This window comes from Pseudomonas sp. FG47, assembly GCF_057809115.1.
Window position 1 is genome coordinate 56627 of record NZ_JBMDJI010000004.1, and the last position, 114458, is coordinate 171084.

The following is a 114458-nucleotide window of genomic DNA, read 5'->3' on the forward strand; positions in this document are numbered from 1 at the left end:
CAGCGTCCGCCCCTGGGAGTCGAGGAGCAGCGCGGCGGCGATTCGGATGGTCTTGAGCATAATGGACTCACGTATGGATGAACGGGCGCAGGATACCTGACAAGGCTCTATCGCGGGGCCGGAACAGGCTGACGAACGGCCCCTTGCCATTGCGCTGCTTACCCGCCATAACCAACCCATGAACCTGCCCGCCCAACTCCACCCGGTGCTCGACCTGTTCCACCCTGCTGTCGCCACTTGGTTTGGTCAGCGCTTTACCACGGTCACCGAGGCCCAAGCCGGCGCTTGGCCGTTGATCCATGGCGGCCAGTCGACACTGCTGGCCGCGCCGACCGGCTCGGGCAAGACCCTCAGCGCCTTCCTTGCCGTGCTCGACGAACTGTTCCGCCAGGGGCTGGAACAAGGCGGTGAGCTGCCCGCGCAAACCCTGGTGGTGTATGTGTCACCACTCAAGGCGCTGTCCAACGACATTCGCCTGAACCTCGATGCACCGCTTGCAGGCATCGGCCAGCAGATCGCAGCGCTCGGCCTCAAGGCTCCCCGCATCACCACCGCCGTGCGCAGCGGCGACACGCCGTACAAGGAACGCGCGGCCATGCGCAAGCTGGCGCCGCACATCCTGGTGACCACGCCCGAATCGCTCTATGTCCTGCTTGGCTCGGCCTCGGGGCGCGCAGGCCTGGCCAGCGTGCACACGGTGATCGTCGACGAAATCCACGCCCTGGCCGGCAACAAGCGCGGCTGCCACCTGGCGCTGTCCCTGGAACGCTTGCAAGCCCTGGCCGGGCGGCCATTGCGGCGTATCGGCCTGTCCGCCACCCAGCGCCCGGTGACACGGGTGGCGCAGTTCCTGGTCGGCCACGGGCGCCCCTGCGCCATTGTCGACATCGGCCATGTCCGCCAGCGCGACCTGGCCCTGGAGGTGCCACCGGTGCCGCTAGGCGCGGTGATGGCCAGCGATGCCTGGGCGCTGGTCTACGACCGCCTCGCCGCCCTCGCCCGCGAACACCGCACGACCCTGGTGTTCGTCAACACCCGGCGCCTGGCCGAACGCCTGACCCGCCACCTGGGCGAACGCCTGGGCAACGACGCGGTGGCCGCGCACCACGGCAGCCTGGCCAAGGAACACCGGCTGACCGCCGAGCAACGACTCAAGGCCGGGGAGCTGCAGGTGCTGGTGGCCACCGCCTCGCTGGAGCTGGGCATCGATATCGGCGAGGTCGACCTGGTGTGCCAGATCGCCTCGCCTGGGTCGATCGCCGCCTTCCTGCAACGGGTCGGCCGCTCGGGCCACCAGGTCGATGGTGTGCCCAAGGGGCGGCTGTTCCCCACCTCGCGGGACGAGTTGATCGAGTGCGTCGCGCTGCTCGACGGCGTGCGCCGAGGTGAGCTGGATGAGCTGCACATTCCCCGCGCGCCGCTGGATGTGCTGGCCCAGCAGATCGTCGCCGAAGTCAGCAACCAACCCTGGAGCGAGGCAGCGCTTTTCGACCTGCTGCGCCAGGCCACTCCCTACGCAGGGCTGGACGCGGCCCATTACCAGGCCCTGCTGCGCATGCTCGCCGAGGGCTACAACGGCCGCCAGGGCGTGCGCAGCGCCTACCTGCACCGCGACGCGGTCAACGCCACCCTGCGCGGGCGCCGGGGCGCCCAGCTGACCGCGCTGACCAGCGGCGGCACCATCCCCGAGACCGCCGACTACGCCGTGCTGCTCGAACCCCAGGCGCTGAACGTCGGCAGCGTCAACGAGGACTTCGCGGTCGAGAGCATCGCAGGCGATATCTTCCAACTGGGCAACGCCTCGTATCGCATCCTGCGCGTCGAGCCCGGGCGGGTGCGGGTCGAGGACGCCCATGGCTTGCCGCCGACCATTCCGTTCTGGCTCGGCGAGGCGCCGGGACGCAGCGACGAGCTGTCCGCCGCCGTGGCCCGGCTGCAACAGCGGCTCGACCAGCAGCTGCAGGCCGGCGACAGGCAGCACGTGCTGGCCTGGTTGCAGGCGAGCTATGCCCTGGACGACGCCTGCGCCAGCCAGTTGCTCGATTACCTGGGCCGCACCTGGCAGGTGCTTGGCGCCCTGCCCTCGCAACAGACCCTGGTGATGGAGCGGTTTTTCGACGAGTCCGGCGGCACCCAGTTGATCATCCACTCGCCCTACGGCAGCCGCATCAACCGCGCCTGGGGCCTGGCCCTGCGCAAACGCTTCTGTCGCACCTTCAACTTCGAGCTGCAGGCGGCAGCCAGCGAGGACGCCATCGTGCTGTCGCTGTCCACCAGCCACAGCTTCGAACTGGACGAAGTATGGCGCTACTTGCACAGCCGCAGCGCCGAGCCGGTCCTGGTCCAGGCCCTGCTCGACGCCCCGCTGTTCGGCGTGCGCTGGCGCTGGAACGCTGCGGTGGCGCTGGCCCTGCCGCGCTATGTGGGCGGGCGCAAGGTGGCGCCGCAGATCCAGCGCATGAAAAGCGAGGATCTGGTGGCCGCGGTGTTCCCCGACCAGATCGCCTGCCTGGAAAACATCGTCGGCGAGCGGCAGATCCCCGAGCACCCGCTGGTCGAGCAAACCCTCGACGACTGCCTGCACGAGGCCATGGATAGCCAAGGCTGGCTGGCGCTGCTGCAGCGCATGGAGCGCGGCGAGGTACGCCTGCTCAGCCGCGACCTGCCGGCGCCCTCGCCACTGGCCTCGGCGATTCTCAACGCCCGCCCCTATACCTTTCTCGACGACGCGCCGCTGGAAGAACGGCGCACCCAGGCAGTGCTCAGCCGGCGCTGGAACGAGGTGCACAGCGCCGACGACCTTGGCGCGCTGGATGCCGATGCCATTGCCGCGGTACAGGCCCAGGCCTGGCCCCAGGTGGGCGATGCCGACGAGATGCATGAGGCGCTGATGAGCCTTGGCGCCATCACCCAAGCCGAGGTCGATGCCAATCACGGCTGGTCCGACTGGGCTCGACAACTGGCCAAGGCGGGCCGCGCCTGTCGCCTCGACAATGGTGCGCAAGGGCTGTGGCTGGCCCGCGAGCGCCTGCAAGCGATGCGCACCCTGTATCCGGCCAGCCGCCTGGAACCGCAGGTGCCGCCACTGCCGGGCTTCGACGCGCCGGTCGATCACGACAAGGCGCTGAGCGAACTGCTGCGCGCGCGCCTCAGCGGTTTCGGCCCGCTGACCCTGGAGCAAGTCGCCCAACCCTTGGCCTTGGCCAGCAATGACTGCCAACAGGGCCTGGTCCGCCTGGAAGGCGAAGGCTATGTGCTGCGTGGCCACTTCAGCCCCGGCCAGGTCCACCTGCAATGGTGCGAACGGCACCTGCTGGCGCGCATTCACCGCTACACGGTCAAGCGTCTGCGCCAGGAGATAGAACCGGTCAGCCTGCAGGACTACCTGCGCTTTCTGTGCCACTGGCAGCACTTGGCCGGCGACACCCGCCTGCGCGGGCCGCAAGCGGTCGGCGAAGTGCTCGCCCAGTTGCAAGGCTTCCCCGCCGCCGCCGGGGCCTGGGAAAGCGACTTGCTGCCTGCGCGGATCAAGGATTACAGCCCGCACTGGCTGGACGATGCCTGCCGCAGCGGCCAGTGGGCCTGGAGTCGGCTGGCGGCGACGCTATCGACCAGCACCCTGACCAGCACCCCCCTGGTGCTGCTGCCGCGTGAACACCTGGGGTTATGGCGTAGCCTGGCCCCGGCACCCGACCTCGAACGACTGGGTACCCGCGCGCAGCGGGTGCTGCAGGCACTACAGGCACAAGGCGCGCTGTTCTTCGATGAGCTAAGCCATGAGGCGCACCTGCTGCCCAGCGAACTGGAAACGGCGCTGCAAGAGCTGGTGGGCTCGGGCTTGGTGAGCGCCGACGGTTTCAGCGGCCTGCGCAGCCTGATCACCCCGGCGGCGAAACGCTCTGTGCGCAACAACCGACGCGGCCACCCGCCCTTGTCGAGCAGCATGGTCCATGCCGGGCGCTGGGCCTTGCTGCGCCGCGCGGGCGACACCCTCGACAACGACCAGCGCCTGGAGCATGTGGCCCGCAGCCTGCTGCGCCGCTATGGCGTGGTGTGCTGGCGCTTGCTTGAGCGCGAGAGCGACGTGTTGCCGGCGTGGCGCGAACTGCTGCGTTGCTATCACCGCCTGGAAGCCCGTGGCGAGATACGCGGTGGGCGTTTCATTGCCGGGCTGGCGGGCGAGCAATTCGCCTTGCCGGAGGCGCTAGGGTTGCTGCGCCAGGTACGCAAGCGCACGCTGGGCGGGGAACTGGTCGTGGTCAGCGGCTGCGATCCGCTGAACCTGGTGGGCAGCCTGCTGCCGGGGGCCAAGGTGCCGGCGGTGGCGGGCAATCGGGTGCTGTACCGGGACGGTGTGCCGGTCGCCAGCCGGGTGGCGGGCAAGTACCAGTTTCTTGTCGATTCGACAGCGACCGAACAGGCGCAATGGCGCCAGCATCTGTTGCGCGACACACCTCCTTAGAAGATCGCCTGGCAGCATCACCGCCGCTCCCACGTTGGTGATGTTTGCAACTCTGCTCCCGGCGCGACAGCGCAGTCCGCAAGTCCAGGTGCCTACAAGATCAACGCTTGGCCTGGAACCCGGCGAAACGCTTGTTGAACCCGGCCACCCGCCCTTCCACGGTGGTCTTGCGCTGCTGCCCGGTATACACCGGATGCGAGGCGCTGGAGACATCCAGGGCCACGTAGGGGTAGGTCTGGCCGTCGCTGTGCACCTGCGTGCGGTCGGTGTCCACTGTCGAACCGATCAGGAAGTACACATCGGCGGCCGTGTCGTGGAACAGCACCGGACGATACTCGGGATGGATGCCAGCTTTCATGGTGCAGTCTCCTAAAAATTAAACTGATACTTTATAACATACTATAACGCGAATGATTTTCGATACCCTAATTTTCATTTTTCCATTCCCCTGCACGCTGGCAAAACGTCGCCCAACCGGGCTATGGTCGGGCTTTGCCCCAGGCCCCTGAGCCTGACCGCGCCATTCGCAAGGACCCCGTATGAGCCTGTCACTTCTCAGCCGTTACGCCTTTTTCGCCGCCTGCGTGCTGTTCACCCTCGCCAGCCTGCCTTTCCTCGCCCACGATTGGTTGTGGCCCTTCACCCTGACCACCGGGGTGCTCAGCCTGATCGGTGTGTTCGACCTGCTGCAACAACGCCACGCGGTGCGCCGCAACTACCCGATCCTCGGCAACATCCGCTACCTGGTCGAAGGCATCCGCCCAGAGATCCGCCAGTATCTGCTGGAGTCCGACAGCGATGCGCTGCCCTTCTCCCGCGCCCAGCGCTCGCTGGTCTACGCCCGGGCCAAGAACGAGGCCTCGGACAAACCCTTCGGCACCCTGATCGATGTCTACGAGTCGGGCTTCGAATTCATCGGCCACTCCATGCGCCCGGCGCCGCTGGCCGACCCTGCCAGCTTCCGCGTGGTTGTCGGCGGCCCGCAGTGCAGCCAGCCGTACTCAGCATCGATCTTCAACATCTCGGCCATGAGCTTCGGCTCGCTCAGCGCCAACGCCATCCGCGCCCTCAACCAGGGCGCCAAGCTCGGCAACTTCCACCACGACACCGGCGAGGGCAGCATCAGCCCGTACCACCGCGAGCACGGTGGTGACCTGGTGTGGGAACTGGGCAGCGGCTATTTCGGTTGCCGCACCCCGGACGGCCGCTTCGATCCCGAACGCTTCGCCACCCAAGCGCAGAACCCACAGGTGCGGATGATCGAGATCAAGATGAGCCAGGGCGCCAAGCCCGGCCATGGCGGTATCCTGCCCAAGCACAAGGTGACCGAGGAAATCGCCGAGACTCGCGGCGTGATGATGGGCGAGGACTGCATTTCGCCCTCGCGCCACAGCGCCTTCTCCACTCCCATCGAAATGATGCAGTTCATCGCCCAGCTGCGTGAGCTGTCTGGCGGCAAGCCAGTGGGCTTCAAGTTCTGCCTGGGCCACCCGTGGGAATTCATGGGCATCGCCAAGGCCATGCTGGAAACCGGCATCCTCCCGGACTTCATCGTCGTCGACGGCAAGGAAGGCGGCACCGGCGCGGCACCGGTGGAATTCACCGACCATATCGGCGTGCCCCTGCGCGAAGGCCTGTTGTTCGTGCACAACACCCTGGTGGGCCTGAACCTGCGCGACAAGATCAAGCTCGGCGCCAGCGGCAAGATCGTCAGCGCCTTCGACATCGCCAGCGTGCTGGCCATCGGCGCCGACTGGGCCAACTCGGCGCGCGGCTTCATGTTCGCCATCGGCTGCATCCAGTCGCAGAGCTGCCACACCAACAAGTGCCCAACCGGCGTGGCCACCCAGGATGCCCTGCGCCAGCGCGCCCTGGTGGTGCCGGACAAGGCCCAGCGAGTGCTGAACTTCCACCACAACACCTTGCGCGCCCTGGCCGAGATGCTCGCCGCGGCGGGGCTGGAGCATCCGGCGCAACTGGAGGCCAAGCACCTGGTGCGGCGGATCTCGGCCACCGAGATCAAGCTGTTCTCGCAGATGCACGTGTTCCTCAAGCCGGGTGAATTGCTCACCGGCGAGGTCAATGGGCAGTTCTATTCGCGGATGTGGCAACTGGCCCGGGCCGACAGTTTCGAGCCGCACAGCGAGGCGGCTGCCTGATCGTTTTTTTCGACGGATCACTGTAGGAGCCGGCCTTGCCGGCGAACACCGGCGCAGCCGGTGCCATTCGCCAGCAAGGCTTGCTCCTACAGGGTGCAAGCCGACCCACAAAAACAAAGCCCCGGCACTGGCCGGGGCTTTGTTCATCAGGAAGCGGTACTCACCGTACCCTGCGCCTCTTTCGGCGCCAGGCGGAAGGTGTAGTACAGCGCCGTCAGCAGCACCAGGAACGCCGGGCCGATGTACAGGGCCACGCGGGTGTCCGGGAAGTACGCCATCAAGCCGACCACCAGCACCAGGAACGCCAGCGCCAGGTACGAGCTCAACGGCCACAGCCACATGCGGTACTTCAGTGCATTGCGCTCGGCGGTGGTGAGCCCGGCGCGGAACTTCAGCTGCGCCAGCAGGATCATCACCCAGGTCCAGATCGCGCCGAAGGTGGCGATCGAGGTTACCCAGACGAACACCTTCTCCGGCACCAGGTAGTTGGCCAGCACGCCCAGCAGCAGCGCGCCGATCGACAGCAGCAGCGCATTGCGCGGCACGCCGCTCTTCGAGGTGCGGGCGAAGGTGGCCGGGGCCTGGCCGTTCTGCGCCAGGCTGTAGAGCATGCGCCCAGTGCTGAAGATGCCGCCGTTGCACGACGACAGCGCGGCGGTAATCACCACGAAGTTGATGATCCCGGCGGCGGTCTTGATGCCGAGGCGCTCGAAGGTCATGACGAACGGGCTGCCCTGGCTGCCAATCTCGTTCCACGGGTAGATCGACAGGATCACGAACAGCGCGCCCACATAGAACAGCAGGATGCGCCAGAACACCGAGCCGATGGCCTGCGGGATAGTCTTCTGCGGGTTGCGCGCCTCACCAGCGGTCAGGCCGATCATTTCCACGCCCAGGTAGGCGAACATCACCATCTGCAGCGACATCAGCACGCCAGTCACGCCGTTGGGCATGAAGCCGCCGTTGCTCCACAGGTTGGAGATGCCCATGGCCACGCCGTCGTTGCCAAAGCCGAAGGCGATGATGCCGATGCCACCGAGCACCATGGCAATGATGGTGACGATCTTGATCAGGGCGAACCAGAACTCGAACTCACCGAACGCCTTGACCGCGATCAGGTTGATTGCGCCCATGCTGCCCAGGGCCATCAGCGCCCAGATCCAGCGCGGCACATCGGGGAACCAGATGCCCATGTAGATGGCCACCGCGGTGATTTCGGCAACGCAGGTCACCAGCCACAGGAACCAGTAGTTCCAGCCCGTGAGAAAGCCCGCCAGCGGGCCGAGGTAGTCTTGCGCGTAGCGGCTGAAGGAGCCTGCGACAGGATTGTGCACGGCCATCTCGCCGAGGGCGCGCATGATCACCAGGATGGCCAGGCCACCGATGATGTAGGAGAGCATGATGGCGGGGCCGGCCATTTCGATGGCCTTGGCCGAACCGAGGAACAGGCCGACGCCGATACAGGCGCCAAGGGCCATCAGACGGATGTGCCGTTCGCCCAGCTCGCGCTTGAGCGGGCCGCCCTGGGCGGACTCGCCATGGGCAGGGTGGTTGCCGACGGGCATAGCAATACAACCTCATTTTGTTATTGGATTTGACCTTCGTGCAGCACCGGCCCGGCCGATAGGCGGGGCGTCGTCACGCCAGGCGGCCTTGTGGGCCAACCTGTCCACCGGGCACGAGGCGCCAGCGGGACGAAGGGGTCGAGCAGTATAGGAAGGCGCCTGCAGGGCTTTTCACTATATAAAGCAGGAATTTTGGCGAGAATGCTCGGCAAAAAGGCCTACCACGGAGGGGCATTTCGGCCTCGCTCCACCCATGCACAGGAATGGGGCAGCTACCTTAGCAACATTGTCGAAGAATGGAAGTCGCACCAAAGGCGCATGTTCAGACGCAACTCTTCGAAGCTTCCTACAATTTTTTCACCAAACCCGGCCAACGTCTAAGCTTCAGACAAGCAACGCGAAAACACCTGGCCGGACTCAAGACTATGGGCGCACTGTGGCAATCGGAACCAACCAGAACGGAAGCACCCAAAGCACCTCAGGCTGAAACACCCTTGCCCAAGACCCCACGTCAGCGCCGCCTGTGGTGGCGGCTGATTGTGTTGATCCTGGTGGTCGCCATCGTCGCCGTTGGCTTCGCCGTCTATGAGGAGGTCCAGACCTCACGGATGCAATCGCGTGAGTTCAGCCGTCTGGCCAGCACCCTCACCTATGCCCTGGAGCCCGGCCCCAGCGATGCCATCGTCTACCCAGGCGACGGCCCGTTCGACAAACGCCTGGGCTACAGCGCCCTGGGCGAGTTCCTGCCGCGGCTGCTCAAGCGCGATTACCTGATCAACCAGCAGGTACGCTTCTCCCCGGCGCTGATGAACTATGTCGAGCACGGCCTGTTCGTGCCCTACATCGAGAAGATCCAGGCTGGCCTGTCGATCACCGACTGCCGCGGCGACATGCTGTACCAGTACAACTACCCGCAGCACCTGTACCCGAACTTCGCGGCAATTCCGCCAGTGATGGTCAACAGCCTGCTGTTCATCGAGAACCGCGAACTGCTCGACCCGAAGGACCCACAGAACAACCCGGCGGTGGACTGGCCGCGCTTCGCCAAGGCCGCCTACAGCCAGGTGGCCAAGTACCTGGCCCTGCCCGGCCAGTCCGCCGGCGGCAGCACCCTGGCCACCCAATTGGAGAAGTACCGCCACTCCCCGGATGGGCTGACCGTCTCCGGCGCCGAGAAGATCCGCCAGATGCTGTCGGCCAGCGTGCGTGCCTACCAGGGCGGGCCCGACACCACCGTGGCGCGCGAGCGCATCGTGCGCGACTACCTCAACAGCGTGCCGTTGTCGGCGGTACCCGGCCATGGTGAGGTGCATGGCATGGCCGAGGGGCTGCGGGTGTGGTACGGCGCCGACTTCGACCAGGTCAACCAGGCGCTCAATGGCACCGCAACCGATGACAAGAGCCTGGCCGAACGCGGCCTTGCCCTGCGCCAGGTGCTGTCGCTGATGATCGCCCAGCGCCGCCCTTCGCATTACCTGTCCAAGGGCCGCCTGGAGCTGGCCGAGCTCACCGACGCGCACATCCGCGTGCTGGCGGCCAACGCCATCGTCGACCAGCCGCTGGCCGACGCCGCCCTCGCCAGCAAGGCGGTGTATCGCGACTGGGTGGCGCAGCCGACCATCGTGCCGATCATCACCAACAAAGGCATCAGCCTGGCCCGCAACCGCCTGGCGGCCATGCTAAACCGCCCGCTGTACGACCTCGACCGCCTCGATTTATCGGCCACCAGTACCCTGCAGGCCGACCTGCAGGTGCAGGTCAGCCAGTACCTGAAGAACCTCGCCGACCCCGAGTTCGCCGCGCAGATCGGCCTGATCGGCGAACGCCTGCTCACCGCCAAGACCACCGACCAGGTGAGCTACAGCTTCACCTTGTTCGAACGTACCGGCGACGGTTCGCGCGTGCGGGTGCAGACCGACAGCACCAACCAGCCCTTCGACATCAACGAAGGCAGCAAGCTGGAGCTGGGCTCCACCGCCAAGCTGCGGGTGCTCACCACCTACCTGGAGATTGTCGCCGAGCTGCATGACAAGTACGCAGGCAAACCCGCCGCCGAGCTGAAGAAGGTGCCGGTAGCCGAACTCGACCGCATCACCCAGTGGTCGCTGGAGTGGCTGAGCCTCAACGGCAAGAACCAGAGCCTGGATGCCATGCTCGACGCGGCGCTGGAGCGCAAGTACTCGGCCAACACCGGCGAGGCCTTCTTCACCGGCGGCGGCATGCATGTATTCAACAACTTTCGCAAGGAAGACAACGGCCGCAACCCGACCCTCAAGGATGCCCTGCGCGAATCGATCAACCTGCCGTTCATCCGCCTGATGCGCGACATCGTGCGCTATGTCACCTACCAGCAGCCGTTCAACCGCGAACCACTGCTCAAGGACGACAACGACCCGCGCCGCCAGGAATACCTGGCGCGCTTCGCCGACCGCGAAGGCACCAACTACATGATGCGGTTCTGGAAGAAATACCAGCGCAAGACCTCCCAGCAACGCCTGGACACCTTCCTCGACAGCCTGCGGGTGACCCCGCAGCGCCTGGCCGCGGTACACCGCTACCTGTTCCCCGAGGCCAGCCAGGAAACCTTCAACGCCTTCGTCCGCGCCCACAGCAAGGGCGACAAGCTGGCCGCGGCCAAGCTCACCGACGGCCGCCTGGTGGAGATGTACGACGCCTATGGCCCCGGCAAGTACGACCTGCCCGACCAGGGCTACATCGCCAAGGTCCACCCGTTGGACCTGTGGATGCTCGGCTACTTGCTGAAGAACCCCGGTGCCTCGCTCAAGGACACCCTCAACGCCAGCCGTTTCGAGCGCCAGGAGGTCTACGGCTGGCTGTTCAAGAGCCGCCACCAGGGCGCCCGCGACAGCCGTATTCGCACCATGGTCGAGATCGAGGCCTTCACCGACATCCACCAGCGCTGGAAACGCGTCGGCTACCCGTTCGACCACCTGGTGCCATCGCTGGCCACCGCCATTGGCAGCTCCGGCGACCGCCCCGCCGCCCTTTCCGAACTGGTGGGGATCATCCAGAACGACGGTGTGCGCCTGCCGACCCTGCGCATCGACACCTTGCACTTCGCCCAGGGCACGCCCTACGAGACCCAATTGATCAGCGACCCTGACCGCGGCCAGCGGATCCTTCCCGTGGAAGTGGCGCGGGCTCTCAAGGGCGCCATGTCGCAGGTGGTCGATGCTGGCACCGCGCGGCGTATCTCCGGCAGCTTCAAGCTGCACGACGGCACCCCGCTGGTGATGGGCGGCAAGACCGGTACCGGCGACAACCGCATCGAAAGCTTCGGCGCCGGCGGCCGGCTGATCGGTTCACGCTCGCTGAACCGCACCGCCACTTTCGTGTTCTTCCTGGGCGACAACCATTTCGGCACCCTGACGGCGTTCGTCCCTGGGCGTTCGGCCGAGGCCTTCAAGTTCACCTCGGCGCTGCCGGTACAGGTGCTCAAGGGCATGGCCCCGATCCTCATGCCCTACCTGGAACCGGGCAACCCTAATGCCTGCAAGGCGCCAGAGGTGGCCATGCAGCCGTGACGACGGCAATCGATCGATTAATTAGATAGTAATAATTCTTATTTAAGGGCTTGTATTGAGATATATCTTGAGTAATATCTTGCGATATATCTCACCACCAGGAGCCCTGCACCATGCGCGACCATGCCTCCCATGATTTTCACGAGCGCCGCCACGGACGTGGCGAGCGCGAGCACAGCCGTGGCGAACGCGGCCCGCGGGTATTCGCCCCAGGCGACCTGAAACTGCTGATGCTGGCGATGCTCGCCGAGCAGCCCGGTCACGGCTACGACCTGATCCGCCAGATCGAAAGCCTCTTCGACGGTAGCTACAGCCCCAGCCCCGGTGTTATCTACCCGACCCTGAGCTACCTCGAGGAAGCCGAGCAGATCACCGGCGCTACCCAGGGCAGCAAGCGCCTCTACACCATCACAGACACCGGCCGTGCCGCGCTGACCGAACAGGCGACGGCGCTGGAAGGTGTGCGCATGCGCCTGGAAGTGAGCAAGCGCGCCCTGCGCGGCCACGACCGGCCGGCGCAAATCCATGAGGCCGTCGGCAACCTGCGCCACGCCCTGCACATGCACAACGGGCGCTGGACGCCCGACGAAATCGAGCGGGTACGCACCCTGCTCAACGACACCGCCAAGGCCATCGCCTCCGGGCCGGCCGCACCTGTTAAGGAAGACACCCCATGAGCGACACTATCCACCGCGTCAACCACGAGATCCGCCAGCGCCGCCTCGACGTGCTGCGGGTCACCGACATCACCCCGCGCATGCGCCGTATCACCCTCGGCGGCGCGGAGCTGACGGGCTTCACCAGCGTCGGCAGCGACGACCATGTCAAAGTGCTGTTCGCCCGTAACGAGCAAGAGCAAAAAGCCATCGAGGCCCGCAACCTGGGCCGCGACGGCGGTGCCCGGCCGACCATGCGCGAATACACGCCACGGCGCATCGACCTGGCGAACAACGAGCTGGACATCGACTTCGTGCTGCATGGCGACGGCCCCGCGTCCACCTGGGCGGCCCAGGCCACGCCCGGCCAGACCCTGGACATCGCCGGCCCGCGGGCCTCGATGGTGGTACCGGATATCTTCGACAGCTACCTGCTGATTGGCGACGAAACCGCAATTCCGGCCATTGCCCGGCGCCTCGAGGAACTGCCGGCGGGTCGCCAGGTGCTGGCGGTGATCCAGATTGAGGACGAACAGGAACGCCAACCGTTGCCGAGCAAGGCGCAAGTCGAGGTGATCTGGGTACGCCGGGACCAGGAAGATGTGTTGAATAAGGTCAAGCACCTGGCACTGCCCCAAGGCCGCCTGTATGGCTGGGTAGCGCTGGAAAAAGGCCTTACCCGCCAGGTCAAGGCATTGCTGCTGGAGAAAGGCATCCAGGAAGATGCATTGAAAGCGGTCGCCTACTGGCGTGCCGACGGTACCGCTGACGACGAGTGATCGCCCTGCGGCCATGCTCCGCGCGCCGGCAAGGCTGGCGCCTACAGCTCGCACACGGCGTAGGAGCCAGCCTTGCTGGCGAACCAGGCAACGCGGTGCCTGGCACCGGCCATGCCGGTGTTCGCCAGCCAAGGCGCCTACGCCCGCCGGCGTCCCAGCCAGCGGTCCACGCCCAGCAACACCGTTGCGATGCCCCAGAACCCCGCCAACACCGCCAACGCGTTCACCATCACCTGTCCATAGCCCAACCGCGCCACATCCACGAACGGGTAGGGATACACCCCAATCTCATGCCCGCGCAGCAGCAAGAAGGCGAAGTACAACGCCGGGTACCATGCCCAGGCCGCCAGGTGCCAGAGCCGCAGTTGCCCCTTGGGCACCATGCGCCACCAATACACGACGAACAGCACCGGCATCACATCGTGCAGCAGTTCGTCCGCCAGCCATTGCCAGCCCTGGGGCTGCCACAGGTGGCGCAGCAGCAAGCTGTAGGCCAGGGCGACCAAGACGATGCTGGCGGTGATGCAACCACTGATCGCTGGGGATAGAAACCAGCGCCGCGCCGCCGATTCACGGCCAAACGCGGCCTGGCTCAGCACCGTCGCCACCAGGGTATTGGTCAGCACCGTGAAAAAGCAGAACAGGTTGACCAGCCCACCGATCAGGCTGGCCTGTTCCTGCCAGCGCGCCAGCAGCACCAGGTACAGCTGGATCGCCAACCCCACCCAGCCAAGGACCGCGGCGAGGGTCAGCCAGGGCTGGCGCGGCATCAGCCTTTGCGCTGCAGCTTCACGTACAGCTGCTCGACCTTTTCCCTGGCCCATGGGGTTTTGCGCAGAAAAGTCAGGCTCGACTTGATGGTCGGGTCGCTCTTGAAGCAACGGATATCGATGCGCTCGGCCAGGCCCTGCCACTGATAGTGCGCCACCAGCTCGGTGAGGATCTGCTCGAGGGTCTTGCCGTGCAGCGCGTTGTGTTGGGCCGTGCTCATGCCAATGCTCCAGGTTCGGGAAGGTGCGCACCTTACACGAGTGTAGTGGGGTAGTGGCATCTGCGGCCTGTACAACTGCGCTCCTACAGACAGCTATGCAGGCCACAAAGTACTGGCCAGCACCAAACAGCTTGTGATGAAATGTTATAAAGTAACCATTAACATTTCTGCCAAGGAACGCCACTTCCCCATGCGTCACATGCCGCTCCACCTCTCGCCCCTCGCCGTTGCGCTGTGGCTGGCCTCACCCGCCAGCCAGGCGGTCGAACTGCAACCCCAGGTAATCACCGCCAACCCCCTGGGCAACGCCCAACTGGCCGCACCCAGTACCGTGCTCGAGGGCGATGCCCTGCTGCAGCAACAGCAAGGCAGCCTCGGTGAAACCCTCAACAAGCAACCCGGCGTCGCCTCCACCTGGTTCGGCCCCGGCGCCAGCCGCCCGGTGATTCGCGGCCTGGACGGCGATCGCATCCGTATCCTGCGCAATGGCGTCGGCGCCCTGGACGCCTCGTCGCTGTCCTATGACCATGCGGTGCCGCTGGACCCGGTCACCGTCGAGCGGGTCGAGATCGTTCGGGGTCCAGCCGCCCTGCTGTATGGCGGCAATGCCATTGGCGGTGTGGTCAACACCTTCGACAACCGCATCCCCGACTCACCCATCGAGGGGATCCACGGCGCTGGCGAACTGCGCTACGGCGGCGCCGACACCACCCGTAGCAGCGCCGGCAAGCTGGAAGCCGGCAATGGCGCCTTCGCCCTGCACCTGGACGCCAACAGCCGCCAGTTCAACGACCTGCGCATCCCCGGCTATGCGCGCAGCGCGAAGGTGCGCGATGCCGACGAACCTGGCCGCAAGCACCGCCTGGAAAACAGCGACGGCCGCCAGGACGGCGGCGCCATCGGCGGCGCCTACCACTGGGATCACGGTTATGCCGGGCTGTCCTACAGCCGCTACGACAGCAACTACGGCTCGGTGGCCGAACCCGGCGTGCGCCTGGACATGCAGCAGGATCACTATGGCTTCGCCTCGGAACTGCGCGACCTCGACGGCCCGTTCAGCTCGGTCAAGGTCGATGCCGGCTATACCGATTACCAGCACCGTGAGATCGAAAGCGGCGAAGTGCACACCACCTTCAAGAACAAGGGCTACGAAGCGCGTATCGAGGCCCGTCACCAGCCGCTGGGGCCAGTGGAAGGGGTGATCGGCGCCCAGGTCAGCCGCAACGAGTTTTCCGCCCTGGGCGAGGAAGCCTTCGTCCCGCACACCGACACCGACAGCCTGGCGCTGTTCCTGCTCGAGCAATGGCAGGCCACAGAGCGCCTGAACCTGAGCCTGGGCGCACGCCTGGAGCACACCCGTGTCGACCCCGACGCCAAGGGCAACGCCACCTTCGTCGGCGCCGACAGCGCCAGTAGCTTCAACGCTTTCAGCCTGTCGTCCGGTGCCGTCTACCAGCTCGACCCGGTATGGTCGCTGGCCGCCAACCTCGGCTACACCGAGCGCGCCCCGACCTTCTACGAGCTGTACGCCAACGGCGCCCACGTGGCCACTGGCGCCTATGAGATCGGCGACCCGAACCTGAACAAGGAAAAAGCCATTTCCACCGACCTGGCCCTGCGCTTCGACAACGGCACGCACAAGGGCAGTGTCGGCGTGTTCTACAGCCACTTTCGCAATTACATCGGCCTGATCGGCACCGGTAACCTGCGCGAGGGTCACGACCACGGCCACGATGATCACGATCATGATCATGAGCACGACCATGAGCACGGCGACATCCCCGAGTACGCCTACCAGGGCGTGCGCGCACGTTTCTATGGCATCGAGGCACAGGACCGCTGGCAGTTGCTGGAGAACCGCTACGGCAGCTTTGCCCTGGAGCTGTCCGGCGACTACACCCGGGCCAAGAACCTCGACAGCGGCGAACCGCTGCCGCGCATCGCCCCGCTACGCCTGAACAGCGGCCTGGTGTGGACGCTGGACCGCTGGCAGGCGCGGGTCGACGTGCAGCATGCCGCCGCGCAGCACCGCAAGCCGGCCAACGAGACCAGCACCGATGGCTACACCACCCTGGGGGCGAGCGTCGGCTACCGCTTCGACATCGGCCACAGCGAGTGGCTGGCGTTCGTGCGCGGCGAGAACCTCACCGACCAGACGGTGCGCTATGCCAGCTCGATCCTGCGCGATATCGCCCCGGCGCCGGGGCGCAGTGTGCAGGTGGGGCTGCGTACCAGCTTCTGATAGTCGCGGTCCTTTCGCCGGCAAGCCGGCTCCTACAGGCTGTGGGAGCGGGCTTGCTGCGCGATTGACTACATGACTGTTACCTCATCAGCAACAATCCCCTGCGACATTTTGTCTTTTTTTCTTACAACTTCCCCTATATCCTCCCCGCCGCAAGCTGAATCGCTTCACTCTCCACCCTTCGCAGCCATTTTACTTCGGGGCCCCACACCTCGTTGCGCTTGCCGTTAACTCAACAATCAAAAGATAGCGCTATCTCATGTTGCAACTGCCCAATACCCGATACACCGGCCTCGCCCTCGCCACCCTGCTCGGCGGCCTTGCCCCCACCACCAGCGCCCACGAGATGTTCGCCAAGGACTCGCCGTGGATGTTCGGCGACTGGGGAGGTACCCGCAGCGAACTGCTGGAAAAAGGCTATGATTTCACCCTCGGCTACACCGGCGAGATGGGCAGCAACCTGCACGGCGGCTACAGCCACGACCGCGCCGCGCGCTACAGCGACCAGTTCACCTTCGGCGTGAACATGGACCTGCAGAAGATCCTCGGCTGGCACGCCACCGAGTTCCAGCTCACCGTCACCGAGCGCCACGGCGACAACATCAGCAACGACCGCATCAACGACCCGCGGGTTGGCGGCTTCACCTCGGCCCAGGAAGTCTGGGGCCGTGGTGAGACGTGGCGGCTGACCCAGATGTGGATCAAGCAGAAATACTTCGACGGCGCGCTGGACGTGAAATTCGGCCGTTTCGGCGAAGGCGAGGACTTCAACAGCTTCCCCTGCGACTTCCAGAACCTGGCGTTCTGCGGTTCGCAGGTAGGCAACTGGGTCGGTGGCATCTGGTACAACTGGCCGGTCAGCCAATGGGCCCTGCGCGTGCGCTACAACCTCAACGACCAGCTCTATGCCCAGGTCGGCGTATTCGAGCAGAACCCCTCCAACCTGGAGAGCGGCAACGGCTTCAAGCTCAGCGGCAGCGGCACCCGGGGCGCGGTGATGCCGGTGGAACTGGTATGGAGCCCACGGATCAATGACCTGAAAGGGGAATATCGCGCCGGCTACTACTACAGTAATGCCAAGGCACAAGATGTTCTCAAGGACAGCAACGGCCAGCCGGCCGCCATCAGTGGCGCCGCCTACCGCAGCAGCTCCAGCAAGCACGGCATGTGGCTCGGCGCCCAGCAGCAGGTGACTGCGCAGGCCTCCGACCAGTCGCGCGGCCTGAGCCTGTTCGCCAATGCCACGGTGCACGACAAGAAGACCAATGCCATCGACAACTATGTTCAGGCCGGTTTGGTTTACAAGGGGCCCTTCGACGCCCGCGCCAAGGACGACATCGGTTTCGCCCTGGCCCGCGTGCACGTCAACCCTGGCTATCGCAAAAACGCCCGCCTGCACAATCAGGTCGCCCAGCTGGACGACTACGACAATCCCGGCTACCTGCCGGTGCAGGACACCGAATACAGCGCCGAACTCTACTACGGCATCCACCTGGCCGACTGGCTCACCGTGCGCCCGAACCTGCAGTACATCCGCCATCCAGGCGGGGTGTCGCGGGTCGACGATGCATTGATCGGCGGCCTGAAGATCCAGAGCAGTTTCTAACCCAACCCTTCCATACGACGGAGAACAGACGATGAGCACTGACGGTGCCAAGAATGGAACCCGCTGGCTACCGCGCCTGATGGGCGTGTTGCTGCTACTGATGGGCCTGGCCTTGCTGGCCGGCGGCATCAAGCTGAGCCAGCTGGGTGGTTCGCTTTACTACCTGATCGCCGGTATCGGCTTCGCCCTGTCCGGCATCCTGCTGCTGGCCATGCGCCGCATCGCCCTGGGCCTGTACGGCCTGGTGCTGCTGGGCAGCACGGTCTGGGCGCTGCTGGAAGTCGGCCTGGACTGGTGGCAACTGGTGCCACGCCTGGCCATCTGGTTCGCCATCGGCGTGGTCCTGCTGCTGCCGTGGGCGCGTCGCCCACTGGTCGGTCCGGCCGCGAAGATCAATACCGCGCTGCTCAGCGTCGCCGTGGTCGCCTCTGGCGCCAGCGCCGTGGGCAGCCAGTTCACCCACCCGGGCGAAGTGTTCGGCGAGCTGGGCCGCGACAGCAGCGAGATGGCCAGCGCCGCGCCGTCGATGCCCGACGGCGAATGGCAGGCCTATGGGCGCACCGAGCACGGTGACCGCTACTCGCCGCTGCGCCAGATCACCCCGCAGAACGCCTACCGCCTGGAAGAAGCCTGGCGCATCCGCACCGGTGACTTGCCGACCGAAAACGACCCGGTGGAACTGACCAACCAGAACACCCCGCTGAAGGTCAACGGCATGCTCTACGCCTGCACCGCCCACAGCAAGGTACTGGCCCTGGACCCGGACACCGGCGCCGAGATCTGGCGCTTCGACCCGCAGGTCAAGAGCCCGGTAGGCACCTTCAAGGGCTTCGCCCACATGACCTGCCGCGGCGTCTCGTACTATGACGAGAACAATTACGTCAGCCGCGACGGCCGCCCCGCACCGAAGATCACCGACGCCGGCCAGGCAGTGGCCCAGGCTTGCCCACGCCGCCTCTACCTGCCCACCGCCGATGCCCGCCTGATCGCGATCAACGCCGACACCGGCAAGGTCTGCGAAGGTTTCGCCAACCAAGGCGTGATCGACCTGACCCGCGGCATCGGCCCATTCACCGCCGGTGGCTACTATTCCACCTCGCCGGCGGCGATCACCCGTGACCTGGTGATCATCGGCGGCCACGTCACCGACAACGAGTCGACCAACGAGCCGTCGGGTGTGATCCGCGCCTACGACGTGCACGACGGCCACCTGGTGTGGAACTGGGACAGCAACAACCCGGACGACACCAAGCCCCTGGCCGACGGCAAACAGTACAGCCGCAACTCAGCCAACATGTGGTCGATCGCCAGCGTTGACGAAGACCTCGGCATGATCTACCTGCCGCTGGGCAACCAGACCCCCGACCAGTGGGGCGCCGACCGCACCCCGGGTGCCGAGAAGTACAGCGCCGGCATTGTCGCCCTGGACCTGGCCACCGGCAAGGCACGCTGGAACTACCAGTTCACCCACCACGACCTGTGGGACATGGACGTCGGCAGCCAGCCGACCCTGGTCCACCTGAAGACCGACGACGGCGTCAAGCCGGCGGTCATCGTGCCGACCAAGCAGGGCAGCCTGTACGTGCTCGACCGCCGCGACGGCACGCCGATCGTGCCGATTCGCGAGATCCCGGTTCCGCAGGGCGCCGTCAAGGGTGACCACACCGCGCCGACCCAGGCTCGTTCCGACCTCAACCTGCTCGGCCCCGAGCTGACCGAACAGGCCATGTGGGGCGCCACGCCGTTCGACCAGATGCTCTGCCGCATCCAGTTCCGCAGCCTGCGCTACGAAGGCCAGTACACCCCGCCGTCCGAACAGGGCAGCCTGGTCTACCCGGGCAACGTTGGCGTGTTCAACTGGGGCAGCGTGTCGGTCGACCCGGTGCGTCAGCTGCTGTTCACCTCGCCGAACTACATGGCCTTCGTATCGAAGATGATCCCGCGTGAGCAGGTCGCCGAAGGCAGCAAGCGCGAAAGCGAGACCAGCGGCGTGCAGCCAAATACCGGCGCGCCGTACGCGGTGACCATGCACCCGTTCATGTCGCCAATCGGCATCCCGTGCCAGGCGCCAGCCTGGGGCTATGTGGCGGCCATCGACCTGTTCACCAACAAGGTGGTGTGGAAGCACAAGAACGGCACCACCCGTGACAGCACCCCGGTGCCGATCGGCATGCCGGTGGGCGTGCCGAGCATGGGCGGCTCGATCGTCACCGCCGGTGGCGTGGGCTTCCTCAGCGGCACCCTGGACCAGTACCTGCGCGCCTACGACACCAACAACGGCAAGGAGCTATGGAAAGCACGCCTGCCAGCGGGTGGCCAAGCCACGCCGATGAGCTACAGCGGCAAGGATGGCAAGCAGTACGTGCTGGTGACCGCCGGCGGCCATGGCTCGCTGGGCACCAAGATGGGCGACTACATCATCGCTTACAAATTGGCTGAGTAAGTTTTAAGTCACAAGCTGCAAGCTGCAAGAGAAAGCGAGGTCTGCATGGCCTCGCTTTTTTCTTGTGGCTTGAAGCTTGAAGCTTGCAGCTTGAAACCCAATCCCCCCCGCCCCATCTAAGCACCATAGCCATTCACGCAGGTGCCCCATGAGCGACCAGCAGGATTTCCCGGAACACCCCGACGAACACAGCGAAGTCGAACACCTCGATCCAGCGGCCGAGCCCGGCCACCACCTCGCCCTGCCCGGCCAGCAACTGCCGGACAAGGTCTACGTGATCCCGATCCACAACCGCCCGTTCTTCCCCGCGCAAGTACTGCCGGTGATCGTCAACGAAGAACCCTGGGCCGAAACCCTCGACCTCGTCGCCAAGACCCCGCACCATTCCCTGGCGCTGTTCTTCATGGACACCCCGGCCGAAGACCACCGTCACTTCGACACCCAGTCCCTGCCCGAATACGGCACCCTGGTGAAGGTGCACCATGCCAGCCGCGAAGGCGGCAAGCTGCAGTTCGTCGCCCAGGGCCTGACCCGGGTGCGCATCCGCACCTGGCTCAAGCACCACCGGCCGCCCTACCTGGTCGAAGTCGAGTACCCGCGCCAGCCCGCCGAGCCCACCGACGAGGTGAAGGCCTACGGCATGGCCCTGATCAACGCGATCAAGGAGCTGCTGCCGCTCAACCCGCTGTACAGCGAAGAGTTGAAGAACTACCTCAACCGCTTCAGCCCCAACGACCCGTCGCCGCTCACCGACTTCGCCGCCGCGCTCACCTCGGCCACCGGCAACCAGTTGCAGGAAGTGCTCGACTGCGTGCCCATGCTCAAGCGCATGGAGAAGGTGCTGCCGATGCTGCGCAAGGAGGTCGAGGTCGCTCGCTTGCAGAACGAGATTTCCGCGGAAGTTAACCGGCAAATTGGCGAACATCAGCGCGAGTTCTTCCTCAAGGAGCAGCTCAAGGTCATCCAGCAGGAACTCGGCCTGACCAAGGACGACCGCAGCGCCGACCTGGAGCAGTTCGAGCAGCGTCTGCAAGGCAAGACCCTGCCCGAGCAGGCGCAAAAGCGCATCGACGAAGAAATGGCCAAGCTGGCGATCCTCGAGACCGGCTCGCCCGAGTACGCCGTTACCCGCAACTACCTCGAATGGGCCACCGCCCTGCCCTGGGGCGTGTACGGCAAGGACAAGCTCGACCTCAAGCACGCGCGCAAGGTGCTCGACCGCCACCACGCCGGGCTCGACGACATCAAGGAACGCATCCTCGAGTTTCTCGCCGTCGGCGCCTGGAAGGGCGAGATCAGCGGCTCCATCGTGCTGCTGGTGGGCCCGCCCGGGGTGGGCAAGACCAGCATCGGCAAGTCCATCGCCGAATCCCTTGGCCGGCCGTTCTACCGCTTCAGTGTCGGCGGTATGCGCGACGAGGCCGAGATCAAGGGCCACCGCCGCACCTACATCGGCGCCCAGCCAGGCAAGCTGGTGCAGGCGCTGAAGGAGGTCGAGGTGATGAACCCGGTGATCATGCTCGACGAGATCGACAAGATGGGCCAGAGCTACCAGGGCGATCCGGCTTCGGCGTTGCTGGAAACCCTTGACCCCGAACAGAACGTCGACTTCCTCGACCACTACCTGGACCTGCGCCTGGACCTGTCCAAGGTCTTGTTCGTCTGCACCGCCAACACCCTCGACTCGATCCCAGGCCCGTTGCTCGACCGCATGGAGGTGATCCGCCTGTCCGGCTATATCACCGAAGAGAAGCTGGCCATCGCCAAACGCCACCTGTGGCCCAAGCAACTGGACAAGGCCGGCGTGGCCAAGACCAGCCTGAGCATCAACGACGCAGCCCTGCGCGCGGTAATCGAGGGCTATGCCCGCGAGGCTGGCGTACGCCAGCTGGAAAAACAGCTGGGCAAGCTGGTACGCAAATCGGTGGTCAAGCTGCTGGAAGACCCACAGGCCAAGCTCAAGATCGCCGCCAAGGACCTCGAGCCCGCCCTGGGCATGCCGGTGTTCCGCAGCGAGCAAGTGCTGGCCGGCAAGGGCGTGATCACCGGCCTTGCCTGGACCAGCATGGGCGGCGCCACCCTGCCGATCGAGGCCACGCACATCCATAGCCTGAACCGCGGCCTCAAGCTCACCGGGCAGTTGGGTGACGTGATGAAGGAATCGGCAGAGATCGCCTACAGCTACATCAGCTCGAACCTCAAGCAGTTCGGTGGCACGCCCGGCTACTTCAACGAGGCGTTCATCCATCTGCATGTGCCCGAGGGCGCCACGCCCAAGGATGGCCCCAGCGCCGGGGTGACCATGGCCAGCGCCCTGTTGTCCCTGGCCCGTGACCAGGCACCGAAGAAAGGCGTGGCCATGACCGGTGAGCTGACCCTGACCGGTCAGGTACTGCCGATCGGCGGGGTGCGCGAGAAGGTGATCGCCGCGCGGCGGCAAAAGATCTTCGAACTGATCCTGCCGGAGGCCAACCGTGGCGATTTCGAAGAGCTGCCCGACTACCTGAAGGAAGGGCTGAGCGTGCATTTTGCCAAACGCTTCGCCGACGTGGCGAAAGTGCTGTTCTGATCGCCCTGCCGGATGCGCCTGAGGGTTTGCACATCTCCCTGTAGGAGCGGCCTTGTGTCGCGAAAGGGCCGCAAAGCGGCCCCGGCTATCTAGCAGTGAGCCAGAGATCCTGGGGGCGCTTCGCACCCCTTTCGCGACACAAGGCCGCTCCTGCAGGGATCGCGCGTGGCAATAGGGCGCCACCACTGCCATCACAAACTTTCACCGGCTTCGGTTATCCTCAGGCCATTCCAGCTTCAGGAGCCAACATGTCCCTCCCTCGCCTGCTCGTTCCCGCCGCCCTGGCCCTGCTCGCCGCCTGCACCCAGCAACCGCAACGCACTGTCGAACTGGACGGCGAAAGCGAGTGCCCCAAGCACCTGGTCGTCGGCCAGACCATGACCCTCACCCTGCCCAGCAACCCCACCACCGGCTACCGCTGGCTGGTGCAGAACCCGGCTTCGGAGATCCTGCGCAGCCTTGGCCCCGAGCTATACAGCTCGCCGGAGCAAGCCGGCATCGTCGGCAGCGGCGGCCTGTCCAGCTGGCGCTTCCAGGCCAAGAGCGCCGGTGAGGGCCACCTGATCCTGGTCTACCAGCAGCCCTGGGCGCCGGAAGTACGTCCGGTACAGACCTTCGATTGCGCCATTCGGGTCAACTGAGCGAACGGCATCGGTCAGCCAGTCATGCAAGCTTGCCGTGGTTTGGCTAGAATGCCGCCCCTGTAGATTGCCAGCCGCCTGGACCCACCGTGAGCAAACAACCCGACCGCCTATTCGCCCAACCCCTGGAGCAGGTGCCCGACTTCGTCTTCAACGAAGACGTGGTGCAGGTGTTCCCGGACATGATCAAGCGCTCGGTACCCGGTTACCCGACCATCGTCGAGAACCTCGGCGTGCTGGCCGCGCGCTTCGCCCAGCCGGGCTCGGCACTGTACGACCTCGGCGCCTCGCTGGGCGCGGTGACCCAGGCGCTGCGCCGCCATGTGCGTACGGACGGTTGCCGGGTAATCGCGGTGGACAACTCCGCGGCCATGGTCGAGCGCTGCCGCCAGTACCTCACCGCCCAGGACTCGATGTTCCAGGAACTGCTGCCGGTGCAGGTGCTGGAGGCCGATATTCTCGCCCTGCCCTTCGAGCCGGCCTCGGTGGTGGCGATGAACTTCACCCTGCAGTTCGTTGCCCCCGAGCAGCGCCTGGAACTGCTTGGCCGCATCCGCCAGGCACTTTTGCCGGGCGGCGCGTTGATTCTCTCGGAAAAACTGCGCTTCACCGACGCCCAGGAGCAGGAACTGCTCAACGAACTGCACCTGGACTTCAAGCGTGCCAATGGCTACAGCGAACTGGAAATTGCCCAGAAGCGCAGCGCCATCGAGAACGTAATGAAACCCGACACCCTGCAAACCCATGAAGCGCGCCTGCGCGCCGCCGGCTACTCCAAGGTCGTGCCCTGGTTCCAATGCCTCAACTTCGCCTCGCTGATAGCCCTGCCATGATCGATTTGTCTCCCCTCGTCCGCCGCCTGGCGGGCACCCCCCTTGCCACCTGGTCCCAGGGCCTGCAGGCGCAACTCGAAGCCAAGCTGGAAAAGGGCCATGGCGACCTCGATCGCTGGCGCGGCGCCCTCGACGCCTTGCCGCGGCTGACGCCCAGCGAAGTCGACCTGGTCGACGGCCTGCGCCTGGACTGCCCCTGCGACGACGCCACCCGGGCGCAGATGCGCCAGGCACTGATGGGCTTGTCGCCCTGGCGCAAGGGCCCGTTCGAGCTGTTCGGCGTGCATGTCGATACCGAATGGCGCTCGGATTGGAAATGGTCGCGGGTCGCCCCGCACCTGGACCTCAAGGGCAAGCGCGTGCTCGACGTTGGCTGCGGCAATGGCTACTACCAGTGGCGCATGCTCGGTGCCGGCGCCGACATGGTCATCGGCGTCGACCCCAACTGGTTGTTCTTCTGCCAGTTCCAGGCGGTGCAGCAGTACCTGCCGGATTTGCCCGCGTGGCACCTGCCGTTCGCCCTCGAAGAGCTGCCGGCCAACCTCGAAGGTTTCGACACCGTGTTCTCCATGGGCGTGTTCTACCACCGCCGCTCGCCCATCGAGCATTTGCTGGCGCTCAAGGACTGCCTGGTCAAGGGTGGCGAACTGGTACTGGAAACCCTGGTGATCGAGGGCGACGAAAACCAGGTGCTGGTACCCGAAGACCGCTACGCACAGATGCGCAATGTGTGGTTCCTGCCCTCGGTGCCGGCGCTGGCACGCTGGTTGCGCCGCGCCGGCTTCAGCGATGTGCGCTGCGTCGATGTCAGTGTCACCAGCGTCGAGGAACAACGCAGCACCGAGTGGATGCGCTACCAGTCGCTGGGCGATTTCCTCGATCCGGCCGACCACGCCAAGACCATCGAAGGCCTACCGGCCCCGCGCCGCGCCACGCTGCTGGCACGCAAATAAAAAAGGCGCCCGCTGGGGCGCCTGAAGCCACCTGCGCCGTGGAGCTGTCGCGGCGCAGGGGTGTGACTCAATCCTTGGCTAGCTCGCGGGCCTTCTCTTCGGACTTGCGCTCGCGCTCGGCCAGCGCTTGCTGCTTGTCGCCATGCAGGCGCGCCTGATCATCGCGGAACGCTTGCCAGAACTGCTTGGAGCGCTCGGCGCCACCCTCGGCGAAAACGCTGGTGCTGCCCAGGGCGAGAATCGCCAACAGCAGGTACTTGGTCAGGTTCATCGTGCTTGCCTCGTGATAACCGTATCGACAGGGCCAGCATGCCAAGGCGCAGCTAACAGCAACGTGAGCCAGACATTACAGTGCTGCAAGGTCAGGCGCATTCGCCAGCCTGGCTGGCTCCTACAGTGTTGCCGCCGATAGCAGGAGCCAGCCTGGCTGGCGAACGCGGCGGGCCTGTCACCCAGATGACCCCCACATTACAAATACGCAATCCCCGCCGCTTGCCCATTCGCATCCAGTAACATCCTCAGCGCTTGACCCTGATGTCACTACAGGGTCGAGAATCGCCCCCTTTCATCGAACCGAGCCCGAGCATGCGCCTACTGATCATCGAGGACGAACCCCGCACCGCCGACTACCTGCAGCAAGGCCTGCGCGAGAACGGCTATGTGGTCGACTGCGCCCAGACCGGCACCGACGGCCTGCACCTGGCCCGCCAGCAGGCCTATGACCTGGTGATCCTCGACGTCAACCTGCCCGAGCTGGACGGCTGGGGCGTGCTGCAACGCCTGCGCGCCGAGTCCTCCACGCGGATCATGATGCTCACCGCCCACGGCCGCCTGGCCGACCGGGTCAAGGGCCTGGACCTGGGCGCCGACGATTACCTGCTCAAGCCGTTCGAGTTCCCCGAGCTACTGGCGCGTATCCGCAGCCTGCTAAGGCGCAACGACCAACGCCTGCAACCCAGCACGCTGAAAGTCGCCGACCTCGAGCTCGATCCTGGCCGCCACCGCGCCTGGCGCGGCGGCCAGCGCATCGACCTGACCGCCAAGGAGTTCGCCCTGCTGCACCTGCTGATGCGCCAGAACGGCGAGGTGTTGTCACGCACGCAGATCATCTCGCTGGTGTGGGACATGAATTTCGACTGCGACACCAACGTGGTGGAAGTGTCGATCCGCCGCCTGCGGGCGAAGATCGACGACCCGTTCGAGGACAAGCTGATCCACACACTGCGCGGTGTCGGCTATGTGCTCGAGGCCCGCGTGTGAAACGCGCGAGCCTGTCGCTGCGCCTGGGCCTGACCGTCACCTTGATGGGCGCGACGCTGGTGCTGCTGCTCGCCACCCTGGCGGTGTTCGCCCTCGACCACGAGCTGGACAGCCGCGCGCGCAAGGACCTGGCGCGCAAGATGCAACAGGTCGAGCACAACCTGCGGGTCGACCTGCGCAGCGACGACCTCGGCGCCCGCGCCCACCCGTTGCTCGACCTGGTCATGGGCCATGACAACCTCAGCCTCAGCGTGCTGGCGGTCAGCGGTCGCCACCCGGCCTTGCTCAGCCTGGGCCCGGCGTTGCAGTCGCAGCACCTGCTGGCCCTGGACGCCGACAGCCGGCTGACCTTTCACGCCTGGCGCGACGGCGACGACAACCAGATCCTCACCGCCAGCCGCCTGATGCGCCTGCGCGACGACACCCCGGTCAAGGTGCTGATGTCGCTCAATCGCAGCGACGACAACAGCCTGTTGCAGGCCTACCTGCACTCGACGCTGCTGGCCCTGCCGCTGTTGCTGCTGCTGATCGGCATCGCCGCCTGGAAGCTGGTGCAACGCGGCTTGCGGCCCCTGCGCCACTTTCGCCGGATCGCCGGGCAGGTCTCGGCTCACGACCTCACCCACCGTCTGCCCGACAGTGGCCTGCCGGCGGAGCTGGCCGAGCTGGCCCGGGCCATCAACGTGATGCTCGACCGCCTCGACCAAGGCGTGCGCCAGCTGTCGCAGTTTTCCGATGACCTGGCCCATGAACTGCGCACGCCGATCGGCAACCTGATGGGCAAGGCCCAGGTCACCCTGGCCCGCGAGCGCGATGGCGACAAGTACCGCGAGGCGCTGGAAGACAGCGTCGAGGAGCTGACCCGGCTCAGCCGCATCATCAACGACATGCTGTTCCTCGCCCAGGTCAGCCAGCCACAAACCCAGGTGGCACTGCTGCCAGTGACGCTGGCCGAAGAGGTGGCCCGGGTCAGTGAGCTGTTCGCCTGCAGCGCCGAACTCAAGGGGATCTCCCTGCACCTGCAAGGCTGGGGCACGGCGCTGGCCGACAAGCTGATGTTCCAGCGCGCCCTGTCCAACCTGCTGAGCAACGCGATACGCCATGGGGCGCAAGGCAAGCCGGTGGCCGTTGGCATCGAGCGACAAGGCAACGAGATGGCCGTATGGGTGGAGAACCAGGGTACGGGAATCGGCGAGGCGCACCTGCCCCACCTGTTCGAGCGCTTCTACCGGGCAGGCGCCGGGCGCTCAAGGCTGGAGGGAGGAACCGGGCTGGGGCTGGCGATCGTGAAATCGATCATGCAGTTGCATGGCGGACGCGTCGAGGTGAGCAGCCAGGCCGCTGGGCCAACGCGCTTTACCCTGATCTTCAAGGCCGAATGACAGCATCGCGGGACAAGCCCGTACCCACAAGGCGCAAACCTGTGCCTGTGGGAGTGGGCTTGCCCCGCGACTGGATTAACGCGAGGCCGCGACGATCAGCGCTTTCATCTCGGCCACCGCGGCCTTGAAGCCGACGAACAGCGCGTGGGCCACCAGCGCATGGCCGATGTTCAGCTCGTTGATGCCCTTGATTGCCGCCACGGCTTCGACGTTATGGTAGTGCAGGCCATGACCGGCATTGACGATCAGGCCCTGGCCAACACCAAACGCCACGCCATCAATGATGCGCTTGAGCTCCTCGGCAACCTCGGCCGGCGTCTCGGCATCGGCGTAACGGCCAGTGTGCAACTCGATGGCCGGAGCGCCAACACGGCGCGAGGCCTCGATCTGCCGTTGGTCGGCGTCGATGAACAGCGACACCTCGGCACCGGTGCGCGACAGGCGTTCGACCGCTGCCTTGATCCGCGCCTCCTGGCCAGCGACGTCGAGGCCGCCTTCGGTGGTCAGTTCCTGGCGGGTTTCCGGCACCAGGCAGATGTGCGCCGGACGAATCTTCTCGGCGAACGCCATCATTTCTTCGGTGACGCCCATCTCGAAGTTCATGCGGGTCTGCAGCACGTCCTTGAGCAACAGCACGTCGCGCTCCTGGATATGCCGACGGTCTTCGCGCAAGTGCACGGTGATGCCGTCGGCACCCGCTTCCTCGGCGTCCAGGGCGGCCTTGACCGGGTCCGGATAGCGGGTACCGCGGGCCTGGCGCAGGGTCGCCACGTGGTCGATGTTGACGCCGAGAAGCATGCGGTTGCTGTGAGTCACGAAGGGGCACTCCTGAGGGTTGAGGCCGACAGCATACGTGCTGATCAGCGCTTGCGAAACAGTTCCCGACTGACCAGTGGCTTAGGCCCCAGGTGCACCGCCAGGGCCTGGCGCATCAGGCGCTTGGCGGCAAGCAAGGCACCGGGTGCCTCCCACTCGGCCTGGGCCAGGGCCAGCAGCTCGGCCCCTTTGAACAGGCCGGGCTGGAACAGCTCGACGCGCTCAAGGCCTGCGTCCACCTGCAAGCGGTACAAGCCATCGCCAACCACCGGCAGGCCGTTGGCATCGTGATCCAGGGCGAAGGCATAGCCCAGCTCGTCCAGCAGGCGCCATTCGAACGAGCGCAGCAGCGGCTCCAGCGGCCGGCCGGCGGCCAGGGCCTGAAGAGTCAGGGTGTAGTGCTCGAACAGCGCCGGATGCGGCGCCTCGGCGGGCAGCAGGCGCATCAGCAGTTCGTTGAGGTAGAGGCCGCTGAACAGCGCGTCGCCGTGCAGCCAGGCAGCGATACCGATGCTGTCCAGGCGCCCGACGTTCTTCAACTCGCCACGCCCACGCAGCTCGACTTCCAGCGGCACGAACGGCCGCACCAGGCTGCCACCCTTGCCCCGTGCCCGGCGCAGCACCGCCCGCACTCGCCCCTGGGGGGTGAGGAAGTCCACCAGGGCGCTGGTTTCCTTGTAGGCGCGGCTGTGCAGCACGTAGGCAGGTCGGGGGGTGGGTTGGTCCATGGGTATCACTCAGACCGAAAGCGTCGCAAGCCCTGTAGGAGCGGCCTTGTGTCGCGAAAGGGCTGCAAGGCAGCCCCAGCAACTGCGTATCGACGCTGAAATTTCGCGGCCGCTGCGCGGCCCTTTTTGCGACACAAGGCCGCTCCTACAGGGAGAGCAGATTCGCTCGGGACAGGCTTACAGGTCGCCGTAACCCAGCGAGCGCAGGGCGCGTTCGTCGTCGGACCAGCCGCCCTTGACCTTCACCCACAGGTTGAGCATGACCTTGGAGTCGAACAGCACTTCCATGTCCTTGCGCGCCTCGGAACCGATGCGCTTGATGCGCTCGCCCTTGTCGCCAATGATGATCTTCTTCTGCCCGTCACGCTCGACCAGGATCAGCGCATGGATGTGCAGCACATGACCCTGCTGCTTGAACTCCTCGATCTCCACGGTGATCTGGTACGGCAGCTCGGCACCGAGCTGACGCATGATCTTCTCGCGCACCAGCTCGGCGGCGAGGAAACGGCTGCTGCGGTCGGTGATCTGGTCTTCCGGGAAGAAGTGCTCGTTTTCCGGCAGGTGCTTGGCGATCTGGGCCTCCAGCGCTTCGAGGTTATGCCCCTGCTGCGCGGAGATCGGCATCACTTCGGCGTTCGGCAGTTGTTCCTGCAGCCATTGCAGATGAGGGATCAGCTCGGCTTTCTCTTCCATGCGGTCGGTCTTGTTGACCGCGATGATCAGCGGACCGGTCACGTACTGCACACGCTCGAGCACCAACTGGTCCTCGTCGGTCCATTTGGTACGGTCGACCACGAAAATGACCACGTCGACGTCCTTCAGGGCCGCCGAGGCGTTACGGTTCATGTAGCGGTTCAGGGCCTTGTCGTTGGCCTTGTGCATGCCGGGGGTGTCGACGTAGATCGCCTGCACGTCACCCTCGGTCTTGATGCCGAGCATGTTGTGGCGAGTGGTCTGCGGCTTGCGCGAGGTGATCGCCAGCTTCTGCCCGAGGATGTGGTTGAGCAGCGTGGACTTGCCCACGTTGGGGCGACCGACGATGGCGACATAGCCGCAGCGGGTCGAAGTGTTCTCAGTCATTGCCATTCTCCACGCCCAAGGCGATCAATGCGGCGGCGGCGGCGACCTGCTCGGCGATACGCCGGCTGACGCCCTGCCCACGGCTTTTCTTGTTCAGCAGCACCACTTCGCATTCGACGAAGAAGGTCCGGCAGTGCGGTTCGCCCTGGATATCCACCACTTCGTAGCGCGGCAGATCGCAGGCACGCGACTGCAGGAATTCCTGCAGGCGGGTCTTGGGGTCTTTGTTGGTGTCGACGAGCGTGAGACCATCGAACTCGTCGGTCAGCCAGGCGAGGATGCGCTCGCGGGCGGTCTGCATGTCGGCGTCCTGGTAGATCGCACCGATCAGCGCCTCGAGGGCGTCGGCAAGGATCGACTCGCGACGGAAACCACCGCTCTTGAGCTCGCCCGAGCCAAGGCGCAGGTACTCGCCCAAATCGAAGCCACGGGCCAGGCGGGCCAGGGTCTCACCCTTGACCAGACGCGCGCGCAGGCGCGACAACTGGCCTTCACGGGCCTGCGGGAAGCGCTCGAACAGCGCCTCGCCGACCACGAAATTGAGGATCGCATCGCCGAGGAACTCCAGGCGCTCGTTATTGCGCCCGGCATAGCTGCGATGGGTCAGGGCCAGCAGCATCTGGTCCTGATTCTTGAATGTGTAGCCGAGCTTGCGCTCCAGGCGATCGAGGGAAGCACTCATGGGGCCACCCCGGCAATGTTCAACGCGTTGTTCAAATCAACATCCTGAAAGACGGTTTGACTGTGGTCCTGCGCCGGCAACGGCGAAAGCCCTCGCTCCCTGAGAACACAGCCTATGTCATAAATGCAAGCGGCGCCGTCCGTGGACAGCGCCGTCGTTACTCAATGGATCAGCCCGACCCGCGACAGGTTCGGGAAGTGGCTGAGTTTCGGCTCCGGCCAGCTCATCCAGACCGCGAAAGCCTTGCCGACGATATTGCGGTCCGGAACCATGCCGTGCAGTTCCTTGGGAATGTTCGGATCATCCCAGAAACGGCTGTCGTTGGAGTTGTCGCGGTTGTCACCCATCATGAAGTAGTGACCAACCGGCACGGTCCATTGCTGGTCCGGCGGCATGCGGTAGCGGGTCATTTCCTTGCGGATCAGGTGCTCGGCCTCACCGAGTTTCTCCTTGTACAGCTCGGCGCTGCCCAGCGTGCCCGGTTCGCTGCCGACCAACTGCTCGGCAATCGCCTGGCCGTTGACGTACAGGCGCTTGTCGCTGGTGTAGCGGATCACGTCGCCCGGCAAGCCAACCACACGCTTGATGTAGTTGACGTTCGGGTCGCTGGGGTAGCGGAACACCATCACATCGCCGCGCTGCGGATCGCCGACCTCGATGACCTTCTTGTCGATCACCGGCAAGCGGATGCCGTAGGAGAACTTGTTCACCAGGATGAAGTCGCCCACTTCCAGCGTCGGCTTCATCGAACCCGACGGGATCTGGAACGGCTCCACCAGGAACGAGCGCAGCACCAGCACGATGAACAGCACCGGGAAGAACGACTTGCCGTATTCAACCAGCAAGGGCTCCTTGTTCAGGCGTTCGACCACGGCCAGTTCGGGCTGGCTGACGCTGCCCTGGTAGTTGGCGATCGCCGCCCGCCGGCGCGGGGCCAGGAACAGCAGGTCGAGCAGACCCAACAGACCGCAGACGGCAACGGCGATGACGAGCAACAGCGGGAAATTTAGCGACATAGGACCTAGCTATCCAACCTGAGCACGGCGAGGAAGGCTTCCTGTGGAATCTCCACGTTACCTACCTGCTTCATGCGTTTCTTACCGGCCTTCTGCTTCTCCAGCAGTTTCTTCTTACGGCTGACGTCACCACCGTAGCACTTGGCCAGTACGTTCTTTCTAAGCGCCTTGACAGTCGTCCGCGCGATGATCTGGCCGCCAATGGCTGCCTGGATCGCCACGTCGAACATCTGCCGAGGGATCAGTTCCTTCATCTTTTCGGTCAACGCACGGCCTTTGTAGGCGGCGTTGTCGCGGTGCACGATCAGGGCCAGGGCATCGACCTTGTCGCCGTTGATCAACACGTCCAGCTTGACCAGGTTGGCCGACTGGTAGCGGTCGAAATGATAGTCCAGCGACGCGTAACCGCGGCTGGTGGATTTGAGACGGTCGAAGAAGTCCAGCACCACCTCGTTCATCGGCATGTCGTAACGCACCTGCACCTGGCTGCCGAGGAACTGCATGTCGCGCTGCACGCCACGCTTCTCGATGCACAGGGTGATGACGTTACCCAGGTGCTCCTGCGGCACCAGGATGGTCGCGGTGACGATCGGCTCGCGGAAGTCGGTGACGGACGAGACGTCCGGCAGCTTCGATGGGTTGTCGACGACGATGGTTTCGCCGGTCTTGAGCTCGAGCTCGTAGATCACGCTTGGCGCGGTGGTGATCAGGTCCAGGTCGTATTCGCGCTCCAGGCGCTCCTGGATGATCTCCATGTGCAGCATGCCGAGGAAACCGCAACGGAAGCCGAAGCCCAGGGCGTCGGAGCTTTCCGGCATGTATTGCAGCGACGAATCGTTCAGGGTCAGCTTCTGCAGGGCATCGCGGAAGTCCTCGAAATCGTCGGAGCTGACCGGGAACAGGCCGGCGTAGACCTGCGGCTGGATCTTCTTGAAGCCCGGCAGCACTTCGACTTCCGGGGTGTTCGACAGCGTCAGGGTGTCGCCCACCGGCGCGCCGTGAATGTCCTTGATGCTGGCGATGATGAAGCCTACTTCACCGGCCTTGAGGTCGGCGGTCTGGGTGTGTTTCGGGGTGAACACACCGACGCTGTCGACCAGGTGCACCTTGCCGGTGGACTTGACCAGGATCTTGTCGCCTTTCTTGACACGGCCGTGGCGCACGCGCACCAGCGAGACCACGCCCAGGTAGTTGTCGAACCAGGAGTCGATGATCAGCGCTTGCAGCGGCGCGTCGATATCACCCTCTGGCGCGGGAATGGTCTGCACCAGGCGCTCGAGCACCTCGTCCACGCCCATGCCGCTCTTGGCGCTGCAGGCCACGGCGTCGGTGGCGTCGATGCCGATGATCTTCTCGATCTCGTCCTTGACCCGGTCCGGGTCGGCCTGGGGCAGGTCCATCTTGTTCAGCACCGGCATGACTTCCAGGCCCTGCTCGATGGCGGTGTAGCAGTTGGCCACGGACTGGGCCTCGACGCCTTGACCTGCGTCGACCACCAGCAGCGCGCCTTCACAGGCCGCCAGCGAACGCGAGACTTCATAGGTGAAGTCGACGTGGCCGGGGGTGTCGATGAAGTTCAGCTGGTAGACCTTGCCGTCCTGCGCCTTGTAGTTGAGCGTGACGCTGTGGGCCTTGATGGTGATGCCGCGTTCGCGCTCCAGGTCCATGGAGTCGAGGACCTGGGCTTCCATTTCGCGCGCCGACAGGCCACCGCACATCTGGATGAAACGGTCGGCCAGCGTCGACTTGCCATGGTCGATGTGGGCGATGATGGAGAAATTGCGGATATGACTCAAATCACTCACGGGTCAACACTCGAAAAGGCTGCGAGCCGGACGCCCGCCGAAAAATAGCCGGGAATTGTACCTCAAGCTGCGGGGATATGGGAGATTCCTCTATCAGCGGGCATCAGCGATCCGGAGGCTGGGCTGATAGCGCCAGTACCGGCCTGTTCGCCGGCAAGCCGGCTCCTACAGGGCCCCGCGATGAGGCACAGACCCTGTAGGAGCCTGCTTGCCGGCGAACAGGCCAACACACGCCCCCACGAATCTTCATGAAAAAAGGCAGCCGAAGCTGCCCTTTTCCTACCCTTCATCCCGCTTATTCAGCCAGCTTGAAGGTGATGAAGCTGGCACGCCCCTGACGCAGCACGCGCATCGACACCGAACGGTTCTTCGGCAGTTCCTTGGCGATTTCGGTGAACTGCTTGGCCGAGATGATCGCTTGGTTGTTCAGGTGACTGATGACATCGCCTGGGCGCAGGCCGATCAACGCTGCCGGGCCGTCCTGAACTTCCTTGATGACCACGCCGCCCTTGAGCTCCAGGGACTTTTTCTGCTCGGCAGTCAAGTCGGTGACCGAAACGCCCAGACGATTGCTGCTGCGCTCGGCGCCGCCTTGGCCGCCGGTGCCAATGTCTGCGTCCTCTTCTGGCAAGGCGCCAACGGTGATATCGAGGTTCTGGCGTTTACCGTTGCGGATGATCTCAAGCTTGGCCTTGGCGCCATCCTTGAGGCTGCCCACCAGGTGCGGCAGGTCGGCGGACATGACGATCGGCTGGCCATTCATGCTCAGGATCACGTCGCCCACCTGCAGGCCGCCCTTGGCGGCCGGGCCGTTTTCCAGGACCTGGGCCACCAGGGCACCAGCCGGTTTGTCCAGGCCGAACGACTCGGCCAGGTCCTTGTTGACCTCCTGGATCACCACGCCCAGCCAGCCGCGGCTGACCTTGCCGTCTTTCTTCAACTGGTTGGAAACATCCAGCGCCACGTCGATCGGGATGGCGAACGACAGGCCCATGAAGCCGCCGGAGCGGGTGAAGATCTGCGAGTTGATGCCTACTACCTCGCCTTTCATGTTGAACAGCGGGCCACCGGAGTTACCCGGGTTGATGGCCACGTCGGTCTGGATGAACGGCACATAGGTGTCGTTGGGCAGGGTGCGCCCCTTGGCGCTGACGATGCCCTTGGTCACCGAGTGGTCGAAGCCGAACGGCGAGCCGATGGCCAAGACCCACTCACCGACCTTGAGTTTTTCCGAATCGCCCAGCTTGACGATCGGCAGGTTCTTGCCCTCGACCTTGAGCAGGGCCACGTCGGTGCGTGGGTCGGTGCCGACCAGCTTGGCCTGCAGCTCGCTGCGATCGGACAGGCGGACGATGATCTCATCGGCATCGGCGACCACGTGGTTGTTGGTCAGCACGTAGCCGTCGCTGGAAATGATGAACCCCGAGCCCAGCGACTGGGCCTCACGCTGGCGGTCGCCGCGAGGCGAACGCGGCTGCTGCGGCATGTTGCGCTCGAAGAACTCGCGGAACATCGGCGGCAGGCCTTCGAGGTCGGGCATCTGCCCGGCGGCGACGCGGCGGTCCGGCAGCTTTTGCTTGGTACTGATGTTGACCACCGCCGGCGAGGCCTGCTCGACCAGGGTAGTGAAGTCCGGCAGGGACTCCTCGGCCTGGGCGCTGAGCACCTGGCCGAGCATGAGCACGGCGGCGAACATCGATAGGTAGGTTTTCAAGCGTGGTATTGACATACGGCTCCCGTCACAACGAGCGTAGTTAGCAGTAAGGTCCCTGCAAACGCAGGAAAGGCCAGACTCCGAGAAGCCTGACCTATAGAAAATTTGCGGCTGGATTGCAAATGACAATGCTTTAATTTCATGTCAGCTCTGTGTAACAAGAGCTGTCAGGGACTGTGCCGTCATTGCCGTGCCTGGACATCCTGGGCCCGCATCGACAGGGCGACGCGTTCGGCGGTACCCAACGGGATCTCGCCGACCACCGTGACCATCACCTTGCCTTTGGGGGTGTTCAGCCGCCGCGACACGGCAACTGTCGGGCCGAGCTGGGCACGGGTATCCACGCCAGACTCGTTGCCGATCGGCTCGAGGAATACCGAGAAGCGGGCCAGGCCGTCGTCGTACATCAGGCTGCTGACCGTGCGTTTGCTCGAGGGATCACGCCGCTGCGCGCTGTTGACCAGCTCGAAGCCCGGCGGCAGCCAGTCCGAGCGCCAGCCGGCAACGGCCACGGCCGCGCCGGAGGAGCCTCGCTCGACCGGCTTGCAGGCGGCGCTGGCCGTGAGGTCGGCGTCGCTGGGCAAGGTTTCGGTGTCCAGGCGGGTCATCTGGAAACGTTCGAGCAACTGGCCCTTGTCGTTGAGCATCAACGAGCGCAGCGGCAAGCCGCTACGACGGTCCAGGTGCAATTCGAAGGCGTAGCGATGCTGGTCGCGCGGGGTCAGCGTGACGATCACCGCGTCGCGCCCGGCGACGCGTGACTTGCCCGCCACGCTCAGGTCGTACCAGCTCATCAGTTTCAGGGGATCGAGCACGCGCGGCGCGGAATCGGGGGGCGTGCCCACACCGCTGGCCAAGTCGCCACTGACGCATTGCACCTTGCCATCGACCCGCACGATTTCCTGGGCCGAGCCGTCGAGCTGCAACAGCCGCTCGCTGACCTTGCCGTCCTGGACGCGATGCCAGATATCGTGGGTTGAGAAGCTGCCGTTGCGTTCGTAGACGAAGGCGCCCTGGTAACTCTGCGCCTGTTCGGCCCGTGCCAGCTTGTTCAGCCACTCGCTCGCCTCAGGCGAGGAGTTGGCCGCCAGTGCCTGCACCGTCAGGCTGCTGCCGAGCAGCAGCGACAGGAGAGGTAGCGCGCGCATGATCCTCCTTACTTAGCGGTTTTCCAGGCTGGCGGCGCGGGCGTAGGGCAGTGCCGTCTCGTTGCCCTTGAGCGCGGACTCCTGGGCGTGCTGGCGCAGGTAGCCTGGCAGGCGCTGATCCCAGCCGGCCTGGTTCTGCAGCACACCGTTGGCCATCGGCCCGGTGGTTTGTTCACTGCTTTCACTATAGCCTGCCAGAACGGCCGGGCCCTGTGCCTGTGGCATGCTCAGGCCCTGCTGGGCAGGCTGCTGGGCGGCCAGTTCGGCACCGGTGATCTCGTCCTGGTTGTAAAAGCGCACACCGGCCAGCACGGCGACGGTCACCGAGGCGGCCACGGCCAGGCGACCGATGCTGCGCCAAGGGCCCTGCTTGACCTTGGCTGGCACAGCCTCGTCGGCCAGCGCCGCAGACACCGCCGAGGCGATATCCAGCTTGGGCAGCAGCAGTTCCTTGTGCATGGCGGCACGGGCAACCTGGTAACGCGACCAGGTGGCACGGGTTTCGGCGTCGTCGACGGCGTTCAGCACGCGACGCAGTTCAAGTTCGTCCGCTTCGTTATCCATCACCGCGGACAGCGATTCCTGCAAAGCTTCACGACTCATGGCGGTTCCTCTCTTGGCTGTCGCCGCTGTCTCAGGTTTCCTGCAACAAAGGTTGCAGGGCTTTGTCTATGGCCTCCCGAGCGCGGAAGATTCGAGAGCGCACGGTACCCACCGGACATTGCATGACACTGGCAATGTCTTCGTAACTCAGTCCATCGAACTCGCGCAGCGTCAATGCTGTACGCAGGTCTTCCGGCAGTTGCTGGATGGTGCGATGGACAGTGCCTTCGATTTCATCCCGCAACAACGCGCGCTCTGGGGACTCGAGATCCTTGAGACCATGATCGCCGTCGTAAAACTCCGCATCCTCGGAGCTCACATCGCTGTCTGGTGGCCGTCTTCCACGGGATACCAGGTAGTTCTTCGCCGTGTTGATGGCGATGCGGTACAGCCAGGTATAGAACGCACTGTCACCGCGAAAATTCCCAAGCGCACGGTATGCCTTGATGAAGGCTTCCTGCGCCACGTCCTGCGCTTCATGGGTGTCGTGAACAAAACGCACGATCAACCCGAGAATCTTGTGCTGGTACTTCAGCACCAACAGATCGAACGCTCGCCTGTCACCGCGCTGCACGCGCTCGACAAGCTGCTGATCCTCTTCCTGGGTTAGCATGAACACTCCTCGGTAGTCTCGAAGGAGCGTTGCAACAGCCATCGTTCAGGCTTGCAACCATAGACTCGGGCTTTGCGCAAAAGTTCTCCCCTCCAAGCAAGTTTCCTAACGGCCCTTGGTTGGCTCGCACGGAAGACGCAGCGCGGTCACGGCCGGCTGCGTCGATAATCTGGTCTCATGTACGCAGGTGTCAGCCCAAGATAGAGCTGCCGCCCTGCATCGCCTCGGCAAACTGTGAGGTATGGGCAGCCTTCATAGGATTTCCCAGGGTATCGGAAAGTTCCCACGAAGATCGTCGCAACCTGCGCAAGCGCCATTGGAAATCAGGCACCTGGGGCTGCTATAAAGGCATCCCGGTCTGCTTTCACGATAGTTTCACAGTGCCATCTGCGCTCGACTATTGTGCCGTGCCCCCTCCAAAGATTACTAGTGTCCCGACATGAGCCAACAATTCCAACATGATGTCCTGGTGATCGGCAGTGGTGCCGCCGGTCTCAGCCTGGCACTGAACCTTCCTGGCCACCTGCGCATCGCCGTGCTGAGCAAGGGCGACCTGGCCAACGGTTCGACCTTCTGGGCCCAGGGCGGCGTCGCCGCGGTGCTCGATGACACCGATACCGTGCAGTCCCATGTCGAGGACACCCTCAACGCCGGCGGCGGCCTGTGCCATGAAGACGCCGTGCGTTTCACCGTCGAGCACAGCCGCGAGGCCATCCAGTGGCTGATCGAGCAGGGCGTGCCGTTCACCCGCGACGAACACTACAGTGTCGACGACGGCGGCTTCGAGTTCCACCTGACCCGTGAGGGCGGCCATAGCCATCGGCGCATCATCCATGCCGCCGACGCCACTGGCGCGGCGATTTTCAAGACCCTGCTCGACCAGGCCCGCCAACGCCCGAACATCGAGCTACTGGAGCAGCGCGTTGCGGTCGATCTGATCACCGAGCGGCGCCTGGGCCTTGCGGGCGAGCGCTGCCTGGGCGCCTATGTGCTCAACCGCGACAGCGGCGAAGTCGACACCTTCGGCGCGCGCTTCACCGTGCTGGCCACCGGCGGCGCGGCCAAGGTCTACCTCTATACCAGCAACCCCGATGGCGCCTGCGGCGATGGCATCGCCATGGCCTGGCGCGCCGGCTGTCGGGTCGCCAACCTTGAGTTCAACCAGTTCCACCCTACCTGCCTGTACCACCCGCAAGCCAAGAGCTTTCTGGTGACCGAGGCCCTGCGCGGCGAGGGCGCGCTGCTGCGCCTGCCCAATGGCGAGCGCTTCATGCCACGCTTCGACCCTCGCGAAGAGCTGGCGCCACGGGATATCGTCGCCCGCGCCATCGACCACGAGATGAAGCGCCTGGGCGTGGACTGCGTATACCTGGACATCAGCCACAAGCCCGCAGACTTCATCAAGAGCCACTTCCCCACCGTGTATGAACGCTGCCTGGCCTTCGGCATCGACATCACCCGCCAGCCGATCCCGGTGGTGCCGGCTGCCCACTACACCTGTGGTGGGGTCATGGTCGACGAGCGCGGCCACACCGACGTGCCCGGCTTGTACGCCATTGGCGAAACCAGCTTTACCGGCCTGCATGGCGCCAACCGCATGGCCAGCAACTCGCTGCTCGAATGCTTCGTGTATGGCCGCGCCGCCGCCGCCGACATCGAGGCGCACCTTGGTCAAGTCAACATGCCCCGTGCCCTGCCCTGCTGGGATGCGAGCCAGGTCACCGATTCGGACGAAGATGTGATCATCGCGCACAACTGGGACGAACTGCGGCGTTTCATGTGGGACTATGTCGGCATCGTGCGCACCAGCAAGCGCCTGCAACGCGCCGAGCACCGGGTGAGGTTGCTGCTCGATGAAATCGACGAGTTCTACAGCAACTACAAGGTCAGCCGCGACCTGATCGAGCTGCGCAACCTGGCCCAGGTGGCCGAATTGATGATCCGCTCGGCAATGCAGCGCAAGGAGAGCCGAGGGTTGCACTACACCCTGGATTATCCAGGCATGCTGCCCGAAGCCGTGGACACCATCCTAATCCCCACCCTGTAGGAGCCAGCCTTGCTGGCGAAGCAGGCGCTGCGGTGACGCATCACCCCGGCACTTCGGCCCAACGCCGCCGGCTGAATTTCAGCCGCACCCGCAAACGCCGATGCTGCTCATGCCCCAGTGCATCCCTCGGGATGCACTGCCCCTCGCTCCACCACCGCCCCTTGCGCACGAAGCGCAATACCACCAGCCCCGGCAGCGCGACACTGTCACGGCACAGCCGCACCGCCTGCCAGCCCCGCGCGCGGCTGTACAGGCGCCACCCACGCGCATCACGGCGCAAGCCGGTGATGGCCTGGGGATGGGTCAGCAGGATGCGACGGGGGATGGCCCAGCAGGCGTGGGCAAGACAGGCGATCGCCAGCAGGCAACGCAGCCAGGCCGGCAAGGTGAGCACAACGAGGGTCAGCAGCGCCAGCACCAAGCTGGCCAGGTAGGCCGTCAGCAGCAGGCGCGAGCCCTGCCAACGGCACTCGAATACTTCACTTGGGCTGGACACGGTCCAGGATGATGCGGACCATGCGTTGCAGCTCCGGATCTTCCGACTCGGTGCGCTCCATGAACCAGCCGAACATGTCCTGGTCTTCGCAGGTCAGCAGGCGACGGTACAGCTCGCGGTCGGTTTCGCTCAGGCTCGGGTAGACTTCCTGGGTGAAGGGGACCAGCAGCACGTCCAGTTCCAGCATGCCACGGCGGCTGTGCCAGAAAAGCCGGTTGAGTTCAGTTTGTTCGACCATGGGGCCCTCCTCGAGTGGGCGCGCAGTATACCGCGCGGCGAACGAAGCGGCACAAGGCGTTGGTCTAGTCACCTACCTATTTTGTTACTGGCGTTCTATGATGACCGCCAGTCTCTAGCTACCGCGATGACCCATGGCCGATTCCGCTTTCTTCTGTTCCCTCACCCATGAGGGCATCCTCGCCGTCCGCGGCTCCGACGCCGGCAAGTTCCTGCAAGGTCAGCTGACCTGCAACATCAACTACCTCAGCGACGATCATGCCGGCCTTGGCGCCCGTTGCATGGTCAAGGGCCGCATGCAGTCGAGCTTCCGTATCCTGCCCGAGGGCAACGGCTACCTGCTGGCCATGGCCCGCGATCTGCTCGAGGCGCAACTGGCCGACCTAAAGAAGTACGCGGTGTTCTCCAAGGCCACCCTGGCCGACGAAAGCGCAGCCTGGGTGCGCTTCGGCCTGCATCAGGGCGAGGCCGCCCTGCGGGCGCTGAACCTGTGCGTGGCGGACGAGGCCGGCGCGACCGCCCGTCATGACGGGCTAATTGCCGTCCGCGCCTCGGCCGGTCGGGTCGAACTGTGGGCGCCTGCCGACCAGGCTTGCGCCGTTCACGAGAAATTGGCCGCCACGCTGCCCGAGGGTACGCTCAACGACTGGCTGCTGGGCCAGGTCCGCGCCGGCATCGGCCAGGTGATGGGCCCGACCCGCGAGCTGTTCATCCCCCAGATGATCAACCTGCAAGCGGTCGATGGGGTCAGCTTCAAGAAAGGTTGCTATACCGGCCAGGAAATCGTCGCCCGCATGCAGTACCTGGGCAAGCTCAAACGCCGCCAGTATCGCTTGGCGCTGGCCGAGACAGCGGTACCCCAGCCGGGCGCCGAGATTTTCTCGCCCACCCATGGCTCGTCGGTCGGCGAGGTGGTGATCGCTGCCAGCAGCGGCAGTGCCGTCGAACTGCTGGCCGTACTCAGCGCCGACGCGGTAGCCGATGACAACCTGCACCTGGGCAACCTGGAAGGCCCGCGCCTGACGCTGCTCGACCTGCCTTACGAACTGGACCGCGACCGGGAAATCCAGCGCTGACCAGCCCGCCCCGTGGTAAAAGCGGGGCTGCACCACCATTGCCGTAGAGACGTTCATGAACAAGCTGGCCGAAATGGTCCAGGCGCAATTGCTCGCCGCCATCGACAAGGACGACCTGGTCCTGCCGACCCTGCCGGAAGTCGCCCTGAGCATCCGCGAAGCCGCCGAGGACAGCGACATCAGCGTGTCCGCCCTGAGCAAGGTGATCGGCCGGGATGCCGCGCTGTCGGCGCGCCTGATCAAAGTAGTCAACAGCCCGCTGATGCGCGCGGCGGTAGAAGTCACCGACCTGCACACCGCCATCACCCGCCTGGGTATCAACTACAGTTGCAACCTGGCCATCGGCCTGGTGATCGAGCAGATCTTCCATGCCCGGGCCCCGGCGGTGGAGCAGAAGCTTCGCGATATATGGGCCAACAGCTTGGAAGTCGCAGGCATCAGCTATGAACTGTGCCGCCGCTACACCCAACTCAAGCCCGACCAGGCCACCCTCGGCGGCCTGGTCCACCAGATCGGCGCCCTGCCGGTGCTGATCTACGCCGAGGAGCATAACGAGCTGCTCTCCGACCCGGTCTGCTTGCATTTCGTGATCGAGCAGATCCAGCCGGTGCTGGGCGACAAGATCCTCAGCGCCTGGGAGTTCCCCGAGCAGTTGATTACCCTGCCCGGCCAAGTGCAGGACCTCGACCGGCGCACCGACCAGATCGACTACATCGACATCGTGCAGATCGCCCGCTGCATCAGCCAGCGCGGGCGCAGCCGGCCATTGGCGGCGTTGCCGGCCTATCGGCACCTGGGGCTGCCGTTCGGTACCGAACTGGATATGCAGGAATTGCTCGATGCGCGCAGCATGCTGCGCTGAGTCGCCAGGGCTGATCATCGGGCATGCCTGCTCCAGGTTGCGCCAGTGCCACCGGTGGCAACGGGCTTGCCCGATGAAGACCTTGGTCAATCCGCAATAAAACTCACCCGCACCTTCAACCCACCCCGCTCGCCGTCATGCAAGCTGATCTGCGCCAGGTGCGCCCGGCAGATCTCGCCGACGATCGCCAGGCCCAAGCCACTGCCCTGCGCGCTGCGCCGGTAGAAACGCTCGAACACCCGCTCGCGCTCGGCCTCGGGAATTCCCGGCCCGTCGTCCTCGACCTCGAGCACCGCCGGTGCCAATACCCGCAGGATCACATCGCCGCCCGGCGGGGTATGCGCCAGGGCGTTGTCCACCAGGTTGCTGAGCAGTTCGTTGAGCAGGGTCGGCTCGCCCTTGAGCCACACCGGTGCCTCGGCCTCCAGCGCCAGGGCCACGCCACGGGCGTGGGCCAGCGGCGCCATGGCCATGCCCAGCTCGCGGGCCAGTTGGCTCAGGTCCAGGCGCTGGGCGCCACCTTCGGCGATGGCGCGGGCGCCGTTCTCCACCCGCGCCATCGACAGCAACTGGTTGGCCAGATGGGTCAGGCGGTCGGTGCCCTGGGCGGCGGCTTCCAGGGTGCTGCGCCACTCGTCAGGCTCACGTGAACGCAAGCCCAGCTCCACGCGCGCCTTGAGCGCCGCCAGCGGCGTGCGCAGTTCATGGGCGGCGTCGGCGATAAACTGCGCCTGGCGCTCGAACTGGCCACGCAGCCGCTCGGTGAAATGGTTGAGGGCACGCACCAGCGGCCCCAGTTCGCGCTGCACCTGCACCACCGGCAAGGCGCGCAGGTCGTCCGGCTGGCGCTCTTCCACCGCCGTGCGCAGGCGCTCCAGCGGGCGCAGCGCGGCGCTGACCGCGAACCACACCATCACCAGCGCGCCGAGCGCCAGCATGCCCAGGCGCAGCAGGGTGTCAGCCATCAGGCCGCGAGCCATGCGCACCCGCGCCTCTTCGGTCTCGGCCACGCGAATTTCCGCCATGCCGTTCATGTTCGGTTCGCTCACCGCCTTGAGCAGGCTGACCACGCGCACATCCTGGCCCAGGTAGGTGGCATTGTAGAAACGCGCCAGGGCCGGGTAGTCGTCGGTACGCGGCGTGCCCGCCGGTGGTGGCGGCAGGTGTTCGTAGCCGGAGATCAGCTTCTGCTGGATGTCCAGCACCTGGTAGTAGATACGCCCGGCGCTGTCATAGGCGAAGGTGTCCAGGGCCACGTAGGGCACATCGGCACTGAGGGTGCCGTCGCGCTGCGACAAACCGGCGGCGATGGTCCGCGCCGAAGCCAGCAGGGTGCGGTCATAGGCGGTGTCGGCGGCTTCGCGGCCGTTCCAGTACGCGCTCAGGCCGCTGGCCAGCATCAGCACCACCAAAAGCAGCGCCAGGTTGCCCAGCAAGCGCCCGCGCAGGCTGCCGTTGTCACGCATCGCGGTGCTCGAGCAGGTAGCCCAGGCCGCGGAAGGTAACGATATGCACCGGCTGGCCGTCGAGCTTCTTGCGCAGGCGATGGATGTAGATCTCGATGGCGTCGGGGCTGGCCTCCTCGTCCAGGCCGAACACCTGGGCAGCCAGTTGCTCCTTGCTCATCACCCGCCCTGGCCGGGCGATCAGCGCCTCGAGCACGCTCTGTTCGCGCTGGGTCAGAGTCAGCGGGGCGTCTTCGAGGGTAAAACGCCGGGTATCCAGGTCGTAGACCAGCGGCCCGCAGCGCTGCTGGCGCTCGCCACCCAGCACGCTGCGGCGCAGCAAGGCCTTGACCCTTGCTTCCAGCTCGGTCAGCTCGAAGGGCTTGGCCAGGTAGTCGTCGGCCCCCAGGTTCAGGCCATGCACACGGTCCTTCACATCGCTACGCGCAGTGAGCATCAGCACCGGCAGGGTCTTGCCGCGCCCACGCAGGCGCGCCAGCACCTCGAAGCCGTCCAGCCGCGGCAGGCCCACATCGAGCACCGCCACGGCGTAGTCCTCGCTGGCCAGGGCCAAGTCGGCGGCCACGCCGTCATGCAGCACGTCCACGGTCAGGCCCTGGCTCTTGAGGGCCTGGGCCACGCTTTCGGCCAGTTGCGGATGGTCTTCGACCAGCAACACTCGCATCGTATTCTCCCTGCCCGGCATGGGCCTTTTGCGCGGAGTGTACCGCCGTGGCGAGGCCTGTGAAGCCCTCGCGAGAAACCTTTCACGCTGAAAGGTTAGCGAAAGGTTGGTTACCTAGCATCGCACCACGGTCGCCCCGCGCGCCGGCAAAAAGCACCAGCAAGGTGCAAACACATAAGAACAATAAATGGAGTCACCGACGATGCTGTCCATGCAGCCGCAGGCGTTCGCGCCTACCCGTTCGTTCGCCGCCCGACCTTCCGCCCTCGCCAGCGCCTTCGCCCTTGCCGGTGTCGCGCCCATGAGCCAGGCCGCCTTCTTCGAAGACAGCACGGCCACCTTCGAAACCCGCAACATGTACTTCAACCGCGACTTCCGCGACGGCACCAGCGCGCAGCAATCCAAGCGCGACGAATGGGCCCAGGGTTTCATGCTCAACTTCGAGTCCGGCTATACCGAAGGCACCGTGGGCTTCGGCCTGGACGCGCTGGGCATGCTCGGGGTCAAGCTCGACTCCAGCAAGGACCGCACCGACACCGGCCTGCTGCCGACCCACGACAACGGCAAGGCCGCCGACGAATACTCCAAGCTCGGCCTGACCGGCAAGGTCAAGGTCTCGCAGACCGAACTGAAGGTCGGCACGTTGATTCCCGAGCTGCCCACGTTGCAGCCCAACGACGGGCGCATCCTGCCGCAGACCTTCGAAGGCGGCCTGGTCACCTCGAAAGAGATCAAAGGCCTGACCTTCACCGGCGCGCGCCTGGAAAAAGCCAAGGACCGCAACGACACCAACTGGGAAGACCTGGCCCTCAACAACAAGAACAGTCGCTTCGGCGGCACCTTCAGCGCCGACCACTTCGACACCGGCGGCCTGGACTACCAGTTCACCGACCGCATCACCGGCAGCTACCACTTCGCCCAACTCGACGACATCTATCGCCAGCACTTCATCGGCATGCTCGCCACCCAGCCGTGGGGCCCGGGCACCCTGGGCGCCGACCTGCGCCTGGCGATCAGCGACGATGCCGGCGCGGCCAAGGCCGGCAAGATCGACAACACCACCTTCAACGGCATGCTCAGCTACACCCTGGGCGGGCACAAGGTCAGCGGCGCCTGGCAGCAGTTGTCCGGCGACAGCGCCTTCCCCTATGTCGATGGCGCCGACCCCTACCTGGTCAACTTCGTCCAGATCAATGACTTCGCCGGCAGAGACGAGCGCTCCTGGCAGGCGCGCTACGACTACAACTTCGCCGCCCTCGGCATCCCCGGCCTGACCTTCATGACCCGCTACATCAGCGGCGACAACGTCAGCCGCGCCGCCGGCGGCGAGGGCAAGGAGTGGGAACGCAACACCGAACTTAAGTACGTGGTACAAAGCGGCCCGTTGAAAAACGTCGCCGTGCGCCTGCGCAACGCCACCTTCCGCTCCAACTTCGCCCGCGACGCGGACGAGGTGCGGCTGCTGGTGAGCTACAGCGTGGCCCTGTGGTAAGCCATTAGCGGTAATCCATAACAACAACGCTCACGGAGTTAGACGATGACCTTTTCACTGCGCCGCCTCGTCCTCGCCACCGGTTGCCTGCTGTTGGCTGGCAACGCCCTGGCCGCCGAACCGAAACGCCCCGAATGCATCGCCCCGGCCTCGCCCGGCGGCGGTTTCGACCTGACCTGCAAACTGGTGCAAAGCGCCCTGGTCAACGAGAAGATCCTCAGCAAGCCGATGCGGGTCACCTACATGCCCGGTGGCGTCGGCGCGGTGGCCTACAACGCCGTGGTCGCCCAGCGGCCAGGCGATGCCGGCACCCTGGTGGCCTGGTCCAGCGGTTCGCTGCTGAACCTGGCCCAGGGCAAGTTCGGCCGCTTCGACGAGAACGCGGTGAAGTGGCTGGCGGCGGTCGGCACCAGCTATGGCGCCATCGCGGTGAAAAGCGATTCGCCCTACAAGACCCTCGATGACCTGGTCGCGGCCCTGAAGAAGGACCCGAGCAAGGTGGTGATCGGCTCCGGTGGCACCGTCGGCAGCCAGGACTGGATGCAGACCGCGCTGATCGCCAAGGCCGCCGGCATCAACCCGCGCGACCTGCGCTACGTGGCCCTGGAAGGCGGCGGCGAGATCGCCACCGCGCTGCTCGGCGGGCACATCCAGGTGGGGTCCACCGATATTTCCGACTCCATGCCGCATATCCAGAGCGGCAACATGCGCATCCTCGCGGTGTTCTCCGAGAACCGCCTGGACGAGCCGGAGATGAAAGACATCCCCACCGCCAAGGAACAGGGCTACGACATCGTCTGGCCGGTGGTGCGCGGCTTCTACCTGGGGCCGAAGGTCAGCGACGAGGACTATGCCTGGTGGAAGGCCTCGTTCGACAAGCTGCTGGCCTCGGAAGACTTCGCCAAGCTGCGTGACCAGCGCGAACTGTTCCCGTTCGCCATGACCGGCGAGGAGCTGGACAGCTATGTGAAGAAGCAGGTGGCGGACTACAAGGCGCTGGCCCGCGAATTCGGGCTGATCCAGTAAACCTCCCACGATCCCTGTAGGAGCGGCCTTGTGTCGCGAAAGGGCTGCAAAGCAGCCCCGGCAAAACGTGCTGCGAAGCTGACATTCTGGGGCCGCTGCGCAGCCCTTTCGCGACACAAGGCCGCTCCTACAGGGACGCGTGTCAAGCCGAACCATGAGGATTTCCCCATGATCCTGCAACGCATTTTCGCCCTGGCCCTGCTGGCGCTGTGCGCCGTGCTGGCCGTGATGGCCTGGCCCTACCAGGCCGCCTTCTCCTACGAACCGGTAGGCCCACGCGCCTACCCGCTGCTGATGCTTGGCCTGATGAGCCTGGGCCTGCTGTACCTGGCCATTCGCCCTACGCCCATAGTGCGCAAGGACGACGAACCCGAGCTGGACCGCGATACGCTGATCAAGATCAGCGCCTGCGTTGGCCTGCTGATCGTCTTCGCCAGCACCTTCGAAGCCCTGGGCTTCATCCTCAGCGCCATCCTCGTCGGCGTGCCCATGGCCCGCCTGTACGGCGGCCGCTGGCTGCACAGCGCCCTGGTGGTGGTCGGCATGAGCCTGTTCCTCTACTGGCTGTTCGACCGCGTGATGGACGTGCCCCTGCCCCTCGGCCTGCTCGACGTACTGGAGAACTGACACATGGATACCTTGAGCTACCTGGGCCAGGGCTTCGGCGTCGCCCTGAGCCCGTACAACCTGGTCACCGCCCTGACCGGCACCCTGATCGGCACCGTGGTCGGCCTGCTGCCGGGCCTGGGCCCGATCAACGGCGTGGCCCTGCTGATCCCCATCGCCTTTGCCCTGGGCCTGCCGCCGGAGTCGGCGCTGATCCTGCTGGCCGCGGTGTACCTGGGCTGCGAATACGGCGGGCGCATCAGCTCGATCCTGCTGAACATCCCCGGCGAAGCCTCTACCGTGATGACCACCCTCGACGGCTACCCCATGGCCCGCCAGGGCTTGGCCGGCGTGGCCTTGTCGCTGTCGGCGTGGAGCTCGTTCATCGGCGCGCTGATCGCCACCTGCGGCATGGTGCTGTTCGCCCCGCTGCTGGCGAAATGGGCGATCGCCTTCGGCCCGGCGGAGTACTTCGTGCTGATGGTGTTCGCCATCGTCGCCCTGGGTGGCATGGCCGGCGACAAGCCGCTGAAGACCTTCATCGCCGCGCTGATCGGCCTGTTCCTGTCGGCGGTGGGCATCGACGCCAACAGCGGCGTGTACCGCTTCACCGGCGACAGCGTGCACCTGGCCGACGGCATCCAGTTCGTGGTGCTGGTGCTGGGGCTGTTCTCCATCAGCGAGATCCTGTTACTGCTGGAAAAGACCCATCACGGCCATATCGCGGTCAAGGCCACCGGGCGCATGCTGTTCAACTTCAAGGAAGCGGCCTCGGTGTTCTTCGTCAATATCCGCTGCGGCCTGCTCGGCTTCTTCATGGGCGTGCTACCCGGTGCCGGCGCGACCCTGGCCAGTGCCGTGGCTTACATGACAGAAAAGCGCATGGCCGGCGACAAGGGTAACTTCGGCAAGGGCGACGCCCGCGGCCTGGCCGCGCCGGAAACCGCCATCGGCGCCTCCTGCTGCGGCGCCCTGGTGCCGATGCTGACCTTAGGCGTACCCGGCTCGGGCACCACCGCGGTGATGATCGGCGCGCTGACCCTGTACAACATCACCCCTGGCCCGCTGCTGTTCGAACAGCAACCGGATATCGTCTGGGGCCTGATCGCCTCGCTGTTCATCGCCAACATCATGCTGGTGATCCTGAACATCCCGATGATCCGCATCTTCACCCGCATCCTCGCAGTGCCGAACTGGGCGCTGGTGCCGGTAATCGCGATCATCACCGCGATCGGCGTGTACGCCGTGCATGCCACCACCTTCGACCTGTTCCTGATGGTCGGTATCGGCATCATGGGCTACATCCTGCGCAAGCTGGACTTCCCACTGTCGCCGATCCTGCTGGGGTTCATCCTCGGTGGGCTGATGGAGCAGAACCTGCGCCGCGCGCTGTCGATCTCCAATGGCGAGCTGGGCATCCTCTGGTCGAGCCCGATCAGCATGGGCGTGTGGGTGCTGGTGGTGTGCATGCTGAGCCTGCCGCTGCTGCGCATCTGGCGCAAACGGGCCCAGCAACGCCGGGCCATGGCCGATGCCTGACCGCGCGTTGCCGCTGTACTGGGCCACCGGGCTGGTCGGCCTTGCTGGCGGTTTTATCGCCAGCAAGGTCGGCTGGCCCTTGCCGTGGATGGTCGGTGCGCTGCTGGCGATCATCCTGGTGCGCTGCCTGACACCCTGGCTGTTGCCGGAAATTCCCAATGGTCGCAAGTGCGGGCAATGCGTCATCGGCATCGGTATTGGCCTGCACTTCACCCCGGCAGTGATCGAACAGGTCGCCGACCACTTCGTGCTGATTTTCTTTGGTGCGCTGTTCACCACGCTTTCCAGCGTGATCAGCGTGTGGTTGTTGCGACGCAGCGGCGAGGACCGGGCCACGGCGTTCTTCGCCAGCATGCCAGGTGGCTCGGGCGAGATGGTCAACCTTGGGGCGCGCAATGGCGCGGTGCTCAGCCAGGTGGCCGCGGCGCAGAGCCTGCGGGTGCTGGCGGTGGTGTTGTGCGTGCCGGCGCTGTTCAAAGTGTTGCTGGGCGATGGCGTACCGCTGAATCACGCCGGCAGTGTCAGCTGGGGCTGGCTGGCCCTGATCGCACCGTTGGGCGTTGCCGTGGCACTGATCTGGCAACGCTTGCACCAGCCCAACCCCTGGCTGTTCGGGCCGTTGCTGGTGGCTGCCACGGTGAGCCTCGCGGGCAATATGCAGATCGGCCTACCCAACGGCGCCAGCCAGATCGGCCAGTGGCTGATCGGCAGCGGCCTGGCCTGTCACTTCAACCGGGCGTTCTTCCGCCGCGCGCCGTCGTTCCTCGGGCGCACCTTGCTGGCCACGGGGTTGTGCATGCTGATCGCCGCAGGCGCGGCATGGGCGTTGAGCCTGCTCACGCACCTGGACCTGCGTTCGCTGACCTTGGGGATGATGCCGGGTGGCATCGCGGAGATGAGCCTGACGGCGGAGACGCTGCAACTGTCGGTGCCGTTGGTGACGGCGTTGCAGGTGATGCGGTTGTTGTTCGTGCTGTTTTTGGCGGAGCCGTTGTTTCGGCGTTGGAATGCGGGTGAAGGATGAGCCATCCGAAACGACTGCCAACAAAAAACGAAAAAGGAAGCCCGGCAGGCTTCCTTTTCCACACATCGGTCAGAAGTCGTAACGCACGCCCACGTTCACACCATAAGGCTGCTCGATGTTCTTACCGTTGCTGTACTCCACATCGGCATGCACACGGAACTGCTTGGACAGCGCCAGCGACACCCCAGCCCCCAGCTCGGCACGCGAACCAGACAGGTCATTGTTGAACACGTTGTTGTTGACCTGTACCTGGTTGCGCTGGGCAAATTCATGGGCGAACGCACCTTTCACGTAGGGCTGCACCATGGCTCCGCCATCGAGCGGGATGGTCTTGCCGACGGTGGTACCCACCTTGCCCAGTAACGACTTGGCCATGTCGCCTTCAGCACGCAGGCCGTTGTCGAAGGTGTAGTCCTTACCAGCGACGGCAGCAGTGGCCACCTGGACGAAGGGCTCGATGAAGTAACCGTCGTTGAGCTTGATGTGCTTGCCCGCCTCCACCGACGCGCTCACGCCGTGGGTGTCGTAGTCACCCTTGCTGCGGGTGTGGTCGCTCATACCGACCTTGGCGTTGTTCTGGTAGCGGTTGTACTTGAGCACGGTGTCGACGTAGAAGCCCGTCTGGCGATCCAACCAAGTGGCGTAGCCGCCCACGTAGTAGCTGTCGACGGTACCGGAAGTGCCGTAGTCGAGGTTCAGGTCCGAACGGCTGCTACCGGCCAGCACGCCTAGCAGCCAGTCGCTGTCGGCCAGTTGCATGTCGGCGCCCAGGCTCATGCCGCGCTGGTTCTGCTGGTAACCCGCGCCCTGGGAGGCGCCGCTGACGTTGTACTGGTTGCCGTAAGTACGCATCCATACACCCGCGTTGCGCCCTTCGCTGTAGCGCAGTTCACCCATGCGGCTGCGCAGCGAACTGAGTTCGCCGTAAGCCACGGTGATCGGCGTGTTGAACAGCGCCATGGCGGCCATGGTGATCGGCGCGACGGTGCGGGTCTCGCGGTTCAGCACCCAGTCGTTGCCGTCCTGTGCAAGCTCGTAGGAGTAGGCGCCCACGTCAACCCGTTCACGGTCGTTGAGCAGATGGAATTGCGCACCACCGTCGGCGGTCTGGACCAGGCGCAGCGATTCGACACTCGCTTCCTGGCCGCTGCTGCCCACCAGCAGCCCGTGATTGCCCTCGGATGTACCGGTGACGATCAACTGGTCGCCGCTGCCGGTGACGAAATCGCTGTCCATGACGAAGGTGCCATTGCCAGAGAGATTGGTCACCGCCAGGTTGTGGAAGCGGCCTGGGTCGCCAAAGGTGACCTGCCCACCCTGCATGACCAGATCACCGACAGTGCTGTCGTCATTCAGCGTCCAGTGGCTACCGCCACCGAGCGTGGCACTGTTCACATTGTGCAAGGCGCCCAGCAACTGCGCGCCGTTCTGCAGATCGAGGGTGGCACTTCCCCCCTGCGTCACAGTCAAGTCGCCTGTCATCTGCCCTTGCTCCAGCAACAGATCGAAGGCGCCGGTAGAACCGACATCGACGTTGCCGGTCAGCGAGGAACGGGTGAAGTTCGCGTGGGTGGTACCGGCGGACTGGATATTACCCGTCATGGCCGAATCGGTGAGCGTAAGGTCGAGCGTGCCGTTCTGCGCAGTCGTGGCATTGCCGTTCAAGGACGAGCCAGCGAAGGTCACTGTCGATGTGCCTGAGCTTTCGATATCGCCATTCAACGAGGAACGCACCAGGTTTGCCTGGGTGATGCCCGCAGACTTGATGCTGCCGTTCATCGTCGAGTCCTGGAACGCCAGGTCGAGTTTGCCGGTGGCGCTGGTAACAGCATCACCGTTCAGGGTAGAGCCGCTGAAGTTGATGGTCGAAGTGCCAGCGTTGTCGATCCCACCTGTGAAGGTGGAGGCATCGACGCGCACATTTGCCATGCCCTGCTGGCGTACCTGCAAGGCAGTGCCGTTGCCGCCCGTCAGGCTGGAGCCATTGAGCACGTCCAGCGTCGCGACGGTCCCTTGGCCAATCACGACAGCCGGGCCGGCGACTCCGGACACGTGGCTGTTGTCCAAGGTCAACTGGGGCGCATTGTTGGTCGTGCTTTCGACCAGCATCTGCACGCCAGCGGTCTGCCCGGTGATACGGCTACCACCCTCGACCCGCGCCGTGCCACCAAACAGCCGCAGGCCTGGGCCGACCCTACCGGTCACCTGGGTGTTGCGCAACAAAAGTTGACTGCCAGCCGTGACCTGGGCACCAATGCCTGCGCTGATCTGGCTGTCACTCACGCTGGCGGTCGATTGGCCGAAGCTGCGCGCCAGTAACAGGCCCATGCCGTTGCCGGTGTTGACGATGTTCGCGTTGGCAATGGTGGCAGTGCCGTCGAGCAAACCGATGGCATTGCCGGAGGTCACTGAAACCACGCCGCTGGTCATGTTCAGCGTCGACTGGTTCATCTGCAGGGCCTGGGTCTGCGCACCGTTGACATTCAAGGTGGAGTTGGCGCTGGCATTGTAGAAAGTGATGGGAGTAGTGGCGTCGATGGTCAACGTTTCACCCACCAGATTGCGGGCGGTGGCGTGGCCGGAGTAGGCCGCGAGTGTCAACAGGGCGATGACGCCCGTAAGAGAAAAGGTAAGACGATTACAGGTACTAACGTTCGGCATTCTGGACCTCTCGGCTTAATCGCAATGGGTGCGCAGAAAGCTGGGTACTGCCCGCCAGCCTCACTGCAGGGTCGAGAAGGCTAGTTGGAATAAAAATCTTCATGTGTAGGGGAATTCAACAATGAGATGCAGACTTTTCAACAGCCAGGGCGGTCAGCGTCCGCCCTGGTTGCCTTGCCTCATACCCCCCGAGGGCGACCGGCTCCCCACAAAGCGCAGTAACCGTTATTGCTGCCATCGACCGCGTAACGCACCATGACCGCGTTCGACATGTCGACCACACCGTCCTCACGCAGGACCGTGAAGCTACTGAGGAACGAACCTCTCACAGGTCCACGAGGCTCAGGAGGGTCTTGTACGGGGAAATTGATGTCACTGAAAGGCACCACCAGCGTGATCGTGCCTGAGCTTGTGACACGACCGCTGACTTCGGTAGCCGCCTGGTACGGAGCGGTGCCCCTAGGGCTGGCGGAATACTGCAACTGGACGGTGACAGTTGCGCCAATGTTCAGCGTCGGCTCGTTGATCTGCAGCTGAATGCCGTTCCAGGGTTGAGAGTTGCAGTTGAGGATGTTGGTGTCTCTGACGGCCGAACCTGCTGGCCGATTTTCATATTCACCATGGCCGGTGCCTGGATTGACTGTGTCCGTCCTGTCGACGTTCAAATAACGCACGAAGGACGTCAGCGTGACGACTGCAGCGACGGTGACTGGCGTCACCGGGGAAAGCATGGCGTTGTCTTCGAACTCGGTGCCAGCGGGCGGATAGACCTCGAAGTAGGCATCCTTCAATCCATTCCCGTGGCGCGCGATCGTTGCCCATGGCAACTCGACATTGATGGTCGAACCTTCGACGGGAGGGTCCGGCAGCTCGATCGCAGGCACCGCAATGATCTCCTCGACGTTCTCTGCGGATCGGTAGTAGATCCGAACCCTGCTACCGGCTTGCGCGCTAGGGTACGTGGTAAAGACGATGGTGGCCGGCAGATTGAAATCTTCTGGTCGAATCCTGTTGTCCACCGGATTGGCACCCCCACCCCGCACCACAAGCTGGCCCAGCCGAGGGTTCGGGCTGCCATCGTCCGGATCCGGAATCGGCCCCATGGTCCGCAGGTCCACCGCCACGACGGCAGGAGCCGATAGTCGCGGGGTCACTTCACCCCGGGACCATTCATAGGTTACCGACAACTCATAGTTGGCCTGCCCATCTGGCTGGGCCAGGTTTTCCCACGTCGCGACCACCGTCCGAGGCGCCGTGCCATAGGTGATGGGAGACAGCCTTTGCGGGCCAGAAGACGTTTGCAGGATCACGACGAGACTATCATTGGGCTGCGCAGAGACGATATCCGGAATCTGAATGGTCAGCCCTGCCCTCGCCACCTCGCGATTGACGCGTGCGGCCTGCAGGATCGGAGCTGGCAAGGTCGTGGGCACATCCTCCAGCTGAATCTCCACCACGAGGCTGCCAGACTCCGCCGACTCCCACCCCGTACGATCGCGCAGCTTGTACTTGACCTGCTTGGTGCCCGCTCCCCAACCTTCGACGACGGTGTTGCTCAGGTCGATCGTCTGCACCAGCTCGTCGCCGACCGGATAGATCTCGAGAGGTGCCAGCTCAACACCATTGACGTTGATCACAATCTGGTCACCAGGCCATTTACCCGAGTAATCCCGCAAGGGGAAGGAAATGGTGGGGTTGTTTCGCAGGTAATCCCGGTCGATCAGCGCGCCTGCCGGAAGATTGGCCGGCCGCTCCAGGGCACGGGGCTGAGTGCCTCGGGAGGGTGGGAATTGGTCGACGTAGACGCGTTGAGGGTCGGACGGTACTTCGTTACCAATTTGATCGTTGCCCAGCGTATAGAAGATATCAACGAAACCCTCTGGAAGCTGATTCCAGAAAGCGGGGTCGATTGCCACATTGACAGGGCCTCCTCCACCTCCCGCAGGGTCGAAAGGCACCCTTGCCAGCGCCTCCATCTTAACCTTTGTAGGAACCGCAATCGGCGTGCCGAACTGATCAAATTGATAATTCATTCGCCACAGGTAAATCAGGTCGAATGAACCAGCGTAATCACCAGGGTCGTCAGGTACCGTGGACGGCCAAGCCGGAATCGTCAAGGTTACGTAGTTATTGCGTTCGTCCGTAACCTCAAAGGCTTCACGCTTGATTGTGATACCCCGCCCGTCACCGTCGTCAGGCAGGACTTTGTCGGCATCAATGATGAACGGATTACTTGCTTGAACACCTACAGACATTAGCCCATTGCTTTTCGAGCGGACATAATCAGCCAGTGCCTTGTCAATCTTCTTGGAGAGTTCCAGGTACTCCTCTTTGGTCTTTGCTGGATCCGGTGTAGTAGCACCCGGCGCGGAAGTTTCTCCCACCACCGTGCTGTTTTTTTCAAAGCTTGTCATAGCATTCTCCTGGGAATTGAAAAATCAACTACAAACGGCTTCACTGCAGCGGAATACCTACAAGACCGATTAAAGCGTCCTGAAGCTGCACCCCATTGTGCTGGAGAAGATAAAGTCGACGCGCACTTCGAGCGGGCGTGAAAAGCCCACGCTGCCATCGTTCTTCTCAACGTCGTACCAAACCCTCAGCTGGCCTTCTTTCCTGAAACTTCCAAACTGATCGTGAAGTGCCTGCTTCACCGGCCCCAAGAACAAGCGCAGGTTCTGGTTCGCGCGAGTCACCGGCACAAGCTCGGAAGACTTCTCTTCACCCACCGCAATAAACTTCGTACGTTCTTTTCGATACAGCTGCCAACGTAAGCGAACTTGCTCCCCTACTTGCAGCCCAGCACTCGCGGGCACATCGAACGGAATGTCAGCGTCCGGGGGGATCGGCTCAGCGAGGGCGTTATACAAAGAGTCGCAACTGAGGTTGCCCCAGAAGTTGACATAGGGCTCGACATACGCCGGCTCTGGATACGTCGCTACCCACGCCACCGTGACCGTGGTGACCGGCGAACGCTGTCGGTTGACGCCGTTGCTGGCCCAGTAGTGCACTGGAACCCGACCACTGCTGTGCTTGACCTGGCTATAGGGAATGGGCGGAAAAGTGATCGTCTGGTTTTCCTGGTCGCCCGCCTGTACCACATAGGTCGAAACGGGAAGCGGCGAGCCATTCCAATGCAATTCCAACTGTTGTCCCAGCTCAGGCTGTGCGTAGAGCAGCACTTCCACCCTCACGTCCTGATCGATATCCGGAGTACCCAGGTGATTGTCTCCCGTACGGCCCTTGACCACGACGGGCGCCAGCAGCGGGTTTTCTGGCCCGGGGCCTTCCGGGTCGGGGCCTGCGACACGCAGGTCGACCATGACCTGGATACCCGTCGTTTCCTGCGAGCCACCATGGCGGTTGCTGGTGTAGTACACGTTCGCCAGCACAGGCCCGACAAACCCCTGGGCTGTGATATCCGCCCAAGGTACCTCCACACGCACAGGCCATTGCTGAACGGCACCCACCGTGACAGCCTGCAATGGTCGGTTGTTCCAGAACACCTGCAGCACATCGCCAGGCTGCGCCTCTTCGATCCTGGGGATCTCGACCCGCACAGGCGTACGGGCGTCCTGTAGGTTCACCAGCCCATCGGTGGCCAGTGGCACTTGGGCACGCGGAAGCTCGACGGGTACAGGCAACAGCACTTCCACATTGAGTGCAGATGATTGCATCCCCACGTTTCCAGAGCGATCCAACAACCTGCAAACCACACGAAACTTGCCATTGGTCAATTGCGCGGCGGGCACTTCGACAAGAAACGGGGTTTGCTGTTTGTTATCCGCATTTACGGTAACTTCGAACAAGGGATTAAAAGGCAGGTTCGTCGTGCCCGACGTACTCGAATCGAGCATGAAAAGTTGCACTTTGTCTTCAAGACGAATATCGGCCCAGCGGTCAACCTTGAAGATTGCCTTGTTTCCGTTCTGATCCAGATAGGCTTGATCGATGACCGTTACATTGTCTTCCCGCAACGGGCAAGGGCGACCAATATTAGGTGCCGCCTGGTCTATCCGGACCCTGGTCTCAGGAGAAGGTTCTCGGTTGTTGATATACTCGACCCAGACTTCGAACTTGAACGTGCCCACATTGGGAACTAGTTTTGCTGCGGGCACACTCAGATCGACCGGAAAGTACCGTTCACCGTTTGCATCCTCTTCAACACTGGGTTGCATCTCCCAATAAACAACTTCGCCTACCGTTCTGTCGTTCCAGAACGGCTGAAATCCCAGCTGGGGACTCTCGTAACCGTCCGCGATCAACTGCCTGTAGTCGCTTTCGTAGTCAGCCCAGGCCTTTACCCGAAAAGGCAACGCAATGATCTGCCTTTCAAGGGGCAGTGTGAAGGCACCCTCCTCGTCATCGAGCAACGGCAGCACCCCCACTGGCACAGGGGCATCGAGAAAGACTTCGCCGGGTTCTGGAGAGAGGATGGAGCCCTTGCTTTTAGCCTTCACCAGCCTCGACATTTTCAACCCCGGCAATTTAAAGCCCTCGCACTGCAAGGGCTGTACGGCTTCGATGGGGCTGAATCTAGCGCTGACGGAAATTCCGCGAAACTGGCAAAAATACTAGGTGCGGCGGCACTACAACGGTGGCAGCGCCCAATCGATCGGCGCCATCCCATGCTGCTGCAGGAAGCCATTGGCCCGGCTGAAATGCCCACACCCAAAGAACCCGCGATACGCCGATAGCGGCGACGGGTGCACCGACTTGAGCACCAGGTGGCGGGTGCCGTCGATCAGCTTCTGCTTGCTCTGGGCATGGGCGCCCCACAGCAGGAACACCACGTTCGGGCACTGTTCGCTGACCACCTGGATGATCCGGTCGGTGAAGAACTCCCAGCCTTTCTTCGCGTGGGAGGCGGCGTTGGCGCGCTGCACGGTCATGGTGGTATTGAGCAGCAGCACGCCCTGCTCGGCCCAGCTCTGCAGGTAGCCGTGGTTGGGGATGGGCAGGTTCAGGTCGCGCTGCAACTCCTTGTAGATGTTCACCAGCGACGGCGGCGCGGGCACGCCGGGCTGCACCGAGAAGCACAGGCCGTGGGCCTGGCCTGGGCCGTGGTACGGGTCCTGGCCGAGGATCACCACCTTGACCTGCTCCAGTGGCGTGGAGTTCAGGGCATTGAAGATCAGCGGCCCAGGCGGGTAGATCTCCTTGCCGGCGGCGTACTCGGCCCGCAGGAACTCACGCAGCTGGTGCATGTAGGGCTGGTCGAACTCGGCGCGCAACGCGGCTTTCCAGCTGGGTTCGAGCTTGATGCGATCGTCGTCGGTCATGGGGGTATCCAATAGCAAAGTGGCGCGACACTAGGAAAGCCGCGCCGGCTTGTCAATCGATCCGACCGGCGACCGGCAGCTTCGTGCCAGCCGGCCATACTGGTGGGATGACCTGCGCGAGGTAGCCCATGTCCATTCACTGCGAGGTACTCACGGGAGCCGACGGCGCCCGTCTTGGCATCGCCACCCTGGATGCACCCAAGACGCTCAACGCCCTGACCCTGCCGATGATCGAGATGCTCGACGAGCAATTACATGCCTGGGCCGACGACCCCGGCATCGTCTGCGTGCTGCTGCGCGGCAACGGGCCCAAGGCCTTTTGCGCCGGGGGCGATGTGCGGGCGCTGGTGCAGGCCTGCCGTGAACACCCCGGCAGCGTGCCGCCGCTGGCGGCCACGTTTTTCGCCAGCGAGTACCGCCTGGACCATCGCCTGCACACCTATCCCAAGCCGCTGCTGTGCTGGGGCCATGGCCATGTGCTGGGCGGCGGCATGGGGCTGTTGCAAGGCGCTTCGGTGCGTATCGTCACCCCCAGCAGCCGCCTGGCCATGCCCGAGATAAGCATCGGCCTGTACCCGGATGTCGGTGCCAGCTGGTTCCTCGCCCGCCTGCCCGGCAAGCTTGGCCTGTTCCTGGGCCTGACCGGCGCGCCGATCAATGCCCGTGATGCCCTGGACCTGGGGCTGGCCGACCGTTTTCTTGGCGAACATCAGCAAGACGCCTTGATCGAAGAGCTGCTGCAGTTGAACTGGCAGGAGCAAACCGCCCTGCAGCTCAACAGCCTGCTCAAGGCCGAGCAGCACCGCGCCTGGGCCCAGCTGCCCGAAGGCCAGTGGCTGGCGCGCCGGGCAGTGATCGATGAGGTTCTCGACGTAGCCGACCCGGTGGCAGCCTGGCGTGCCTTGGCAGGGTTGGCCAGGCACCCCGACCCGCTGTTGGCGGCGGCGGGCCAGCGCCTGCACGACGGTTGCCCGCTAACCGTGCACCTGGTGTGGGAGCAGATTCGCCGGGCTCGGCAGCTGTCGCTGGCGCAGGTGTTGCAAATGGAATACGGCATGAGCCTGAACTGCTGCCGTTATCCGGAGTTCAGCGAGGGCGTGCGGGCGCGCTTGCTGGACAAGGACGACACCCCGCACTGGCATTGGCCAGACGTGGCACAAGTGCCAGCGGCGGTGGTGCAGGCGCATTTTGCCAATGAGTGGGAAGGCCGGCATCCGCTGGCTGAGCTGGGCTGAGTTCAAGCAAGCCGCTTGGCCCGTAGGCACCGGCTTCGCCAGCAAGCTGGCTCCTACGGGCCAGGCCGGTCACACACACCGTAGGAGCCGGCTTGCCGGCGAACACCGGCATGGCCGGTGGCAGCCTGCGCGGCACCGGCTTCGCCAGCTAACCTCAACGCTGCCAGTTGTGGTTGCCTCGCGGGTTACCCTGTCGGTTCGAATGCCAACGGTCCCCGCGACCATCACGACGGTCCTGGCGGTAATCGTTGCGGTTGCGATCCCCCCCGTAGTCGTAGCGCTGGCGATTGCCGTAGTCGTACCGTGGGTTGCCGTGCCAGCGCGGCTGCATGCCGGGCGCCGGATACGGTCGGTAGTAACGCGGTGCGGGCTGGTAGTAATAACGCGGCTGCGGCGCCACGTAGTAACGGTCCTGACGATAGTAGCCGGGGTACACGTAGCGGTCGCTGGTGTAGTAATCGCTGCGGTAATAGCCACCGCTCTGGTAATAAGGGGCGCAAGCGGATGTCAGCAGCCCCAACAGGACAATGAGCAGGATTCGTTGGTACATGGCGGCCTCCTGGACCGCGAGGATGCCCAGCACAGCGGCACTGGCGGGCGTCGACGGCAATGCGTTCATCGACACAGGATCAGACAACGCCACCGGGGTTCGGTGCGTTTTCTGCAACAATTTGAAACAGCTCGTCCTACCCAGGCGCGCCCCTGCACCTCGCTCCGATATACTGGCCAGCCTGACACCCGGAACCGACCATGCCCGACCCTCGCCATTGCCCCGCCTGCGGCGCCCTCAACCAGTGCGGCCTGGCCGACCCTCGCAGCGCCACTCAGGGCTGCTGGTGCTTCAGCGTGCGCATCGAGCCGGCGATCATCCAGGCCCTGCCTGCCGAACTGCGCGACCAAGCCTGCCTGTGCCCGCGCTGCGCCCAGGTAGACGCGCAACTCAAGGCGCTGTCGCCACCGCCGATCCGCTAGAGCCAAGACCCGCCACCATGCGCCTCGACCGATTCCTCGGCAACCTGCCCTGCTACAACCGCCAGCAAGTACGCCTGCTGCTGATCCAGCGCCGTGCGCGCGTGGACGGTGAGATAGTGACCGACCCACTGCACCCGGTGCGCGAGTTCAGCCGCGTCGAGGTGGACGAACAGGTGCACCAGGCAGGCCGTCCGACGCACTACCTGATGCTGCACAAGCCCGCCGGTTGTGTCAGCGCCACCCATGATCCGCAACACCGCACGGTGCTCGACCTGCTGCCGGAAGAGCTGCGCGCGGACCTGCACATCGCCGGGCGCCTGGACTACAACACCACCGGGCTGATGATCCTGACCAACGACGGCCAGTGGTCACGACGCCTGACCCAGCCGCGCACGAAGTTGCCAAAGGTCTATCGCGTGCACACCGAGGACGAGATCGGCGCGCATTACATCGACAAGTTCCGCGAAGGGTTCTACTTCGCCTTCGAGGACCTCACCACCTTGCCCGCCCAACTGGACATCCTCGCCCCGCGCGAGGCCAGGCTGGCGATCGTCGAAGGGCGTTATCACCAGGTAAAGCGGATGTTCGGGTATTTCCAGAACAAGGTGGTGGGCTTGCACCGCGAGCGCATGGGGCCGATCGAGTTGGACCCGACCTTGGCCCCTGGTGAGTTCAGGGCTTTGAGTTCAGCGGAAATCGCCGCTGTTTGATCCACATCCCCTGTAGGAGCCAGCTTGCTGGCGAACCAGACACCAAGGTGAATGGCACCGGCTATGCCGGTGTTCGCCGGCAAGCCGGCTCCTACGTCGATTGCGCCCCCAACACCCGTAGGAGCCAGCCTTGCTGGCTAACCTGGCACCGCGGTGGATGGCACCGGCGTGCCGGTGTTCGCAGGCACGCCGGCTCCTGGGTGGGCAAGCCCGCTCAGGCGCTCCCTGGCAAAAGATCCTCTGAACGGCACTTGCGCGATCCCGTCGCCGCTGCTTGACTGCTAACTCGTCGGTCTGCATGTGACCATTCAGTCACTAACGCAGACCAAGACGCCCTTGCCGGCCACCCAAGGTCTCGATGCCCTGGGGCACGGCAATCGCCCGCCACAACAATTACCGTCGACAAATGCGTCAAGGATCGACACCAGGGCCCACCGGTTTCTCTTCCAGGCAAATGCCTACCTGTCATAAAGAACGTGCACCCTAGGTGACGCGAATACCCTTTTTGCGCCAGGAGTCGATGACATGAGGCCAGAAATCGCTGTACTTGATATCCAAGGGCAGTACCGGGTTTACACGGAGTTGCATCGCGCCCAAGGCGCCGAGAAGACCATCATCCTGATCAATGGCTCGCTGGCCACCACGGCGTCGTTCGCACAGACCGTGCGCAACCTGCACCCGCAGTTCAACGTGGTGCTGTACGACCAGCCGTACGCCGGCAAGTCCAAGCCACACAACCGCCACGAGCGGCTGCTCAGCAAGGAGACCGAGGCGCACATCCTGCTCGAGCTGATCGAGCATTTCCGTGCCGACCACATGATGTCGTTCTCCTGGGGCGGTGCCTGCACCCTGCTGGCGCTGGCGCACCAGCCGCGCCTGGTGCAGAAGGCCATCGTCAGCTCGTTCTCGCCGGTGATCAACGAACCGATGCGCGACTACCTGGAACGTGGCTGCCAGTACCTGGCCGCCTGCGACCGCTACCAGGTCGGCAACCTGGTCAACGACACTATAGGCAAGCACCTGCCATCGCTGTTCAAGCGCTTCAACTACCGGCATGTCAGCAGCCTCGACAGCCATGAGTACGCGCAGATGCACTTCCACATCAACCAGGTGCTCGACCACGACCTGGCGCGGGCATTGAAGGCGGCGCGCAACATCGACATCCCGGTGCTGTTCATCAACGGCGACCGTGACGAATACACCACAGTCGAAGATGCCCGCCAGTTCAGCCAGCATGTCAGGCGCAGCCAATTCAGCGTGATCCGCGATGCCGGGCACTTCCTCGACATGGAGCACAAGGCCGCCTGCGAGGATACCCGCAGCGCCATGCTCGGCTTCCTCAAGCCGGTCGTGCGCGAACCCCGCCAACGCTACACAGCGGTACCGGGGCAGCATGCATTGGCGATCTGAGCGCATCGGCGACCTGTAGCCCTTCCCTACCCGCAGGCTATCGGCCGCCGACAGGCTTTTTTATAACCTTGGGCTTCTAATTGGAGGGGGGTTATGGTAAAAAGTCGAGCGCCGAAGCGGGTATAGTTTAGTGGCAAAACGAAAGCTTCCCAAGCTTTAGTTGAGGGTTCGATTCCCTCTACCCGCTCCACTTTCGCACTGGATACCCGCTGTATCCATCGCGCTTCTGGCAACACCCCGAATCCACGCACAAGGCCCGACTGGCGAAACGCCAGCCGGGCCTTGTGCATTGTGCGATCAGAACGGCTTGGTCGGCAGGTACTTGCCATCCAGGGTGATCACCGCCCGCGAACCGCCTTCAGGGTCCTCGACCTTCTTCACGTCCAGCTTGAAGTTGATGGCGCTGATGATGCCGTCGCCGAACTTCTCATGCACCAGCACCTTCAGGGTGGTGCCGTACACCTGCAGCATCTCGTAGAAACGGTAGATGGTCGGATCGGTGGGCACGCGGTTGTCGATGCTGCCGCGCAGCGGGATGGCCTGCAGTAAGGTCACCGCGTCGACATCGAGGCCAAGCTTGTCGGCGACCGCCTGGGCCGCTTCGCGCGGCAAGGCGTGCTGGCCCAACAGCGCGGCGGTGACGAAGGCCTCGGACAGGCCGGTACCCTCGCTGATCTGGGCGAACGACAGGTCCTTGCGGGCCTTGGCCAGGAGGATGACGTCGGTCAGGGCGAGACGGGCGTTCTGGCTGACTTGGGACTGGATCATGGCATTGCTCCTAGGGTGGGATGAATCGGTTTCAAACCGCACGCGGCAGTTGCGGGGCCAGGGCGCGCACCTCGGGGTGATGCGCCAGGGACAGGAAGTGCCCGCTGGCGCCATCGAAAGTGTCGATGCGGCCGCTGGCGATGTCGTAGACCCAGCCATGCAGCGCCAGCCGCCCCTGCTCCAGGGCCAGGCGTACCGAGGGATGGGTTTGCAGGTTGGCCAATTGGGCGATCACGTTCTCGCGCACCATCGACTCGACCTTGGCCGCCGCGCTGGCATGGCGCCGGGCATCGTTGACCACCCGGGCCGACTCGGCGTAGCGCAGCCAGCCGGCCACTGCGGGCATGTGCTCGAGGCAAGCGCAGTTGGCGATGGCGCTCATGGCGCCACAGTCCGAATGGCCGCAAATGACGATGTCGCTGACCTGCAGCGCGGCAACTGCGTATTCCACCGAGGCCGACACGCCGCCCGGCTCCGGCCCGTACGAGGGCACGATGTTGCCGGCGTTGCGGATGACGAACAGCTCGCCCGGTTCGCGCTGGGTGACCAGCTCCGGCACCAGCCGGCTGTCCGAGCAAGAGATGAACAGGGCCCGCGGCTGTTGCCCGCAGGCCAGGTCGCGGAACAGCCCGGCGCGTTCGGGGAACGCGTCGCGCTGGAACTTCAGGAAGCCGTCGATGATGTCCTGCATGGTGCAAACCTCTAGCTCGCGTGGCGATGGAGCAGAGGTTAGACAGCGGTTCGCATAAGGTAAAAGTCTCATTTATTATGATGAACATCGGATTATCTTATGCAGGTAAACCATGCTCGCCCGTCATGTCCATTACTTCCTGGCCGTCGCTGAACACCACAGCTTCACCCGCGCCGCTGCCGCGCTGCATGTCTCGCAACCGGCGTTGTCGCAGCAGGTTCGGCAACTGGAGGACAGCCTCGGCGCGCAGCTGTTCGACCGCTCCGGACGCAGCACCCGCCTGACCGATGCCGGCGAGGTCTACCTGCGCCACGCCCGCGCCGCGCTGCAGGCGCTGCAACAGGGGCAGCGCGCCCTGCACGATGTGGCCGACCTGAGCGAAGGCCTGTTGCGCCTGGCGGTAACGCCGACCTTCACCGCCTACCTGGTCGGGCCGCTGGTCGAAGCCTTCCACCGCCGTTACCCGAATATTCGTCTGAGCGTGCGCGAACTGTCCCAGGAGCAGATGGAAGCGCTGCTGCTGGCCGATGAACTGGATGTCGGTATCGCCTTCGAGCAGGCCAATGCCCAAGATATCGAGGCGCGTCCGTTGCTGGTGGAAACCCTGGCCTTGGTGGTCGGTGACGGCCATCCGCTGGCCCGGCAGGCCACGATCGATGCGCAGGCACTGGGGAGGGAATCGCTGATCCTGCTTGCCAGCGAGTTCGCCACCCGCGAGCAGATCGACCGTTACTGCCGCCAACATGCCATCCAGCCGCGCATCCTGATGGAAGCCAACGCCATCAGTGCCGTGCTCGAGGTGGTGCGTCGCACATCGCTGTCGACCTTGCTGCCGGCCGCCATCGCCAGCGAAGCTGATGGCCTCAGCGCCCTGGCCCTGGAGCCCTGGCCTCTTGAGCGCACCGCCGCGCTGCTGCAACGCCGAGGTAGCTACCAGAGCGCCGCCGCGCGTGCGTTCATCGAGGTAGCGAACGAGCTGGCAAGACCGGCGCCTTAGCAAACACTGGGCGGGCTTGCCTTGCGATGCCGGCGCCCCCCTCGCGGGTCAAGCCCGCTCCCACGACCGTTCATTGACCTGGCCCATAGCCATCTCGCATGGCCTGCAGCAGAATCGACTTGCACGCGCAGCGACTCTCGGCGCATACACCTAAGCTCGCAGAGACATTTCCAAAGGACGGCACATGTTTCTTTACCGCTGGCTACCGGGCCTGGCCAACCTGCTGCACTACCGCCGCGAGTGGTTCCACGCCGACCTGCAAGCCGGGCTGTCAGTGGCCGCGATCCAGATCCCGATTGCCATCGCCTATGCGCAAATCGTTGGCCTGCCTCCCCAATACGGCCTGTACGCCTGCGTGCTGCCGATGATGGTCTACGCCCTGATCGGCAGCTCGCGCCAACTGATGGTCGGCCCCGATGCCGCCACCTGCGCCATGATCGGCGGCGCCGTGGCGCCGCTGGCCATGGGCGACCCGCAGCGCATCGCCGAACTGTCGGTGATCGTCACCGTGCTGGTGGGCGCGATGCTGATCGGCGCTGGGGTGGCACGGGCCGGTTTCATCGCCAGTTTCTTCTCGCGACCGATCCTCATCGGCTACCTCAACGGCATCGGCCTGAGCCTGATCGCCGGGCAGTTGTCGAAGGTGGTGGGGTTCAAGATCGAAGGCGATGGTTTCATCCTCAGCCTGATCAACTTCTTCCAGCGCCTGGGCGAGATCCACTGGCTGAGCCTGGCCATCGGCCTGGCTGGGCTGGGCTTGCTGATCTGGCTGCCGCGGCGCTACCCGCGCTTGCCGGCGGCACTGGTGACCGTGGTGGTCTTCACCGCCCTGGCCGGGCTGTTCGGCCTGGATCGCTTCGGGGTGGCGATCCTTGGCCCGGTGCCGGCCGGCATCCCCGAGCTGGCCTGGCCGCAGAGCAACCTGGCGGAAACCAAGAGCCTGCTGCGCGACGCCCTGGGTATTGCCACCATCAGTTTCTGCAGCGCCATGCTCACCGCCCGCAGTTTCGCCGCCCGCCATGGCTACGCGATCAACGCCAACCATGAGTTCGTCGCCCTGGGCGTGAGCAACCTGGCCGCCGGCATCTCCCAGGGCTTTGCCATCAGCGGCGCCGACTCACGCACCGCGGTCAACGACATGGTCGGTGGCAAAAGCCAGCTGGTAGGCATCATCGCCGCGCTGGTGATCGCCTTGATCCTGCTGTTCTTCACCGCGCCCATGGCCTGGATCCCCCAGGCCGCGCTGGGTGCCGTGCTGCTGATGGCCGGCTGGGGGCTGATCGACGTCAAGTCGCTCAGGAGCATCCGCACCCTCAGCCGCTTCGAGTTCTGGCTGTGCCTGCTGACCACCGTCGGCGTGCTCGGCCTGGGCGTGCTGCCGGGCATCGTGTTCGCCGTGACCCTGGCCATCCTGCGCCTGCTGTACAGCATCTACCAGCCCACCGACGCGGTGCTCGGCTGGATGCCGGGCGTCGAGGGCCAGGTCGACGTGCGCCAGCACAAGGAGGCGCGCACCGTGCCGGGGCTGCTGGTATACCGCTTCGACGACGCGATCCTGTTCTTCAACGCCGACTACTTCAAGATGCGCCTGCTCGACGCCGTGCAGGGCAGCGAGCAGACCCAGGTGGTGCTGTTCGACGCCGAGGCGGTGACCAGCATAGATGTCAGTGGCATCGCCGCCCTGCGCGAGGTACGCGACACCCTGGCCGCCCAGGGCATCCACTTCGCCATCGCCCGCGCCCGTGGCACCTTCCTGCGCATGCTGGTGCGCTCGGGCATGGCCCGGGAACTGGAGGACAAGCTGCTGTTCGGCTCGGTACGCGCGGGGATTCGGGCGTATCGGGTATGGCGCAACAGGAGCCGCCAGGCGCTGAAAGAGCAGTAAAGGAAAGGGACTACGCCGTCTGTTGAGGCGAATGACACCACCGGCAGAAGCCCTGTAGGTACCCTGGGGGCTCATTTTCCTCCGTAGCGTCGCCCCGACGAAATGCTACGCCAATGGCGTATACAGTGCTATGCTCTTCACCGAAACGGCCATCTTCACCAAGCGCGTCCAGGAACTGCTCGACGATGAGAGCTACCGGTTGCTGCAGGTCCGTCTGCTGATATGCCCCGATGCAGGCGATACGATCGAAGGCACGGGTGGCCTGCGCAAGATCCGCGTCGCCGCAAAGGGGCACGGCAAACGGGGTGGAGCCAGGGTGATCTATTACCACTTCGTATCCGCATCGCAAATTGCAATGCTCTACATCTACCCCAAGAACGAACTACCCGACCTCAATGCCGAGCAACGCAAAGCACTGAAAGCCGTCATCGAACACTGGAGCCAACCATGAATCGCTTCTTCGACGAACTGATGCAAAGCGTGGAGCAGATGGACGCCATCGTCCATGGCCGGCGCCAACCCGACCGCCAGTTCGAGATCGACGCCCTGCAGGTCAAAAATATCCGCAAGGCGACCGGGTTGTCCCAGACGCGCTTTGCCGAAATGATCGATGTGCAGGTAGCGACCCTACGTAATTGGGAACAGGGGCGCCGGGAGCCTACCGGGCCGGCCAAGGCGTTGCTGCGGGCTATCCACAACGACCCCGAACACGTCCTGAAAGCACTCGCCCACTGATCCACGCGTCACATCACCAGGCGCCTCAGCCCTGCGGCACGCAGGCCTGCGCAACCGCCTGGGTCCCCCGGCCAAGCAAGCTGATCAGCCCACAGGGCAGGCTGCCGCGCCATTGCAGGTAATCATGCCCCGCCGGGAACTCCACCTGCTCCACGGGGTAGCCCTTGGCCAACAGCACATCGCGCAGGTGGCGGTTGGTATCGACGATCTTCGGCCCTTCGAACAACCCGGATTGCAGATAGAACCGCAGCGGCTGGCGTGGGGCCTTGACGTACTCGCGGGTCAACCAGCCGGGTTCCCCACCAGTCAGCGGCCACCAGTACGAGCCGGACATGCTCAGCACATTGCCGAACAGTTCAGGGTGCTTGAGGCCCAGGTAGGCCGATGCCAAGCCACCGTAGCTGGAGCCTGCCACCACCGTGCGCGCAGCCGGCGCCGCAAGGCCCTGGCCAGCGGCCCAGGGCATCAGCTCCTCGGCCATGAAGCGGGCGAATAGCGGGTTGGGCGGCAGTTCGCGCTCACGGCTGGCCCCACTGGGGTTGGCAATGATGATTGCCGCGGTGGGCGGCATCAGGCCATCGGCGATCAGGTTGTCGAGAATCGTCGGCGTGGGCACCTGGCGGGTATAGGCATGGGCATCGAACAGCACCAGCAGTGCCTGATCGGCCTTACCGGTGCGCCAGCCGGCCGGGCGGTAGAAGTAGATGTCCCGTTCATTGCCCAATAGCGCACTGGCCAGGCGTTTGCGCTCGATGCTGCCCCGCGCCACCCCGGCGCGGCGTGCAACCCATGGTTGCGGCGCGGCATCCGGCAACTCCAGGCGCGAGCGCGACAACCACGGATCACCGCTGGCATCGGCGAAGCCGTTCGGGTTGAGCGGGTCGCGGCGTGTGGTGGCCAGGATCATCCGGCGGTCATCCGAGGCCGGCACGTCAGGCGCCATCTGGTAGCTGAAGCGGCTGCTCGCCGGTATCTCGAAGCTGCGGTACCAGACATCGCTCTGGGCAAGTCGCAGCAGCGCTTCATGGTTACCCGTGGGCGCCCCGAACACCCGCACGTTTTCCCGCGCGCCACGCCAGAGGAAGGTCACCAGACGCAGCCCTGGCTGCCCGGGCACAATCTCGACCATCGGCGTGCCGGCCTCGGCCCGTGCCTTCCAGAACGCCTCGGTGCCTGCGCCCGATGCCAGTTGTCGCGCCAGCGCCCGCAATGCCGGGCTGCGCAATGGCTCGGCTGGGCGAGCTTGTTCGGCCTGCGGTACGACGTGCTCCAGGCGCAATGCGAAGCGCGCCTGTGGACGTGTCGGTAGCGGCTCGGCACGCACGGCAAAATCACCGGTTCGATCAGCGACGAACAGGAAGTCGCGGGGCTGATCCATGCCGTCGATCAACAAGCGCAGAGGATTACCCCTGGCATCGAGCAGGCGCAGGCTGATATCGCCATCCACCTTGCCGCGAACCAGGTCGCCCGCCTGGAGGGGCAGGTGCCAGGCGGGTCGACTGGCGTCACTGACCTGGCCTTCGACCGCTTGCCCGACCGTCAAGGTGCTGCTGGCGCCAGCCAAGGCCGGGCTCGAGCCCCAGGCAACCAGGGCCAATACACTGCAATAGCGCTTGAGTGTTCGCATGCTCACCTCAGAAGTCGATGCTGGCGGAAAGCTTTAGCGTGCGCGGCTCGCTGACGGTGGCATAACCGTCGTTGAACACCCCGGCCCAATAGGCGCGGTTCTCGACGTTCTCCAGGCTGGCGCGCAGGGTCACGTCCTTGCTCAGCACACGGGTGGCATAGCGAGCGCCGAGGTCGTAACGGGTCCACTGCGGGATTTTCAGATCGTTGGCGGAGTCGAGGTACTGGGAGCTGCTGTGAATGCCCAGTACGGTCAGGGTCAGGCCCTGGACCCAGGGCAGGTCCCACTCGGCGCCCAGGTTGGCCGACCAGGCTGGCACCCCGCGGGCGGTGTTGCCGTCCATCGTGCCACCGGCGGTCTTGCTCAATTGCGCCCGGGTATAGGTGACGCCGCCGAGCAGGCGCACGCTGGGGACGAGCTCGCCGAACATCGTCCACTCCACGCCCCGGTTGCGCTGCTCGCCGTCGTCGGTGTAACGGTTGCTGGGCTTGTCGTAGATCATGCTCGGCTTTTCGATCTGGAACAGCGCCAGGGTGTGGGTGAAGTCGCCCAGGTCCCACTTCACCCCAGCCTCCATCTGCTTGGCGACATAGGGCGCGAACTGCTCGTTGTAGTTGGCCGCCTTCACATCGGTGACCATGCCGCCCTGGGTCAGGCCCTCGATGTAGTTGGCGTACAGCGATACCGGCGCGTCCCAGGGCTTGAGCACGATGCCCAGGGCCGGGGTCAGCTTGCGCTCGTCATAGGACGGGTTGCTCATCTTCTGCCGCACCCGCTGCGCGCGCACGCCCAGGGTCAACAGCACGCGCTCGTCGAGAAAGCCCAGGGTGTCGGCCACGGCGAAGCTCGACAGGGTATTGTCGCCGGTCTTTTTGCTGCTGCCAGGGTCGGCGGCGATGATCGCCTTGCCGGGGTGATAGATATTAGTGGTGTAGCCCTTGCCGGTGACGGTGGGCGCGCGGCCGATGTCCTGGTGCAGCAAGGTGGTGCTGAGCACCAGTTGGTGGCTGACTGGGCCGGTCATGAAGTTGCCGCGCAGGCCGGCCTCGGTGGACAGGCTGTGGGTGTAGCCGGCCTGGTTGTAGGTTTCGCCGCTGGCGGTGCCATCGGCCTTGGTCACCACCACCCGGGTACCGTTGAGGAAACCGGCATAGCGGGTACGCGCGCCACCGACGCTGGCATAAGCGCTCCAGCTGTCGTCCAGTTGATACTCGCCACGCACCACCACGGCCTTGCTGATCTGCTTGGCATGGATACCTTCAAGGATGTTGGTGTCCGGCTTCGGTGCCCGGGTGACCTGCTTGAGCTTGGAAAACCCGACCATCATCGGGCTGCCATTGTCGAGTTTCTCGTGGCTTTCGTAGGCGTCCAACTCGAGCTTGAAGTCATCGCCGCGGTAGTCCAGCCCCAAGGAGGCCAGGGTACGGTCCTTGGACTGTTCGTTCACGCCAGTGTCACCACTGCCGTACACGCCGTTGAAGCGCACACCGAAACGGCCATCGGCGAAACGCCGGCCAATATCGACATGCTCGGCCACATAGCCGTCCGACACATAGCTGCTGGTCAGCCGGGTCAGCGGCGCTTCGCCGGCGCGCTTGGGCACCAGGTTGACCACCCCGCCCACGCCACCGTTGGGCGCCATGCCGTTGAGCAGCGCGCCAGGGCCCTTGAGCACTTCGACCCGCTCGAGGAACTCGGTCGGCACATGGCCGTCGGGGGCCAGGCCATACAGGCCACCCAGCGCCAGCTCGGTGGAATCGAGGGCATAGCCGCGGATCATGAAGTTCTCGTAGGCGTGCCCTTCGCCAGTGCTGAAACGGATCGACGGATCGTTGCGCAATACCGCGCCGACCGTGCCGCTTTGCTGGTTCTCGATGGCCTTGGCGGTGTAGGCGGTGACGCTGAAGGGGGTGTCCATGAGGTCGCGGTTGCCCAGCATGCCGATTCGCGCGCCGCGGGCCACCTGGCCGCCGCTGTAGCTCTCGGGCAGGTCGCTGTTGAAGCCCGAGGCATTGACCGTGGTCGCGCCCAGGGTCAGCGCGCCGTCATCGCCGGGGCCACGCAGGATGATCACGCCATTCTCCTCCACCGCCACCAAGTCGGTGCCAGCCAACAGCTGGCGCAGGGCCTGCAGCACCGTGTAGCGGCCGTGCAAGGCCGGCGCGCTGCGCCCGGCCAGCAAGCGGCTGTCGGCGGCGATCGCTACCCCCGATTCGTGGGCCAGGGCATGCACCGTGGCTTCCAGCGGCTGGCCCGGCAGGTCGAGGCTCAGCGCCTGGCTGTCGGCCAGCGCCAGGCTGCTGCCACCCAGGGCGCAGGCCAGGGCCAGGCGCCGCAGGGTGCCGGGGAAACGGGGTGTGAACGACGACATGATCAGTCCTTGCGAGAGGTGGGTTCACAGCTGAAGACGCGGCAGTGGCGGTTTACCCCTCAAACGTATTTCAACCCAAAGGCAGCGCCTCAATTGCGTACCAACCGCCGCGACCCCGCCTGCTGTACCAACCTGACCGGCAGGATGGACGGCAATGCCTCGAGCAGCACCTGAGGCCGGGCGCTCGGGAAACTGCCGGTCAGACGCAAATCCGCCACACCTGGGTCGACCTCGATGGCAGGTGTGACATAGGCGTTGAGTTCAGCGACCACCTCATCCAAGGGTTGCTCGGTGAACGACCACCAGCCGCGCTGCCAGTGCGCCAGGTCCGGACCATGGGCACCGCCACCACGCAGGTGGCCAAGTCGCCCATCGGCGTCCAGGCAAATGCGCTCACCGGCGCGCAACAGCTGTTCGCCACCTTGCAGGTCCCGCACCTGCACCCGCCCCCGGGCCACCGCTACCTGCACCCGACCGCCGCGGTCACTGACCGTGAAGGCGGTGCCAAGCACTTCAACGCTACCCAGCCGGGTACTGACCAGGAACGAACGCCAGCGCTCATGAGCCACGTCGAAGTAGACATGGCCATGCAGCAGCAGCACCTGGCGCCGGAGATGATCGAAACGTACCCGCAGGTTGCTTTCGGCCGCCACCTGCAACTGGCTGCCATCGGCCAGCGACAAGGCTTGCAGCGCTTGCCCGTGGCTGGTCTGCAGGTCTTGCTGGTACGGGGCTGTACGCTGGAACATCCAGCCCAGCCAGCCCCCCGCGGCCAGCAGCACGGCCAGCGCGCCGCCCTGGCGCAGCACACGCCGGCGCCCAGGGTCGAAGGCCTGCGGTTGCACCGCACCACGCAATTGCGGCGCCAGGCAATGCACCAATTGCCAGCGCTGTTCGGCCTCCTGCCAGGCCCGCTCATGCTCGGCGCTCTTGCCACGCCAGCGCTGGACCAACCCCTGGGTCCTGCCGATACGCTCGGGATCTTCGCCGTGCAACGCCGCCAGGTAGACCAGCGCCTGCCGCACCTTGCGCGGCGCCACCGGCTCAGTCATGACGAGCGGCCAGACGTAGCTCGGACAAGTCGAACACGGCCCGGGCGATATGCAGCTCGACCGACTTGGCCGATAGCCCCAGCGCCTCGCACACTTCGCGATGGCTATGGCCATGCAGGCGCACGCGGACGAACACCTCGCGGCGCAGGCGCGGCATGCGCTCGATACGCGCAATCAGGTGCTGCAGCTGTTCGCGGGCGATCATGATCGCCTCCACGCTCGGGCTGAACGGCTCGGCGCGCACCAACCAGTCTTCCAGTGCCGCCAGCTCGGTGGTACGCCGCCGGTACTGGTCGATGCACAGGTTGCGCGCGGCCTGGAACAGCAAGGCGCGGGCGTTGATCACCGGGGCGTTGAGCGCGTGGGCATAAGCCTGGGCGAAACTCGACTGGGCGATATCGGCGGCGTCGTCAGGATTGCGCAGGCGTCCGCCGAGGTAGCGCCGCAGGTCGCTGTAGTGAGCCAGGAGATCATCGACGATGGCCTGGAACGCCGGCTGGGCGTTCCAGGGGGTGGAAAGGCTTGTCATTGCGGTGACTGTGCGAGACCGTTAATAGGAATTCCTATCATTCTCACACATGTCGGCGAGCCATCGCCAGCGGCTCAGTAACCCAACGTGCGCAGCAACTGCCCTTCGTTCTGGGGTACGGGCCGTCCATAGAAACGCATCAGTTCGCCGGCGCGGTTGGTGAAGATGCCGTCCACGCCGGCCTTCATCGCTTTGCCGTAATCCACCGCTTCGTCGAGGGTGTACACATGCACCAGCAGCCCTTTGTCGTGGCTGGCCTGGTTCATCCATGGCTGGATCAGGTCGGAATAGCTCTGCTCACCCAGATGGGTACGCACCGCCGAAGGGCCAGTGCCGATGGCGCCGTCGGCCTTGGCGTAGTCCAGCCAGCGCTCGAACTCGGCACGGTCCTTGGGTTGCTGGCGGGCGTAGAAGGCCGACTTGTCCTGCTCGCCGGAGTCACTGAAGTCCTGCCCGGAGGCCGGCTCGATACTGCCCTTGGCAACCCACAGCAGGAGAATTTTCGGTACCTGCGGCATGGCTTGGTGCAGCAGCTTGAGGCTGTTGCGATCGAAGGTCTGCAGCACCACCTGCCCTGGCTTGTCGAGCCAGCCGCGGGCTTCGAGGCGTTTTTTCAGGTCCTGCTCGATACCGGGAAACTGAGCAGGCTCCTTGGTCTCGATGTACAGGCCGGGATGACGTTCGGGGTTGCCTTCGGCGATATCGATCACCTCGTCCAGGGTGAGGATGCGTTGCTGCTTGAAGGCGTCTCGGGCTCGCTCGGGATAGGCCTTGTTGAACCAGCTGCCGGCATCCAGCGCCTTGAGTTCGGCCAGGGTGAAGGCACTGACCGGGCTGGACTTGCGCTCGGGAAAGCGCTCGGCGACATCGCTGGTGCGCCCCAGCACATCGTCGTGGACCACCACCAACACACCATCGCGGGTGCGTTGCAGGTCCATTTCCAGGTAATCGGCGCCCAGCTCGCGGGCCAACAGGTAGGCCGGCGTGGTGGACTCCGGCGCATCAAAGGAAGCACCGCGGTGGGCGATCACCGCCGGGTGGGGGATGCCCTGGGCGCGGGCCAGCGCCTGACCATCGGCGGCCTGGGCAGTGGAGGTCGCCAGCAACGTGGCCAGCAGGAAGGATTTGTACATTCAGGTAGTCCTTTGCAAATCAAGACCGGCCCTGGCTGGGGCCGGCGGGGTCAACGGGGCAATCCTTGAGCGCGCAAGCCTCGCACACTCTGCATGACATGCTAAAGTCCCCGGCGTTTTCCGCCTCACCCAACGGACCACCCATGCCCGCACTCGACGCCCGCCTGCCCACCTGGGCCGACCTCAACCAGCGCCACCCCAGCACTGCCCTGCTCCTGGGCAACGGTGCCAGTCGCGCGCTGTGGAAGCCGTTCGGCTACTTCTCGCTGTACGAGCAGGCCCAGCAGGTACGGCACAAGGGCCTGGGGGTGAGTGACCAGGCGCTGTTCAAGGCCGTGGGCAGCGAGCTGTTCGAACCGCTGCTGAGCAGCCTGAACACCACCGTGCGGACCAACGCGGCCCTGGCGATCAACTCCACCGCGCCGCTGAACCGCTATTACTCGATCAAGGAAGCCTTGATCCATGCGGTGCGCGCCGTGCACCTGCCCTGGCCGCTGTTCGATGCCAGCGCCCGCGCCGCTATCAACCAGGCCTTGCGTCAGTACCGCAACGTCTACACCAGCAACTACGACCTGATCCTCCCCTGGGCCGTGGCGGACAACCCGAAGGGCTTCGCCAGCCTGTTCGACGAGCAAGGTTTCTTCGACGTACGTCGCACTGCCAGTGAAGGCACCCGCATCCTGCACCTGCATGGCGGCATGCACCTGCTCAAGCTACCCGATGGCAGCACCCGCCAACGCAGCGCGGCGCAGGCCGAACTGCTCGAAGGCTTTGCCGTGAACATTCCCGGCGAAGTGCCGCTGTTCATCAACGAAAGCCGCAGCGAAGACAAGCTGCGCGCAATCCGCCACTCCGACTACCTGGCCTGGAGCCTCGGCGAACTGGCCCGCGAGCAAGGCAGCCTGTGCCTGTACGGTCAGCACCTGGACAGCAGCGACCAGCACCTGCTCGATGCCATCCGCCAGGCATGCCCGCGGCACCTCACCATCGCCATCCGCCCTTTGAGCGAGGCGTCGATCATCAACCAGAAGCAACACTTCATCGACCGTTTCGGCGATCTCGAACAGGTTTCGCTGCACTTCTTCGACGCTTCCAGTCATCCACTGGGCCTGGCGGAGCTGGCGATCAGCGTTCCTGCCGCGTTCAATCGTCGGCACTGATGCACGCACTTTGCAAATGTAAATAATTCTCGATAAGATCCGCACCCTTTCCTCAAGGCCAGCCCCGGAAAGCGTGCATGCAACGCCCAAAACCCGACCCTGTCGCCCACGGTTTCTACGCCGACATCCTGCATTTCCTGCGCAAGCGCATGGACAATGCCAGCGATGCCGCGGACATGACCCAGGACGTGTTCGCCCAGTGGCTGGGTTACCGCGATCGGGCCAAGGTCGAGCAACCCCGGGCATTCCTGTTCCAGGTGGCGCGCAACCTGCTCAGCGACCACTGGCGCCGGCAAAAGGTGCGCCATGCGGCGCTGGCCGACGAGCCCCTGGCCGATGCGCATGCACCAGCCGCCAACGACCCGCTGGACCATGCCCAGCAACAACAACGGCTGAATCAATTGCGCCAAGTGCTCGACGAGCTCTCGCCGCGGCGGCGCGAAGCCCTTATGCTGCACCGTTTCGAGGGCCTGACCCAGGCCCAGATTGCCGCACGCATGAACATTTCCGTCAGCATGGTCGAGAAGCACATCGCCGCCGCCCTGCTGCAATGCAAGCAACGCCTGGACAGTGACACCGGCACGGAGCAGTCCCCATGACCCCCACCGACGCGCGTGACCCTCGCCCGATAGACGCCCAGGCGGCGAGCTGGTTCAGCCGCAACCGCAACAACCCGACGCGGCACGAGCGCAAGGCCTTCAGCCAGTGGATGCAGACCGCGGAGCACGCGCATGCCTACCGCCAGTTCGAGCAACTGTGGGACGACCTGGCCGCGCTCAAGCAGGCCAGTCGGCCGCTCGCCTTACCCGTGCGACGAGCGCCCCGCTGGCGGCCGGCCCTGGCAACCGCGGCGGCGCTGCTGTGCGCCCTGCTGGTCGGAAACCTGGGAGCCGGCAGCACCACCTTCGACGAGCGCATCGCCGCCGGCCCGACCCTGCGCACATTACAACTGCCCGATGGCAGCGTGCTGTCCGTCAACGCCCAGACTCGCCTACGCCTGGCGTTCGATGCCGAGCGCCGGTTGATCCACCTCGACCATGGCCAGCTGTACATCGAAGTCGCCCCCGACAAGGAACGCCCGTTGTTCGTCGATGCCGGCAGTGGCCGTGTGCGCGTGGTCGGCACCGGCTTCGACCTGCGCCGTGGCGAGCGCGAGCTGGTGGTCGGCGTCGCCCATGGCCAGGTGGCCTTCGAAACCCCCGGTGAGCGCCACCCGCCGGTGCTGCTCGGCGCCCAGCAGGGCGCCACCTACGACCTCGCCCGCGGCACCCTGACCCGTCAGGACCTGGGCGAGCAGGCAGTAGCCGACTGGCGTGAAGGACACGTGAGCTTTCGCAATCGCGAACTGGCCAGCCTGATCGACGAAGTCGGCCTGTACCGCCAGCACCCCGTGCTGCTGGCCGACCCGGCGCTGGGTCGCTACAAGGTGTCCGGCAACCTCGACGTGCATGACCCCGATGCCCTGCTCAATGCCCTGCCGGCCCTGCTGCCGGTCAAGACCACGCTGCTGGCCGACGGACGCTTGCGCATCGAACGACGCTGAGGCGGGTAACATCAGCGTGATATTTCTGAGAATTTTTATCATTCGCAGGTGAGGTTTCTTCGCAAGCACGCGTCTTCCTCCCCGCCTGCTCCTTGATGGCAGGCATTTTTCCGGCCTTTTGCCGTTTGGGGGAAACCATGTTGTCGCTGCACTGCCTGCCTGTCCGACCCACCCTGCTCGCCCTGTGCCTGTCCGTGAGCCTGGCCGCCGAAGCCGCGCCGGTGCCACTCGACCTGCCGGCCCAATCGCTGGCCCGCTCGCTAAGCCAACTGGCCCAGCAGGCCAAGGTGCAACTACTGTTCGACGAAGCCCTGCTCGGCAGCGCCCAGGCGCCAGCGCTCAAGGGCGACTATGAGGCCGAGGCGGCCATCGGCCGTCTGCTGACAGGCAGCCGCTTCAAGGTGGTGCGCATGGGCAATACCTATGTGGTGCGCCTGCGCGAAGACGACCCGGTCGGCGACAACAGCCTGCAACTTGGCGCCGTGAGCATCGTCGGTGACGGCCAGCAGGTCGACCCCAGCAACGTCGGCCGTTCGACCCTCAACCAGGAGCAGATCGACCGTTACCAGCCGAGCAACATCCCCAGCGTGCTAGCCACCCTGCCCGGGGTGAACATGGGCGGCTCGGCCAAGCCCGGCGGGCAGACCATCAACATCTGGGGCATGGGCGATGCCGAAGACGTGCCGATGACCGTCGACGGCGCCCCCAAGAGCGGCTTCGAGCGCTACCAGCAAGGCACCATCTTCATCGAACCGGAGTTGATCAAGTACATCGAGGTCGAGAAAGGCCCGCACTCGGTCAAGACCGGCAATGGCGGCCTCGGCGGCAGCGTGCACATGGAAACCAAGGACGCCACCGACCTGTTGCAAGAGGGCCGCAACAGTGGCGCCATGCTCAAGTACGGTTACGCCAGCAACGATCACCAGCAGGTCTACAGCTCGGCGGTGTTCGGCCGTAGCGACGACGGGCGCATCGATGGCCTGGCCTATTTCACCAAGCGTGACGGCGGCGACCTGAAGATGGCCGACAAGCTGCCCGATCCCACCAACAGCTGGCCGATCAACCCGCAGCGCCTGCCCAACAGTGCCCTGGACCTGGAAGGCGCGCTACTCAAGACCAACATCCACTTCACCGACGAACACAGCCTGGGCTTTTCCTGGTCGCGCTCGGAAAGTGAGCGCTGGGCTACGTTCGCCTCCACCGCCTACCCAGTACCGCCGTCGGCGGCGAGCATCGAAAAGTACGGTTACGCCGACGCCCTCAAGCGCTTCCTGGCCAACCGTACCACCATCGATACCACCTGGTCGGCCACCTACAAGTACCAGCCAATCGAAAACCCCTGGCTCGATCTGCAGGTGAAGTATTCCGAATCCGATACCCGGCAAACCGACGAGCGCAACGCCAACGCAGTGTTGCAGCCGTCCACCGGCGGACGGCGGATGGATACCGAATACCAGGACCGCATGCTCGAGGTGACCAACACCAGCACCTTCCTCACCGGTCCACTGGAGCATGCCCTGACCGCCGGTGTGCAAGTGCGTCGCCACGATCGCGACACGCAGATGTGGATGCCCGGCAAGTCCTATGAAATCCCCCGCTACAACTACGGCTACTACCAGCCGTACTTCATGCCCAGCGGCAAGGTCGACAGCCAGGGCTACTACCTGCAGGACGCCATCACCCTGGGCGACCTGACCATCACCCCGTCGCTGCGCTACGACCATGTCACCAACGAGGGCAAGCCCAACCAGGCGCCGTACTACAACAACCCGGCCGCTGGCCACGACTACAGCGCCAAGACCTACACCGGCTGGTCGCCGCGCCTGTCGCTGTTCTGGAAGATGAACGAGCAGACCGTGCTGTTCGCCGACTACAGCAAGACCTGGCGCGCCCCGGTGCTGGACGAGCAGTATGAAGTACAGGGCATCGGCAGCCGCACCGCCAGCAGCCGCAACCTCGACCCCGAGCGCATCGTCGGCCTGCGTGCCGGCAGCATCAGCACCTTTGCCGATGTCTTCACCCAGGGCGACAGCGCGCAGATCCGCACCACGCTGTTCCGCAACAAGGTCAGCGACGAAATCTTCAAGGCCACCGGCATCGGCTGCCAGCAGCAGATGGTCACCGGCGGCAACATCGACAAGACCTGCGGCAAGGGCCTGATGGGCAACTACCGCAATATCGGTGACGTGGTGTACAAGGGCTTCGAGATCGAAACCTTCTATGACTCCACCTACCTGTTCGGCGCGGTGTCTTACGCCTGGATGGAAGGCCGTCACCAAGGCGCGTACACCAATCCCTGGGGCCCGGACGTCTGGGCCAAGGATGTGCCGGCACCGAAATGGATCACCACGCTGGGGGTCAAGATCCCGGCCTGGGATGCCCGTGTAGGCTGGACCGCGCAGTTCGTCGGCGCCACCAAGCACCTGCCCAGCGACAAGTATTTCGAGGGGCCGGCCAGTGCCCTGGGCGACCGCTACTACGACAACTTCGGCAACGAGCGCTACGACATCCATGGCCTGTTCGCCAACTGGAAGCCACAGCAGCCCTACTTGAAAGGGACTGAGGTCAACCTGACAGTCGACAACCTGTTCAACAAAGCCGTGCGGCCGGAGTTGTCAGGGGAGAACGCCTATACCGTCGGGCGCAATGCCAAGATCAGTGTGACCCGGTTCTTCTGAACCAGCCAGGCGACGCGGCAAGGGACTGCACCGCGCGCCTGGTCAGTCGCTTGCGCCGCCAACACGCTCCTGTGCCCTGGCGACATTCACTTGCATTGCACTGGATGCCACATCGAAAACCGCCTGGGCGACCGCGTGGGTACCACGCGCCTGCATCCAGGCGAGGATATCGGCCAGGTGCCAGAGCGACAGGCTGCCGTCGTGCACCGGTGCCGGAAACGTGCTCGGGTGAGTGAGCATGAGTTTGCGCATGTTCTGCCGCGACACCCCCACCATTTGCGCCACATCGGTGAGGCCGACCAGGTCGGGGCTGGCCTCGATCAGCTGGGCCTGCGGCAAGGCCCGCCGGACATCCGCCAGGGCGCTGTGCAGTGCCTCCTGCGCCGTCGCGCCCTCACGGGCAAAGGCCAGGGCCAGACGGCCCGGCTGGCCGCTGCCAACCACGGCGTCGGCACAACCGGCCTCGGCCAGGCGCTCGATCAGCGCATCGATGTCTTGTGGGCCGGACAATTGATACTTGAGGGTGAATTCGTATTCCATCAGGTGCGCTCCGCTGGCTGGTTGACGATCCCGCGAGTCGACGTGCAGTTGTCGACGATCCGGCGCAACTGCCGGGCAAAGATGCCTGGGTTTCGTGGCGTACTCCACACACTGGTGATGCAGAACTCGCCACAACGGCATTCGCGGTCGTTATTGGGGCAGTAGATGCGCCCCCAGCAATGGCCTCCCCGAACCACTACCTTCCAGCCCTGTGCCTCGGCATGGACCAGGGTTTGCTCAACTTCCTTGTTGGGATGGGTAGGACGGGCCATCGGCTGTGCTCCAGTATGGATGTCAGGACAAGGTTGTCAAGTGACAACCACCATAACGCCGACAGGCGTCATCCCGAACCAGCCTAGGCCCTGGCGCAACGCATCCCAGTCCATGCAGACGTCTTGGGAAGGATCCTATAAAGAGAAGGGCAAAACCGCGCAACCAGGCGCCTTACCCGGCAATCAACCCATCCGCCCGCAACAGGCTTTCCAGGCAATGCTCCTGCACCCCGTAGAACGCCTTGAGCTGGCTGATCTTCTCCAGCAAGGCAGCATTGTCCTGAGGCTGGCGCCGCTTCACCGCCAGAATCATCTTGTTCTTGTTGGTGTGTTCCAACGAAATGAACTCGAAGACTTTGGTCTCGTAACCACAAGCCTCCAGATACAGCGCGCGCAGGCTGTCAGTCAGCATCTCGGCCTGCTGCCCCAGGTGCAGACCGTACTGCAGCATCGGCTGGAGCAGGCCAGGACTGTGCAACTGCGGGCGGATCTGCTTGTGGCAACACGGCGAGCACATGATGATCGCGGCGTTGCAGCGAATGCCGGTATGGATGGCATAGTCGGTGGCAATGTCGCAGGCATGCAGGGCGATCATCACCTCGATGGCCTCGGGTACCACGCTGCGCACATCGCCGCACTCGAACACCAGGCCCGGATGCTCCAGACGCGCGGCGGCGGCGTTGCACAGCTCGACCATGTCCGGGCGCAGTTCAACGCCGGTTACTTGTGTCTCACGCCCAAGGCTGTTGCACAGGTAGTCGTGGATGGCGAAGGTCAGGTAGCCCTTGCCCGAACCGAAGTCGGCCACCCGCAGCAGCTGCTCAGCCGCCAGCGGCGCACCGGCCAAGGCGTGATCGAAGACTTCGATGAACTTGTTGATCTGTTTCCACTTGCGAGACATCGACGGGATCAGCGCGCCCTGCGCATCGGTCACGCCAAGGTCACGCAGAAACGGCCGCGACAGCTCCAGGTAGCGCTTCTTCTCGCGGTCGTGCGCGGCGGTCGCCGCTGCGCGCGGGGCCTGCTGAGCCAGGTGACGACGCAGCATCGGCTTGCCCTTCTTGCTGAACTCCAACTGCACCTCCCCTTCGGTGATGAACAGGTGGGCATTGCGAAAGCTCTGCGGCAACAGCTCTGCAATCAACGCCTGGGCTTGTTGCAGCGGCAAGTTGCGGGTGATATCGCGGGTCTGGTGGCGATAGACCAGTTGCAGGCACGGCTCGCCCTTGATCTGCACCGGTTTGCCGATGATGCGTTGCAGGCTCTGGTCTGCGCCGACATGGCGGGCCAGGACCAGCTTGGTCAGGCTGTCATCGGCCAGGGCGTCGGCCAACTGGCCGAGGAACTGGGCACGCGCGTCCGGCGCGGTGGGGGCGGTCGATGAGGAAGACATGTAAACGGGTGCCTCGGAATGCGGGGGGCGCGTTGCGCAATGCCGCGCATTCTACGTCGATGACGGTCCATCGCGAAGGTTTTCGCGATAGACGCCGGTCAGTCGAGAATGACCAGGCGATTGGGCAACTCGTTGCGCGCATGGGTCGGCGGCACATGCTCGCTGAGCAGCTCCCCGCAGGCTTCGATGCATTCGACGAAGCCCTGGAGGGTGTGCCCCTGGCGCACCTGCTCGGCAAACCGGGCGACGATCGCCGCTCGCGCCTGCTCGGGCAGGTGCCGGTCGATGCCCTCGTCGACCAGGATCTCCACATGTTGCTCGGCTTCACTGACGAAGATCAGCACTCCGGTGGCGCCGGCGGTGCGCTGTAGGTTGAGTTCAAGAAATTGCTGGCGGGCAAGCCCGGAGGCTCGTCGCCGCCGTAGGACCGACGGCACGACCCAGGCCGCCAGGCGTGGCTGGCGCAACACCAGGCACAAACTGATGAAGGTGAGCATCTGCGTCAGCAGCAGAGCGTTGACACCGATCCCGCCCAACCACAGGTGCAGCAGGCCCGGTACCAGCAAGGCCAACAACGCGGCCCAGAGCAGAGGCAGATACGGAAAGTCGTCGGCGCGGCGCGCCAGCACGGTAACCAGCTCCGCATCGGTGCGCCGCTCGGCGCGGGCGATCGCCTCGGCGATCTGGCGCTGTTCGTATTCGGTCATGCCATCGTCTCTCGAGCGTTCTTATCGTTGTTATCCCGGCACTCGGGTGGGCGAGAGTGTATCTCAACAAGCGGCTCATATAAGGCATAATCCGCGACTGCTCCGGATCATGGACGAATGATTCGGCATACACCCGGCGGACTCTACAACAACGAACGTAGGAAACGTCTCGAAAACCGCTTTCACACGACAACGGAACTGATGATGAAACTGTCTTTGCTGGGCCTGGCCATGGGCCTTGCCAGTCAGGCGGCCCTGGCCGCCCCCACCGCCCCGCCCCTGCAAGACAAGCAGGCGTTCATCGATCATCTGGTCGGCCAGATGACCGAGGCCGAGAAAATCGGCCAGTTGCGCCTGATCAGCATCGGCCCCGAGATGCCCCGCGAAAAGATCCGCGAGGAGATCGCCGCCGGCCGCATCGGTGGCACCTTCAACTCGCGCACCGCCCCCGAGAACCGGCCGATGCAGGACGCGGCCATGCGCAGCCGCCTGAAGATCCCGATGTTCTTCGCCTACGATACCATCCATGGCGAACGCACCATCTTCCCGATCGGCCTGGGCCTGGCCTCGTCCTGGGACATGGACGCCATCGCCAAGGTGGGCCGCACCTCGGCCATCGAAGCCGCCGCCGATTCCCTGGACATGACCTTCGCGCCGATGGTCGACATCGCCCGTGACCCGCGCTGGGGCCGCACCAGCGAGGGCTTCGGCGAAGATACCTACCTGACCTCGAAGATCGGCCAGGTAATGGTCAAGTCGTTCCAGGGCACAAGCCCAGCCAACGCCGACAGCATCATGGCCATCGTCAAGCACTTCGCCTTGTACGGCGCGGTGGAGGGCGGGCGCGACTACAACACGGTCGATATGAGCCTGCCGAAGATGTACAACGACTACCTGCCACCTTATCGCGCCGCGCTCGATGCCGGTGCCGGCGGGGTGATGGTGGCGCTGAACTCGATCAACGGTGTGCCGGCCACCGCCAACACCTGGCTGATGAACGACCTGCTGCGCAAGGAGTGGGGTTTCAAGGGCGTGACCATCAGCGACCACGGCGCCATCCAGGAACTGATCCGCCATGGCGTCGCCCGCGACGGCCGCGAAGCCGCCAAGCTGGCGATCAAGGCCGGTATCGACATGAGCATGAACGACACCCTCTACGGCGAGGAACTGCCAGGCTTGCTCAAGTCCGGCGAAGTCAGCCAGGCCGAACTGGACCAGGCGGTGCGCGAAGTACTGGGCGCCAAGTACGACATGGGCCTGTTCAAGGATCCGTATGTGCGCATTCCCAAGGCCGAGACCGACCTCAAGGACTACTACGCCGATGAGCGTCTGCACCGCGCCGCCGCGCGCGACGTGGCACGCCGTAGCCTGGTACTGCTGGAAAACCGCGAGCAGACCCTGCCGCTGAAGAAAAGCGGCACCATCGCCCTGGTCGGCCCGCTGGCCGACGCCCCGATCGACATGATGGGCAGCTGGGCCGCCGACGGCAAACCGCAGCACTCGGTCACCGTGCGCGAAGGCCTGCGCCGCGCCGTCGAAGGCAAGGCCAAACTGCTGTACGCCAAGGGCTCGAACGTCACCGGCGACAAGGCGATGTTCGACTACCTGAACTTCCTCAATTTCGACGCCCCGGAAATCGTCAACGACCTGCGTCCGGCCGCGGTGCTGATCGACGAGGCGGTCCAGGCCGCGCAGCAGGCCGACGTGGTGGTGGCCGTGGTCGGCGAGTCCCGCGGCATGTCCCACGAGTCCTCCAGCCGCACCACCCTGGAAATTCCGGCGGTGCAGCGCGAGCTGATCAAGGCGCTGAAGGCCACCGGCAAACCACTGGTACTGGTACTGATGAACGGTCGTCCGCTGTCGATCGCCTGGGAGCGCGAGCAGGCCGACGCCCTCCTGGAAACCTGGTTCAGCGGTACCGAAGGCGGCAACGCCATCGCCGACGTGCTGTTCGGCGACTACAACCCGTCCGGGCGCCTGGCGATCACCTTCCCACGTTCGGTCGGGCAGATCCCGATGTACTACAACCACCTGCGCATCGGCCGGCCGTTCACCCCGGGCAAACCAGGCAACTACACCTCGCAGTACTTCGAGGAGCCCAATGGCCCGTTGTATCCGTTCGGCTACGGCCTGAGCTACACCCAGTTCGAGCTGTCCGGGCTCAAGCTGTCGGCGGCGAAGCTGGCGCGCGGCGCCAAGTTGCAGGCCAAGGTGACGGTGAAGAACAGCGGCAAGCGTGACGGCGAAACCGTGGTGCAACTGTACATCCAGGACCAGAGCGCGTCGATGAGCCGCCCGGTGAAGGAGCTGAAGAACTTCCAGAAGCTGATGCTCAAGGCCGGCGAGTCGCGAACCTTGACCTTCGACATCAGTGAGGAGGACCTGAGGTTCTACAATGGCCAGCTGCAGCACGTCGCCGAGCCGGGCCAGTTCAATGTCCAGGTCGGCCTCGACTCCGAGGCGGTGCAGCAGCAGAGCTTCGAACTGCTGTAAGCCACACCCGGCCTGCTTGCGGGGCAGGCCCGCTCGCACAAGTCTGTGATAAAACTTGTGGGAACGGGCTTGCCCCGCAAGCAGGCCGGCACAGACAATCAAGACCCCGGATCCGCGCCATGCCCTCATCCTTCCGCGCCCTGCGCCTGGGCCTGATCATCCTGCTGATCCTGGTCGGCACCACCCTCAGCGCCGGCTGGGCCATGCACCAGGCCAAGCGCCAGGCCATGGAGACCGACGCCCGGCGGGCCAGCCAGCAATTGGGCCTGTACGCCAACGCCCTGCATACCCTGATCGAGCGCTATCGCGCCCTGCCCGCCGTGCTGGCGCTGGACCCGGAGCTGATCGCCGCCCTGCGCGGCCCAGTCACCGAGCAGGTGCAGGACGCCCTGAACCGCAAACTCGAACGCATCAACGGCGCCGCCAACTCATCGACCCTCGAGCTGCTCGACCGCACCGGCCTGGCCATAGCCGCCAGCAACTGGCGTTTGCCGACCACCTACGTGGGCTCCAACTACGGCTTTCGCCCCTATTTCAAGCAAACCCGCAGCCAGGGCAGCGGCCGTTTCTATGCGGTCGGCGTGACCAGCGGCGTGCCGGGCTACTTCCTGGCCAGCGCGGTGAACGACGAACACGGCCGCTTCCTCGGCGCCATGGTGGTCAAGCTGGAGTTCCCCGAGCTTGAACGCGAGTGGCGCCAGGGCAACGATATCCTGCTGGTCAGCGACGCCCGCGGCATCACCTTCATCGCCAACCAGGACGGCTGGCGTTATCGCGAACTGCAGCCGCTCAGCGGCGTCGACCGCGCCGAACTGGCCGAAACCCGCCAGTACGACAAGCAGCCGCTGGTGCCGCTGCAGCACCAGGCGTTGACCCGCTTCGCCGCCAATAGCCACCTGACCCGCGTGCAAGGCCCCGATGGCAGCGCCGACTACCTCTGGGAAAGCCTGCCACTGGAAGCCGAGGGCTGGACCTTGCACCTGCTGCGCAAGCCCCAGGTGGCCGAGGACGGACGCAACGCCGCGCTGGCCGCCGCCGCGGTCTGGCTGACCCTGGTGTTCGCCGCGCTGTTCGTCAGTCAGCGCTTGCGCCTGGCCCGCCTGCGCCAACGCAGCCGCGAGCAGCTCAAGGACCTGGTCGAGGCGCGTACCCGCGAGCTGCGCACCGCCCAGGAAGGCCTGGTGCAATCGGCCAAGCTGGCGGCGCTGGGGCAGATGTCGGCCGCCCTCGCCCACGAGATCAACCAACCGCTGACCACCCAGCGCATGCAACTGGAAACCCTGCGCCTGCTGCTCGACCATGGCCGCCACGAACAGGCCCGCCAGGCCCTGGAGCCGCTGGAGCAGATGCTCACGCGCATGGCCGCGCTCACCGGCCACCTGAAGACCTTCGCGCGCAACAGCCCTGGCGGCCTGCGCGAGCGCATGGACCTGGCCACGGTGGTCGACCAGGCCCTGCACCTGCTCGACGCGCGCATCCGCGCCGAGGCCGTCGAGGTGGCCCTGTACCTGGCGCGCCCGGCCTGGGTGCGCGGCGACGCGATCCGCCTGGAGCAAGTGCTGATCAACCTGCTGCGCAACGCCCTCGACGCCATGGCCGACAAGCGCTACAAACGTCTGGAAATCCGTATCGAGGCCGACGCCGAGCTGTGGCGCCTGAGCGTGCTCGACTCTGGCGGCGGCATTGTCGAGGCCGACCTGGCCAAGGTCTTCGACCCGTTCTTCACCACCAAGCCGGTCGGTGAAGGCCTGGGCCTGGGCCTGGCGATCTCCTATGGCATCGTGGTCGATGCCGGCGGCGCCCTGCAGGTCGACAACCTGCCGGGCGGCGCGCGCTTCAGCCTGACCCTGCCCCGCGACCTGGAGCCTGTATGTTGAATTCAGTGATCGTCGTCGACGACGAAGCCAGCATCCGCACCGCGGTGGAGCAGTGGCTGAGCCTGTCGGGCTTCAGCGTGCAGCTGTTCGCCCGTGGCGAAGACTGCCTGGCCCGGCTGCCGCGCGATTTTCCCGGGGTGGTGCTCAGCGATGTGCGCATGCCTGGCCTGTCGGGCATGCAACTGCTCGAACGCCTGCGCCAGCTGGATCCCGACCTGCCGGTGATCCTGCTCACCGGCCACGGCGACGTGCCGATGGCAGTGGAGGCCATACGCAATGGCGCCTACGACTTCCTGGAAAAACCCTTCACCCCGCAACACCTGATGGGCAGCCTGGGCCGCGCCCTGGAAAAGCGCCAGTTGGTGCTGGAAAACCGCCGTCTGCACGAGCAGGCCGATCTCAAGGCGCAACTGGAGAGCACCTTGCTGGGCATGTCCCAGGGCTTGCAGCAGTTGCGCCGCCAGGTGCTCGAACTGGCCAGCCTGCCGGTCAACGTGCTGATCCGTGGTGAGACCGGCAGCGGCAAGGAACGCGTGGCCCGCTGCCTGCACGACTTCGGCCCGCGCGCCGACAAGCCGTTCGTCGCCCTCAACTGCGCGGCGATCCCCGAAAGCCTGTTCGAAGCCGAACTGTTCGGCCATGAAAGCGGTGCCTTCACCGGCGCCCAGGGCAAGCGCATCGGCAAGCTGGAGTACGCCAACGGCGGCACGCTGTTCCTCGACGAGATCGAAAGCATGCCGCTGGCCCAGCAGGCCAAATTGCTGCGGGTGATTCAGGAGCACAAGCTTGAGCGCCTGGGCGCCAACCAGAGCATCGAGGTGGACCTGCGAATCATAGCGGCGACCAAGCCTGACCTGCTGCAAGAGGCCCGTGCCGGACGCTTCCGCGAGGACCTGGCCTACCGCCTGAATGTCGCCGAACTGCGCCTGGCACCGCTGCGCGAACGACGTGAGGACATCCCGCTGCTGTTCGAGCACTTCGCCCGTGCCAGCGCCGAACGCCTGGGGCGCAACGCCTCGCCAGTGAGCGGTGCGCAGCTGGCGCACCTGCTGGCCCATGACTGGCCCGGCAATGTGCGGGAGCTGGCCAATGCCGCCGAACGCCATGCCCTGGGGCTGGATGCGCCAACCTTGGCCGCCGCGCCCCAGACGCACTCGCTGGCCGGGCAGATGGAGGCTTTCGAGGCCCAGTGCCTGCGTGCCGCGCTGCGCCAGCACAAGGGCGAGATCAAGGGGGTGATGGAAACACTGCAACTGCCCCGACGCACGTTGAACGAGAAAATGCAGCGACATGGGTTGGTGCGCGAGGATTTTCTCGGCGACTGATAAGCGGACTTCCGCCTATTCGACAGGGTGAGTGAGCGAAACTTCGCCTATTGATCACGGCATTGCCGGGGCTGCCTTGCAGCCCTTCGCCGGCACGGCCGGCGCCTACAGCAATCGCGTCACGCCAGGAGTTACGCCGCTTCTGTGGCAGCCGACCTTGCCGATGAACGGCCTTCACGCCCCCGAATGGATCATTGCGCACCCATTTGGCACAGCTTCTGCAAAACCCTTCTCAAGCTGCGCTCAGGCGCGCTCCACAAAAACAACGAGAAGGTATCCCCTGATGGATAACGCCAGCACTCTGCCCACCGGGGCGGCCGTTGCACCCGCCGCGGAAAAATCCACCGCCAGCCGCCTCAAATCGATCTTCAGTGGTTCCATCGGCAACATGGTCGAATGGTACGACTGGTACGTCTACGCCGCATTCTCGCTGTACTTCGCCAAGGCCTTCTTCCCAGCTGGCGACACCACCGCGCAACTGCTCAACACCGCCGCGATCTTCGCCGTGGGCTTCCTCATGCGCCCGATCGGTGGTTGGCTGATGGGCCTGTACGCCGACCGCAAGGGCCGCAAGGCGGCGCTGATGGCCTCGGTACTGCTGATGTGCGCCGGCTCCCTGGTCATCGCCCTGACCCCTGGCTACGAAACCATTGGCGTCGCCGCGCCGATCCTGCTGGTGGTCGCCCGCCTGCTCCAGGGGCTGTCGGTGGGCGGTGAATACGGCACCTCGGCCACCTACCTCAGCGAGATGGCCAGCAAGGAGCGCCGTGGTTTCTTCTCCAGCTTCCAATACGTGACGCTGATCTCCGGCCAGCTCATCGCCCTGGCGGTGCTGATCATCCTGCAGAACGTGCTGACCACCGAAGAGCTCTACGCCTGGGGCTGGCGCGTGCCGTTCGTGATCGGCGCGCTGTGCGCGGTGGTCGCGCTGTACCTGCGCCGCGGCATGGAAGAAACCGCCTCCTTCACCAAGAAGGAGAAGTCCAAGGAAAGCCTGATGCGCACCCTGATGCGCCACCCCAAGGAGCTGCTGACCGTGGTCGGCCTGACCATGGGCGGCACCCTGGCCTTCTACACCTACACCACCTACATGCAGAAGTACCTGGTCAACACCGTGGGCATGAGCATCAGCGACTCGACCACCATCTCGGCGGCCACGCTGTTCCTGTTCATGTGCCTGCAGCCGGTGATCGGCGGCCTGTCCGACAAGATCGGCCGACGCCCGATCCTGATCGCCTTCGGCGTGCTGGGCACCCTGTTCACCGTGCCGATCCTCAGCACCCTGCACACCATCCAGACCTGGTGGGGCGCGTTCTTCCTGATCATGGCGGCGCTGATCATCGTCAGCGGCTACACCTCGATCAACGCGGTGGTCAAAGCCGAGTTGTTCCCCACCGAGATCCGCGCCCTGGGCGTCGGCCTGCCCTATGCGCTGACCGTGTCGATCTTCGGCGGCACCGCCGAATACGTGGCCCTGTGGTTCAAGAGCAACGGCATGGAGACCGGTTTCTACTGGTATGTCACCGGCTGCATCGCCTGCTCGCTGCTGGTGTACGCGACCATGAAGGACACCAAGCAACACTCGCGGATCACCACTGACTGATCCAGGTTCGCGGAACGTGAAAAGGGGCGCCCCGGTTGACGAGGCGCCCCTTTCTGCTTCTGCTCAGGACATCTCCACCACCCGCACCGGCTCACGTCGCTGGTAATAGGTGGCCATCACCACCAGCACCAACAGCACCCCACCCAGCACCGCCGACGAACCGATGGTGCCGAAGTCCAGCCCGCCTTTTTCGTGCGACTTGGTCAGCACGTCGCCCAGCGTTGCGCCGAACGGGCGGGTTAGGACGAAGGCGATCCAGAACAGCACCACGCCAGAGATCTTCGTCCAGTAACGGGCGCCGGCCACCACCGCGATGGCCACGCCGATCAGCAGCGCGCCGCCAGCGAAGCCCAGCCCCGAGTCATCCGCCAGGTAATCACCCAGCGCGGTGCCCAGGGTATTGGAGAACAGGATCGCCACCCAGTAGAACAACTCGCCGCCCCGGTTGCCGATGCGATTGACGTCCAGCGGATTACCGCTCAGGCGCCACAGGGCGAAGGTCAGCAGCAGAATGCCGATCAGCAACGCCGAGCCCGTCGCGTAGCCCAGGCCCAAGGTGCGGTCCATGAAGTCGGACATCGTGGTGCCGGCGGTGCTGGTGGAAAGGATCACCAGCCAGTACAGCATCGGGTGGTAGCGGCGCGAGTAGAGCTGGGTGACCAGCGTCACCAGGAACACGCTGATCAGCAGCAGCGAACTCATGGCGTAGCCGATGTTCAAGGTCATCGACAGCAGGTCGCCGGCCGTCTCGCCAAGGGTGGTTGCGCAGATCTTCATGACCCAGAAGGCCAGGGTGATTTGCGGGAGTTTGTTCATCGTTGTGCCGCTCCAGGGATGGGGTGCGGCGATGGTGAACAGCCAAGGCTGAAAAATCGGTTGGCCGTGCATGAAAAATGCGTTGTTCGAACGCGACGAGTGGTTGCGAGCGTTAATTGCCCATTAATGGCCGGCGCAGATGCTGTGAACCTGTAGCTGATCTACTCCGCCATTTCAGTTGCGCTGCCTGCCAGTCCTCATAAGGGAGGAAGTAACCACGGGCTAAACATCTAATAAATTGATTTATATACGCAAATTAATGAACTTTTTAATCAAATTAATAGGAGTAGCATTGATTCCACAGCAACAACAACCCACCGCATCCACTGGAGCAACGACCATGAAAAACAAACTGATCCTCACCCTGGCCCTTTCGATCCTGGCTACCGGCGCCTTCGCCGAAGACGGCTTCGACCGCACCAACGCCCACAGCTTCGCCAGCGCGCAAAGCCAAGCGGTGAACTACGCAGAAGATGGCTTCGACCGTACCAACGGCCAACGCTTCGCCGAAGACGGCTTCGACCGCACCAATGCCCAGCGCTTCGCCGAGAACGGCTCCGAGCGCACCAACGCCCACCGCTTCAGCTGATAGCCCAAGGCGTGCCCGCAGCCCGGCATCTGCCGGGCTTGAGCATTTCCAGCCGGGCCAAGGCTTGGCACACTAGGCGTCTCGTCCCCCACCAGGAAGGGCCTCAGGGCCTTGCGCAGATGTATTACTACGAACCCACCAAAGGCCACGGCCTGCCCCATGATCCGTTCAACGCCATCGTCGGTCCCCGCCCCATCGGCTGGATCTCCAGCCACGACCGCGAAGGCCGCCTGAACCTGGCGCCCTACAGCTTCTTCAATGCCTTCAACTACATTCCGCCGATCGTCGGTTTCTGCAGCGTCGGGCGCAAAGACAGCCTGAACAACATCGAGCAGACCGGCGAGTTCGTCTGGAACCTGGCCACCCGCCCGCTGGCCGAGCAGATGAACCAGAGCTGCGCGGCCGTGGCCGCGGATGTCGACGAGTTCGCTCTCAGCGGCCTTACCCCGAGCGCTTCGCGGCTGGTCGGCGTGCCGCGGGTGGGGGAAAGCCCGGTGAGCTTCGAGTGCAAGGTGAGCCAGATCGTTCAGCTCAAGCGCGCCGACCAGGCACTGGTGCCCAGCTGGCTGATCCTCGGCGAAGTGGTGGCCGTGCACATTGCCCAGCACCTGCTCAAGGACGGCATCTACGACACCGCCGCTGCCGAGCCGATCCTGCGCGGTGGTGGCCCGGCGGACTACTTCGCCCTGGGCGAGCTGTTCAAGATGGCCCGCCCGCAAGCCTGATCAGAAGATCAGCTCGCCTTCCTCGCCGACGCCCTGCAAGCGTTCGAGCTCGGCACTGGCGGCCTCGTCGGCCGCCAGTGCGCTGTTGAACACTTGCCCGTCGAGGACCTTGTGAAAGCGCGGCGCACCGCCCAGGTTCAGGGCCTTGACCGCGATTGCGGCGTTGTAGCCGCCGCCTTCCACCGGGACCATCGCCGAAACCGCTTCGAAGTGGGGGAATTCCTTACGTGCCATGCTGCACTCCGCCTGATTGATCGAGGGGCGGCATTCTACACATTAAGCGAAGGTGTGAAGATCAAGGCTGCTGACCACCTGTGCCTGCACCAACTCGCCAAACACCTCCAGGGTTGGCGAAGCGAAATAACCACTCATCGCCTGCTGGTCACGCCAGCTGCCACTGAGCAGCCACAAGTCGGCGTCGACTTGCGAGCGCTGCACGCTGAAACTCAGGCAGCCAGGCGCGCGCAGCGATGGCTCGAGCAGGTCGCGCAGGCGCATGCCGAGTTCCGCCGAACGACCGTTGCTGGCACGGATCAAAGCCAGGTGTGTGACCGGTTGCTGCTGGGTCATGAACGATCTCCTTGACGCTAGGGGGCGAAAACAGGCTGCCAAGGTTAGGCGCCGCCCCGCGCGCGACGTTAGGCCATTACTGCCGGGCGATTGCCTGATTCTGTCGCGCGGCAGGATCAGGCAATCGCCGTGCAGCTTTCGACTAGCGCCGGGCATTGCCCAAACCTATGCTGCGCAGCAATAGAGGAAGCCAACATGACCCTGTCCCTGCCCTTCGACCCGACCCTGGAACCCCAACGCCAGGCACTGGCCACGCTGATCCAGCGCCACGCCGGCGAGCCCCATGGCCCGGCCTCGGCCATCGACGACCTGTACCTTACGTGTTACCAGGAGGATATTCGCGGCATGCCCGCCCTGGCCCAACCGGCGCTGTGCATCCTGGCTCAGGGCAGCAAGACGCTGATCCTCGGCGATGAGCATTACGCCTACGATCCGTTGCACTATATGGTAGTGTCGGTGACTTTGCCGATCAGCGGGGCGTTGCTCAAGGCCAGCCCGGAGCAACCGGCCCTGGCGCTGCGCCTGGATATCGACCCGGCGCACCTGAGCCAGTTGATCGCCGAAAGCAGCCCGATGGTGGTGCCCAATCGCCCATCCGGGCGCGGCTTGTACGTGGAAAAGACCGATCCGCAGTTGCTCGATGCGCTGATCCGCCTGGTCCAACTGCTGGATTCGCCGCGCGACATTCCGATCCTCGCCCCCTTGATCCGCCGCGAGATCTTCTACCGCCTGCTGCGCGGCCCCCAGGGCCACCGCCTGTACGAGATCGCCCTGGCCAACAGCCAGACCCACCGGGTGTCCCAGGCCATCGCCTGGCTCAACCAGCACTATCAGCAGCCGCTGCGCATCGAGGACCTGGCCCGCGAGGTCAACCTCAGCACCTCGACCTTGCATCATCGTTTCAAGGCGGTGACCTCGATGAGCCCGTTGCAGTACCAGAAACAGTTGCGCCTGCAGGAAGCGCGGCGGCTGATGCTCAACGATGGCCTGGAAGCGGCGGTGGCGGGATATCGGGTCGGCTACGAAAGCCCGTCGCAGTTCAGCCGCGAGTACAGCCGCCTGTATGGCGCTCCGCCAATCCGCGATGTGGCCAGGCTGCGCGCGCATGCGGGCTGATGATTGACCTACCCTTGCACCGCTGCCTGCCACTGGCGTTGATCCACCTGGATCAACGTCGGCCCCTGGCGCTCCGCCGCCCGCCCCAGCGCCGCCTGCAACTGCGCCACATCAGCGACATCCTCGGCCGCGGCGCCCAACGCCCGAGCCACGCCGGTGAAGTCCGGGGCATGGATGTCCACACCTACCGGCTCGATCGCCCGGTTGACCATGTATTTCTTGATTTCCTCATACCCCTGGTTGTTCCACAGCAGCACGATCAGCGGCACCTGTGCCTCCACGGCGCTGGCCAGCTCCGGCAGGGTGAACTGCAAGCCGCCGTCACCGATCAGGCACACCGCAGGCAGCCGCTCGGCCGGCGCCTCGGCACTGCCCAGCCAGGCGCCCATGGCCGCTGGCAAGGCATAGCCGAGGGTGCCGTAGCCGGTCGAGGCGTTGAACCAGCGGCGTGGCCGGGCCATGTCCAGGGTCAGGTTGCCGGTGTACACCGGCTGGGTCGAATCTCCCACCAGGATGGCATCCGGCAATGCCGCCAGGATGCCAGTGAGCAGGCGCGTCTGGCTCAGGGTCGGTTGGTCCCAGCTCGCGGCGTTGTCGGCCCGCAGGCGGGCAGCCCGCGCAGCGCCCCAGCGGGCATCGCGAAGCGGCTGCCCTTGCATCGGCAAGGCCACCAGCAACGCCTCGAGCGCCTGCTCGGCATCCGCCACCAGGGCCAGCTCGGGCAGGTAGTTGCGCACGGTCTGATCGGGGTCGATGTCGATGCGCAGCAGGCTGCCGGGGATCGCGAAGCCCCCTTTGAAGGTCACGTCGTAGTCGGTCTCGGCAAGCTCAGTGCCGATCGCCAGCACCACATCGGCCTCGGCCACCAGCGCGCGGGTGGCCGGCAAGGTCTGGGTCGAGCCGATCTGCAACGGATGATTCGCCGGCAGCAGGCCCTTGGCATTGATGGTCAGGGCCACGGGTGCCTGTAGGTACTCGGCCAGGCGGGCAAGCGCTGGGCCGGCAGACAAAGCGCCGCCGCCGGCAAGCAGCAACGGCCGCTGGGCCTTGGCCAGGCGCGCGGCCATCTGCTGCACCGCCAGCGGCGCGGCCCCCGCGCGGGCGGTACGCACCGGGCGTGCGGCCAGCAAGTGATCGGCCTGTTCGACCAGCACATCCAGCGGAATCTCGATATGCACCGGGCGCGGCCGGGCGCCGTCGAACACGGCGAAGGCGCGGGCCAGCACCTGAGGCAGGTCATCGGCACTCATCAGGGTCTGCGAGAAGGCTGATACACCCGCCACCAAAGCGGACTGGTTGGGTAACTCGTGCAACTTGCCACGACCGCCGCCCAGTTGGTCGCGGGACTGCACACTGGAAATCACCAGCATCGGAATCGAGTCAGCATAGGCCTGGCCCATGGCCGTGGCGATATTGGTCATACCCGGCCCGGTGATGATGAAGCACACCCCGGGCTTGCCACGGGTGCGCGCGTAGCCGTCGGCCATGAACCCGGCGCCCTGCTCGTGGCGCGGAGTCACATGGCGGATCGACGACGCCGCCAGGCCACGGTACAGCTCGACGGTATGCACGCCAGGAATACCGAAGACATGGTCGACACCATAGCCTTCGAGGAGTTTGACCAGCACTTCGCCACAGGTTGCCATTATCGAATACCCGATTCTTGTTGAAATCGGTGTTCATGGAAGCAACTGCGCGCTACCGCCACAATGCAAAAAAACACATACTAGCCATGACTTGAAAACATGGCTTACCTACATGAAGCGCTTACCTCCCCTGCCGGCCTTGCACACCTTCCTGATCACCGCCCAGTGCTGCAACTTCACCCGTGCCGGGCAGCAGTTGCACATCACCCAGGGCGCCGTCAGCCGGCAGATCGCCGCACTCGAGGCCCACCTGGGCTATGCGCTGTTTCAGCGTCAGGCACGGGGCCTGGCACTGACCCGCGAAGGCCAGGACTGGCTGCCGCGGGTGCAGCAGGTGTTTGCCTTGATCGAACAGGGGGTACGTGAGGTAGGTGGGCGCAGCGCCACCTTGCAAGTAAAGGCCCCAACCTGCGTGATGCGCTGGCTGCTGCCACGGCTGATGGAGTGGCAGGCGCTACGCCCGGACGTGCCGGTGGAGCTGACCACCACGGTGCAGCACGGCGTGGACTTTCGCCGCGAAGGCTTCGATGCCGCCGTGGTGTATGGCGCCGCGCCCAATCATGGGTTACACGTGCGCAAGTTGTTCGACGAACAGCTGACACCCGTCTGCGCACCGTCGCTTGGCCAGGGGCCGCTGCAGTTGCAGGACTTGACGCGGCAGATGCTGTTGCACCCGTCGCGTGACGAGCATGACTGGCGGTTGTGGTTGCAGGCGGCCAAAGCCGGATTCGAGCCTCAAGGGCCAAAACAGCACTTCGAGACGCTGGACATGGCGATGGCCATGGCGTCTCAAGGGACGGGAATCGCCATTGGCGACTTTGCGCTGATCGGTGATGACCTGCGTGCTGGCCGGCTGATCATGCCGTTCGAGCTGAAAGTGGCGACGGGTAAGAGCTATTACCTGGTAAGCCCGACAAAAACCCTGCCGAGCGGACTCGCCGAACTGATGGATTGGCTTGCCCGGCAAGCACAGCCCTTGTAGGAGCCAGCCTTGCTGGCGAACACCGGCCTGGCCGGTGCCAGGCACCGCATAGCCTGGTTCGCCAGCAAGCTGGCTCCTACGGGGTGCGGTCAGTAGCCGACGGTGAAGCGCGCTCGCGCGTGCGCCGGTTGCTCCAGCTCATCGAGCATCGCGATGGCGTAGTCGGCAAAGCTGATCCAGCTACGACCATCGGCGCCGATCAGCAGGTGATCCTTGCCCAGGGTGTAATGCCCGGTGCGCTCACCTTCGACGAACTCCGCAGACGGTGACAGGAAGGTCCAGTCCAGCTCGGGCTCCTGGCGCAACGCATCGAGAAAGCCCACTCCGGCACTGGCCTCGGCCTTGTAGGCCTCGGGGAAGTCCGGGCTGTCGATGACCCGCTGCCCGGACGGCAGCAGCAGGCTGCCGGCGCCACCGACCACCAGCAGGCGCTTGACTCCAGCCGCCTTGACCGGCGCGATGATCGCCTGTGGCTCGATCGTGGCGAAATGCGCCGCGCTGAGCACCGCGTCGCAGCCGCTCACCGCCGCCTGCAGGGCGGCGCTGTCCTTGGCGTCCAGGGCCTCGACCGTCACCCCTGCGCGGCCTTGCAGCGGCGATGGATCGCGGGCGATGGCGACCACGCTATGACCCCGACGCAGGGCTTCTTCCAGCAACTGGCTGCCGGCGCGCCCGGTGGCGCCGATGATTGCGATCTTGCTCATGGGAAACACTCCAACAGGTTGAAAGGGGTTACCACTTCATCTCGCCCTTGGCGACCTTGGCGCCCAGCTCCAGGGAGCTTTCGTCGGCCAGGTCCGGGTAGCGCTTTTTCATCGCCGCGATCAGCGCGTCGGCATTGGCAGCCTTGGCAGCCTCGGCATCGAAATCACGAATGTAGCCCGCAGTGAAGCGCACGGCTGCCAGCGAACGGCTGCTGTCGCCCAGGTAATGGCCCGGTACCACGGTGCGTGGCGCCAGTCGCTCGATCTTGTCCAGGGTATTCAGCCAGTCGGCATGGGATTGCGCGGTCTGGGTGTCGGCCATCCACACATGGATGTGCTCGGAAACCACCACGCCACCGACCACGGCCTTGATCGAGGGGATCCAGACGAAGCTACGGTCCGGCTGCGGGCCGTCCAGGCCCTCGACCTTGAGCTCTTGGCCCTCCAGCTCCAGGCGATCGCCGGCGAGTACCTGCGGGACCACCAGCTTGGCCGGCTTGTCCTCGCCCATTTTCGGGCCCCAGTAGGCCAGCTTGGCATCCATGGTCTTGCGGATGTGCTCGACAGTGGCAGCCGAAGCGACCACGCGAGCCTTGGGAAACGCCTGGGTGATGGTGTCCAGGCCAAAGTAGTAGTCCGGATCGCCATGGCTGACGTAGATGGTGGTCAATTGCTTGCCGCTGGCCTGCAGACGCTCCACCACTTGCTCGGCCTGGGCCTTGCCGAACTGGGCATCGACCAGGATGGCGTCATGGGCGCCACTGACGATGACCGAGCTGACCGGGAAGATCGCGTCATGGCCAGGGTTGTAGACATCAAGCTTGAGAGGCTCGGCGGCCATGGCCTGGCCGGCGAGAGTGGCACAGGCCAGCAGCAGGCCACGCAGCGGAGTGAGAAGCGACATTGGGATGATCCTGTAGGCGGGAACGATGGAACACAGCTTAGTTGCCCGAACCAATACAAAAAATGCGATGCTGCAACATAGTTTGTTTCTTAAATCGGGCAAATCATGGATCGTCTGAACGCCATGCGCGTCTTCGTCACCGTCGTCGACCTCGGCAGCCAGTCGGCCGCGGCCGATCACCTTGGGCTTTCCCGGCCTGTGGTCTCACGTTACCTGGCAGAGCTGGAGGACTGGGTCGGCGCGCGCCTGATGCAACGCACCACGCGCAAGCTCAGCCTGACCGCCGCCGGCCAGGAAACCCTGCCGCGCTGCCGGCAGATGCTGGAGCTGGCAGGCGACCTGCAGAGCGCCGTGCGCCAGCCCGATGCCGCGCCCCGTGGCGAGCTGCGCATCAGTGTCAGCACTTCGTTCGGCCAGGCGCAGTTGGTGGACGCCCTGGCCGCCTATGTAAAGCGCTATCCCGGGGTAAAGGTAGAGCTACAGATGCTCGACCGCACCGTCAATCTGGTGGAGGAACGCATCGACCTGGCCATCCGCACCAGCAACGACATCGACCCCAACCTGATCGCCCGGCGCCTGAGCGTGTGCCGTTCGGTAATTTGCGCCAGCCCCGCCTACCTGCGCGAGCACGGCACGCCGGAGCGAGTCGAGGCGTTGAGCCAGCACAACTGTCTGACCCACGCCTATTTCGGTCACGGCCTGTGGCACTTCGAGGTGAACGGGCAGCCCATCGCCGTGCCAGTGCAGGGCAATATCAGCGCCAACGAAGCCATGACCCTGCAGAAGGCCGCACTGGCCAGCGCCGGCATCGCCATGCTGCCGACCTATCAGGCCGCGGCGGCACTGCGCAGTGGCGAGCTGGTACGCCTGCTGCCCGAGGCCAAGCCACGGGAACTGACGCTCAACGCGGTGTACACCTCGCGCAAGCACATGCCGGCAACCCTGCGCAGCATGCTGGACTTCCTGGCGCAGCGCTTCGCCGATGAGCCCGCCTGGGACCAGGGCCTCGGCCTGTAGGAGCCAGCTTGCTGGCGAACCGGCAACGCGGTGGATGGCACCGGCTATACCGGTGTTCGCCGGCAAGCCGGCTCCTACGCCGGTTACGCCCCTGCAATGTCCGTACAAGCCAGCCTTGGCGAAGCAGGCGCCACGATAAAGGGCGTACTTGCCGGCAAACCGGGCGCCTAGGCGGGATGGTCAGGCATCGCGCCAGACGTCGATCACTCCTCGACGCTCATGTACTCCTTGGCCCAGCGGATGTAATCCTCAGGTTGGGTGTAGGTGTGCGACAGCTCGGTGGCGCTGAGGTTTTCAGACTTGTTCTGCTGGCCGCGCTGCAAGCGCAGGCAGTCGTAGGTGGCCTTGATCGCAGCGAAATAGGCGGCATGGCCATCGACCACGATACGCACGCCCAGGCGCGCCAGGCGCTCGTCATCGCGCAGGTTGGGGTTGGCGTAGGTGACCAGCATCAGCGGCACGCTCAGGTGCTCGCTGATCTGCTCCAACTGCTCGAAATCCTTCACCCCTACCATGCAGATGCCATCGGCACCGGCCTTCTGGTAGCTCTGCGTGCGGACGATGATCTCCTCGGTGGTCAGCACCCCGGCATTGGTCCGGGCGATGATCGCCAGTGCCGAATCGACCCGCGCTTCCAGTGCCGCGCGAATCTTGCCGACGCCTTCCTCGACCGAGATCAGGTCGGTGGACTTGCGGCCGAACTGGGCGGGCAGCAGGGTGTCCTCGATGGTCAACGCGGCGACGCCGGCGCGCTCCAGCTCGATCACCGTGCGCATCACGTTGAGTGCGTTGCCATAGCCATGGTCGGCGTCGGCCAGCACCGGCAACTGGGCGACACGGCCGATGCGGGTGGCCTGCTCGACGAACTCGCTCAGGGTGATCAGGGCGAAGTCCGGCGCGGCCAGCACCTGCAACGAGGCGACCGAGCCGCCGAGGATGCCGACCTCGAAGCCCAGGTCGGCGGCGATGCGCGCGGACATGGGGTCGAAGACCGACGCGGTGTGATAGCACGAACTGGACGCGAGCAGTTCGCGGAAGGCAAAACGCAGATCGTGGTGGGAAGCCTTGGGCATGATCACTCCGCTGGTAATAAGAAATGTAGAACGGCTGACAACCGACCCCTGGTTCGGGTCTACCTGACTGTTCCAACCGTCGCCATCTGGGCGGTCATGCTCGACATGCAGGCAGAGGAATAGAAGGTGTGGACATACAGCGACGCGAAATCCTGCGGCAATTGGTTGCACCACACTGGTGCAAGCCCCGGATTTCAGCCTCTGCGGCCCGGTCACGATAGCACGGGGCCAAGCAGCGCTGGATGAATGCGCCAATGCCGATCTTGCATAGGGGATGCATTTAGTACATAGGGAGCTATCTAACTCAGGTTACAATCCGCAACACTGAAGCCCGCCTCCACGTCACCCGTCATGACCACCAAGGATCCCCAGTGACCGCCGCCCTGCCCGCCACCGTCCTGCGTCGCGTCCTGATCGCCCTGATGCTGGCGATCTTCCTCGGCGCCCTCGACCAGACCATCGTCGCCGTGTCCATGCCGGCGATTTCCGCGCAGTTCGACGATGTCGGCCTACTGGCCTGGGTCATCTCTGGCTACATGGTGGCCATGACCATCGCCGTGCCGATCTACGGCAAGCTCGGCGACCTGTATGGCCGGCGCCGCATGATCCTCACCGGCACCGCCGTGTTCACCCTGGCGTCTATCGCCTGCGCCCTGGCCCAGGACATGCCGCAACTGGTGCTGGCCCGGGTACTCCAGGGCATCGGCGCCGGCGGCATGGTCTCGGTGAGCCAGGCGATCATCGGCGACTACGTGCCGCCCCGTGAACGCGGCCGCTACCAGGGTTATTTCAGCAGCATGTACGCCCTGGCCAGCGTCGCCGGGCCGGTGCTGGGCGGCTGGCTGACCGAATACCTGTCCTGGCGCGGGGTGTTCTGGGTCAACCTGCCGCTGGGGCTGGTCGCCCTGTGGGTGATCCACCGGGCGTTGGAGGGGCTGTCGGCGCCGCGACGCGCGGCGCAGGTGGACTACCTCGGCGCGCTGTTAATGATTGTCGGCCTGGGCAGCCTGCTGCTGGGCATCACCCTGGTCGGCCAAGGACACGCCTGGCTGTCGGCGCCGGTGCTAGTGCTGCTTGGCTGCGCCCTGCTTGGCCTGTTGCTGTTCGTGGCCCATGAACGGCGCTGCCGCGAACCGCTGCTGCCACTGAGCCTGTTCGGCAACCGGGTGGCGGTGCTGTGCTGGTGCGTGATCTTCTTCGCCAGCTTCCAGTCGATTTCACTGACCATGCTCATGCCCCTGCGCTACCAGGGCATCACCGGCGCGGGCGCCGACAGCGCCGCGCTACACTTGCTGCCACTGGCCATGGGCCTGCCCCTAGGCGCCTTCACCGGCGGGCGCATGACCAGCCGCACTGGGCGCTACAAGCCGCAAATCCTGTTCGGCGCGCTGCTGATGCCACTGGCCATCGCGGCCATGGCATTTACCCCGCCACAAGCCAGCTGGCTGAGCGCCCTGTTCATGTTGCTCACAGGCATCGCTTGCGGCTTGCAGTTCCCCACCTCGCTGGTGGGCACACAGAACGCGGTGGCGCCGCAGGAGATCGGCGTGGCCACCAGCACCACCAACCTGTTCCGTTCGCTGGGCGGGGCAATGGGCGTGGCTTGCATGTCCAGCCTGTTGTTGGCGCTGTTGCACCAGGGCGGCTTCGAACTGCTGGGCAACCCGTTGCTGGGCAGCCTCAAGGCCGGTGAGGCCAATCCGTTGACCCAGGCGCGCCTGCTGGAGACATTCCACCAGCTGTTGCTGGCCAGTGCCGGGGCTTCGCTGATTGGCTTGCTGGCGGCATTGGCCCTGCCAGACAAACAACTGCGCGGGCGCTGAAAACCCGCGCTATTAACGCTGCCTTAACCGGAAACGAGTAACACTCCCTAACAATCCTTCACAAACTGTCATTTGCGCAAACCGGAGCTCAAGCGCAGCATGTCCAGCCCGGTATCGACCCATTTTTCAGCATCGCCCAGCAAGTCGAAGCTGTCCGGCAGCAACAGCCAGCGGCCGATCAAGCCATCGACATAGGCAAATATCGCCACGGCGGCCCGCTCGGGATCCAGGTCGACGGGCAACTGGCCGCGTCGCACGGCATTGCCCATGGTCAATGCGATGCCCTGGTGGCAATCACGCACGGCATTTTGCCGCTGCTGGCGAATCTCGCACATGTCGTCGGTGAACTCGCACTTGTGATGCAGGATTTCGTTGATACGCCGGGTCCGGGCATCAAGCACCAGCTCGCGAAACACCTGCAGCAGCAACGTGCGGATACACCCCAGCGGGTCGAGTTCATCCTCGCTCTCGCCGGCCTGGGCCAGGTGATCATGGGTTTCGTGCAGGCTATCGAGCAGTGCCTGCACCAGTTCGGCCTTGTTGCTGAAATGCCAGTAGATCGCACCGCGGGTCACGCCCGCGAGCTCGGCGATATCGGCCAGGGTGGTACGCGCGACACCGCGCTTGTAGAAGGCCCTTTCCGCCGCCTCGATGATCTGGGCACGGGTTTCCTGGGCTTCTTCTTTGGTTCGACGGACCATGGCAGTACAACCTCATCAGGCCCCGCGCGCTCACGTGGCGGGCGGGAATCAGGCCGGGGTCGCCTCTTTCAGGGCCTGTCCCGGGTAAATGTGGGTGATCCGCGGCGGCGATTCGCGACGCACATGCGGTATTTACAAACAACCATGAATGTAAGTATATTCCTTAGCAAGCTATTTATCCACCCGATAGCGTTTTTCTGACAAGACTCTTCCTTTATATTCTTGAGCTCCCCTGCTCCTGCGACCCGAGGATCCTCATGCAATTCAAGCCAGCCTTATCCGCCCTGGTTTCCGCCGTGGCTTTGGCAACCCTGCTCAGTGGCTGTAAGAAAGAAGAAGCAGCGCCAGCGCCGCAGGCTCCTCAGGTCGGCGTCGTCACCGTGCAGCCGCAAGCCTTCACCCTCACCTCGGAACTGCCGGGGCGCACCAGCGCCTACCGTGTGGCCGAGGTCCGGCCACAGGTCAACGGCATCATTCTCAAGCGCCTGTTCAAGGAAGGCAGCGACGTCAAGGAAGGGCAGCAGCTCTACCAGATCGACCCCGCTGTCTATGAGGCCAACCTGGCCAACGCCCAGGCCAACCTGCAGGCTACCCGCTCGCTGGCCGAGCGCTACAAGCAGCTGATCGACGAACAGGCCGTCTCCAAACAGGAGTACGACGACGCCAATGCCAAACGATTGCAGGCCGAGGCAGCGCTCAAGAGTGCCCAGATCGACCTGCGCTACACCAAGGTGCTGGCGCCGATCAGCGGTCGCATCGGCCGCTCCGCGTTCACCGAAGGCGCGCTGGTGAGCAATGGCCAGGCCAATGCCATGTCCACCATCCAGCAGCTCGACCCGATCTATGTCGACGTCACCCAGTCCACCGCCGAGCTGCTCAAGCTGCGCCGTGACCTGGAAGGCGGCCAACTGCAGAAGGCCGGCGACAACGCCGCCCAGGTGCAGCTGGTGCTGGAAGATGGCAGCCTGTTCAAGCAGCAGGGTCGCCTGGAGTTCTCCGAAGTCGCGGTCGACGAGACTACCGGCTCCGTGACCCTGCGCGCGATCTTCCCCAACCCCGACCACACCCTGCTGCCTGGAATGTTCGTGCATGCGCGGCTCAAGGCCGGGGTCAACGCCAACGCCATCCTGGTCCCGCAACAGGGCGTGACCCGCGACCTCAAAGGCGCGCCGACCGCACTGGTGGTCAACCAGGAAAATAAGGTCGAACTGCGCCAGCTCAAGGCCAACCGTACCCTGGGCAGCGACTGGCTGATCGAGGAAGGCCTGAACCCAGGCGACCGCCTGATCACCGAAGGGCTGCAGTTCGTGCGCCCTGGGGTCGAGGTCAAGGTCAGCGAAGCCACCAACGTCAAGAAACCGGGCAGCCCCGATCAGGCCAGCGCGGCGAAAGCAGACGCCAAAGCGGAGTAAACCATGTCGAAGTTCTTTATCGATCGCCCGATCTTCGCCTGGGTGATCGCCCTGGTGATCATGCTGGTCGGCGCCTTGTCGATCCTGAAGCTGCCGATCAACCAGTACCCGAGCATCGCCCCGCCGGCCATCGCCATCGCCGTGACCTACCCGGGCGCCTCGGCGCAGACGGTGCAGGACACCGTGGTGCAGGTGATCGAGCAGCAGCTCAACGGTATCGACAACCTGCGGTATGTGTCCTCGGAAAGTAACTCCGACGGCAGCATGACCATCACCGCCACCTTCGAGCAGGGCACCAACGCCGACACGGCGCAGGTCCAGGTGCAGAACAAGCTGAACCTGGCCACCCCGCTGCTGCCGCAAGAGGTGCAACAGCAAGGTATCCGCGTCACCAAGGCAGTGAAGAACTTCCTGCTGGTGATCGGCCTGGTGTCCGAAGACGGCAGCATGACCAAGGACGACCTGGCCAACTACATCGTCTCCAACATGCAGGACCCGATCTCGCGGACCGCCGGCGTGGGTGACTTCCAGGTGTTCGGCGCGCAGTACGCCATGCGTATCTGGCTCGATCCGGCCAAGCTGAACAAGTTCCAGCTGACTCCGGTCGACGTGCGCACCGCGGTGGCCGCGCAGAACGTGCAGGTGTCCTCCGGCCAGCTCGGTGGCCTGCCGGCCCTGCCGGGTACCCAGCTCAACGCCACCATCATCGGCAAGACCCGCCTGCAGACCGCCGAGCAGTTCGAGAAGATCCTGCTCAAGGTCAACGCCGACGGCTCCCAGGTGCGCCTGAGCGATGTCGCCACGGTTGGCCTGGGTGGCGAGAACTACGCCATCAGCGCGCAGTACAACGGCTTCCCGGCCTCGGGCCTGGCGGTCAAGCTGGCCACCGGCGCCAACGCCCTGGATACCGCCAAGGCCCTGCGCCAGACCATCGCCGACCTGGAGCCGTTCTTCCCGCCAGGGGTCAAGGCGGTGTTCCCGTACGACACCACCCCGGTGGTCACCGAATCCATCAGCGGCGTGATCCACACCCTGATCGAAGCCGTGGTCCTGGTGTTCCTGGTGATGTACCTGTTCCTGCAGAACTTCCGCGCCACCATCATCACCACCATGACCGTGCCGGTGGTGTTGCTCGGGACCTTCGGCATCCTCGCCGCCGCCGGCTTCAGCATCAACACCCTGACCATGTTCGCCATGGTCCTGGCCATCGGCTTGCTGGTGGACGATGCCATCGTCGTGGTGGAGAACGTCGAACGGGTGATGTCCGAGGAAGGGCTACCGCCCAAGGAGGCGACCAAGCGCTCCATGGAGCAGATCCAGGGCGCCCTGGTGGGTATCGCCCTGGTACTGTCGGCGGTACTGTTGCCGATGGCCTTCTTCGGCGGCTCCACCGGCGTGATCTACCGCCAGTTCTCGATCACCATCGTCTCGGCCATGGGCCTGTCGGTGCTGGTCGCGCTGATCTTCACCCCGGCCCTGTGCGCCACCATGCTCAAGCCGCTGAAGAAGGGCGAGCATCATGTCGCCAAGCGCGGCTTCTTCGGCTGGTTCAACCGCAACTTCGACCGCAGCGTCGTCGGCTACGAACGCAGCGTCGGCACCATCCTGCGCAACAAGGTGCCGTTCCTGCTGGCCTATGCGCTGATCGTGGTCGGCATGATCTGGCTGTTCGCCCGCATCCCCACCGCGTTCCTTCCGGAAGAAGACCAGGGCGTGCTGTTCGCCCAGGTGCAGACTCCGGCCGGTTCCAGTGCCGAGCGCACCCAGGTAGTGGTCGACCAGATGCGCGAGTACCTGCTCAAGGACGAAGCCGATACCGTCTCGTCGGTGTTCACCGTCAACGGCTTCAACTTCGCCGGTCGCGGGCAAAGCTCGGGCATGGCGTTCATCATGCTCAAGCCCTGGGGTGAGCGCTCGAAGGAGAACAGCGTGTTCGCCCTCGCCCAACGCGCGCAGATGCACTTCTTCGGCTTCCGCGACGCGATGGTGTTCGCCTTCGCGCCGCCAGCGGTACTCGAACTGGGTAACGCCACCGGCTTCGACGTGTTCCTCCAGGACCGCGCCGGTGTCGGCCACGAGAAGCTGATGGAAGCGCGCAACCAGTTCCTGGCCAAGGCCGCGCAGAGCAAGATCCTCAGCGCCGTGCGCCCGAACGGCCTGAACGACGAACCGCAGTACCAACTGACCATCGACGACGAACGCGCCAGTGCCCTGGGCGTGACCATCGCCGACATCAACAACACCCTGTCGATCGCCCTGGGCGGTAACTACGTCAACGACTTCATCGACCGTGGTCGGGTCAAGAAGGTCTATATCCAGGGCGAGCCAAGCGCCCGGATGAGCCCGGAAGACCTGCAGAAGTGGTACGTGCGCAACGGCGCGGGCGAAATGGTGCCGTTCTCCTCCTTCGCCAAGGGCGAGTGGAGCTACGGCTCGCCGAAGCTGTCGCGCTACAACGGCGTGGAGGCCATCGAGATCCTCGGTACCCCGGCGCCTGGCTACAGTACCGGTGAGGCCATGGCCGAAGTTGAACGCATCGCCGGCGAACTGCCAACCGGCATCGGCTACTCCTGGACCGGCATGTCCTACGAGGAAAAACTCTCCGGCTCGCAAATGCCGGCGCTGTTCGCCCTCTCGGTACTGTTCGTGTTCCTCTGCCTGGCAGCGCTGTACGAAAGCTGGTCGATCCCGATCGCCGTGGTGCTGGTGGTGCCGCTGGGTATCATCGGTGCGCTGATCGCCACCAGCCTGCGCGGACTGTCCAACGACGTGTACTTCCTGGTCGGCCTGCTGACCACCATCGGCCTGGCGGCGAAGAACGCGATCCTGATCGTCGAATTCGCCAAGGAACTGCACGAGCAGGGCCGCAGCCTGTACGACTCGGCCATCGAAGCCTGCCGCATGCGTCTGCGTCCGATCATCATGACCTCGCTGGCGTTCATCCTCGGCGTGGTACCGTTGACCATCGCCAGCGGCGCCGGCGCCGGCAGCCAACACGCCATCGGCACCGGGGTGATCGGCGGCATGATCAGTGCGACCGTGCTGGCCATCTTCTGGGTACCGCTATTCTTCGTCGCAGTGTCGTCGCTGTTCGGCAGCAAAGAGCCGAAAAAAGACGCCACCCCTGAAACTCCACGTTATGAGGCTGGGCAATGACCAAGTCTTTGTTGTCCCTCGCAGTAACCGCGTTCATTCTCGGCGGCTGCTCGCTGATCCCCGACTACCAGGCGCCGGAGGCGCCGGTAGCCGCGCAGTGGCCGCAAGGCCCTGCCTACTCGCCGACCGAGTCGGCCAACGTCGCCGCCGCCGAACAGGGCTGGCGCCAGTTCTTCCACGACCCGGCGCTGCAACAACTGATCCAGACGTCGCTGGAAAACAACCGCGACCTGCGCGTAGCGGCGCTGAACATCGACGCCTACCGGGCGCAGTACCGCATCCAGCGCGCCGACCTGTTCCCAGCCGTATCGGCCAATGGCAGCGGCAGCCGCCAGCGGATGCCGGCGAACATGTCGCAAACCGGCGAGTCGAGCATCTCCAGCCAGTACTCGGCCACCCTCGGGGTCAGCTCCTATGAGCTGGACCTGTTCGGCCGCGTGCGCAGCCTGAGCGAGCAAGCACTGGAAACCTACCTGTCCAGTGAGCAGGCGCGCCGCTCCACGCAGATCAGCCTGGTGGCCAGCGTGGCCAACGCCTATTACACCTGGCAGGCCGACCAGGCCCTGCTGAAGCTCACCCAAGAAACGCTGAAGACCTACGAAGAGAGCTACAACCTCACCCGCCGCAGCAATGAAGTGGGCGTGGCTTCGGCCCTCGACCTGAGCCAGGCGCGCACCGCCGTGGAAGGCGCGCGGGTCAAGTACTCGCAGTACCAGCGCCTGGTCGCCCAGGACCTCAACAGCCTGACCGTGCTGGTCGGTACCGGCGTGCCGGCCAACCTGCCCAAGGCGCTGGAGCTCGATGCCGACCAACTGGCCGAAGTGCCGGCGGGCCTGCCGTCCGACATTCTGCAGCGGCGCCCGGACATCCAGGAGGCCGAGCACCTGCTCAAGGCCGCCAACGCCAACATCGGCGCGGCCCGCGCCGCGTTCTTCCCGAGCATCAGCCTGACCGCCAATGCCGGTACCCTGAGCCCGGACATGGGTGGCCTGTTCAAGGGCGGCTCCGGCACCTGGCTGTTCCAGCCGCAGATCAACCTGCCGATCTTCAACGCCGGCAGCCTGAAGGCCAGCCTGGACTACTCGAAGATCCAGAAGGACATCAACGTCGCCAAGTACGAAAAGACCATCCAGACCGCCTTCCAGGAAGTCGCCGATGGCCTGGCCGCGCGCAAGACGTTCGAGGAGCAGTTGCAGGCCCAGCGTGACCTGGTGGCCGCCAACCAGGACTACTACCGCCTGGCCGAGCGCCGCTACCGCATCGGTATCGACAGCAACCTGACCTTCCTCGATGCCCAGCGCAACCTGTTCAGCGCCCAGCAGTCGCTGATCGGCGACCGCCTGTCGCAGTTGGTCAGCGAAGTAAACCTGTACAAGGCCCTTGGTGGCGGCTGGTACGAGCAGACCCAGCAGCAGGCCTCGATCCAGACGCCGAAAGGCTGATTGCACTGATAGCAGCATCAAGCCCACCCTTGCGGTGGGCTTTTTGTTTGAAGCCTTACACCGTCCCCTGTAGGAGCAGCCTCAGCACAATCAGACATATCGTTCGATAATCGCCCCGTTCCGCGTTCCACGAATTGCCTCGACCCCGCCCTCCCCCGCACCATCGCCCACGCAACGTTGCACAAGTTCTCTCTAAAGATGCCGACCCTGCGGGCCCGTACCCACAGCGCACAGGCTCGCCCAATAAAAACAAGAGATCCACGACAGATGAGCACTTTGCAACCCGCCCGCCAGCTGCTGCCCGGCCTGTTGGCCCTGTCCTGCGCCTTGCCAGGCATGGCCGCCGAAGGTGGCTTCCTGGAAGACGCCAAGGCCAGCCTCAACCTGCGCAACTTCTACATCAACCGCAACTTCGTCGACCCGGCCAACCCCCAGGGCAAGGCCGAGGAATGGACCCAGAGCTTCATTCTCGATGCCCGCTCCGGCTTCACCCAGGGCACCGTCGGTTTCGGCATCGATGTGCTGGGGCTGTACTCGGTCAAGCTCGATGGCGGCAAGGGTACAGCCGGCACCCACCTGCTGCCCGTGCATGACGACGGTCGCCCGGCGGACGATTTCGGCCGCCTGGGGGTAGCGCTCAAGACGCGCCTGTCGCAGACCGAACTCAAAGTCGGCGAGTGGATGCCGGTGCTGCCGATCCTGCGTTCGGACGATGGCCGCTCGTTGCCGCAGACTTTCCGCGGCGGCCAGCTGACCTCGAAGGAGATCGACGGCCTGACCCTGTATGCCGGCCAGTTCCGCGGCAACAGCCCGCGCAACGATGCGAGCATGGAAGACCTGTTCATGCAGGGGCGCGCCGGTATCACCTCCGACCGCTTCAACTTCGCCGGCGGCGAATACAGCTTCAACGACAAGCGCACGATGCTCGGCCTGTGGGATGCCCGGCTGAAAGACATCTATCGCCAGCAGTATCTGAACCTGGTGCACAGCCAGCCGTTGGGCGACTGGACCTTGGGTGCCAACCTGGGCTACTTCCTCGGCAAGGAGGATGGCAGCGCCCGCGCCGGCGACCTGGACAACCGCACCGCCTCGGCCATGCTCTCGGCGCGCTACCAGGGCCATACCTTCTATATCGGCCTGCAGAAGGTCAGTGGCGACGACGCCTGGATGCGGGTCAACGGCACCAGTGGCGGCACGCTGGCCAACGACAGTTACAACGCCAGCTTCGACAACGCCAAGGAGCGCTCCTGGCAACTGCGTCACGACTTCAATTTCGTCACCGTCGGCATCCCCGGCCTGACCCTGATGAACCGCTACATCAAAGGCGATAACGTGCATGCCGCAGGGGTGGACGATGGCAAGGAATGGGCCCGGGAGACCGAACTGGCCTACGTGGTGCAGGCCGGGACCTTCAAGGACCTGTCGGTGAAGTGGCGTAACTCGACCATGCGCAGGGATTTCAGCAGCAACGCGTTCGATGAGAACAGGTTGATTGTCAGCTACCCGTTCAATCTCCTTTGAGGCCATCGCGGGGCGATGCGGCGACCCGACTTGCCCCGCGATTGAACCTGCCGTCCGGCAAATAACCAGAAGACATATCCAAATCCAATAACATTCTTTGACGCTATATGTAACAAGCCGCTAAAACCAAGCTCCGATCCCCGCACCAGAGCCCGAGCATGGACCTCCGCCAACTGCGCTATTTCATCGCCCTCACCGAATACCGCAGTTTCGTCCGCGCCGCCGACGCCATGGGCATCACCCAACCCGCCTTCAGCCGCGCAATCCAGAACCTCGAACATACCTTTGGCTGCGCCCTGGTCGATCGCGCCAGCAAGGCATTGCCTCCCACCCCCGAGGGCCAGGTGGTGTTGCAACATGCCCGTCGCCTGGTCCAGGGCGCCGCGCAACTGAACAACGACGTCCTGCAGATGACCAAGCTCGATGCCGGAGAGCTGCGCTTCGGCAGCGGCCCGGCCCTGGCCGTGCGCCTGGTGCCCGAGGCCCTGCAACATTTCATCAGGACTCATCCCGGTATCCGCACCGACCTGCTGGTGGACAATGCCGAGCGCCTGGGCCAGGCCCTGCGTCGCGAGCAGATCGAGTTTTTCGTCGATGACGTGCGGCCCTTCGAGGCCGATCCCAACTTCCACACCGAGGCACTGTCCCCACGCCCAGGCCTGTTCTTCTGCCGCCCCGGGCACCCATTGCTGGCCAAGGACAGCCTGTCGACCAACGACCTGTTCGCCTATCCCCTGGCCAGCGCCCTGCTGGCCCCCGGCGTGCGCAAACGCCTGGCCAATCTCAGCGGACGCACCGACTTCACCCCTCACCTGCAGACCGAGCACCTGGCGGTACTGCGCAGCGTGGTGCTGGCCAGCGACGCCATCGGCACGGCCAGCGAAGAGGCGGTGGTCGAGGACCTGGCCGCCGGCCATCTGGTGCGTCTGCACTGGCGCAACCTGCCGCCAGGCCTGGAAGTACTCAGCGTGCGCTGTGGGGTGATCAGTCGCAGCGGCCAGCGCCTGTCACCGGCGGCGCGGGCAATGATCGACACCCTGGTCAACCTGGATGCTGCCCCATCGCCCGCAGACGTGGCGCATCGACAATCTCCACCTCGCCATAGCCCAGGCGCACCACGCCGGCCTGTTCGAGGCTCCTGAGGATCTGGTTGATGGTCTGGCGCGACAGCGACAGCATCAAGGCCAGCTGTTCCTGGGACACCTGCAACCGCCATTGGGCGACATCGCGCTCACCGTAGCCTTCGGCCATCTGCAACAGCCGTTGCGCCACCCGCGGCGCGGCGGCCAGCAGGCTCTGCTGCTCGAGGGCGACGAACACCCAGCGCAACTTGTGGCTCATCAGCAGGGCCAGGTCGCGCCAGTGCTCTGGCTGGCAGGCCAACCATTCCAGCAACGGCGCCTGGGGAATCCACAGCAGGCGTGTCGGCCCCTCGGCATAGGCATCATGGGTGCGCGGCTGGCCATCGAACAGGCTGATCTCACCGAACCAATGGGGTGACTCGACCAGCGTCAGCAACGCCTCCTTGCCCGCGCTGCTGACCGCCCCGACCCGCATCGCCCCTTCGAGTACCGCATACAGACCACACGGCGCATCGCCGCGCTGGAACAGACGCTGCCCCGCTGCCAGCTCGCGCGGACGGCCCAGGGCCAGCAGACTATCCTGAACGGTAACGGGCAACTGCCGGAACCATTGGCCATGCAGCAGCTGAGTACGCGGATCGTGCATGGCGCCTCGCAAAGCGAACTCTGTCGGCCAGGCGACAGACGACGATGAATGAACAGGGGCAAGCTGTGCTCACCCCTGATGGAGGAACAACAATGAAAAACCTCGTCGAGCACCTGAGTCAATACGCGGCCTACCACCGCGATCCACGCAACATCGCCACCCACTTCATCGGCATTCCGCTGATCGTGCTGGCCGTGGCCGTGCTGCTGTCACGCCCGGGCTGGGACGTGGCGGGCTTCTGGCTGTCGCCGGCGCTGCTGCTGGCGATCTGGTCGGTGTGGTTCTACCTGCGCCTGGACCTGCGCTTCGGCCTGGTGATGGGCCTGCTGCTGGGCTTGTGCCTGTGGGCCGGCCAGGCGCTGGCCGTGCAGAGTACCGGGCTGTGGTTGAGTGCCGGACTGGGTGCGTTCGTGGTGGGCTGGATCATCCAGTTCGTCGGACATGCCTACGAAGGGCGCAAGCCGGCATTCGTCGATGACCTGAGCGGGCTGATCGTCGGGCCACTGTTCGTGGTGGCGGAGCTGGCGTTCATGGCTGGGCTGTGCGGCGAGCTGAAAAAGACCGTGGAGGCCAATGCCGGGCCTGTCGCCGTTCGCCAGAAGAAAGCAGTCATCTGAAATAGCCACGGGGCAAGTCGCATCGGCGCACCGCCGCTCCCACGCGCCGATTCCAGAGGCGTGGGGCGAGCTTGCCGCCGATGCGTTACTGCCTGGACTCCACCCCCAGCTCATCCCACACCGACTCGGCCAGGTGGAACGTGGCATTGGCCGCCGGGATCCCGCAGTAGATCGCGCTCTGCATGATCACTTCCTTGATCTCCTCCCGCGTCACGCCATTGTTGGCGGCCGCGCGCAGGTGCAGCTTGAGTTCGTCGTTGCGATTCATGCCGATCAGCATGGCGATGGTGATCAGGCTGCGGGTGTGCCGGGGCAGGCCGGGGCGGGTCCAGATATCGCCCCAGGCGTGCCGGGTGATCATCTCCTGGAACTCGCCGTTGAAATCATTGAGCTTTTCCAGGCTGCGGTCCACGTGGGCATCGCCGAGCACCGCGCGACGCACCTGCATGCCGGCATCGTAACGTTGTTTCTCATCCATGGCAGGTTCCTCAGCGGGCCAGCAGGAAGTCGAGCACACGGGCGGTGAAGGCCGCGCCGATCTCGACGTTGGACAGGTGCGCCGCCGGGAACTCGGCATAGGTCGCGTTGACGATGCGGCTGTGCATGAAGCGGCCATGCTCAGGCGTGGTGACCACGTCCGCAGTGCCCGCCACCACCAGCGTCGAAACCTGGATGCGCCCCAGCTGTTCACGGTAATCGGCATCACGTACCGCCGCGCAGTTGGCCGCATAACCTTCTGGGCTGGTGTGCGCGAGCATCTGGCAGATGCGCTGGGCCTCGGCCGGCTGCGCCTGGGCGAAGGCCGGGGTGAACCAACGGGCGATGGAGCCGTCGCGCAGGTCCGCCATGGCCTGCTGCCCCCCCTTGAGCACCGTGTCGATGCGAGAGTTCCAGACCTCGTCGTTGGCGATCTTCGCCGCGGTGTTGCACAGGGTCAGGCTGTGCAGGCGGTGGCCGGCGTTGATGCCCAGCCACTGGCCGATCAGGCCGCCCATGGACAGGCCGACGAAGTGCGCATGCTCGATGTCCAGCGCATCGAGCAGGGCCAGCACGTCGCCCCCCAGCTGTTCGATGCTGTAGGGGCCTTGAGTGACCAGCGAGCCGCCATGGCCACGGGTATCGTAGCGCAGCACGCGAAAGTGTTCGCTCCAGGCAGGAATCTGCTCGTCCCACATGCCCAGGTCAGTGCCCAGGGAGTTGGACAGCACCAGCACCTGCGCATCGGCCGGGCCATCGAGTTGGTAGTTCAGTACGCCATCGGCCAGTTGCAAATGCGCCACAGCGGTCTCCTATCAGGCAGTGAAACGTTGATGTTCAGCCACGGCGCGCGCCACCCAGACGCGGGCCTGGCCCAGGTAATGGGTGGGGTCGAGCAGGCGGTCGAGCTCGTCGCCGGACAACTCGGCGTTGACCTGCGGCTCATCAACGAGCACTGCACGCA

97 protein-coding genes, 1 tRNA gene and 1 pseudogene (2 of these 99 running past the window's edge) are annotated in these 114458 nt (G+C 64.7%); 51 read left to right on the forward strand and 48 right to left on the reverse strand.

The window, feature by feature from the left end; genetic code table 11:
• Positions 1 to 60: the beginning of an NUDIX hydrolase gene (locus ACODS5_RS05670; protein WP_134693469.1), read on the reverse strand. Its footprint begins 354 nt before the window's first position; 60 of the gene's 414 nt are visible here — the first part of the coding sequence; the start codon lies at positions 58 to 60; its stop codon lies off the left edge, out of view.
• 118 nt (positions 61 to 178) lie between these two features.
• Between ACODS5_RS05670 and ACODS5_RS05675 the strand changes: the two genes are divergently transcribed.
• Complete coding sequence (locus tag ACODS5_RS05675; RefSeq protein WP_489108172.1) at positions 179 to 4462, forward strand: Lhr family helicase; 4284 nt, start codon at positions 179 to 181, stop codon at positions 4460 to 4462.
• Positions 4463 to 4562: 100 nt separating this feature from the next.
• Here the strand turns inward: ACODS5_RS05675 and ACODS5_RS05680 are convergent, their stop codons facing one another.
• Entirely contained in the window at positions 4563 to 4820 is a 258-nt protein-coding gene (locus ACODS5_RS05680) for a type B 50S ribosomal protein L31 (RefSeq protein WP_134693467.1), read from the reverse strand.
• A 181-nt stretch (positions 4821 to 5001) separates the two neighbouring features.
• Here ACODS5_RS05680 and ACODS5_RS05685 point away from each other — a divergent pair, with 181 nt between their 5' ends.
• Positions 5002 to 6621: an FMN-binding glutamate synthase family protein gene (locus ACODS5_RS05685; protein ID WP_489108173.1), complete on the forward strand. Its 1620-nt coding sequence runs from the start codon at positions 5002 to 5004 to the stop codon at positions 6619 to 6621.
• 146 nt (positions 6622 to 6767) lie between these two features.
• Here the strand turns inward: ACODS5_RS05685 and ACODS5_RS05690 are convergent, their stop codons facing one another.
• Positions 6768 to 8186, reverse strand: a complete 1419-nt coding sequence (locus ACODS5_RS05690; RefSeq protein ID WP_134693465.1) for an amino acid permease — start codon at positions 8184 to 8186, stop codon at positions 6768 to 6770.
• Positions 8187 to 8611: 425 nt separating this feature from the next.
• Here ACODS5_RS05690 and ACODS5_RS05695 point away from each other — a divergent pair, with 425 nt between their 5' ends.
• The 3 genes from ACODS5_RS05695 to ACODS5_RS05705 all read left to right on the forward strand — a co-directional run bounded on the left by ACODS5_RS05695 (position 8612) and on the right by ACODS5_RS05705 (position 13166).
• The gene (locus ACODS5_RS05695) at positions 8612 to 11731 is read left to right on the forward strand and encodes a transglycosylase domain-containing protein (RefSeq protein WP_489108174.1); all 3120 of its coding nucleotides are present in this window, start codon (positions 8612 to 8614) and stop codon (positions 11729 to 11731) included.
• 113 nt (positions 11732 to 11844) lie between these two features.
• Complete coding sequence (locus ACODS5_RS05700; RefSeq protein WP_489108175.1) at positions 11845 to 12408, forward strand: PadR family transcriptional regulator; 564 nt, start codon at positions 11845 to 11847, stop codon at positions 12406 to 12408.
• On the forward strand, positions 12405 to 13166 hold the full coding sequence (locus tag ACODS5_RS05705; protein WP_489108176.1) for a siderophore-interacting protein: 762 nt from the start codon (positions 12405 to 12407) through the stop codon (positions 13164 to 13166). Before ACODS5_RS05700 ends, ACODS5_RS05705 begins: the two co-directional genes overlap by 4 nt.
• Positions 13167 to 13303: 137 nt before the next feature.
• Here the strand turns inward: ACODS5_RS05705 and ACODS5_RS05710 are convergent, their stop codons facing one another.
• Together ACODS5_RS05710 and ACODS5_RS05715 are read right to left on the reverse strand one after the other, a co-directional pair.
• Positions 13304 to 13936, reverse strand: a complete 633-nt coding sequence (locus tag ACODS5_RS05710; RefSeq protein ID WP_489108177.1) for a Pr6Pr family membrane protein — start codon at positions 13934 to 13936, stop codon at positions 13304 to 13306.
• Positions 13936 to 14157 (reverse strand): VF530 family protein, encoded by a 222-nt coding sequence (locus ACODS5_RS05715; protein WP_011532490.1) that lies wholly within the window; start codon positions 14155 to 14157, stop codon positions 13936 to 13938. Before ACODS5_RS05715 ends, ACODS5_RS05710 begins: the two co-directional genes overlap by 1 nt.
• A 190-nt stretch (positions 14158 to 14347) precedes the next feature.
• On the opposite strand from ACODS5_RS05715, the gene ACODS5_RS05720 reads away from it, so the two are divergent.
• The 7 genes from ACODS5_RS05720 to cmoB all read left to right on the forward strand — a co-directional run bounded on the left by ACODS5_RS05720 (position 14348) and on the right by cmoB (position 25444).
• The gene (locus ACODS5_RS05720; RefSeq protein ID WP_134693460.1) at positions 14348 to 16399 is read left to right on the forward strand and encodes a TonB-dependent receptor; all 2052 of its coding nucleotides are present in this window, start codon (positions 14348 to 14350) and stop codon (positions 16397 to 16399) included.
• A gap of 259 nt (positions 16400 to 16658) precedes the next feature.
• Positions 16659 to 18005, forward strand: a complete 1347-nt coding sequence (locus tag ACODS5_RS05725; protein WP_489108178.1) for a carbohydrate porin — start codon at positions 16659 to 16661, stop codon at positions 18003 to 18005.
• A gap of 31 nt (positions 18006 to 18036) precedes the next feature.
• Complete coding sequence (locus tag ACODS5_RS05730) at positions 18037 to 20448, forward strand: glucose/quinate/shikimate family membrane-bound PQQ-dependent dehydrogenase (protein WP_134693458.1); 2412 nt, start codon at positions 18037 to 18039, stop codon at positions 20446 to 20448.
• Between the two features lie 148 nt (positions 20449 to 20596).
• Positions 20597 to 23017, forward strand: a complete 2421-nt coding sequence (lon, locus tag ACODS5_RS05735; protein ID WP_134693457.1) for an endopeptidase La — start codon at positions 20597 to 20599, stop codon at positions 23015 to 23017.
• A gap of 248 nt (positions 23018 to 23265) precedes the next feature.
• Positions 23266 to 23658, forward strand: coding sequence for a protease inhibitor I42 family protein (locus ACODS5_RS05740; RefSeq protein ID WP_134693456.1), 393 nt, complete (start codon positions 23266 to 23268; stop codon positions 23656 to 23658).
• A gap of 89 nt (positions 23659 to 23747) precedes the next feature.
• Complete coding sequence (gene cmoA / locus ACODS5_RS05745; RefSeq protein WP_489108179.1) at positions 23748 to 24491, forward strand: carboxy-S-adenosyl-L-methionine synthase CmoA; 744 nt, start codon at positions 23748 to 23750, stop codon at positions 24489 to 24491.
• Entirely contained in the window at positions 24488 to 25444 is a 957-nt protein-coding gene (cmoB, locus tag ACODS5_RS05750; protein ID WP_134693454.1) for a tRNA 5-methoxyuridine(34)/uridine 5-oxyacetic acid(34) synthase CmoB, read from the forward strand. The genes cmoA and cmoB overlap by 4 nt, the downstream gene beginning before the upstream one ends.
• Positions 25445 to 25511: 67 nt before the next feature.
• Here the strand turns inward: cmoB and ACODS5_RS05755 are convergent, their stop codons facing one another.
• The gene (locus ACODS5_RS05755; RefSeq protein WP_134693453.1) at positions 25512 to 25715 is read right to left on the reverse strand and encodes a hypothetical protein; all 204 of its coding nucleotides are present in this window, start codon (positions 25713 to 25715) and stop codon (positions 25512 to 25514) included.
• A gap of 314 nt (positions 25716 to 26029) precedes the next feature.
• Here ACODS5_RS05755 and ACODS5_RS05760 point away from each other — a divergent pair, with 314 nt between their 5' ends.
• A complete protein-coding gene (locus tag ACODS5_RS05760) occupies positions 26030 to 26704 on the forward strand; it encodes a heavy metal response regulator transcription factor (protein WP_134693452.1) in 675 nt (224 codons plus the stop codon).
• Complete coding sequence (locus ACODS5_RS05765; protein ID WP_134693451.1) at positions 26701 to 28086, forward strand: heavy metal sensor histidine kinase; 1386 nt, start codon at positions 26701 to 26703, stop codon at positions 28084 to 28086. Before ACODS5_RS05760 ends, ACODS5_RS05765 begins: the two co-directional genes overlap by 4 nt.
• Positions 28087 to 28161: 75 nt before the next feature.
• On the opposite strand, the gene pdxJ is transcribed toward ACODS5_RS05765, so the two are convergent.
• The 10 genes from pdxJ to rpoE form a co-directional block, all read right to left on the reverse strand.
• Complete coding sequence (gene pdxJ, locus ACODS5_RS05770) at positions 28162 to 28884, reverse strand: pyridoxine 5'-phosphate synthase (RefSeq protein ID WP_489108238.1); 723 nt, start codon at positions 28882 to 28884, stop codon at positions 28162 to 28164.
• A 62-nt stretch (positions 28885 to 28946) separates the two neighbouring features.
• Positions 28947 to 29630 carry a DNA repair protein RecO gene (gene recO / locus ACODS5_RS05775; protein WP_489108180.1) on the reverse strand — a complete coding sequence of 228 codons (684 nt, stop codon included), beginning with the start codon at positions 29628 to 29630 and terminating at the stop codon, positions 28947 to 28949.
• A 177-nt stretch (positions 29631 to 29807) separates the two neighbouring features.
• Positions 29808 to 30710 carry a GTPase Era gene (gene era / locus ACODS5_RS05780; RefSeq protein ID WP_028690122.1) on the reverse strand — a complete coding sequence of 301 codons (903 nt, stop codon included), beginning with the start codon at positions 30708 to 30710 and terminating at the stop codon, positions 29808 to 29810.
• Positions 30703 to 31392 carry a ribonuclease III gene (gene rnc / locus ACODS5_RS05785; protein ID WP_134693448.1) on the reverse strand — a complete coding sequence of 230 codons (690 nt, stop codon included), beginning with the start codon at positions 31390 to 31392 and terminating at the stop codon, positions 30703 to 30705. Before rnc ends, era begins: the two co-directional genes overlap by 8 nt.
• Positions 31393 to 31553: 161 nt before the next feature.
• Positions 31554 to 32408 (reverse strand): signal peptidase I, encoded by an 855-nt coding sequence (lepB, locus tag ACODS5_RS05790; RefSeq protein ID WP_134693447.1) that lies wholly within the window; start codon positions 32406 to 32408, stop codon positions 31554 to 31556.
• A gap of 5 nt (positions 32409 to 32413) precedes the next feature.
• Complete coding sequence (gene lepA, locus ACODS5_RS05795) at positions 32414 to 34213, reverse strand: translation elongation factor 4 (protein WP_134693446.1); 1800 nt, start codon at positions 34211 to 34213, stop codon at positions 32414 to 32416.
• Between the two features lie 295 nt (positions 34214 to 34508).
• A complete protein-coding gene (locus ACODS5_RS05800; protein WP_372239502.1) occupies positions 34509 to 35909 on the reverse strand; it encodes a DegQ family serine endoprotease in 1401 nt (466 codons plus the stop codon).
• A 200-nt stretch (positions 35910 to 36109) separates the two neighbouring features.
• Positions 36110 to 37075, reverse strand: a complete 966-nt coding sequence (locus ACODS5_RS05805; protein WP_489108181.1) for a MucB/RseB C-terminal domain-containing protein — start codon at positions 37073 to 37075, stop codon at positions 36110 to 36112.
• Between the two features lie 12 nt (positions 37076 to 37087).
• The gene (locus tag ACODS5_RS05810; protein ID WP_489108182.1) at positions 37088 to 37678 is read right to left on the reverse strand and encodes a sigma-E factor negative regulatory protein; all 591 of its coding nucleotides are present in this window, start codon (positions 37676 to 37678) and stop codon (positions 37088 to 37090) included.
• 31 nt (positions 37679 to 37709) lie between these two features.
• The gene (gene rpoE / locus ACODS5_RS05815; RefSeq protein ID WP_010220971.1) at positions 37710 to 38291 is read right to left on the reverse strand and encodes an RNA polymerase sigma factor RpoE/AlgU; all 582 of its coding nucleotides are present in this window, start codon (positions 38289 to 38291) and stop codon (positions 37710 to 37712) included.
• 439 nt (positions 38292 to 38730) lie between these two features.
• Between rpoE and nadB the strand changes: the two genes are divergently transcribed.
• Positions 38731 to 40338, forward strand: a complete 1608-nt coding sequence (gene nadB, locus ACODS5_RS05820; protein WP_134691419.1) for an L-aspartate oxidase — start codon at positions 38731 to 38733, stop codon at positions 40336 to 40338.
• Between the two features lie 40 nt (positions 40339 to 40378).
• On the opposite strand, the gene ACODS5_RS05825 is transcribed toward nadB, so the two are convergent.
• Entirely contained in the window at positions 40379 to 40834 is a 456-nt protein-coding gene (locus tag ACODS5_RS05825; protein ID WP_134691420.1) for a protein YgfX, read from the reverse strand.
• Positions 40818 to 41072 (reverse strand): FAD assembly factor SdhE, encoded by a 255-nt coding sequence (locus ACODS5_RS05830; protein WP_134691421.1) that lies wholly within the window; start codon positions 41070 to 41072, stop codon positions 40818 to 40820. Before ACODS5_RS05830 ends, ACODS5_RS05825 begins: the two co-directional genes overlap by 17 nt.
• 133 nt (positions 41073 to 41205) lie before the next feature.
• Here ACODS5_RS05830 and ygfZ point away from each other — a divergent pair, with 133 nt between their 5' ends.
• Positions 41206 to 42147, forward strand: a complete 942-nt coding sequence (gene ygfZ / locus ACODS5_RS05835; protein ID WP_489108183.1) for a CAF17-like 4Fe-4S cluster assembly/insertion protein YgfZ — start codon at positions 41206 to 41208, stop codon at positions 42145 to 42147.
• Positions 42148 to 42202: 55 nt separating this feature from the next.
• Positions 42203 to 43009 (forward strand): HDOD domain-containing protein, encoded by an 807-nt coding sequence (locus ACODS5_RS05840; RefSeq protein WP_134691423.1) that lies wholly within the window; start codon positions 42203 to 42205, stop codon positions 43007 to 43009.
• Between the two features lie 86 nt (positions 43010 to 43095).
• On the opposite strand, the gene ACODS5_RS05845 is transcribed toward ACODS5_RS05840, so the two are convergent.
• Both ACODS5_RS05845 and ACODS5_RS05850 read right to left on the reverse strand, forming a co-directional pair.
• A complete protein-coding gene (locus ACODS5_RS05845; RefSeq protein ID WP_134691424.1) occupies positions 43096 to 44475 on the reverse strand; it encodes a sensor histidine kinase in 1380 nt (459 codons plus the stop codon).
• The gene (locus ACODS5_RS05850) at positions 44468 to 45139 is read right to left on the reverse strand and encodes a response regulator (protein ID WP_134691425.1); all 672 of its coding nucleotides are present in this window, start codon (positions 45137 to 45139) and stop codon (positions 44468 to 44470) included. The genes ACODS5_RS05845 and ACODS5_RS05850 overlap by 8 nt, the downstream gene beginning before the upstream one ends.
• Before the next feature lie 202 nt (positions 45140 to 45341).
• Between ACODS5_RS05850 and ACODS5_RS05855 the strand changes: the two genes are divergently transcribed.
• The 5 genes from ACODS5_RS05855 (at position 45342) to ACODS5_RS05875 (ending at position 50826) form a co-directional block, all read left to right on the forward strand.
• Positions 45342 to 46631 carry an OprD family porin gene (locus ACODS5_RS05855; protein ID WP_489108184.1) on the forward strand — a complete coding sequence of 430 codons (1290 nt, stop codon included), beginning with the start codon at positions 45342 to 45344 and terminating at the stop codon, positions 46629 to 46631.
• A 45-nt stretch (positions 46632 to 46676) separates the two neighbouring features.
• On the forward strand, positions 46677 to 47657 hold the full coding sequence (locus ACODS5_RS05860; RefSeq protein WP_134691427.1) for a Bug family tripartite tricarboxylate transporter substrate binding protein: 981 nt from the start codon (positions 46677 to 46679) through the stop codon (positions 47655 to 47657).
• 168 nt (positions 47658 to 47825) lie between these two features.
• On the forward strand, positions 47826 to 48284 hold the full coding sequence (locus ACODS5_RS05865) for a tripartite tricarboxylate transporter TctB family protein (RefSeq protein WP_489108185.1): 459 nt from the start codon (positions 47826 to 47828) through the stop codon (positions 48282 to 48284).
• 3 nt (positions 48285 to 48287) lie between these two features.
• Positions 48288 to 49802: a tripartite tricarboxylate transporter permease gene (locus ACODS5_RS05870; RefSeq protein ID WP_134691430.1), complete on the forward strand. Its 1515-nt coding sequence runs from the start codon at positions 48288 to 48290 to the stop codon at positions 49800 to 49802.
• The gene (locus tag ACODS5_RS05875; RefSeq protein ID WP_489108186.1) at positions 49795 to 50826 is read left to right on the forward strand and encodes an AbrB family transcriptional regulator; all 1032 of its coding nucleotides are present in this window, start codon (positions 49795 to 49797) and stop codon (positions 50824 to 50826) included. The genes ACODS5_RS05870 and ACODS5_RS05875 overlap by 8 nt, the downstream gene beginning before the upstream one ends.
• A gap of 69 nt (positions 50827 to 50895) precedes the next feature.
• Here ACODS5_RS05875 and ACODS5_RS05880 read toward each other — a convergent pair whose 3' ends face one another.
• From ACODS5_RS05880 to ung, 4 genes are all read right to left on the reverse strand, one after another.
• Positions 50896 to 53427, reverse strand: a complete 2532-nt coding sequence (locus ACODS5_RS05880) for an autotransporter outer membrane beta-barrel domain-containing protein (protein WP_489108187.1) — start codon at positions 53425 to 53427, stop codon at positions 50896 to 50898.
• A gap of 239 nt (positions 53428 to 53666) precedes the next feature.
• Positions 53667 to 55901, reverse strand: a complete 2235-nt coding sequence (locus ACODS5_RS05885) for a hypothetical protein (protein ID WP_489108188.1) — start codon at positions 55899 to 55901, stop codon at positions 53667 to 53669.
• Positions 55902 to 55970: 69 nt separating this feature from the next.
• Positions 55971 to 57959, reverse strand: coding sequence for a hypothetical protein (locus ACODS5_RS05890; RefSeq protein WP_489108189.1), 1989 nt, complete (start codon positions 57957 to 57959; stop codon positions 55971 to 55973).
• 117 nt (positions 57960 to 58076) lie between these two features.
• On the reverse strand, positions 58077 to 58769 hold the full coding sequence (ung, locus tag ACODS5_RS05895) for a uracil-DNA glycosylase (RefSeq protein ID WP_489108190.1): 693 nt from the start codon (positions 58767 to 58769) through the stop codon (positions 58077 to 58079).
• Between the two features lie 128 nt (positions 58770 to 58897).
• Between ung and ACODS5_RS05900 the strand changes: the two genes are divergently transcribed.
• Complete coding sequence (locus tag ACODS5_RS05900) at positions 58898 to 60004, forward strand: enoyl-CoA hydratase/isomerase family protein (RefSeq protein ID WP_489108191.1); 1107 nt, start codon at positions 58898 to 58900, stop codon at positions 60002 to 60004.
• A 154-nt stretch (positions 60005 to 60158) separates the two neighbouring features.
• Here the strand turns inward: ACODS5_RS05900 and ACODS5_RS05905 are convergent, their stop codons facing one another.
• Positions 60159 to 60554 (reverse strand): hypothetical protein, encoded by a 396-nt coding sequence (locus tag ACODS5_RS05905; RefSeq protein WP_134691437.1) that lies wholly within the window; start codon positions 60552 to 60554, stop codon positions 60159 to 60161.
• A 200-nt stretch (positions 60555 to 60754) separates the two neighbouring features.
• Here ACODS5_RS05905 and ACODS5_RS05910 point away from each other — a divergent pair, with 200 nt between their 5' ends.
• From ACODS5_RS05910 to ACODS5_RS05925, 4 genes are all read left to right on the forward strand, one after another.
• The gene (locus ACODS5_RS05910) at positions 60755 to 60976 is read left to right on the forward strand and encodes a cysteine-rich CWC family protein (RefSeq protein ID WP_134691438.1); all 222 of its coding nucleotides are present in this window, start codon (positions 60755 to 60757) and stop codon (positions 60974 to 60976) included.
• A gap of 17 nt (positions 60977 to 60993) precedes the next feature.
• On the forward strand, positions 60994 to 61686 hold the full coding sequence (locus ACODS5_RS05915) for a 16S rRNA pseudouridine(516) synthase (protein ID WP_489108192.1): 693 nt from the start codon (positions 60994 to 60996) through the stop codon (positions 61684 to 61686).
• A gap of 525 nt (positions 61687 to 62211) precedes the next feature.
• Entirely contained in the window at positions 62212 to 63096 is an 885-nt protein-coding gene (locus tag ACODS5_RS05920) for an alpha/beta fold hydrolase (RefSeq protein ID WP_134691440.1), read from the forward strand.
• A 116-nt stretch (positions 63097 to 63212) separates the two neighbouring features.
• Positions 63213 to 63286: transfer RNA gene (locus tag ACODS5_RS05925), tRNA-Gly, on the forward strand.
• A gap of 107 nt (positions 63287 to 63393) precedes the next feature.
• Here the strand turns inward: ACODS5_RS05925 and cynS are convergent.
• Complete coding sequence (cynS, locus tag ACODS5_RS05930) at positions 63394 to 63864, reverse strand: cyanase (protein WP_134691441.1); 471 nt, start codon at positions 63862 to 63864, stop codon at positions 63394 to 63396.
• A 31-nt stretch (positions 63865 to 63895) separates the two neighbouring features.
• Complete coding sequence (locus tag ACODS5_RS05935; RefSeq protein ID WP_134691442.1) at positions 63896 to 64555, reverse strand: carbonic anhydrase; 660 nt, start codon at positions 64553 to 64555, stop codon at positions 63896 to 63898.
• A gap of 112 nt (positions 64556 to 64667) precedes the next feature.
• On the opposite strand from ACODS5_RS05935, the gene cynR reads away from it, so the two are divergent.
• The 4 genes from cynR to nadS all read left to right on the forward strand — a co-directional run bounded on the left by cynR (position 64668) and on the right by nadS (position 68172).
• The gene (gene cynR, locus ACODS5_RS05940) at positions 64668 to 65552 is read left to right on the forward strand and encodes a transcriptional regulator CynR (RefSeq protein WP_489108193.1); all 885 of its coding nucleotides are present in this window, start codon (positions 64668 to 64670) and stop codon (positions 65550 to 65552) included.
• A 184-nt stretch (positions 65553 to 65736) separates the two neighbouring features.
• The gene (locus ACODS5_RS05945) at positions 65737 to 67437 is read left to right on the forward strand and encodes a SulP family inorganic anion transporter (RefSeq protein WP_489108194.1); all 1701 of its coding nucleotides are present in this window, start codon (positions 65737 to 65739) and stop codon (positions 67435 to 67437) included.
• A 130-nt stretch (positions 67438 to 67567) separates the two neighbouring features.
• On the forward strand, positions 67568 to 67888 hold the full coding sequence (locus ACODS5_RS05950) for a type II toxin-antitoxin system RelE/ParE family toxin (protein WP_134691445.1): 321 nt from the start codon (positions 67568 to 67570) through the stop codon (positions 67886 to 67888).
• A complete protein-coding gene (gene nadS, locus ACODS5_RS05955) occupies positions 67885 to 68172 on the forward strand; it encodes a NadS family protein (protein WP_134691446.1) in 288 nt (95 codons plus the stop codon). Before ACODS5_RS05950 ends, nadS begins: the two co-directional genes overlap by 4 nt.
• 25 nt (positions 68173 to 68197) lie before the next feature.
• Here the strand turns inward: nadS and ACODS5_RS05960 are convergent, their stop codons facing one another.
• The 5 genes from ACODS5_RS05960 to ACODS5_RS05980 all read right to left on the reverse strand — a co-directional run bounded on the left by ACODS5_RS05960 (position 68198) and on the right by ACODS5_RS05980 (position 74884).
• Complete coding sequence (locus tag ACODS5_RS05960) at positions 68198 to 69799, reverse strand: alpha/beta hydrolase-fold protein (protein ID WP_489108195.1); 1602 nt, start codon at positions 69797 to 69799, stop codon at positions 68198 to 68200.
• Between the two features lie 7 nt (positions 69800 to 69806).
• Positions 69807 to 72170, reverse strand: a complete 2364-nt coding sequence (locus ACODS5_RS05965) for a TonB-dependent siderophore receptor (RefSeq protein WP_489108196.1) — start codon at positions 72168 to 72170, stop codon at positions 69807 to 69809.
• A gap of 89 nt (positions 72171 to 72259) precedes the next feature.
• On the reverse strand, positions 72260 to 73222 hold the full coding sequence (locus ACODS5_RS05970; RefSeq protein WP_134691449.1) for a FecR family protein: 963 nt from the start codon (positions 73220 to 73222) through the stop codon (positions 72260 to 72262).
• On the reverse strand, positions 73215 to 73751 hold the full coding sequence (locus tag ACODS5_RS05975) for an RNA polymerase sigma factor (protein WP_186659242.1): 537 nt from the start codon (positions 73749 to 73751) through the stop codon (positions 73215 to 73217). Before ACODS5_RS05975 ends, ACODS5_RS05970 begins: the two co-directional genes overlap by 8 nt.
• Before the next feature lie 74 nt (positions 73752 to 73825).
• Entirely contained in the window at positions 73826 to 74884 is a 1059-nt protein-coding gene (locus ACODS5_RS05980) for a glycerophosphodiester phosphodiesterase family protein (protein ID WP_489108197.1), read from the reverse strand.
• A gap of 143 nt (positions 74885 to 75027) precedes the next feature.
• Here ACODS5_RS05980 and ACODS5_RS05985 point away from each other — a divergent pair, with 143 nt between their 5' ends.
• The 4 genes from ACODS5_RS05985 to ACODS5_RS06000 all read left to right on the forward strand — a co-directional run bounded on the left by ACODS5_RS05985 (position 75028) and on the right by ACODS5_RS06000 (position 80265).
• Entirely contained in the window at positions 75028 to 76044 is a 1017-nt protein-coding gene (locus ACODS5_RS05985; protein WP_489108198.1) for a DUF4917 family protein, read from the forward strand.
• Positions 76045 to 76121: 77 nt separating this feature from the next.
• Positions 76122 to 76643, forward strand: a complete 522-nt coding sequence (locus ACODS5_RS05990) for an RNA polymerase sigma factor (RefSeq protein ID WP_134691453.1) — start codon at positions 76122 to 76124, stop codon at positions 76641 to 76643.
• Entirely contained in the window at positions 76640 to 77587 is a 948-nt protein-coding gene (locus tag ACODS5_RS05995; protein ID WP_489108199.1) for a FecR family protein, read from the forward strand. Before ACODS5_RS05990 ends, ACODS5_RS05995 begins: the two co-directional genes overlap by 4 nt.
• Before the next feature lie 137 nt (positions 77588 to 77724).
• Positions 77725 to 80265: a TonB-dependent receptor gene (locus ACODS5_RS06000; protein ID WP_489108200.1), complete on the forward strand. Its 2541-nt coding sequence runs from the start codon at positions 77725 to 77727 to the stop codon at positions 80263 to 80265.
• A 42-nt stretch (positions 80266 to 80307) separates the two neighbouring features.
• On the opposite strand, the gene ACODS5_RS06005 is transcribed toward ACODS5_RS06000, so the two are convergent.
• The 4 genes from ACODS5_RS06005 to ACODS5_RS06020 form a co-directional block, all read right to left on the reverse strand.
• On the reverse strand, positions 80308 to 80805 hold the full coding sequence (locus tag ACODS5_RS06005; protein ID WP_489108201.1) for a helix-turn-helix transcriptional regulator: 498 nt from the start codon (positions 80803 to 80805) through the stop codon (positions 80308 to 80310).
• On the reverse strand, positions 80805 to 81077 hold the full coding sequence (locus ACODS5_RS06010) for a hypothetical protein (protein WP_489108202.1): 273 nt from the start codon (positions 81075 to 81077) through the stop codon (positions 80805 to 80807). The genes ACODS5_RS06005 and ACODS5_RS06010 overlap by 1 nt, the downstream gene beginning before the upstream one ends.
• Positions 81078 to 81249: 172 nt before the next feature.
• Complete coding sequence (locus tag ACODS5_RS06015; RefSeq protein WP_489108203.1) at positions 81250 to 82470, reverse strand: class I SAM-dependent methyltransferase; 1221 nt, start codon at positions 82468 to 82470, stop codon at positions 81250 to 81252.
• A 98-nt stretch (positions 82471 to 82568) separates the two neighbouring features.
• Entirely contained in the window at positions 82569 to 83177 is a 609-nt protein-coding gene (locus ACODS5_RS06020) for a TPM domain-containing protein (RefSeq protein WP_134691459.1), read from the reverse strand.
• Between the two features lie 201 nt (positions 83178 to 83378).
• Here ACODS5_RS06020 and bglX point away from each other — a divergent pair, with 201 nt between their 5' ends.
• The 4 genes from bglX (at position 83379) to ACODS5_RS06040 (ending at position 90475) form a co-directional block, all read left to right on the forward strand.
• Entirely contained in the window at positions 83379 to 85670 is a 2292-nt protein-coding gene (gene bglX, locus ACODS5_RS06025; RefSeq protein WP_489108204.1) for a beta-glucosidase BglX, read from the forward strand.
• Positions 85671 to 85789: 119 nt separating this feature from the next.
• A complete protein-coding gene (locus tag ACODS5_RS06030; protein ID WP_134691461.1) occupies positions 85790 to 87547 on the forward strand; it encodes an ATP-binding protein in 1758 nt (585 codons plus the stop codon).
• Positions 87541 to 88872 (forward strand): sigma-54-dependent transcriptional regulator, encoded by a 1332-nt coding sequence (locus tag ACODS5_RS06035; RefSeq protein ID WP_489108205.1) that lies wholly within the window; start codon positions 87541 to 87543, stop codon positions 88870 to 88872. Before ACODS5_RS06030 ends, ACODS5_RS06035 begins: the two co-directional genes overlap by 7 nt.
• 283 nt (positions 88873 to 89155) lie before the next feature.
• The gene (locus ACODS5_RS06040; protein ID WP_217853194.1) at positions 89156 to 90475 is read left to right on the forward strand and encodes an MFS transporter; all 1320 of its coding nucleotides are present in this window, start codon (positions 89156 to 89158) and stop codon (positions 90473 to 90475) included.
• Positions 90476 to 90538: 63 nt separating this feature from the next.
• Here ACODS5_RS06040 and ACODS5_RS06045 read toward each other — a convergent pair whose 3' ends face one another.
• The gene (locus ACODS5_RS06045; RefSeq protein WP_134691464.1) at positions 90539 to 91291 is read right to left on the reverse strand and encodes a COG4705 family protein; all 753 of its coding nucleotides are present in this window, start codon (positions 91289 to 91291) and stop codon (positions 90539 to 90541) included.
• Positions 91292 to 91631: 340 nt separating this feature from the next.
• Here ACODS5_RS06045 and ACODS5_RS06050 point away from each other — a divergent pair.
• Positions 91632 to 91877: pseudogene (locus tag ACODS5_RS06050) on the forward strand (heme utilization protein); the annotation flags it as partial.
• Between the two features lie 122 nt (positions 91878 to 91999).
• On the forward strand, positions 92000 to 92605 hold the full coding sequence (locus ACODS5_RS06055; protein ID WP_489108206.1) for a flavin reductase family protein: 606 nt from the start codon (positions 92000 to 92002) through the stop codon (positions 92603 to 92605).
• Here the strand turns inward: ACODS5_RS06055 and ACODS5_RS06060 are convergent, their stop codons facing one another.
• Together ACODS5_RS06060 and ACODS5_RS06065 are read right to left on the reverse strand one after the other, a co-directional pair.
• Complete coding sequence (locus ACODS5_RS06060) at positions 92606 to 92839, reverse strand: hypothetical protein (protein WP_134691467.1); 234 nt, start codon at positions 92837 to 92839, stop codon at positions 92606 to 92608. It abuts the gene before it with no gap.
• 42 nt (positions 92840 to 92881) lie between these two features.
• Positions 92882 to 93175, reverse strand: coding sequence for a putative quinol monooxygenase (locus ACODS5_RS06065; protein WP_217853185.1), 294 nt, complete (start codon positions 93173 to 93175; stop codon positions 92882 to 92884).
• Between the two features lie 195 nt (positions 93176 to 93370).
• Between ACODS5_RS06065 and ACODS5_RS06070 the strand changes: the two genes are divergently transcribed.
• The gene (locus ACODS5_RS06070; RefSeq protein WP_489108207.1) at positions 93371 to 94291 is read left to right on the forward strand and encodes an AraC family transcriptional regulator; all 921 of its coding nucleotides are present in this window, start codon (positions 93371 to 93373) and stop codon (positions 94289 to 94291) included.
• 8 nt (positions 94292 to 94299) lie between these two features.
• Here the strand turns inward: ACODS5_RS06070 and ACODS5_RS06075 are convergent, their stop codons facing one another.
• Positions 94300 to 95937 (reverse strand): 5-guanidino-2-oxopentanoate decarboxylase, encoded by a 1638-nt coding sequence (locus ACODS5_RS06075; RefSeq protein WP_489108208.1) that lies wholly within the window; start codon positions 95935 to 95937, stop codon positions 94300 to 94302.
• 112 nt (positions 95938 to 96049) lie between these two features.
• Between ACODS5_RS06075 and ACODS5_RS06080 the strand changes: the two genes are divergently transcribed.
• Complete coding sequence (locus ACODS5_RS06080; RefSeq protein ID WP_489108209.1) at positions 96050 to 96919, forward strand: LysR substrate-binding domain-containing protein; 870 nt, start codon at positions 96050 to 96052, stop codon at positions 96917 to 96919.
• Positions 96920 to 97008: 89 nt separating this feature from the next.
• Here ACODS5_RS06080 and ACODS5_RS06085 read toward each other — a convergent pair whose 3' ends face one another.
• Both ACODS5_RS06085 and ACODS5_RS06090 read right to left on the reverse strand, forming a co-directional pair.
• A complete protein-coding gene (locus tag ACODS5_RS06085; protein WP_489108210.1) occupies positions 97009 to 97623 on the reverse strand; it encodes an NAD(P)-dependent oxidoreductase in 615 nt (204 codons plus the stop codon).
• A gap of 28 nt (positions 97624 to 97651) precedes the next feature.
• Positions 97652 to 98527 carry an MBL fold metallo-hydrolase gene (locus ACODS5_RS06090; RefSeq protein ID WP_489108211.1) on the reverse strand — a complete coding sequence of 292 codons (876 nt, stop codon included), beginning with the start codon at positions 98525 to 98527 and terminating at the stop codon, positions 97652 to 97654.
• Between the two features lie 105 nt (positions 98528 to 98632).
• On the opposite strand from ACODS5_RS06090, the gene ACODS5_RS06095 reads away from it, so the two are divergent.
• On the forward strand, positions 98633 to 99544 hold the full coding sequence (locus ACODS5_RS06095; protein WP_489108212.1) for a LysR family transcriptional regulator: 912 nt from the start codon (positions 98633 to 98635) through the stop codon (positions 99542 to 99544).
• A 203-nt stretch (positions 99545 to 99747) separates the two neighbouring features.
• Here the strand turns inward: ACODS5_RS06095 and ACODS5_RS06100 are convergent, their stop codons facing one another.
• Positions 99748 to 100617, reverse strand: coding sequence for an isocitrate lyase/PEP mutase family protein (locus ACODS5_RS06100; RefSeq protein WP_489108213.1), 870 nt, complete (start codon positions 100615 to 100617; stop codon positions 99748 to 99750).
• A gap of 371 nt (positions 100618 to 100988) precedes the next feature.
• Between ACODS5_RS06100 and ACODS5_RS06105 the strand changes: the two genes are divergently transcribed.
• On the forward strand, positions 100989 to 102440 hold the full coding sequence (locus ACODS5_RS06105; protein ID WP_489108214.1) for an MDR family MFS transporter: 1452 nt from the start codon (positions 100989 to 100991) through the stop codon (positions 102438 to 102440).
• A gap of 68 nt (positions 102441 to 102508) precedes the next feature.
• On the opposite strand, the gene ACODS5_RS06110 is transcribed toward ACODS5_RS06105, so the two are convergent.
• Complete coding sequence (locus ACODS5_RS06110) at positions 102509 to 103141, reverse strand: TetR family transcriptional regulator (protein WP_134691477.1); 633 nt, start codon at positions 103139 to 103141, stop codon at positions 102509 to 102511.
• Positions 103142 to 103398: 257 nt separating this feature from the next.
• On the opposite strand from ACODS5_RS06110, the gene ttgA reads away from it, so the two are divergent.
• The 5 genes from ttgA to ACODS5_RS06135 all read left to right on the forward strand — a co-directional run bounded on the left by ttgA (position 103399) and on the right by ACODS5_RS06135 (position 111814).
• Complete coding sequence (gene ttgA, locus ACODS5_RS06115) at positions 103399 to 104553, forward strand: toluene efflux RND transporter periplasmic adaptor subunit TtgA (protein ID WP_134691478.1); 1155 nt, start codon at positions 103399 to 103401, stop codon at positions 104551 to 104553.
• Between the two features lie 3 nt (positions 104554 to 104556).
• On the forward strand, positions 104557 to 107709 hold the full coding sequence (ttgB, locus tag ACODS5_RS06120) for a multidrug efflux RND transporter permease subunit TtgB (protein ID WP_489108215.1): 3153 nt from the start codon (positions 104557 to 104559) through the stop codon (positions 107707 to 107709).
• Positions 107706 to 109151: an AdeC/AdeK/OprM family multidrug efflux complex outer membrane factor gene (locus tag ACODS5_RS06125; protein ID WP_134691480.1), complete on the forward strand. Its 1446-nt coding sequence runs from the start codon at positions 107706 to 107708 to the stop codon at positions 109149 to 109151. Before ttgB ends, ACODS5_RS06125 begins: the two co-directional genes overlap by 4 nt.
• A gap of 336 nt (positions 109152 to 109487) precedes the next feature.
• The gene (locus ACODS5_RS06130; protein ID WP_489108239.1) at positions 109488 to 110672 is read left to right on the forward strand and encodes an OprD family porin; all 1185 of its coding nucleotides are present in this window, start codon (positions 109488 to 109490) and stop codon (positions 110670 to 110672) included.
• 158 nt (positions 110673 to 110830) lie between these two features.
• Positions 110831 to 111814 (forward strand): LysR family transcriptional regulator, encoded by a 984-nt coding sequence (locus ACODS5_RS06135; protein WP_134691482.1) that lies wholly within the window; start codon positions 110831 to 110833, stop codon positions 111812 to 111814.
• On the opposite strand, the gene ACODS5_RS06140 is transcribed toward ACODS5_RS06135, so the two are convergent.
• Complete coding sequence (locus ACODS5_RS06140; RefSeq protein WP_134691483.1) at positions 111714 to 112400, reverse strand: Crp/Fnr family transcriptional regulator; 687 nt, start codon at positions 112398 to 112400, stop codon at positions 111714 to 111716. The genes ACODS5_RS06135 and ACODS5_RS06140 overlap by 101 nt on opposite strands.
• A 92-nt stretch (positions 112401 to 112492) precedes the next feature.
• On the opposite strand from ACODS5_RS06140, the gene ACODS5_RS06145 reads away from it, so the two are divergent.
• Positions 112493 to 113017: an Mpo1 family 2-hydroxy fatty acid dioxygenase gene (locus tag ACODS5_RS06145; RefSeq protein WP_134691484.1), complete on the forward strand. Its 525-nt coding sequence runs from the start codon at positions 112493 to 112495 to the stop codon at positions 113015 to 113017.
• An 85-nt stretch (positions 113018 to 113102) separates the two neighbouring features.
• Here the strand turns inward: ACODS5_RS06145 and pcaC are convergent, their stop codons facing one another.
• The 3 genes in view from pcaC to ACODS5_RS06160 are tightly spaced (at most 12 nt apart) and all read right to left on the reverse strand, a layout consistent with a single transcriptional unit that may run on beyond the window.
• Complete coding sequence (gene pcaC, locus ACODS5_RS06150; protein ID WP_070093782.1) at positions 113103 to 113495, reverse strand: 4-carboxymuconolactone decarboxylase; 393 nt, start codon at positions 113493 to 113495, stop codon at positions 113103 to 113105.
• A 10-nt stretch (positions 113496 to 113505) separates the two neighbouring features.
• Positions 113506 to 114297, reverse strand: a complete 792-nt coding sequence (pcaD, locus tag ACODS5_RS06155) for a 3-oxoadipate enol-lactonase (RefSeq protein WP_134691485.1) — start codon at positions 114295 to 114297, stop codon at positions 113506 to 113508.
• Between the two features lie 12 nt (positions 114298 to 114309).
• Positions 114310 to 114458: the end of a 3-carboxy-cis,cis-muconate cycloisomerase gene (locus tag ACODS5_RS06160; protein WP_489108216.1), read on the reverse strand. The gene runs 1204 nt beyond the window's last position; 149 of the gene's 1353 nt are visible here — the last part of the coding sequence; its start codon lies beyond the right edge, outside the window; it ends in the stop codon at positions 114310 to 114312.

What these genes read in the sequence shown, in the direction of transcription:
- ttgB (WP_489108215.1), top strand. Translation starts at nt 104,557, where the DNA reads ATGTCGAAGTTCTTTATCGATCGCCCGATCTTCGCCTGGGTGATCGCC.
- ACODS5_RS06010 (WP_489108202.1), bottom strand. Translation starts at nt 81,077, where the DNA reads ATGGCCCGTCCTACCCATCCCAACAAGGAAGTTGAGCAAACCCTGGTC.
- ACODS5_RS06140 (WP_134691483.1), bottom strand. Translation starts at nt 112,400, where the DNA reads ATGCACGATCCGCGTACTCAGCTGCTGCATGGCCAATGGTTCCGGCAG.
- ACODS5_RS05680 (WP_134693467.1), bottom strand. Translation starts at nt 4,820, where the DNA reads ATGAAAGCTGGCATCCATCCCGAGTATCGTCCGGTGCTGTTCCACGAC.
- ACODS5_RS06130 (WP_489108239.1), top strand. Translation starts at nt 109,488, where the DNA reads ATGGCCGCCGAAGGTGGCTTCCTGGAAGACGCCAAGGCCAGCCTCAAC.
- ACODS5_RS05710 (WP_489108177.1), bottom strand. Translation starts at nt 13,936, where the DNA reads ATGCCGCGCCAGCCCTGGCTGACCCTCGCCGCGGTCCTTGGCTGGGTG.
- ACODS5_RS06110 (WP_134691477.1), bottom strand. Translation starts at nt 103,141, where the DNA reads ATGGTCCGTCGAACCAAAGAAGAAGCCCAGGAAACCCGTGCCCAGATC.
- cynR (WP_489108193.1), top strand. Translation starts at nt 64,668, where the DNA reads ATGCTCGCCCGTCATGTCCATTACTTCCTGGCCGTCGCTGAACACCAC.
- ACODS5_RS06020 (WP_134691459.1), bottom strand. Translation starts at nt 83,177, where the DNA reads ATGACCGAATACGAACAGCGCCAGATCGCCGAGGCGATCGCCCGCGCC.
- ACODS5_RS05990 (WP_134691453.1), top strand. Translation starts at nt 76,122, where the DNA reads ATGCAACGCCCAAAACCCGACCCTGTCGCCCACGGTTTCTACGCCGAC.
- ACODS5_RS05975 (WP_186659242.1), bottom strand. Translation starts at nt 73,751, where the DNA reads ATGACAAGCCTTTCCACCCCCTGGAACGCCCAGCCGGCGTTCCAGGCC.
- ACODS5_RS06015 (WP_489108203.1), bottom strand. Translation starts at nt 82,470, where the DNA reads ATGTCTTCCTCATCGACCGCCCCCACCGCGCCGGACGCGCGTGCCCAG.
- ACODS5_RS06065 (WP_217853185.1), bottom strand. Translation starts at nt 93,175, where the DNA reads ATGACCCAGCAGCAACCGGTCACACACCTGGCTTTGATCCGTGCCAGC.
- ACODS5_RS05810 (WP_489108182.1), bottom strand. Translation starts at nt 37,678, where the DNA reads ATGAGTCGTGAAGCTTTGCAGGAATCGCTGTCCGCGGTGATGGATAAC.
- ACODS5_RS05705 (WP_489108176.1), top strand. Translation starts at nt 12,405, where the DNA reads ATGAGCGACACTATCCACCGCGTCAACCACGAGATCCGCCAGCGCCGC.
- ACODS5_RS06040 (WP_217853194.1), top strand. Translation starts at nt 89,156, where the DNA reads ATGGATAACGCCAGCACTCTGCCCACCGGGGCGGCCGTTGCACCCGCC.
- recO (WP_489108180.1), bottom strand. Translation starts at nt 29,630, where the DNA reads ATGGACCAACCCACCCCCCGACCTGCCTACGTGCTGCACAGCCGCGCC.
- ACODS5_RS06060 (WP_134691467.1), bottom strand. Translation starts at nt 92,839, where the DNA reads ATGGCACGTAAGGAATTCCCCCACTTCGAAGCGGTTTCGGCGATGGTC.
- ACODS5_RS05740 (WP_134693456.1), top strand. Translation starts at nt 23,266, where the DNA reads ATGTCCCTCCCTCGCCTGCTCGTTCCCGCCGCCCTGGCCCTGCTCGCC.
- ACODS5_RS05695 (WP_489108174.1), top strand. Translation starts at nt 8,612, where the DNA reads ATGGGCGCACTGTGGCAATCGGAACCAACCAGAACGGAAGCACCCAAA.
- ACODS5_RS05965 (WP_489108196.1), bottom strand. Translation starts at nt 72,170, where the DNA reads ATGTCGTCGTTCACACCCCGTTTCCCCGGCACCCTGCGGCGCCTGGCC.
- ACODS5_RS05935 (WP_134691442.1), bottom strand. Translation starts at nt 64,555, where the DNA reads ATGCAGGACATCATCGACGGCTTCCTGAAGTTCCAGCGCGACGCGTTC.
- ACODS5_RS05755 (WP_134693453.1), bottom strand. Translation starts at nt 25,715, where the DNA reads ATGAACCTGACCAAGTACCTGCTGTTGGCGATTCTCGCCCTGGGCAGC.
- ACODS5_RS05960 (WP_489108195.1), bottom strand. Translation starts at nt 69,799, where the DNA reads ATGCGAACACTCAAGCGCTATTGCAGTGTATTGGCCCTGGTTGCCTGG.
- ACODS5_RS06035 (WP_489108205.1), top strand. Translation starts at nt 87,541, where the DNA reads ATGTTGAATTCAGTGATCGTCGTCGACGACGAAGCCAGCATCCGCACC.
- ACODS5_RS05725 (WP_489108178.1), top strand. Translation starts at nt 16,659, where the DNA reads ATGTTGCAACTGCCCAATACCCGATACACCGGCCTCGCCCTCGCCACC.
- ACODS5_RS05950 (WP_134691445.1), top strand. Translation starts at nt 67,568, where the DNA reads ATGCTCTTCACCGAAACGGCCATCTTCACCAAGCGCGTCCAGGAACTG.
- ung (WP_489108190.1), bottom strand. Translation starts at nt 58,769, where the DNA reads ATGACCGACGACGATCGCATCAAGCTCGAACCCAGCTGGAAAGCCGCG.
- ACODS5_RS06000 (WP_489108200.1), top strand. Translation starts at nt 77,725, where the DNA reads ATGTTGTCGCTGCACTGCCTGCCTGTCCGACCCACCCTGCTCGCCCTG.
- ACODS5_RS05860 (WP_134691427.1), top strand. Translation starts at nt 46,677, where the DNA reads ATGACCTTTTCACTGCGCCGCCTCGTCCTCGCCACCGGTTGCCTGCTG.
- ACODS5_RS05980 (WP_489108197.1), bottom strand. Translation starts at nt 74,884, where the DNA reads ATGTACAAATCCTTCCTGCTGGCCACGTTGCTGGCGACCTCCACTGCC.
- ACODS5_RS06085 (WP_489108210.1), bottom strand. Translation starts at nt 97,623, where the DNA reads ATGAGCAAGATCGCAATCATCGGCGCCACCGGGCGCGCCGGCAGCCAG.
- lepB (WP_134693447.1), bottom strand. Translation starts at nt 32,408, where the DNA reads ATGTCGCTAAATTTCCCGCTGTTGCTCGTCATCGCCGTTGCCGTCTGC.
- ACODS5_RS05840 (WP_134691423.1), top strand. Translation starts at nt 42,203, where the DNA reads ATGAACAAGCTGGCCGAAATGGTCCAGGCGCAATTGCTCGCCGCCATC.
- ACODS5_RS06055 (WP_489108206.1), top strand. Translation starts at nt 92,000, where the DNA reads ATGTATTACTACGAACCCACCAAAGGCCACGGCCTGCCCCATGATCCG.
- ACODS5_RS06080 (WP_489108209.1), top strand. Translation starts at nt 96,050, where the DNA reads ATGAAGCGCTTACCTCCCCTGCCGGCCTTGCACACCTTCCTGATCACC.
- nadS (WP_134691446.1), top strand. Translation starts at nt 67,885, where the DNA reads ATGAATCGCTTCTTCGACGAACTGATGCAAAGCGTGGAGCAGATGGAC.
- ACODS5_RS05800 (WP_372239502.1), bottom strand. Translation starts at nt 35,909, where the DNA reads ATGTTCGCCGCCGTGCTCATGCTCGGCCAGGTGCTCAGCGCCCAGGCC.
- ACODS5_RS06125 (WP_134691480.1), top strand. Translation starts at nt 107,706, where the DNA reads ATGACCAAGTCTTTGTTGTCCCTCGCAGTAACCGCGTTCATTCTCGGC.
- ACODS5_RS05675 (WP_489108172.1), top strand. Translation starts at nt 179, where the DNA reads ATGAACCTGCCCGCCCAACTCCACCCGGTGCTCGACCTGTTCCACCCT.
- bglX (WP_489108204.1), top strand. Translation starts at nt 83,379, where the DNA reads ATGATGAAACTGTCTTTGCTGGGCCTGGCCATGGGCCTTGCCAGTCAG.
- ACODS5_RS06005 (WP_489108201.1), bottom strand. Translation starts at nt 80,805, where the DNA reads ATGGAATACGAATTCACCCTCAAGTATCAATTGTCCGGCCCACAAGAC.
- ACODS5_RS05760 (WP_134693452.1), top strand. Translation starts at nt 26,030, where the DNA reads ATGCGCCTACTGATCATCGAGGACGAACCCCGCACCGCCGACTACCTG.
- ACODS5_RS06030 (WP_134691461.1), top strand. Translation starts at nt 85,790, where the DNA reads ATGCCCTCATCCTTCCGCGCCCTGCGCCTGGGCCTGATCATCCTGCTG.
- ACODS5_RS05730 (WP_134693458.1), top strand. Translation starts at nt 18,037, where the DNA reads ATGAGCACTGACGGTGCCAAGAATGGAACCCGCTGGCTACCGCGCCTG.
- lon (WP_134693457.1), top strand. Translation starts at nt 20,597, where the DNA reads ATGAGCGACCAGCAGGATTTCCCGGAACACCCCGACGAACACAGCGAA.
- pcaC (WP_070093782.1), bottom strand. Translation starts at nt 113,495, where the DNA reads ATGGATGAGAAACAACGTTACGATGCCGGCATGCAGGTGCGTCGCGCG.
- ACODS5_RS05875 (WP_489108186.1), top strand. Translation starts at nt 49,795, where the DNA reads ATGCCTGACCGCGCGTTGCCGCTGTACTGGGCCACCGGGCTGGTCGGC.
- ACODS5_RS05915 (WP_489108192.1), top strand. Translation starts at nt 60,994, where the DNA reads ATGCGCCTCGACCGATTCCTCGGCAACCTGCCCTGCTACAACCGCCAG.
- ACODS5_RS05970 (WP_134691449.1), bottom strand. Translation starts at nt 73,222, where the DNA reads ATGACTGAGCCGGTGGCGCCGCGCAAGGTGCGGCAGGCGCTGGTCTAC.
- ACODS5_RS05830 (WP_134691421.1), bottom strand. Translation starts at nt 41,072, where the DNA reads ATGGTCGAACAAACTGAACTCAACCGGCTTTTCTGGCACAGCCGCCGT.
- ACODS5_RS05685 (WP_489108173.1), top strand. Translation starts at nt 5,002, where the DNA reads ATGAGCCTGTCACTTCTCAGCCGTTACGCCTTTTTCGCCGCCTGCGTG.
- ACODS5_RS05865 (WP_489108185.1), top strand. Translation starts at nt 47,826, where the DNA reads ATGATCCTGCAACGCATTTTCGCCCTGGCCCTGCTGGCGCTGTGCGCC.
- ACODS5_RS06095 (WP_489108212.1), top strand. Translation starts at nt 98,633, where the DNA reads ATGGATCGTCTGAACGCCATGCGCGTCTTCGTCACCGTCGTCGACCTC.
- rpoE (WP_010220971.1), bottom strand. Translation starts at nt 38,291, where the DNA reads ATGCTAACCCAGGAAGAGGATCAGCAGCTTGTCGAGCGCGTGCAGCGC.
- ACODS5_RS05845 (WP_134691424.1), bottom strand. Translation starts at nt 44,475, where the DNA reads ATGCGTGACAACGGCAGCCTGCGCGGGCGCTTGCTGGGCAACCTGGCG.
- cynS (WP_134691441.1), bottom strand. Translation starts at nt 63,864, where the DNA reads ATGATCCAGTCCCAAGTCAGCCAGAACGCCCGTCTCGCCCTGACCGAC.
- ygfZ (WP_489108183.1), top strand. Translation starts at nt 41,206, where the DNA reads ATGGCCGATTCCGCTTTCTTCTGTTCCCTCACCCATGAGGGCATCCTC.
- ACODS5_RS06045 (WP_134691464.1), bottom strand. Translation starts at nt 91,291, where the DNA reads ATGAACAAACTCCCGCAAATCACCCTGGCCTTCTGGGTCATGAAGATC.
- era (WP_028690122.1), bottom strand. Translation starts at nt 30,710, where the DNA reads ATGACTGAGAACACTTCGACCCGCTGCGGCTATGTCGCCATCGTCGGT.
- ACODS5_RS05890 (WP_489108189.1), bottom strand. Translation starts at nt 57,959, where the DNA reads ATGTCGAGGCTGGTGAAGGCTAAAAGCAAGGGCTCCATCCTCTCTCCA.
- ACODS5_RS06075 (WP_489108208.1), bottom strand. Translation starts at nt 95,937, where the DNA reads ATGGCAACCTGTGGCGAAGTGCTGGTCAAACTCCTCGAAGGCTATGGT.
- pdxJ (WP_489108238.1), bottom strand. Translation starts at nt 28,884, where the DNA reads ATGCTTCTCGGCGTCAACATCGACCACGTGGCGACCCTGCGCCAGGCC.
- nadB (WP_134691419.1), top strand. Translation starts at nt 38,731, where the DNA reads ATGAGCCAACAATTCCAACATGATGTCCTGGTGATCGGCAGTGGTGCC.
- ACODS5_RS06070 (WP_489108207.1), top strand. Translation starts at nt 93,371, where the DNA reads ATGACCCTGTCCCTGCCCTTCGACCCGACCCTGGAACCCCAACGCCAG.
- ACODS5_RS05910 (WP_134691438.1), top strand. Translation starts at nt 60,755, where the DNA reads ATGCCCGACCCTCGCCATTGCCCCGCCTGCGGCGCCCTCAACCAGTGC.
- ACODS5_RS06135 (WP_134691482.1), top strand. Translation starts at nt 110,831, where the DNA reads ATGGACCTCCGCCAACTGCGCTATTTCATCGCCCTCACCGAATACCGC.
- ACODS5_RS05900 (WP_489108191.1), top strand. Translation starts at nt 58,898, where the DNA reads ATGTCCATTCACTGCGAGGTACTCACGGGAGCCGACGGCGCCCGTCTT.
- cmoB (WP_134693454.1), top strand. Translation starts at nt 24,488, where the DNA reads ATGATCGATTTGTCTCCCCTCGTCCGCCGCCTGGCGGGCACCCCCCTT.
- ACODS5_RS05945 (WP_489108194.1), top strand. Translation starts at nt 65,737, where the DNA reads ATGTTTCTTTACCGCTGGCTACCGGGCCTGGCCAACCTGCTGCACTAC.
- ACODS5_RS06145 (WP_134691484.1), top strand. Translation starts at nt 112,493, where the DNA reads ATGAAAAACCTCGTCGAGCACCTGAGTCAATACGCGGCCTACCACCGC.
- ACODS5_RS05720 (WP_134693460.1), top strand. Translation starts at nt 14,348, where the DNA reads ATGCGTCACATGCCGCTCCACCTCTCGCCCCTCGCCGTTGCGCTGTGG.
- ACODS5_RS05805 (WP_489108181.1), bottom strand. Translation starts at nt 37,075, where the DNA reads ATGCGCGCGCTACCTCTCCTGTCGCTGCTGCTCGGCAGCAGCCTGACG.
- ACODS5_RS05920 (WP_134691440.1), top strand. Translation starts at nt 62,212, where the DNA reads ATGAGGCCAGAAATCGCTGTACTTGATATCCAAGGGCAGTACCGGGTT.
- ACODS5_RS06090 (WP_489108211.1), bottom strand. Translation starts at nt 98,527, where the DNA reads ATGTCGCTTCTCACTCCGCTGCGTGGCCTGCTGCTGGCCTGTGCCACT.
- ACODS5_RS05855 (WP_489108184.1), top strand. Translation starts at nt 45,342, where the DNA reads ATGCTGTCCATGCAGCCGCAGGCGTTCGCGCCTACCCGTTCGTTCGCC.
- ACODS5_RS05995 (WP_489108199.1), top strand. Translation starts at nt 76,640, where the DNA reads ATGACCCCCACCGACGCGCGTGACCCTCGCCCGATAGACGCCCAGGCG.
- rnc (WP_134693448.1), bottom strand. Translation starts at nt 31,392, where the DNA reads ATGAGTGCTTCCCTCGATCGCCTGGAGCGCAAGCTCGGCTACACATTC.
- ACODS5_RS05850 (WP_134691425.1), bottom strand. Translation starts at nt 45,139, where the DNA reads ATGCGAGTGTTGCTGGTCGAAGACCATCCGCAACTGGCCGAAAGCGTG.
- ACODS5_RS05885 (WP_489108188.1), bottom strand. Translation starts at nt 55,901, where the DNA reads ATGACAAGCTTTGAAAAAAACAGCACGGTGGTGGGAGAAACTTCCGCG.
- ACODS5_RS05690 (WP_134693465.1), bottom strand. Translation starts at nt 8,186, where the DNA reads ATGCCCGTCGGCAACCACCCTGCCCATGGCGAGTCCGCCCAGGGCGGC.
- ttgA (WP_134691478.1), top strand. Translation starts at nt 103,399, where the DNA reads ATGCAATTCAAGCCAGCCTTATCCGCCCTGGTTTCCGCCGTGGCTTTG.
- ACODS5_RS05985 (WP_489108198.1), top strand. Translation starts at nt 75,028, where the DNA reads ATGCCCGCACTCGACGCCCGCCTGCCCACCTGGGCCGACCTCAACCAG.
- ACODS5_RS05870 (WP_134691430.1), top strand. Translation starts at nt 48,288, where the DNA reads ATGGATACCTTGAGCTACCTGGGCCAGGGCTTCGGCGTCGCCCTGAGC.
- ACODS5_RS05905 (WP_134691437.1), bottom strand. Translation starts at nt 60,554, where the DNA reads ATGTACCAACGAATCCTGCTCATTGTCCTGTTGGGGCTGCTGACATCC.
- ACODS5_RS05700 (WP_489108175.1), top strand. Translation starts at nt 11,845, where the DNA reads ATGCGCGACCATGCCTCCCATGATTTTCACGAGCGCCGCCACGGACGT.
- ACODS5_RS05715 (WP_011532490.1), bottom strand. Translation starts at nt 14,157, where the DNA reads ATGAGCACGGCCCAACACAACGCGCTGCACGGCAAGACCCTCGAGCAG.
- ACODS5_RS06100 (WP_489108213.1), bottom strand. Translation starts at nt 100,617, where the DNA reads ATGCCCAAGGCTTCCCACCACGATCTGCGTTTTGCCTTCCGCGAACTG.